This is a genomic window from Kitasatospora sp. NPDC002551, assembly GCF_040296005.1.
GTDB lineage: Bacteria > Actinomycetota > Actinomycetes > Streptomycetales > Streptomycetaceae > Kitasatospora.
Map to the genome: position 1 here is coordinate 110,669 of NZ_JBEOWI010000004.1, position 112,537 is coordinate 223,205.

General features: G+C 75.2%; 106 protein-coding genes and 2 pseudogenes (2 of these 108 cut by a window edge). 57 read left to right on the forward strand and 51 right to left on the reverse strand.

The genetic code is table 11. The features are described 5' to 3' along the window. Positions 1-428, reverse strand: the 5' portion of a protein-coding gene (locus tag ABT093_RS05975; RefSeq protein ID WP_350560820.1) for a response regulator. The gene continues 352 nt to the left of window position 1, outside the view; only the first 428 of its 780 coding nucleotides appear in the window; it begins with the start codon at positions 426-428; the stop codon falls past the left edge of the window. Beyond that, positions 425-2,185, reverse strand: a complete 1,761-nt coding sequence (locus tag ABT093_RS05980) for a sensor histidine kinase (protein ID WP_350560822.1) — start codon at positions 2,183-2,185, stop codon at positions 425-427. Before ABT093_RS05980 ends, ABT093_RS05975 begins: the two co-directional genes overlap by 4 nt. 222 nt (positions 2,186-2,407) lie before the next feature. Here ABT093_RS05980 and ABT093_RS05985 point away from each other — a divergent pair, with 222 nt between their 5' ends. After that, on the forward strand, positions 2,408-3,850 hold the full coding sequence (locus ABT093_RS05985; protein ID WP_350560824.1) for a cation:dicarboxylate symporter family transporter: 1,443 nt from the start codon (positions 2,408-2,410) through the stop codon (positions 3,848-3,850). A 202-nt stretch (positions 3,851-4,052) separates the two neighbouring features. On the opposite strand, the gene ABT093_RS05990 is transcribed toward ABT093_RS05985, so the two are convergent. From ABT093_RS05990 to ABT093_RS06005, 4 genes are all read right to left on the reverse strand, one after another. Next, on the reverse strand, positions 4,053-5,051 hold the full coding sequence (locus ABT093_RS05990; protein WP_350560826.1) for a hypothetical protein: 999 nt from the start codon (positions 5,049-5,051) through the stop codon (positions 4,053-4,055). Positions 5,052-5,094: 43 nt separating this feature from the next. Beyond that, positions 5,095-5,709 carry an RNA polymerase sigma factor gene (locus ABT093_RS05995; protein WP_350560828.1) on the reverse strand — a complete coding sequence of 205 codons (615 nt, stop codon included), beginning with the start codon at positions 5,707-5,709 and terminating at the stop codon, positions 5,095-5,097. 141 nt (positions 5,710-5,850) lie between these two features. After that, positions 5,851-7,335 carry a cytochrome P450 gene (locus tag ABT093_RS06000; RefSeq protein ID WP_350560830.1) on the reverse strand — a complete coding sequence of 495 codons (1,485 nt, stop codon included), beginning with the start codon at positions 7,333-7,335 and terminating at the stop codon, positions 5,851-5,853. Between the two features lie 122 nt (positions 7,336-7,457). After that, the gene (locus tag ABT093_RS06005) at positions 7,458-8,525 is read right to left on the reverse strand and encodes an RNA ligase (ATP) (RefSeq protein ID WP_350560832.1); all 1,068 of its coding nucleotides are present in this window, start codon (positions 8,523-8,525) and stop codon (positions 7,458-7,460) included. 380 nt (positions 8,526-8,905) lie between these two features. Here ABT093_RS06005 and modA point away from each other — a divergent pair, with 380 nt between their 5' ends. The 3 genes from modA (at position 8,906) to ABT093_RS06020 (ending at position 11,896) form a co-directional block, all read left to right on the forward strand. Beyond that, positions 8,906-9,757: a molybdate ABC transporter substrate-binding protein gene (gene modA, locus ABT093_RS06010; protein ID WP_350560834.1), complete on the forward strand. Its 852-nt coding sequence runs from the start codon at positions 8,906-8,908 to the stop codon at positions 9,755-9,757. A 116-nt stretch (positions 9,758-9,873) separates the two neighbouring features. Beyond that, positions 9,874-10,698 (forward strand): ABC transporter permease, encoded by an 825-nt coding sequence (locus ABT093_RS06015; RefSeq protein ID WP_350561145.1) that lies wholly within the window; start codon positions 9,874-9,876, stop codon positions 10,696-10,698. A 91-nt stretch (positions 10,699-10,789) separates the two neighbouring features. Beyond that, positions 10,790-11,896 (forward strand): ABC transporter ATP-binding protein, encoded by a 1,107-nt coding sequence (locus ABT093_RS06020; RefSeq protein WP_350560836.1) that lies wholly within the window; start codon positions 10,790-10,792, stop codon positions 11,894-11,896. A gap of 119 nt (positions 11,897-12,015) precedes the next feature. Here ABT093_RS06020 and ABT093_RS06025 read toward each other — a convergent pair whose 3' ends face one another. Continuing rightward, positions 12,016-12,678: a response regulator transcription factor gene (locus ABT093_RS06025; protein WP_502884144.1), complete on the reverse strand. Its 663-nt coding sequence runs from the start codon at positions 12,676-12,678 to the stop codon at positions 12,016-12,018. Next, complete coding sequence (locus tag ABT093_RS06030) at positions 12,678-13,952, reverse strand: sensor histidine kinase (protein WP_350560840.1); 1,275 nt, start codon at positions 13,950-13,952, stop codon at positions 12,678-12,680. The genes ABT093_RS06025 and ABT093_RS06030 overlap by 1 nt, the downstream gene beginning before the upstream one ends. A 160-nt stretch (positions 13,953-14,112) precedes the next feature. On the opposite strand from ABT093_RS06030, the gene ABT093_RS06035 reads away from it, so the two are divergent. The 3 genes from ABT093_RS06035 to ABT093_RS06045 all read left to right on the forward strand — a co-directional run bounded on the left by ABT093_RS06035 (position 14,113) and on the right by ABT093_RS06045 (position 16,275). Continuing rightward, the gene (locus tag ABT093_RS06035; RefSeq protein ID WP_350560842.1) at positions 14,113-15,021 is read left to right on the forward strand and encodes an ATP-binding cassette domain-containing protein; all 909 of its coding nucleotides are present in this window, start codon (positions 14,113-14,115) and stop codon (positions 15,019-15,021) included. Beyond that, positions 15,018-15,785, forward strand: a complete 768-nt coding sequence (locus ABT093_RS06040) for an ABC transporter permease (RefSeq protein ID WP_350560844.1) — start codon at positions 15,018-15,020, stop codon at positions 15,783-15,785. The genes ABT093_RS06035 and ABT093_RS06040 overlap by 4 nt, the downstream gene beginning before the upstream one ends. 118 nt (positions 15,786-15,903) lie before the next feature. Further along, on the forward strand, positions 15,904-16,275 hold the full coding sequence (locus ABT093_RS06045) for an SRPBCC family protein (RefSeq protein ID WP_350560846.1): 372 nt from the start codon (positions 15,904-15,906) through the stop codon (positions 16,273-16,275). A gap of 198 nt (positions 16,276-16,473) precedes the next feature. Here the strand turns inward: ABT093_RS06045 and ABT093_RS06050 are convergent, their stop codons facing one another. Next, a complete protein-coding gene (locus tag ABT093_RS06050; protein ID WP_350560848.1) occupies positions 16,474-17,187 on the reverse strand; it encodes an aminoacyl-tRNA hydrolase in 714 nt (237 codons plus the stop codon). Between the two features lie 31 nt (positions 17,188-17,218). Continuing rightward, entirely contained in the window at positions 17,219-18,151 is a 933-nt protein-coding gene (locus ABT093_RS06055; protein WP_350560850.1) for a hypothetical protein, read from the reverse strand. 149 nt (positions 18,152-18,300) lie between these two features. Here ABT093_RS06055 and ABT093_RS06060 point away from each other — a divergent pair, with 149 nt between their 5' ends. Both ABT093_RS06060 and ABT093_RS06065 read left to right on the forward strand, forming a co-directional pair. Continuing rightward, positions 18,301-18,675 carry a YbjQ family protein gene (locus ABT093_RS06060; protein WP_350560852.1) on the forward strand — a complete coding sequence of 125 codons (375 nt, stop codon included), beginning with the start codon at positions 18,301-18,303 and terminating at the stop codon, positions 18,673-18,675. A 168-nt stretch (positions 18,676-18,843) separates the two neighbouring features. After that, positions 18,844-19,932, forward strand: a complete 1,089-nt coding sequence (locus ABT093_RS06065) for an NAD(P)-binding domain-containing protein (RefSeq protein WP_350561147.1) — start codon at positions 18,844-18,846, stop codon at positions 19,930-19,932. Between the two features lie 24 nt (positions 19,933-19,956). Here ABT093_RS06065 and ABT093_RS06070 read toward each other — a convergent pair whose 3' ends face one another. After that, complete coding sequence (locus ABT093_RS06070; protein ID WP_350560854.1) at positions 19,957-20,415, reverse strand: winged helix-turn-helix transcriptional regulator; 459 nt, start codon at positions 20,413-20,415, stop codon at positions 19,957-19,959. Between the two features lie 76 nt (positions 20,416-20,491). Between ABT093_RS06070 and ABT093_RS06075 the strand changes: the two genes are divergently transcribed. Then, positions 20,492-21,403: an NAD(P)H-binding protein gene (locus ABT093_RS06075; RefSeq protein WP_350560856.1), complete on the forward strand. Its 912-nt coding sequence runs from the start codon at positions 20,492-20,494 to the stop codon at positions 21,401-21,403. A 43-nt stretch (positions 21,404-21,446) separates the two neighbouring features. Here ABT093_RS06075 and paaE read toward each other — a convergent pair whose 3' ends face one another. Genes paaE through paaA form a run of 5 tightly spaced genes read right to left on the reverse strand, consistent with a single transcriptional unit; the run spans position 21,447 to position 25,589 of the window. Then, a complete protein-coding gene (paaE, locus tag ABT093_RS06080) occupies positions 21,447-22,622 on the reverse strand; it encodes a 1,2-phenylacetyl-CoA epoxidase subunit PaaE (RefSeq protein WP_350560858.1) in 1,176 nt (391 codons plus the stop codon). Continuing rightward, a complete protein-coding gene (gene paaD / locus ABT093_RS06085) occupies positions 22,623-23,216 on the reverse strand; it encodes a 1,2-phenylacetyl-CoA epoxidase subunit PaaD (protein ID WP_350560860.1) in 594 nt (197 codons plus the stop codon). It abuts the gene before it with no gap. A 5-nt stretch (positions 23,217-23,221) separates the two neighbouring features. Next, complete coding sequence (gene paaC, locus ABT093_RS06090; protein ID WP_350560862.1) at positions 23,222-24,151, reverse strand: 1,2-phenylacetyl-CoA epoxidase subunit PaaC; 930 nt, start codon at positions 24,149-24,151, stop codon at positions 23,222-23,224. 17 nt (positions 24,152-24,168) lie between these two features. Further along, positions 24,169-24,462: a 1,2-phenylacetyl-CoA epoxidase subunit PaaB gene (gene paaB, locus ABT093_RS06095; RefSeq protein WP_350560864.1), complete on the reverse strand. Its 294-nt coding sequence runs from the start codon at positions 24,460-24,462 to the stop codon at positions 24,169-24,171. Continuing rightward, positions 24,459-25,589, reverse strand: a complete 1,131-nt coding sequence (gene paaA, locus ABT093_RS06100) for a 1,2-phenylacetyl-CoA epoxidase subunit PaaA (RefSeq protein WP_350560866.1) — start codon at positions 25,587-25,589, stop codon at positions 24,459-24,461. The genes paaB and paaA overlap by 4 nt, the downstream gene beginning before the upstream one ends. A gap of 238 nt (positions 25,590-25,827) precedes the next feature. Between paaA and ABT093_RS06105 the strand changes: the two genes are divergently transcribed. Further along, positions 25,828-26,793, forward strand: coding sequence for an aminoglycoside phosphotransferase family protein (locus ABT093_RS06105; protein WP_350560868.1), 966 nt, complete (start codon positions 25,828-25,830; stop codon positions 26,791-26,793). A gap of 77 nt (positions 26,794-26,870) precedes the next feature. On the opposite strand, the gene def is transcribed toward ABT093_RS06105, so the two are convergent. Next, the gene (def, locus tag ABT093_RS06110) at positions 26,871-27,521 is read right to left on the reverse strand and encodes a peptide deformylase (protein ID WP_350561150.1); all 651 of its coding nucleotides are present in this window, start codon (positions 27,519-27,521) and stop codon (positions 26,871-26,873) included. 298 nt (positions 27,522-27,819) lie between these two features. Between def and ABT093_RS06115 the strand changes: the two genes are divergently transcribed. Beyond that, a complete protein-coding gene (locus ABT093_RS06115; RefSeq protein ID WP_350560870.1) occupies positions 27,820-28,464 on the forward strand; it encodes a winged helix-turn-helix domain-containing protein in 645 nt (214 codons plus the stop codon). A gap of 118 nt (positions 28,465-28,582) precedes the next feature. Here ABT093_RS06115 and ABT093_RS06120 read toward each other — a convergent pair whose 3' ends face one another. The 3 genes from ABT093_RS06120 to ABT093_RS06130 form a co-directional block, all read right to left on the reverse strand. Further along, a complete protein-coding gene (locus tag ABT093_RS06120) occupies positions 28,583-30,130 on the reverse strand; it encodes a M20 family metallopeptidase (protein ID WP_350560872.1) in 1,548 nt (515 codons plus the stop codon). Positions 30,131-30,788: 658 nt separating this feature from the next. Beyond that, positions 30,789-31,448 carry a response regulator gene (locus ABT093_RS06125; protein ID WP_350560874.1) on the reverse strand — a complete coding sequence of 220 codons (660 nt, stop codon included), beginning with the start codon at positions 31,446-31,448 and terminating at the stop codon, positions 30,789-30,791. After that, a complete protein-coding gene (locus tag ABT093_RS06130) occupies positions 31,445-33,043 on the reverse strand; it encodes a sensor histidine kinase (protein ID WP_350560876.1) in 1,599 nt (532 codons plus the stop codon). Before ABT093_RS06130 ends, ABT093_RS06125 begins: the two co-directional genes overlap by 4 nt. Before the next feature lie 160 nt (positions 33,044-33,203). On the opposite strand from ABT093_RS06130, the gene ABT093_RS06135 reads away from it, so the two are divergent. The 5 genes from ABT093_RS06135 to ABT093_RS06155 all read left to right on the forward strand — a co-directional run bounded on the left by ABT093_RS06135 (position 33,204) and on the right by ABT093_RS06155 (position 36,727). After that, the gene (locus ABT093_RS06135) at positions 33,204-34,052 is read left to right on the forward strand and encodes a class I SAM-dependent methyltransferase (protein ID WP_350560878.1); all 849 of its coding nucleotides are present in this window, start codon (positions 33,204-33,206) and stop codon (positions 34,050-34,052) included. 65 nt (positions 34,053-34,117) lie between these two features. Beyond that, the gene (locus ABT093_RS06140; RefSeq protein WP_350560880.1) at positions 34,118-34,420 is read left to right on the forward strand and encodes a GNAT family N-acetyltransferase; all 303 of its coding nucleotides are present in this window, start codon (positions 34,118-34,120) and stop codon (positions 34,418-34,420) included. Positions 34,421-34,512: 92 nt separating this feature from the next. Then, the gene (locus ABT093_RS06145; protein WP_350560882.1) at positions 34,513-34,881 is read left to right on the forward strand and encodes an aldo-keto reductase family protein; all 369 of its coding nucleotides are present in this window, start codon (positions 34,513-34,515) and stop codon (positions 34,879-34,881) included. Between the two features lie 191 nt (positions 34,882-35,072). Continuing rightward, positions 35,073-35,663, forward strand: a complete 591-nt coding sequence (locus ABT093_RS06150) for a TetR/AcrR family transcriptional regulator (RefSeq protein ID WP_350560884.1) — start codon at positions 35,073-35,075, stop codon at positions 35,661-35,663. A 122-nt stretch (positions 35,664-35,785) separates the two neighbouring features. Beyond that, positions 35,786-36,727: an ADP-ribosylglycohydrolase family protein gene (locus ABT093_RS06155; RefSeq protein ID WP_350560886.1), complete on the forward strand. Its 942-nt coding sequence runs from the start codon at positions 35,786-35,788 to the stop codon at positions 36,725-36,727. 116 nt (positions 36,728-36,843) lie between these two features. On the opposite strand, the gene ABT093_RS06160 is transcribed toward ABT093_RS06155, so the two are convergent. Then, positions 36,844-37,110 (reverse strand): GlsB/YeaQ/YmgE family stress response membrane protein, encoded by a 267-nt coding sequence (locus ABT093_RS06160; protein ID WP_350560888.1) that lies wholly within the window; start codon positions 37,108-37,110, stop codon positions 36,844-36,846. Positions 37,111-37,274: 164 nt separating this feature from the next. Here ABT093_RS06160 and ABT093_RS06165 point away from each other — a divergent pair, with 164 nt between their 5' ends. The 12 genes and pseudogenes from ABT093_RS06165 (at position 37,275) to ABT093_RS06220 (ending at position 50,063) form a co-directional block, all read left to right on the forward strand. Further along, a complete protein-coding gene (locus ABT093_RS06165; protein WP_350560890.1) occupies positions 37,275-38,516 on the forward strand; it encodes a glycosyltransferase in 1,242 nt (413 codons plus the stop codon). A gap of 301 nt (positions 38,517-38,817) precedes the next feature. After that, positions 38,818-39,141, forward strand: a complete 324-nt coding sequence (locus tag ABT093_RS06170; RefSeq protein ID WP_350560892.1) for a serine hydrolase — start codon at positions 38,818-38,820, stop codon at positions 39,139-39,141. Positions 39,142-39,608: 467 nt separating this feature from the next. Next, complete coding sequence (locus ABT093_RS06175; RefSeq protein WP_350560894.1) at positions 39,609-39,824, forward strand: hypothetical protein; 216 nt, start codon at positions 39,609-39,611, stop codon at positions 39,822-39,824. Between the two features lie 151 nt (positions 39,825-39,975). After that, on the forward strand, positions 39,976-42,861 hold the full coding sequence (cas3, locus tag ABT093_RS06180; protein WP_350560896.1) for a CRISPR-associated helicase Cas3': 2,886 nt from the start codon (positions 39,976-39,978) through the stop codon (positions 42,859-42,861). 9 nt (positions 42,862-42,870) lie between these two features. Further along, a complete protein-coding gene (gene casA, locus ABT093_RS06185; RefSeq protein WP_350560898.1) occupies positions 42,871-44,547 on the forward strand; it encodes a type I-E CRISPR-associated protein Cse1/CasA in 1,677 nt (558 codons plus the stop codon). Beyond that, on the forward strand, positions 44,544-45,224 hold the full coding sequence (gene casB, locus ABT093_RS06190) for a type I-E CRISPR-associated protein Cse2/CasB (RefSeq protein ID WP_350560900.1): 681 nt from the start codon (positions 44,544-44,546) through the stop codon (positions 45,222-45,224). Before casA ends, casB begins: the two co-directional genes overlap by 4 nt. Then, positions 45,218-46,426 (forward strand): type I-E CRISPR-associated protein Cas7/Cse4/CasC, encoded by a 1,209-nt coding sequence (cas7e, locus tag ABT093_RS06195; protein ID WP_350561152.1) that lies wholly within the window; start codon positions 45,218-45,220, stop codon positions 46,424-46,426. The genes casB and cas7e overlap by 7 nt, the downstream gene beginning before the upstream one ends. Continuing rightward, complete coding sequence (gene cas5e, locus ABT093_RS06200; protein WP_350560902.1) at positions 46,423-47,118, forward strand: type I-E CRISPR-associated protein Cas5/CasD; 696 nt, start codon at positions 46,423-46,425, stop codon at positions 47,116-47,118. Before cas7e ends, cas5e begins: the two co-directional genes overlap by 4 nt. A gap of 20 nt (positions 47,119-47,138) precedes the next feature. After that, the gene (gene cas6e / locus ABT093_RS06205; RefSeq protein WP_350560904.1) at positions 47,139-47,870 is read left to right on the forward strand and encodes a type I-E CRISPR-associated protein Cas6/Cse3/CasE; all 732 of its coding nucleotides are present in this window, start codon (positions 47,139-47,141) and stop codon (positions 47,868-47,870) included. A gap of 5 nt (positions 47,871-47,875) precedes the next feature. Next, positions 47,876-48,879: pseudogene (gene cas1e, locus ABT093_RS06210) on the forward strand (type I-E CRISPR-associated endonuclease Cas1e). Further along, on the forward strand, positions 48,876-49,244 hold the full coding sequence (gene cas2e / locus ABT093_RS06215) for a type I-E CRISPR-associated endoribonuclease Cas2e (RefSeq protein ID WP_350560906.1): 369 nt from the start codon (positions 48,876-48,878) through the stop codon (positions 49,242-49,244). Before cas1e ends, cas2e begins: the two are co-directional and overlap by 4 nt. Before the next feature lie 243 nt (positions 49,245-49,487). Next, positions 49,488-50,063 (forward strand): carbonic anhydrase, encoded by a 576-nt coding sequence (locus ABT093_RS06220; RefSeq protein ID WP_350560908.1) that lies wholly within the window; start codon positions 49,488-49,490, stop codon positions 50,061-50,063. A 52-nt stretch (positions 50,064-50,115) separates the two neighbouring features. Here ABT093_RS06220 and ABT093_RS06225 read toward each other — a convergent pair whose 3' ends face one another. From ABT093_RS06225 to ABT093_RS06235, 3 genes are all read right to left on the reverse strand, one after another. Beyond that, a complete protein-coding gene (locus ABT093_RS06225) occupies positions 50,116-51,144 on the reverse strand; it encodes a TIGR03842 family LLM class F420-dependent oxidoreductase (protein WP_350560910.1) in 1,029 nt (342 codons plus the stop codon). Positions 51,145-51,265: 121 nt separating this feature from the next. Further along, positions 51,266-52,723, reverse strand: coding sequence for a dihydropyrimidinase (gene hydA, locus ABT093_RS06230; protein ID WP_350561154.1), 1,458 nt, complete (start codon positions 52,721-52,723; stop codon positions 51,266-51,268). A 29-nt stretch (positions 52,724-52,752) separates the two neighbouring features. Then, positions 52,753-53,595 (reverse strand): nitrilase-related carbon-nitrogen hydrolase, encoded by an 843-nt coding sequence (locus ABT093_RS06235; RefSeq protein WP_350560912.1) that lies wholly within the window; start codon positions 53,593-53,595, stop codon positions 52,753-52,755. A 450-nt stretch (positions 53,596-54,045) separates the two neighbouring features. Between ABT093_RS06235 and ABT093_RS06240 the strand changes: the two genes are divergently transcribed. From ABT093_RS06240 to ABT093_RS40925, 11 genes and pseudogenes are all read left to right on the forward strand, one after another. Continuing rightward, the gene (locus tag ABT093_RS06240) at positions 54,046-57,366 is read left to right on the forward strand and encodes a hypothetical protein (RefSeq protein WP_350560914.1); all 3,321 of its coding nucleotides are present in this window, start codon (positions 54,046-54,048) and stop codon (positions 57,364-57,366) included. 47 nt (positions 57,367-57,413) lie between these two features. Then, entirely contained in the window at positions 57,414-57,494 is an 81-nt protein-coding gene (locus ABT093_RS06245; RefSeq protein ID WP_350561156.1) for a putative leader peptide, read from the forward strand. Positions 57,495-57,698: 204 nt separating this feature from the next. Continuing rightward, positions 57,699-58,229, forward strand: a complete 531-nt coding sequence (locus ABT093_RS06250; protein WP_350560916.1) for a cysteine dioxygenase — start codon at positions 57,699-57,701, stop codon at positions 58,227-58,229. After that, a complete protein-coding gene (locus ABT093_RS06255) occupies positions 58,223-58,609 on the forward strand; it encodes a rhodanese-like domain-containing protein (RefSeq protein WP_350560918.1) in 387 nt (128 codons plus the stop codon). Before ABT093_RS06250 ends, ABT093_RS06255 begins: the two co-directional genes overlap by 7 nt. A gap of 182 nt (positions 58,610-58,791) precedes the next feature. Continuing rightward, entirely contained in the window at positions 58,792-60,009 is a 1,218-nt protein-coding gene (locus tag ABT093_RS06260; RefSeq protein ID WP_350560920.1) for an ABC transporter ATP-binding protein, read from the forward strand. Further along, positions 59,999-60,667: an ABC transporter permease gene (locus tag ABT093_RS06265; protein ID WP_350560922.1), complete on the forward strand. Its 669-nt coding sequence runs from the start codon at positions 59,999-60,001 to the stop codon at positions 60,665-60,667. Before ABT093_RS06260 ends, ABT093_RS06265 begins: the two co-directional genes overlap by 11 nt. Then, positions 60,664-61,356 carry an ABC transporter permease gene (locus ABT093_RS06270; protein ID WP_350560924.1) on the forward strand — a complete coding sequence of 231 codons (693 nt, stop codon included), beginning with the start codon at positions 60,664-60,666 and terminating at the stop codon, positions 61,354-61,356. The genes ABT093_RS06265 and ABT093_RS06270 overlap by 4 nt, the downstream gene beginning before the upstream one ends. A gap of 89 nt (positions 61,357-61,445) precedes the next feature. Next, positions 61,446-62,432, forward strand: a complete 987-nt coding sequence (locus ABT093_RS06275) for an ABC transporter substrate-binding protein (RefSeq protein ID WP_350560926.1) — start codon at positions 61,446-61,448, stop codon at positions 62,430-62,432. An 89-nt stretch (positions 62,433-62,521) separates the two neighbouring features. Continuing rightward, positions 62,522-63,184: a hypothetical protein gene (locus ABT093_RS06280; RefSeq protein WP_350560928.1), complete on the forward strand. Its 663-nt coding sequence runs from the start codon at positions 62,522-62,524 to the stop codon at positions 63,182-63,184. Between the two features lie 936 nt (positions 63,185-64,120). Next, positions 64,121-65,593: pseudogene (locus ABT093_RS06285) on the forward strand (glycosyl hydrolase family 18 protein); the annotation flags it as partial. Positions 65,594-65,623: 30 nt separating this feature from the next. Beyond that, positions 65,624-66,235, forward strand: a complete 612-nt coding sequence (locus ABT093_RS40925; RefSeq protein ID WP_502884145.1) for a carbohydrate binding domain-containing protein — start codon at positions 65,624-65,626, stop codon at positions 66,233-66,235. Positions 66,236-66,416: 181 nt separating this feature from the next. Here the strand turns inward: ABT093_RS40925 and ABT093_RS06290 are convergent, their stop codons facing one another. The 3 genes from ABT093_RS06290 to ABT093_RS06300 form a co-directional block, all read right to left on the reverse strand. Then, positions 66,417-67,751, reverse strand: coding sequence for a multidrug effflux MFS transporter (locus tag ABT093_RS06290; RefSeq protein ID WP_350560932.1), 1,335 nt, complete (start codon positions 67,749-67,751; stop codon positions 66,417-66,419). Between the two features lie 131 nt (positions 67,752-67,882). Further along, entirely contained in the window at positions 67,883-68,362 is a 480-nt protein-coding gene (locus ABT093_RS06295; protein ID WP_350560934.1) for a hypothetical protein, read from the reverse strand. Positions 68,363-68,681: 319 nt separating this feature from the next. After that, positions 68,682-69,560: an alkaline phosphatase family protein gene (locus tag ABT093_RS06300; RefSeq protein WP_350560936.1), complete on the reverse strand. Its 879-nt coding sequence runs from the start codon at positions 69,558-69,560 to the stop codon at positions 68,682-68,684. Positions 69,561-69,753: 193 nt separating this feature from the next. On the opposite strand from ABT093_RS06300, the gene ABT093_RS06305 reads away from it, so the two are divergent. Together ABT093_RS06305 and ABT093_RS06310 are read left to right on the forward strand one after the other, a co-directional pair. Further along, positions 69,754-70,188, forward strand: a complete 435-nt coding sequence (locus ABT093_RS06305; RefSeq protein WP_350560938.1) for a MarR family winged helix-turn-helix transcriptional regulator — start codon at positions 69,754-69,756, stop codon at positions 70,186-70,188. Beyond that, entirely contained in the window at positions 70,185-70,670 is a 486-nt protein-coding gene (locus ABT093_RS06310) for a hypothetical protein (protein WP_350560940.1), read from the forward strand. The genes ABT093_RS06305 and ABT093_RS06310 overlap by 4 nt, the downstream gene beginning before the upstream one ends. A gap of 43 nt (positions 70,671-70,713) precedes the next feature. Here the strand turns inward: ABT093_RS06310 and ABT093_RS06315 are convergent, their stop codons facing one another. Beyond that, positions 70,714-71,106, reverse strand: a complete 393-nt coding sequence (locus tag ABT093_RS06315; RefSeq protein WP_350560942.1) for an ADP-ribosylation/crystallin J1 — start codon at positions 71,104-71,106, stop codon at positions 70,714-70,716. 94 nt (positions 71,107-71,200) lie between these two features. Then, a complete protein-coding gene (locus ABT093_RS06320; protein ID WP_350560944.1) occupies positions 71,201-72,391 on the reverse strand; it encodes an acyl-CoA dehydrogenase family protein in 1,191 nt (396 codons plus the stop codon). Positions 72,392-72,540: 149 nt separating this feature from the next. Between ABT093_RS06320 and ABT093_RS06325 the strand changes: the two genes are divergently transcribed. Together ABT093_RS06325 and ABT093_RS06330 are read left to right on the forward strand one after the other, a co-directional pair. Beyond that, positions 72,541-73,176, forward strand: coding sequence for a GNAT family N-acetyltransferase (locus ABT093_RS06325; RefSeq protein WP_350560946.1), 636 nt, complete (start codon positions 72,541-72,543; stop codon positions 73,174-73,176). Between the two features lie 72 nt (positions 73,177-73,248). Then, on the forward strand, positions 73,249-73,545 hold the full coding sequence (locus ABT093_RS06330; RefSeq protein ID WP_350560948.1) for a hypothetical protein: 297 nt from the start codon (positions 73,249-73,251) through the stop codon (positions 73,543-73,545). A gap of 102 nt (positions 73,546-73,647) precedes the next feature. Here ABT093_RS06330 and ABT093_RS06335 read toward each other — a convergent pair whose 3' ends face one another. Together ABT093_RS06335 and ABT093_RS06340 are read right to left on the reverse strand one after the other, a co-directional pair. Next, positions 73,648-73,956 carry an AzlD domain-containing protein gene (locus tag ABT093_RS06335; protein ID WP_350560950.1) on the reverse strand — a complete coding sequence of 103 codons (309 nt, stop codon included), beginning with the start codon at positions 73,954-73,956 and terminating at the stop codon, positions 73,648-73,650. Further along, positions 73,953-74,708, reverse strand: coding sequence for an AzlC family ABC transporter permease (locus ABT093_RS06340; RefSeq protein ID WP_350560952.1), 756 nt, complete (start codon positions 74,706-74,708; stop codon positions 73,953-73,955). Before ABT093_RS06340 ends, ABT093_RS06335 begins: the two co-directional genes overlap by 4 nt. A 69-nt stretch (positions 74,709-74,777) precedes the next feature. Here ABT093_RS06340 and ABT093_RS06345 point away from each other — a divergent pair, with 69 nt between their 5' ends. Further along, the gene (locus ABT093_RS06345; protein WP_350560954.1) at positions 74,778-75,356 is read left to right on the forward strand and encodes a helix-turn-helix domain-containing protein; all 579 of its coding nucleotides are present in this window, start codon (positions 74,778-74,780) and stop codon (positions 75,354-75,356) included. A gap of 31 nt (positions 75,357-75,387) precedes the next feature. Here the strand turns inward: ABT093_RS06345 and ABT093_RS06350 are convergent, their stop codons facing one another. Next, complete coding sequence (locus ABT093_RS06350; protein ID WP_350560956.1) at positions 75,388-77,235, reverse strand: cholesterol oxidase substrate-binding domain-containing protein; 1,848 nt, start codon at positions 77,233-77,235, stop codon at positions 75,388-75,390. A gap of 176 nt (positions 77,236-77,411) precedes the next feature. Here ABT093_RS06350 and ABT093_RS06355 point away from each other — a divergent pair, with 176 nt between their 5' ends. Next, complete coding sequence (locus ABT093_RS06355) at positions 77,412-78,137, forward strand: carbon-nitrogen hydrolase family protein (RefSeq protein WP_350560958.1); 726 nt, start codon at positions 77,412-77,414, stop codon at positions 78,135-78,137. Positions 78,138-78,288: 151 nt separating this feature from the next. Then, positions 78,289-79,680 (forward strand): class II fumarate hydratase, encoded by a 1,392-nt coding sequence (locus tag ABT093_RS06360; RefSeq protein WP_350561158.1) that lies wholly within the window; start codon positions 78,289-78,291, stop codon positions 79,678-79,680. 78 nt (positions 79,681-79,758) lie between these two features. Here the strand turns inward: ABT093_RS06360 and ABT093_RS06365 are convergent, their stop codons facing one another. After that, positions 79,759-80,229 carry an SPW repeat protein gene (locus ABT093_RS06365; protein WP_350560960.1) on the reverse strand — a complete coding sequence of 157 codons (471 nt, stop codon included), beginning with the start codon at positions 80,227-80,229 and terminating at the stop codon, positions 79,759-79,761. 189 nt (positions 80,230-80,418) lie between these two features. Between ABT093_RS06365 and ABT093_RS06370 the strand changes: the two genes are divergently transcribed. Both ABT093_RS06370 and ABT093_RS06375 read left to right on the forward strand, forming a co-directional pair. Further along, positions 80,419-80,976, forward strand: a complete 558-nt coding sequence (locus ABT093_RS06370) for a PadR family transcriptional regulator (protein ID WP_350560962.1) — start codon at positions 80,419-80,421, stop codon at positions 80,974-80,976. A 63-nt stretch (positions 80,977-81,039) separates the two neighbouring features. Beyond that, on the forward strand, positions 81,040-82,740 hold the full coding sequence (locus ABT093_RS06375) for an acyl-CoA dehydrogenase family protein (protein ID WP_350560964.1): 1,701 nt from the start codon (positions 81,040-81,042) through the stop codon (positions 82,738-82,740). A 71-nt stretch (positions 82,741-82,811) separates the two neighbouring features. On the opposite strand, the gene ABT093_RS06380 is transcribed toward ABT093_RS06375, so the two are convergent. The 3 genes from ABT093_RS06380 to ABT093_RS06390 form a co-directional block, all read right to left on the reverse strand. Then, entirely contained in the window at positions 82,812-84,173 is a 1,362-nt protein-coding gene (locus tag ABT093_RS06380; protein WP_350560966.1) for a M28 family metallopeptidase, read from the reverse strand. A gap of 306 nt (positions 84,174-84,479) precedes the next feature. Beyond that, entirely contained in the window at positions 84,480-86,780 is a 2,301-nt protein-coding gene (locus ABT093_RS06385) for a sensor histidine kinase (RefSeq protein ID WP_350560968.1), read from the reverse strand. 114 nt (positions 86,781-86,894) lie between these two features. After that, positions 86,895-87,536, reverse strand: a complete 642-nt coding sequence (locus ABT093_RS06390) for a response regulator (protein WP_350561160.1) — start codon at positions 87,534-87,536, stop codon at positions 86,895-86,897. A gap of 347 nt (positions 87,537-87,883) precedes the next feature. Here ABT093_RS06390 and ABT093_RS06395 point away from each other — a divergent pair, with 347 nt between their 5' ends. Beyond that, complete coding sequence (locus ABT093_RS06395; RefSeq protein ID WP_350560970.1) at positions 87,884-90,139, forward strand: sensor histidine kinase; 2,256 nt, start codon at positions 87,884-87,886, stop codon at positions 90,137-90,139. Between the two features lie 251 nt (positions 90,140-90,390). On the opposite strand, the gene ABT093_RS06400 is transcribed toward ABT093_RS06395, so the two are convergent. The 12 genes from ABT093_RS06400 to ABT093_RS06455 all read right to left on the reverse strand — a co-directional run bounded on the left by ABT093_RS06400 (position 90,391) and on the right by ABT093_RS06455 (position 100,271). Continuing rightward, positions 90,391-90,570: a hypothetical protein gene (locus ABT093_RS06400; RefSeq protein ID WP_350560972.1), complete on the reverse strand. Its 180-nt coding sequence runs from the start codon at positions 90,568-90,570 to the stop codon at positions 90,391-90,393. Positions 90,571-90,735: 165 nt separating this feature from the next. Next, entirely contained in the window at positions 90,736-91,860 is a 1,125-nt protein-coding gene (locus ABT093_RS06405) for an NAD(P)-dependent alcohol dehydrogenase (RefSeq protein ID WP_350560974.1), read from the reverse strand. Then, the gene (locus tag ABT093_RS06410; RefSeq protein ID WP_350560976.1) at positions 91,857-92,435 is read right to left on the reverse strand and encodes a VOC family protein; all 579 of its coding nucleotides are present in this window, start codon (positions 92,433-92,435) and stop codon (positions 91,857-91,859) included. Before ABT093_RS06410 ends, ABT093_RS06405 begins: the two co-directional genes overlap by 4 nt. Beyond that, complete coding sequence (locus tag ABT093_RS06415; protein WP_350560978.1) at positions 92,432-93,289, reverse strand: SDR family oxidoreductase; 858 nt, start codon at positions 93,287-93,289, stop codon at positions 92,432-92,434. The genes ABT093_RS06410 and ABT093_RS06415 overlap by 4 nt, the downstream gene beginning before the upstream one ends. Continuing rightward, on the reverse strand, positions 93,286-94,044 hold the full coding sequence (locus ABT093_RS06420; RefSeq protein WP_350560980.1) for a cupin domain-containing protein: 759 nt from the start codon (positions 94,042-94,044) through the stop codon (positions 93,286-93,288). Before ABT093_RS06420 ends, ABT093_RS06415 begins: the two co-directional genes overlap by 4 nt. Then, the gene (locus ABT093_RS06425) at positions 94,041-95,261 is read right to left on the reverse strand and encodes a zinc-dependent alcohol dehydrogenase (protein ID WP_350560982.1); all 1,221 of its coding nucleotides are present in this window, start codon (positions 95,259-95,261) and stop codon (positions 94,041-94,043) included. The genes ABT093_RS06420 and ABT093_RS06425 overlap by 4 nt, the downstream gene beginning before the upstream one ends. Then, positions 95,258-95,668, reverse strand: a complete 411-nt coding sequence (locus ABT093_RS06430; RefSeq protein ID WP_350560984.1) for a pirin family protein — start codon at positions 95,666-95,668, stop codon at positions 95,258-95,260. The genes ABT093_RS06425 and ABT093_RS06430 overlap by 4 nt, the downstream gene beginning before the upstream one ends. Continuing rightward, positions 95,665-96,249, reverse strand: coding sequence for a hypothetical protein (locus ABT093_RS06435; protein WP_350560986.1), 585 nt, complete (start codon positions 96,247-96,249; stop codon positions 95,665-95,667). The genes ABT093_RS06430 and ABT093_RS06435 overlap by 4 nt, the downstream gene beginning before the upstream one ends. 194 nt (positions 96,250-96,443) lie before the next feature. Further along, entirely contained in the window at positions 96,444-97,523 is a 1,080-nt protein-coding gene (locus ABT093_RS06440) for a 3-dehydroquinate synthase family protein (RefSeq protein WP_350560988.1), read from the reverse strand. Between the two features lie 297 nt (positions 97,524-97,820). Beyond that, entirely contained in the window at positions 97,821-98,240 is a 420-nt protein-coding gene (locus ABT093_RS06445) for a hypothetical protein (protein WP_350560990.1), read from the reverse strand. After that, entirely contained in the window at positions 98,237-98,989 is a 753-nt protein-coding gene (locus tag ABT093_RS06450; protein ID WP_350560992.1) for a cupin domain-containing protein, read from the reverse strand. Before ABT093_RS06450 ends, ABT093_RS06445 begins: the two co-directional genes overlap by 4 nt. Next, on the reverse strand, positions 98,982-100,271 hold the full coding sequence (locus ABT093_RS06455) for a sedoheptulose 7-phosphate cyclase (protein ID WP_350560994.1): 1,290 nt from the start codon (positions 100,269-100,271) through the stop codon (positions 98,982-98,984). Before ABT093_RS06455 ends, ABT093_RS06450 begins: the two co-directional genes overlap by 8 nt. Positions 100,272-100,596: 325 nt before the next feature. Between ABT093_RS06455 and ABT093_RS06460 the strand changes: the two genes are divergently transcribed. The 7 genes from ABT093_RS06460 (at position 100,597) to ABT093_RS06490 (ending at position 109,063) form a co-directional block, all read left to right on the forward strand. Then, positions 100,597-101,985, forward strand: a complete 1,389-nt coding sequence (locus tag ABT093_RS06460) for a phosphoribosyltransferase family protein (RefSeq protein ID WP_350560996.1) — start codon at positions 100,597-100,599, stop codon at positions 101,983-101,985. A gap of 324 nt (positions 101,986-102,309) precedes the next feature. Further along, entirely contained in the window at positions 102,310-103,524 is a 1,215-nt protein-coding gene (gene hppD / locus ABT093_RS06465; protein WP_350560998.1) for a 4-hydroxyphenylpyruvate dioxygenase, read from the forward strand. A gap of 130 nt (positions 103,525-103,654) precedes the next feature. Beyond that, a complete protein-coding gene (locus tag ABT093_RS06470) occupies positions 103,655-104,869 on the forward strand; it encodes a homogentisate 1,2-dioxygenase (protein ID WP_350561000.1) in 1,215 nt (404 codons plus the stop codon). Next, positions 104,866-105,720, forward strand: a complete 855-nt coding sequence (locus tag ABT093_RS06475; RefSeq protein WP_350561002.1) for a hypothetical protein — start codon at positions 104,866-104,868, stop codon at positions 105,718-105,720. The genes ABT093_RS06470 and ABT093_RS06475 overlap by 4 nt, the downstream gene beginning before the upstream one ends. Next, positions 105,717-106,934 (forward strand): fumarylacetoacetase, encoded by a 1,218-nt coding sequence (fahA, locus tag ABT093_RS06480; protein ID WP_350561004.1) that lies wholly within the window; start codon positions 105,717-105,719, stop codon positions 106,932-106,934. The genes ABT093_RS06475 and fahA overlap by 4 nt, the downstream gene beginning before the upstream one ends. Before the next feature lie 207 nt (positions 106,935-107,141). Next, entirely contained in the window at positions 107,142-108,176 is a 1,035-nt protein-coding gene (locus ABT093_RS06485; RefSeq protein WP_350561006.1) for an enoyl-CoA hydratase/isomerase family protein, read from the forward strand. 107 nt (positions 108,177-108,283) lie between these two features. After that, complete coding sequence (locus ABT093_RS06490; protein WP_350561008.1) at positions 108,284-109,063, forward strand: enoyl-CoA hydratase; 780 nt, start codon at positions 108,284-108,286, stop codon at positions 109,061-109,063. A 42-nt stretch (positions 109,064-109,105) separates the two neighbouring features. Here ABT093_RS06490 and ABT093_RS06495 read toward each other — a convergent pair whose 3' ends face one another. The 3 genes from ABT093_RS06495 to ABT093_RS06505 form a co-directional block, all read right to left on the reverse strand. Continuing rightward, positions 109,106-110,233 carry a methyltransferase domain-containing protein gene (locus ABT093_RS06495; protein ID WP_350561010.1) on the reverse strand — a complete coding sequence of 376 codons (1,128 nt, stop codon included), beginning with the start codon at positions 110,231-110,233 and terminating at the stop codon, positions 109,106-109,108. Continuing rightward, positions 110,230-110,364 (reverse strand): hypothetical protein, encoded by a 135-nt coding sequence (locus tag ABT093_RS06500; RefSeq protein WP_350561012.1) that lies wholly within the window; start codon positions 110,362-110,364, stop codon positions 110,230-110,232. The genes ABT093_RS06495 and ABT093_RS06500 overlap by 4 nt, the downstream gene beginning before the upstream one ends. A gap of 236 nt (positions 110,365-110,600) precedes the next feature. Next, positions 110,601-112,537: the 3' portion of a tetratricopeptide repeat protein gene (locus ABT093_RS06505; RefSeq protein ID WP_350561014.1), read on the reverse strand. Its footprint extends 67 nt past the window's final position; only the last 1,937 of its 2,004 coding nucleotides appear in the window; its start codon lies beyond the right edge, outside the window — the gene reads right to left on this strand; its stop codon occupies positions 110,601-110,603.

The following is a 112,537-nucleotide window of genomic DNA, read 5'->3' on the forward strand; positions in this document are numbered from 1 at the left end:
GCGTAGCGCTCCAGGCGGTCGTGCAGCGCGGCGGCGGCGAAGGGCTTCAGCAGGTACTGGACGACGCCCGCGGAGACGGCCTGGCGGACCATCGCGAGGTCGCGGGCGGAGGTGACGGCGATGACGTCGGTGGTGTGCCCGGCGGTGCGCAGCGTGCCGCAGAGCTGGAGGCCGTGCCCGTCGGGCAGGTAGAGGTCGAGCAGCAGCAGGTCGACGGGCCGTCCGGCGGCGCGGGCGCGCTCCAGGAAGCGCAGGGCCTGCGTGCAGCCGTGCACGGTGCCGACGGCGCGGAAGCCCGGTTCGCGTTCGACGTAGAGGGTGTGGGCGGCGGCGGCCACCGGGTCGTCCTCGACGACCAGCACGGAGATGTCCGGCCGCGCCCGGTCCTGCGCCCGGTCCTTCGGTCGGTCCTGCGGTCGGCCGCTCACGGGGCCACCACCAGACGTCCGAGCCCGGGCTCCCCCGAACCCGCGCCCGAACCCGCGCCCGCGCCCTCGCGGACCGGCCGGTCGAGCGGCAGGCGGACGGTGAGCACGGCGCCGCGGTCGCGGCCGACCTCGACGGTGCCGCCGTTGCGCCGGGCGGCCTGGGCGACGAGGGCGAGCCCGAGTCCGCGCCCGTGCCGAGGGTCGCGGCCACCGTCACCGTCACCGCCGCCGTGAGCACCGGGACCGCCGGCCCGCTCGCTCCCCCGCCCGTCCCGCTTGGTGCTCCAGCCGCGCCGGAACACGTCCTCCACCGCGCCCGGGGCGATGCCCTCGCCGGTGTCGGCGACCCGCAGCAGCAGGTGCTCGCCGTCGATCCGGGCGGTGACGGTGACCTCCGGCGGGTCGGGGCGCGCGGCCGCGCCGGCGATGGCGGCGTCCACGGCGTTGTCGATCAGGTTGCCGAGGACGGTGATGAGGTCGCGGGCGCTCAGGTGGGGCGGCAGCACCCCGTCGTCGATGGAGCTGTCCGGGGTGAGCGTCAACTCCACGCCCCGCTCGGCCGCCTGGGCGGCCTTGCCGAGCAGCAGCGCGGCCAGCACGGGCTCGCCGACGGCGGCCACCACCCGGTCGGTGAGCCGCTGGGCGAGGGCGAGTTCGGCGGTGGCGAACTCCACCGCCTCGCGGTGGCGGCCGAGTTCGATCAACGAGACGACGGCGTGCAGCCGGTTGGCGGCCTCGTGCGCCTGCGCGCCGAGCGCCTCGGTGAAGCCGCGCACCGAGTCCAGTTCGCCGCTCAGCGACTGGAGTTCGGTGTGGTCGCGCAGGGTGAGGACGCGGCCGAGCCCGGTGCCGATGGTGGAGGTGTTGAGCACCACCACGCGCTCCGCCGTCAGGTGCACCTCGTCGCGGACCGGCCCGGCCCCCGAGACGGCCGCCACCAGCGCCGCCGGCAGACCCAGATCGGCGACCGGCCGCCCCTCCACCGTCCCCTCCAGGCCGAGGAGTTCACGCGCGGCGTCGTTGCAGAGCACCACCCGGCGGTCGCGGTCGAGCAGCACCAGCCCCTCCCGGACGGCGTGCAGGGTGGCCTGGTGGTACTCGTAGAGGTGGCTGAGTTCGGCCGGTCCCATGCCGTGGGTGTGGCGCCGCAGCCGGGAGTTGGCGAGGTAGGTGCCGATCCCGCCGACGGCGAGCGCGCCCGCCGCGACGCCGACCAGGGCGAGCAGCGGGCCGCGCAGCTGCTCGGAGATGGACTGCACCGTCAGGCCCGCGCTGACCAGGGCGACCACCCGGTGCCGCTCGTCCAGCACCGGGGTGACCACCCGCACCGAGGGGCCGAGCGTGCCGGTGTACGTCTCGCTGCGGGTCTCGCCGGCCAGTGCCCAGTCGATGTGGCCGAGGAAGGTGCGCCCGATCTGCTCGGGCAGCGGGTGCGTCCAGCGGACGCCGCCGGTGTCCATCACGGTGACGAAGGAGACCCCGGTGTCGACGCGCACCTGCTCGGCGTACGGCTGGAGCACGGCCGTCGGGTCGGGCGCGGTGACGGCGGCGCGCACGGCCGGGGAGTCGGCGACGGCGCGGGCGACGGCGGTGACCTGGCGGCGGGCGGCGTCCTCGGTGCGGTCGGCGGTGAACAGGTAGGCGAGCACCGCCCCGCCGGCCACCACGGCGGCGACGATGACCACTTGGACGACGAAGAGCTGTCCGGCCAGGCTGCGCACCAGCCGGCGCGGCGGGGGGAGGGTACGCGCGGACATGCCTGTCAGTGTGCACCACGCCCCGGCGCGCGCCACGGCCGCGGCGGCGCGGACCGGCGGACCGCACCGCGCCGCGGCGTGAACTCTATGAACGCAAGCGTGACCCGCGTCACGCCGCGCCCCATAGTCGGAGCGGCCCACCACCCGGGCCGCCAGGACCGCAGGGCCGCGCACCCCCACGCAGGCGCCCCGTGCGGGCACAGCACGGCGAAGGAGCCGCAGATGCCGATCACCGGAACCGCAGCGGGAGCGGGCACCAGAGCGAAGGACCGCACCCACTACCTCTACCTCGCCGTGATCGCGGCGGTCGTCGCCGGCGTCGTGGTGGGTCTGGCCGCACCGGACTTCGCGGTGGAGCTGAAGCCGGTCGGCACGGGCTTCGTCAACCTCATCAAGATGATGATCAGCCCGGTCATCTTCTGCACCATCGTGCTCGGCATCGGCTCGGTGACCAAGGCCGCCAAGGTCGGCCGGGTCGGCGGGCTGGCGCTCGGCTACTTCCTCACCATGTCGACCGTCGCCCTCGCCATCGGCCTGCTGGTCGGCAACCTGCTGGAGCCGGGCGGCGGCCTGCACCTGACCGCCGCCCTCGCCAAGTCCGGACACGCCCAGGCCGCCGCCGGGGGCGCGCAGTCCACCGCCGACTTCCTGCTCGGCATGATCCCGACCTCCCTGCTCTCCGCCCTCACCGAGGGCAAGGTGCTGCAGACCCTGCTGGTCGCGCTGCTGGTCGGATTCGCCCTGCAGGCGATGGGCCCGGCCGGCGCGCCCGTGCTGCGCGGCGTCGAGCACCTGCAGCGGCTGGTCTTCCGGGTGATGGCGATGATCATGTGGGTGGCGCCGGTCGGCGCGTTCGGCGCGATGGCGGCGGTGGTCGGCGCCACCGGCACGGCCGCGCTGAAGAGCCTGGCCGTCATCATGGTCGGCTTCTACCTGACCTGCGCGCTGTTCGTGGTCGTGGTGCTCGGCACGCTGCTGCGCCTGGTCGCGGGCGTCAACATCCTCACCCTGCTGCGCTACCTGGGCCGCGAGTTCCTGCTGATCCTCTCCACCTCCTCCTCGGAGAGCGCGCTGCCCCGGCTGATCGCCAAGATGGAGCACCTGGGCGTCAGCCGCCCGGTGGTCGGCATCACCGTCCCGACCGGCTACAGCTTCAACCTGGACGGCACGGCGATCTACCTCACGATGGCCTCGATCTTCATCTCGGAGGCGCTGGACAAGCCGATGTCGGTGGGCGAGCAGCTGTCGCTGCTGGTCTTCATGGTGATCGCCAGCAAGGGCGCGGCCGGGGTCACCGGCGCCGGACTGGCCACCCTGGCGGGCGGGCTGCAGTCGCACAAGCCGGCACTGGTGGACGGCGTCGGGCTGATCGTCGGCATCGACCGCTTCATGTCCGAGGCCAGGGCGCTGACGAACTTCGCCGGGAACGCCGTCGCCACCGTGCTGATCGGGCAGTGGACCGGGGAACTCGACCGCGAGCGGGCCCGGCAGGTGCTGGCGGGCGCGCTGCCCTTCGACGAGCGGACGCTGCTGGACGCCGACGCCCACGGCGCCCCGGTGACCGCCGCCGGGACCGGGACCGGAACGGAAGGCGCGGCCGGAACGAAGGACGCCCCGGAGCCCGGACCCGCCGCTGCGGGGGCGGTCCCGGCGGCGGCCGCCTGAGCCGCCCCGGCCGCCCCGGCCGCCCCACCCCCTGACTCCCCCGGTCCGGCGCCCCGCCCAACCCCCCGGAATGGCGCCGGACCGGGGGTCCTTCGTCTTCCCGCCGCCCCGCCACCCCGCCGCGTCCACCCCGCCGGACGCTCTGCCCGACGCCCTGCCCGGTGCCCCGGCTGCCACCCCGTCTGCCGCCGCGCCCCGCCGTTCAGACCTCCTCGGACCCGCTGACCGCCCAGCTCAGGCCGGTCGCCGGGTCCTCCAGCGCGAGATGCAGGTGCCGCAACCGGTCCGCCGGGTCGTCCCAGGTGAAGCAGCGCATCCGGGCGACCAGCGCGTCCACCTCCACCCGGTCCGCCCAGCGCGTGCGCCGGACCCCGGTCATCTCCACCAGCACCCGCCACAGCGCCAGCCTCCCGTGCGCCGCGCCGTGCGCCCGGTCCGCGACGCCCGCCTGCACCAGCGCCGGCCAGGCGAGAGCGAACGGCAGGTAGCCGCCGGTGACCAGCCGCCCGGGCGGCGCGAGCTGCGCGGCGGCGAGCGGCGCCGGCCCGCGCACGCAGACCGCCCGCGCCCACCCGGCCAGCTCCGCGAGCGCCCGGGTGGCCGGCTGCCCGGGCAGCCGGGCGCCGGGTTCGGGCAGCTCCACCCGGGCCAGGCCCTCGCGGCTGGCCGGCAGGGTCAGCAGCGCGCTGCGCGACCCGCCGTCGGGCAGGTACTCGCGTACCGGCGCGCCCTCGCCCCGGCCCGCCTCCTCCCACGGCTCGAGCGCCAGCGGGACGCCCTCCGGATCCGGCTCGGCGTCCCGGGCGAGGTCCTCGCCGAGCAGCACCCGGGTCTGCGCCACCAGCCGCCGCACCGGGGGCGGGGCGAGCAGCGGGGCGAGCCGGCGCCAGCAGTGCCGGGTCGCCAGCACCTCCCAGAGCGGTCCGGCGTCGTGGTCCGCGACGCCGGCCGCGGTGCCGGGGCCGCCGTCCGCGTCGAACAGCCGGGCGGCCACCTCGGGCGGCGCGGCGTAGGCGATCAGGTGGCCGAGCGGGGCGGCCGCGGCCGCCGCCCGGCCCTGCGCGGGGCCGTCCGGTGGGCCGCCGCGCTCCGGGGCGAGCGCGACGGCGGCGGCGCGGGCCTGCCGGTAGGCGTCCAGCAGTTCGATCCAACGGCCCTCGTCCGCCAGGGAGCGGAGCCGGTGCTCCTCGTACGTGATCACGGTTCAGCGTACGGGCGGGACCGGCAACGGAGCTGACAGACCGTCAGTCCGGCGCGTCGGGCCGGGCCCCCTCGCGGAGACCGGCCCCGAGGCCCTGGTCGTGCTCGCGCTCGCCCGCGCGCTCGCGTTCGATGAGCGTACGCAGCCGCTCCAGCGCCCGCCGGCGGGTGAGGGCCAGGGTGGAGCGGTGCACGCCGAGCAGGGCCGCGGCCTCCTCCAGACCGTAGCCGTCGAGGTCGACCAGCAGGACGGCACGGGCCTGCTTGGCCGTCAGGCAGCCCAGCAGCCGGACGACCTCCCAGTGCGCCTGCAGCTCCGCCTGTCCGCCGGCCTCGCCGCCCAGCACCTCGACGTCCTCCAGCGCCTCGTACGGCACCAGCCGGCGGCGGTCGCGGCGCCACTCGTCGCGCACGACGTTGACCATCGCGGTGAACGCGTAGGCGTAGGGCCGCGGATGGCCGAGGAAGCGGGCGGGCCGCCGGGCGATGCGCAGGTACGCCTCGTGGACGACGTCCCCCGCGCCGAACGGATTCCCGAGCAGGCGCGCGGCCGCCCGGTGCAGCCGGGGCAGCAGTTCCGTGAACACCCGGTCGAACTCCGCCGATTCGGCGCCGCGGGACCCGTCCGCCTCGCCGCGACACCCCGGTGCGCTCCCCATGCCGCCCCCTCGGAACTCGGCACCCCGGGGCCCGGCCGGCGGACACCGGCCCGGACCTCCACGACGCACCTCACCTCATGGTTCGCCGTCCTCCTGCCCGCCGTGGGCGCCGGTGATGCCTGCCCGCCCCCGATCGGACGCTCAGCCGCGCGGCGTCAGCCGGACCCGCATCGGGCTCTTCACCTGGAGGGTGATGCCCTGGCCGAGCCGCACGCCGTGGTCGATCGCCTCCAGGTCGAACTCCCGCAGCAGCGAGCCCAGCGCCAGCACCGACTCCAGCATCGAGAAGTGCTGCCCGATGCAGGCCCGCGGCCCGCCGCCGAACGGGTACCAGGCGTAGCGGTGCCGCTCCTTCTCCCGCTCGGGCAGGAAGCGGTCCGGGTCGAAGCGGTCGGGCTCCGCCCAGTGGCCGGGGTGCCGGTGGGTCACCCAGGGCGCCAGGATCACCTGGGCGCCGGCCGGGACCACGTGCCCGTCGATCACCGTCTCCTCCACCGAGCGGCGCCCCATCTGCGAGGCCGGCGGGTAGAGCCGCATGGCCTCCTTCAGCACCCGGGTCAGGTAGGGCAGCGCCTCCAGGTCGGCGGCCACGGGCTCGCGCCCGGCGAGCACCGCCGAGGCCTCCTCCTGCGCCAGGCGGCGCTGCTCGGGGTGCTTGGCGAGCAGGAACAGCGCGAAGGCCAGCGAGGTCGCCGTGGTCTCGTGCCCGGCGAGCAGGAAGATCAGCACCTGGTCGCGCAGCTCGTCCGGGTCGAGCCGCTCGCCGTCCTCGCCGCGGGCCCGGGTCAGCAGCTCCAGCAGATCGTCCTGGCCGGCCGCTCCGCCCTGACCGGCCTGGCCGCCCCGGCCGCTCCCGCCGTCCAGGCCGCCCGGACCGGCCGCGGCGGCCCCGCCGGCGCGTTCCGCCCGCCGGGCCCGCTCGGCGATGATCCGGTCGCACACCGCGTACAGGTCCCGGCGCGCCGCGGCGCCGCGCCGGTTGGACGGCGTCGGCCAGGAGCGGGGCAGCCGCACCGGCGCGAAGCCGCGGGCGAGGACGAGCTCCCCTATCACCGGGAAGCCGCGGTGCACCACCTGCACCGCCGCCTCCACGTCCGCGCCGAACAGGATCCGGGCGACCGTGCGCAGCGCGAAGCGCGACATCTCCTCGGCGACGTCGACCACGCCGTGCGGGACCACCCGCCACCGGTCGGCCAGCGCCCGGCACTCCAGCCCGACGGCCTGCGCGTAGCCGTCCACCCGGCGGCGGGTGAACAGCGGCTGGATCAGCCGGCGCTGGCGCTGGTAGTCGCCGTCCTGGCTGGTCAGCAGGCCGTTGCCGAGGCTGGTCCGCAGTTCGTCGTAGAAGCTGTTGTCCTTGCGGAAGTTGGCCGCCTCGCTGCCGAGCACCTGGTGCGCGCCCTCCGGGGAGAACACGGCGTAGAACTCGGCGCGCAGCCCGGGCGGGCCGGCCACGAAGCGGACGACGTCGCCGTAGTCGCGGCGGGCGTCCAGGAACGTCCGCAGCGGGCGCCGGGTCAGGTCGAACAGCGAACCCACCACGGGGAGCCCGGGCGGCCCCGGTACCCGCTTCGCGGCGCCGGCAGCGGTGACGGCGGCGGTGACGGCGGCGTCGGTCAGTGTCATGTCCCCTCCTCGGTCGTGTCCCTTCGTCCCTCCAACGTAACTGAGTGGTAATCAGAGCAGAAGGAGCGCGTTGGGCGGCCCGGCGGACGTCACACGGCGCTCGCCGGGCTGTTCGCGCCCCCCTACTCGTACTCCGTGCCACCCTTGCGGGTGAGGTAGGCGTCGCCGACGGCCTTGGCGATGGCACGCCCGCCCAGCACCGGGCTGTGGCGCTCGGCCTCGGGCCGGACCACGACGCCCTCACGCACGTGCAGGTCGCGCCCGGAGACCGTCTCGCGCCCCTGCGCGAGCGCCAGCACGGTGTCCACCGCGAACGGCCCGCGCCACAGCTCGGGCACCAGCGGCAGCTCCCCGGCCAGCAGTTCGGCGGCGGGCAGCCAGCGCAGCTGTCCGTCGACCAGCGCCGACACGTCGAAGGCCGCGTAGCCGGGCGCTTCGCCGCGCCCGGACCCGCCGTAGGTGAGGTCCTGCACGCCCGCGCCGTAGACCTCGCCGAAGACGCCGACCCGCTCGGCGCCGAGGCGCGCGGCCAGCCGCGCCGCGACCCGCGCGACGCCGTGCGCCCGCACCGCGCGCCAGTACAGGTTGCGAGCGTCCTCGACGAGCGCCAGCCCGCGCGCGGCCATCCCCTTGGAGGAGACCTGCACCTCGCCGGTGGCGGCGTGGTAGGTGACCAGGCAGCAACTGCCGTGCAGCTTCTCGGTCACCACGACGGGCTCGCCGGGCGCGAAGACGTCCGGGAACCGCTTGAGGTTCTCGACGTCCACCCAGGGCAGCAGGTCCGGGGCCGCGACCACCTCGCCGCTCATCGTGGTGGGCACCGGCGGCTGCCACTTGGTGATGCCCAGCAGGGCGGCGAAGTCCTCGCCGCGCGCGGCGGCGACCGCCAGGTCGGTGCCGGCCAGCGCGCCGGGCCGGCAGACGATGCCCTGGGACAGCTCGCCGCGCAGCCGCACCGCCTTGACCCGGTCGGCCCCGCTCCCGGCGAGCCGGCCGGTCAGGCCCAGTTCGGCGATCAGCGCGGCCGGCAGCACGGCCTGCTCGGGGATGTACACGGCGTGCTCGCCGGTGCGGTAGGCGCCCTTGGCGACCACCGCGCGGTAGAGGCCGACCTGGGCGAGTTCCAGGGCGTCGGCGTTCGGGTGCTCCAGGATGGTCAGCCGCTCGGCGCTGACCCGCAGTGTGGACATGGGTGTACTCCTCCCCCGGGCTCGACCGGTCCGGCCGGCCGGCGTGCGTGTGGGCGTGTGGGCGCGGTCGGGTGTGCGTCCAGATGTGCACGCACGTGGACGCGCGGGGTGCGTCCCGGCGGATCCCGAGGGGACGGCCGGGGCAGTCCGGGCGGGGCCACTCTTCCGTCCGGGGGCGGCCGTGCGCGAAGGGTTTTCCTGCCGCCGCGCGCCGCCGCACGCCTTCCGGCCGCCGGGGCGCCTCCGGCACCGGCCCTCGCGGTTGCGATGGGCCAGGGGCTCATCGGCTCGCAGCTGCGGCACTATGATCGGCATAAAGGCCGTACCTGCGGCCCGGGACACCGCGCCCTTCCGGCGCGTCCAGGAGGGGAAGCGAAGGAATGACCATCCGCAGATTCACCGCCGCCGGCGCCGCGGCGCTCGTCCTCGCGCTCGCCGCCACCGCCTGCGGCAGCGACGGCGGCTCGGACACCGGGAACGGCACGGCCACGAGTACCGCCACCGACTCGGCCACCGGCTCCGCCACGACCGGTTCCCCGGCCGGCGTCCCGAAGGCGTCCGGTTCGATCACCGTGTTCGCGGCCGCCTCGCTCAAGGAGACCTTCACCGACCTCGGCAGGAAGTTCGAGGCCGCCAACCCCGGCACCAAGGTCACCTTCAACTTCGGCGGCAGCTCCGCCCTCGCCGCCAGCATCAACTCCGGCGCCCCCGCCGACGTCTTCGCCGCCGCCAGCCCGGCCACCATGAAGACCGTCAGCGACGCGGGCGGCGCCGCGGGCGAGCCGAGGACGTTCGTGCGCAACACGCTCGCCATCGCCGTCCCCGAGGGCAACCCCAAGCACCTCACCGGCCTCGCCGACCTCGCCGCCCCCGGGGTGAAGGTCGCGCTCTGCGCCAAGGAGGTGCCCTGCGGCGCCGCCGCGCTGACCGCCCTCAAGGCCGCGAACGTCACCCTCACCCCGGTCACCCTGGAGCAGGACGTCAAGGGCGCGCTGACCAAGGTCGAGCTGGGCGAGGTCGACGCCTCGCTGGTGTACCGCACCGATGTGCGGGCCGACGCCGGGAAGATCGACGGCGTGGACTTCCCCGAGGCCGCCAAGGCCGTGAACGACTACCCGATCGCCGCGCTGGCCAAGGCGCCGAACAAGGACGGCGCCGCCGCCTTCGTCGCCTACATCCAGTCGCCCGAGGCGCAGCAGGTGCTGACCGCGGCGGGCTTCCAGGCCCCGTGATCCGCCGCCGCACCGACCGTTCCGGCCGCATCGACCACACCGGCCGCTCCGGCCGCTCCGGCCGTTCCAGCCGCCTGCCGTCCCAGGCCGACCGCCTGCCGTCCCAGGCCGACCGCCTGCCGTCCCAGGCCGACGGCCGGCCGCGCCGACGGCGGCGGCGGGCGGGCCGGGTGCCGGCCGCCCTGCTGCTCCCGGCCCTGCTCGGCCTGGCGTTCCTCGTCCTCCCCCTGGTCGGACTGCTGGTCCGGGCGCCGTGGAGCACGCTGTCCGAGCAGCTCACCAGCCCGCAGGTCTGGGAGGCGCTGCGCCTGTCGCTGGTCTGCGCGACGGCGGCCACGGGCGTCTCGCTGGTGCTGGGCGTCCCGCTGGCCTGGCTGCTGGCCCGCACCGAGCTGCCGGGCCGGCGGCTGGTCCGGGCCCTGGTGACGCTGCCGCTGGTGCTGCCACCGGTGGTCGGCGGCGTGGCGCTGCTGCTGGTGCTCGGCCGGCGCGGCATCGTCGGCTCCTGGCTGGACTCCGCCTTCGGCCTGACCCTGCCGTTCACCACCACCGGTGTGGTGATCGCCGAGGCGTTCGTGGCGATGCCGTTCCTGGTGATCAGCGTCGAGGGCGCGCTGCGGGCCGCCGACCCCCGCTACGAGGAGGCCGCCGCGACGCTGGGCGCCTCCCGGCTCACCGCCTTCCGCCGGGTGACGCTGCCGCTGATCGCCCCCGGGATCGGGGCCGGCGCGGTGCTGGCCTGGGCGCGGGCGCTCGGCGAGTTCGGGGCGACGATCACCTTCGCGGGCAACTTCCCCGGCCGCACGCAGACCATGCCGCTCGCCGTCTACCTGGCGATGGAGTCGGACCCGGAGGCGGCGATCGCGCTGTCGCTGGTGCTGCTGGTGGTCTCGATCGCGGTGCTGGCCGGGCTGCGCGAGCGCTGGATGTCCACGCCGTGACGCCGCCTTCGGCCCCGCGCCCCACCCTCGGCCCGCCGGGCCCCGAGCGGCCCGCCCGGCGCCGCGTCCCCGTCCCCGGAAGGCCCCGCCGATGACTCCGCCCACCGCACCCACCGCTCCCGCCACCGGCGCTCCGGAGGCCGGCGCCGGCCTGGACGCCCGGCTGCGGGTCGAGCGCGCCGCCTTCACCCTGGACCTCGCGCTCACCGCCGCCCCCGGGGAGGTGGTCGCGCTGCTCGGCCCGAACGGCGCCGGCAAGTCCACCGCCCTGCGCGCCCTGGCCGGGCTGCTCCCGCTCGGCGACGGCCACCTGCGCCTGGACGGCCGCGTCCTGGAGGACCCGGCCCGCCGGCTGCACACCCCCGCCGAGGAGCGCCCGGTCGGCGTGGTGTTCCAGGACTACCTGCTCTTCCCCCACCTGAGCGCGCTGGACAACGTGGCGTTCGGCCCGCGCTGCCGGGGCCGCTCCAGGCGCGAGGCGCGCGCCGAGGCGGCCGGCTGGCTGGAGCGGATGGGCCTGGCCGAACACGCGGGCGCCCGGCCGGGCCGGCTCTCCGGCGGGCAGGCGCAGCGGGTGGCGCTGGCCCGGGCGCTGGCCGTGCGGCCGCGGCTGCTGCTCCTGGACGAGCCACTGGCCGCCCTGGACGCCCGGACCAGGCTCGACGTCCGCGCCCAGCTGCGCCGCCACCTGGCCGAGTTCGAGGCGGTCGCGGTGCTGGTGACGCACGACCCGCTGGACGCGATGGTGCTGGCCGACCGGCTGGTGGTGATCGAGGACGGGCGCGAGGTGCAGTCCGGCGTCCCGGCGGAGATCGCGCGCCGGCCGCGCACCGACTACATCGCCCGGCTGGTGGGCCTCAACCTGTACCGGGGCACGGCGGACGGGCACCGGGTGACCCTGCCGCAGGGCGCGGTGCTGACGACGGACGAGGAGCTGTCCGGGCCCGCGTTCGTCGCGTTCCCGCCGTCCGCGGTGACCCTGCACCGGGCGCGCCCGGAGGGCAGCGCGCGCAACGTCTGGGAGCTGACGGTGGCCGGCCTGGACCTGCACGGCGACCAGGTGCGGGCCGACCTGGCGGGCGCCGTCCCGATGGCGGCCGACCTGACGCCGGCGGCGGCGGCCGAGCTCGGGCTCGCGCCGGGCTCGGCGGTCTGGGCCGCCGTCAAGGCCGCGCAGACGCACGCCTACCCGGCCTGAGGCTCCGCCTGGCGAGCGGCGGGCTGTGGACGTTGGTCAGCGAGCGTTGGTCGGCGGGCGGCGGGCGGCGGGCGGCAGCCTGCGGGGCGTCAGTCGGCGGGGCGTCAGTCGGCGGGGCGTCAGTCGGCGGGCGCCACGAAGCCCGACTCGTAGGCGAGGATGACCGCCTGGGTGCGGTCGCGCGCGCCGAGCTTCGCCAGCAGGCTGCTGACGTGCGTCTTCACCGTCTGCACGCCGAGGAAGAGCTGTGCGGCGATCTCGCCGTTGGTCAGTCCGCGCGCGACCAGCCGCAGCACCTCGGCCTCGCGCCCGGTCAGGGCGGCCCGGGCCATCGCCGCGCGCGCCGCCGCGTTGCCCCGGCCGGCCGCGAGCCGGCGGATCTGGGCGGGGAAGAGCAGCGACTCGCCGGCCGCCACCAGCCGTACCGCCTGGGCGATCTCGGCGGGCCGGGTGCGCTTGAGCAGGAACCCGTCGGCGCCGGCGCGCAGGGCCTGGTAGACGTAGTCGTCGATCTCGAAGGTGGTGACGACGACGATCTTCGGCGCGCGGCCGCCGGGCACGGCGCCGTCGCGGACCAGTTCGCGGGTCGCGGCGAGGCCGTCCGTTCCGGGCATCCGGACGTCCATCAGCACCACGTGCGGGCGCAGCCGGCGGGCCAGGTCGACCGCCTGCGCGCCATCGGACGCCTCGCCGACCACCCGCAGGTCGCCCTGCGCCTCCAGCACCGCCCGCAGTCCGGCCCGGACCAGTTCCTCGTCGTCGGCCAGCAGAATGTCGATCATCACGCGCCCAAGCGTAGGGGGACCCGGACGGCCAGCACCCACTCGCCGGACTCCGCTCCCGCCGAGGCCTCGCCGCCGAGCAGCACGGCCCGCTCGCGGATGCCGCGAAGTCCCTTGCCGCCGCGGCGCGGTGAGCCGCCGGAACGGCCGGGCGCACCGGCGTGCGGGGGTAGGGCGTTGGCGCAGCGCAGCTCCAGCCGGCCGTCACGGACGGCGATCCGGACGCTGATCGGCTCGCCGGGGGCGTACTTGAGGGCGTTGGTGACGCCCTCCTGGACGATCCGGTAGCCCTCGCGGGAGAGCACGCCGGGCAGGCGCCCGGGCGGGACGTCGACCCGGGCCTCGACGGGGCTGCCGGCCGCCCGGGCGGTGTCGAAGAGGGCGGGGAGGCGGTCGATGCCCGGCCGTTCGCGGACGTCCTCGGCACCGGCGGCCTCGCCCGCGTCGCCCGCGTCGCCGGTTTCGCCGGCGTCGCCGGTGTCGCCGGTGTCCCGGAGCAGGGCGAGGGTGCGTTCGAGGTCGTCCATCGCCCGGCGGCCGGTCTCCTCGATGACTTCCAGTGCCTTGGCCGTGAACGCCTGGTCGCCGACCGCGCGTGCCGCGCCCGCCTGAAGGACCGTCACCGTCAGTGCGTGGCCGATCGAGTCGTGCAGCTCGCGCGCCAACAGGTTGCGCTCCAGCAACCGTTCGGCGCGCAGCTCGGCGGCGGCCAGCCGCTGCGCCGGAGAGGGTCCCAACAGTCTTACGGCCATCACGAGTTGGAGCCGCCCTGCCCAGACGACCAGCCAGCCGAGCCCGAACAGGGCCAGCGGTGCCAGCAGCGGCGTCCAGCGCAGGGCGTCCCCGCCCGGCACCCGCAGGCCGAACACCACCGGCTCCGGCCGCACCAGCAGGTCGAAGGCGGCGGCGGGTCCGAGCACCGAGGCCGCGCCCACGGCCCCGCCGAGCACCAGCCGGCCGAGCAGCCAGAGCGCCGTGCGCCACCGGTCGGCCCAACCGCGCGCGGGTTCGGCGGCGATGTCCTGCTCGCGGTCGGGGACGAGCAGCAGCCGCGCCTGCACGCCCTCCGCCCGGCGCATCGCGGGCACCGTCGCGGACAGCACCACCAGCGCGACGTCCACCGGCACCGCCCGCACCAGCACCTCGCCGAGACCGCGTCCCGCGATGCCCGGATAGATCATCAGCATGACGCCGGCGAAGATCCAGCCGATCAGCAGATGCAGCCACCGCGCGTAGGTGACGGGACTCAGCAGAGGCGCGAGTATTCGGGGCACCGCGCCATCCTGCCAGGTCAGCGGCGCGCTCGGCCTCCCTCCCGGGAGGGAGGGCGGTCCCCTCCCCGGCGGGATCCGCCGCGGTGCCCGGATCCGGTCCCATGGAGCCACCGAAGGACAACGGCGCGGCTCGCACGAGGCGGCAGAACGGAGGACGGTCGTGATCACCGTGGAGGGGCTCACCAAGGAGTACGGCGGGACGCGGGTGGTGGACGGCCTCGGCTTCGAGGTCCGCCCCGGGGTGGTGACCGGCTTCCTCGGGCCCAACGGCGCCGGCAAGAGCACGACGATGCGGCTGATCCTGGGACTGGAGCGACCGAGCGCCGGCCGGGCCCTGGTCGACGGCCGCCCGTACGCCGAACTGGACACCCCGCTGCGGCGGGTGGGCGCCCTCCTCGACCCGCACGCCCTGCACGGCGGCCGCACGGCGCGCGGACACCTGCGCTGGCTGGCCGCGAGCAACGGCCTGCCGCAGCGCCGGGTCGAGGAGGTGCTCGACCAGGTCGGGCTGTCCGACGCGGCCGGTCGGCGGATCCGCGGCTTCTCCCTCGGCATGCGCCAACGCCTGGGCGTGGCGGCCGCGTTGATCGGCGACCCGCCGGTGCTGATGCTCGACGAGCCGGTGAACGGCCTGGACCCGGAGGGCATCCGCTGGATCCGCGCCCTGCTGCGCGGCCTGGCCGCCGAGGGGCGCGCGGTACTGGCCTCCTCGCACCTGATGTCGGAGATGGCACTGACCGCCGACCACCTGGTGGTGATCGGCCGGGGCCGGCTGCTGGCGGACGCGACGACCCCGGACTTCATCGACCGTCACGGCCGGACCAGGATCCGGGTGCGGGCCGTCGACCCGGACGCGCTGGCGTCACTGATGGGCCGTTCGGGCCTGGACGCGCAACGCGTGGACGGCGGCGCCTGGGAGGTCACCGGCGCGGCACCCGAGGAGGTGGCCGCGCTGGCGGCCGCCGAGCGGGTGGTGCTGTACGAGATCGCCGTGCAGCAGGACTCCCTGGAGGAGGCCTTCCTGCGGATGACCGCCGACAGCGTCGAGTACCGGGCGGTGGCCGCATGAGCACCGCGACCCCCTTCACGGCCGGCACGGCCGTCCGCGCCGCGCTGCGCGCCGAACGGATCAAGTTCACCACCCTGCGCTCGCTGTGGATCACTCCGCTGGTCGCCGTGCTGCTCACCGTCGGCTTCGGCACCGCGGTGGCCGCCGTCGTCGGCGGCGAGGACGACAGCTTCGCCGAGGACCCCGGCCTCGGCATCCACTACGGCCTCAACTTCGGCCAGGCGGCGCTGGTCTGCTTCGCCGTCCTGCTGTTCGGGCAGGAGTTCAGCACCCGCATGATCGGCGTCTCGCTGACCGCCGTCCCGCACCGCGGCCGCCTCTACGGCGCGAAGCTCGCCCTCGGCGCGGCCGTCGCCCTCGGCGCCGGAGTGCTCGGGACCGCCGGCTCGTTCCTCGGCTACGGCGCGTTCGTGCCGGATTCCTGGGACGGCCCCGCTCTGGTGCGCAGCGCCACCGCCGGGGTCCTCTATCCGGCGCTGCTGGTGGTGTTCTGCCTGGGGCTGACCGCGGTGCTGCGCAGTCTCACCGCGGCCATGGGCCTGCTGCTGCCGGGCGTCTTCCTGCTCTCCCCGCTGCTGTCCGGCGTCCCGGGCGTGCGCGGCGCCGCGCAGTTCCTCCCGGACCGCGCGGGCCAGTACGCGCTGCGCTACGCCGACGACCCGCAAGTCGTGTACGGACACTGGACCGGCCTGCTGATCATGGCCCTGTGGGCCGGCGCCGCCGCTTACGGCGGCCTGTGCGGCCTGCGCCGTCACGTGACCTGACGATTCGTCAGTGCGTGTGAGACCGACTTCCGTCCCCGCCACCCATGCGCAACCCGTGAGTTGCACATGGCGGCGGGGACGTGCGACCCTCGGACGACGGATCGAGGAGGTTCACGGCATGGTCGCCGACAGCATCGAGCGTGAGATCACCATCGCGGCGCCGCGCGAGCGGGTCTGGGAGGTGCTCACCCGGGCGGAGTTCCTGGACCTCTGGATCGGCACGGTCACTCCCGCGCTGATCGAGCAGCTGGAACCGCCCACCGTGCTCGCCGTCCGCCGGCCCCGGGGCTCCGGCCTGGTCACGTTCACCCTGTCCACCGAACCGGGCGACCACACCCGGCTGCGGATGGTCGAGAGCGGCCTCACCCCGCCCGGCTCCCCCCGGGAGGCGCAAGCCCCGACACACGCCGGCGGGCGAACCGGCACCGGCTGGACCCGCAGGCTCACCGAGTTCGCCTGCCACACGGAGCGCCTCACGCTCCGCCGGTGAAATGGGCGGCGCTGACAACTGACAACTGACAGATTTCAGCTGACAGATAACAGATTTCAGAATCTGTTATCTGTCAGCTGTCAGTTGTCAGTTGTCAGCCACTCAACCGCCGAGCCACTCAACCGCTCAACCGCCGAGCCGATGAACCCCTGAATGGCTGAACGGATGAACGGCTGAACCGCTCAACGTCCTGGCCGATCAGCCCCGCAGCCCCGGGTGGTCCGCCACCACCGTGCAGCTGCCCGGGGCGATCTCCGTGAAGCCCGCGTCCTGGACCAGCGGCAGTCCGCTCGCCACCAGCTCCGCCCAGGCCTGCGGGGTCGCCGTGCGGACGGCGAGGGCGAAGCCGCTGTCCGCCCACTCCTTGCGCCGCGCCTCGTCCAGGCGCCACCAGGCGAGCTGCGCGGCGTGGCCGGTCTGCGCCATGGTCTTGCCCGCGCTCATCTCCAGCTCCGGGTTCAGCCAGAGCACCGGCGTGCCCGGCTCCGGGGCGTCGAGCGGGCCGGCCTCCTCCAGGTCGGTGCCCGACACCTGGAGCTTGGCCAGCTCCTTGGGCCAGCCGTCCAGCGGGACCGGCGGGAACACCCGCACCTCCGCCTCCCGGCCGGTCACCGTGACCCCGGGCAGCTCGCCGGCCCGGCGCCACTCGCCGCCGCGCGCCCGCCGGACCACCTTGCGGATCCGCGCGTCCTCCCAGGCCGCGACCCGCTCGGCCCACTCCCCCTCGGCCTCGGCGACCCGCGGGTCGGCCAGCAGCGTCAGCACCGCGCGCGCCGAGGTCTCCAGCGCGTCGGTCCGCCCGGGCGGCGTCGCCCGCTCCAGCCGCACCACCAGCGGCAGCACGTACTGCGGCCGGGCGTCACGGTCCTCGGGCGTCGGTTCGGGAACGGGGGCGTCGAACGGAGAAGTCACCCGACCAGCATGCCAGGCCGCGCGGCGCCCCTCAGCGGCGGTAGCCGCGCTGCGGGTCCCGCTCCTCCGCGTCGTCGTAGGTCAGGAACCAGCCCTCCGGATGGGTGGCCGTCAGCAGCAGCTCGGCGCGCTGCTCCGCGGTCAGCTCCGGATCGCCGTCGTCCGGCCCGTAGACGCCGAACAGCTCGTCGTGGCAGCCGTCCCAGTCGTAGTCGTACAGGTCGGCCGGCAGGTCGCCCATCATGTCGGCGACCGACTCGGGCTGTGCGCCGAGCAGCGCCCGGGCGTCGACCAGCGCCATCCGCAGCGCGATCTCCTCCGCCAGGCAGCGCGGCAGCGGCCACTCGCCGAGCGCCAGGTCGTCGGCGAGGTCGTCGAAGGTGCGGGCCATCGCGCGGCGCCAGCCCCGGTGCAGCCGCCAGGTGCGCTGCGGCAGCCGCCCGAACACCGTCCAGTCCGCCTCCTCGCCGTCGGCGACCGGCTCGTCCTCGTGCTCGTCGAGGTCGTCGTAGGCGGCGTCGGCCAGCCCGAGCAGCTGGGCGTGCAGCAGGCAGGCGGTGCGCGGGGTGAGCGTCCAGTCACCGGCCGCCCCGCCGCCGTCCTCCTCCTCGCCCTCCAGCGGGAACAGCTCGGCGAAATCGGGGGCGAAGTCCTCGGTGACGGCGATCTCCAGCGTGCCGCCGATCGCCTCCACCCCCGGGATCGCCGCCACCAGCCGGTCCGGGTGGAGCAGCGCGCCGAGCGCCGCGTTGGCGTCCTCGGCCACCTCGCGCAGCAGCTCACGGCGCTGCCCGGCCGGATCGATGCCCTCGAAGTCCAGTTCCTCGACGGCCGCGATGGCCGCGGCGCGCAGCGCCGGCCAGTTCGTGATCCGCAGGCCCAGGACCACCGTCGCCTCGATCTCCTGCGCGCCGGAGTCCTCCGCCGCGCCCGGCCCCTGTGGATGATCGCTTCGCTCGCCCATGGGGCTACGGTACGGCTTTTCGGCCGTCCGATCACCGGTCCGTTCCGGCTACCCTACGCGTTCTCGCCGTTACCGCCCCGCGCGTTCCCGCGCACGCCCCGCGCGCCTCTGTTCGACGACGTCCTGTTCCCCGGGGCAGGATGTGCCCCATGGCAAACATCGACGAGTACGGCGGCGGGCAGCGCCCGGACGCCCAGGTGCTGGTAGTGACCACCAACGACATCCCCGGCTACCGGGTCGATCACGTGATCGGCGAGGTCTTCGGCCTGACCGTGCGCAGCCGGCACATCGGCAGCCAGATCGGCGCCTCGCTGAAGTCGCTGGTCGGCGGTGAGCTGCGCGGTCTGACGAAGACCCTGGTGGAGAGCCGCAACGAGGCGATGGAGCGGCTGGTCGAGCAGACCAAGGCGCGTGGCGGGAACGCGGTGCTGATGTTCCGGTTCGACGTCACGGAGGCGGCGGACGTCGGCACGGAGGTGTGCGCCTACGGCACGGCTGCGGTGATCTCCCCGGCCACCGCCTGATCCCGGCCCGGACGGGGCCGTGGCACCGGGAACCGTGACACCGGTGACCGGGAACACGGCCCGCCCGCGGGATGTTTCACCGGCGTGACTGTTTACGGTGCAACCACTCTCGATGCGACGACCGGCGTCGGCACCCCGGCGCCGGACGCGGGACGCCGGGTCGACGTCCTGGTGATCGGTGCGGGCCAGGCGGGCCTGTCCGCCGCCTACCACCTGCGCCGCCGCGGATTCTCGCCGCACCGCGCGGACACCGACGGCGGGTTCGTCGTCCTCGACGCCGACCGCGCCCCCGGCGGCGCCTGGGCGCACCGCTCGCCGTCCCTGCGGATGGCCACCGTGCACGGTTTCCACGACCTGCCCGACGTCGAACTCCCCGAACCCGACCCGGACGTCCCCGCGCGCGAGGTCGTCCCGGGGTACTTCGCGGCGTACGAGGCGCAGCACGCGCTCCCCGTCGTGCGCCCCGTCAGGGTGCTGGCGGTGCGCTCCGAGTCCGCCCGGCCGGACGCCCGGCTGCTGGTCGAGACCGATTCCGGCACCTGGTCCACCCGGGCGCTGATCAACGCCACCGGCACCTGGACCCGCCCCTTCCTCCCCCACTACCCCGGCCGGTTCGGCGGGCGCCAGCTGCACTACGCCGCCTACCGCGGCCCGAAGGAGTTCACCGGCAAGCGGGTGCTGGTGGTCGGTGGCGGGGCCTCGGCGATCCAGGTCCTGTCGGAGGTCGCCGCGGTCGGCGAGACCGTCTGGGTCACCCGCACCCCGCCCGTCCACCACGACGGCCCGTTCACCCCCGAGTACGGGCGAGCGGTGGTCGCCAAGGTCGAGGAGCGGGTCCGCCAGGGGTTGCCGGTGCGCAGCGTGGTGAGCGTGACCGGGCTCGGCCCGTCGGTCGCCTACCGCCGGGCCGAGGAGCTGGGCGCGCTGCACCGCCGCCCGATGTTCGACCGGCTCACCGAGCACGGGGTCGCCTGGGGCGACGAGGAACTCGCCGTCGACGCGATCGTCTGGGCCACCGGTTTCCGCCCCGAGGTCGGCCACCTGGCCCCGCTCGCCCTGCGCTCCCCCGCCGGCGGCATCGCCCTCACCGGCACCCGCGCCACCGCCGACCCGCGCGTCCACCTGGTCGGCTACGGCCCGTCCGCAAGCACCGTCGGCGCCAACCGCGCCGGCCGCGCGGCGGTCAACGAGATCGTCCGCCTGCTCGGTGCCCCGGCTCGGGACGGGGCCGCGGCGACGGTGCCGGTCGGCGGCTGACCGGACGCCGGCTGCGGCCGGGCCTCACCGCGCCGGCGGGGTCCGGTCGTGCACGGCGGCCCAGGCGCCCAGCTCCCGCACCGCCGCGTGCAGCGATTCGCCGAGGCCGGTCAGCGCGTACTCGACCCGGTACGGGGACTCGGGGCGGGCGGTGCGGCTCACGTACCCCTCGGCCTCCAGGGTGCGCAGCGCGCGGGTCAGCATCCGCCGGCTCAGGTCGGCGACCGCGCGGTCCAGCTCGTTGTAGCCGTGGGGCCGTTCGGCGAGCAGGCAGATCAGCAGGACGCTCCAGCGGTCCCCCACCCGGTGCAGCACCGCCGTCGCCGGGCACGTCGCGCGGTCCTGCGCGGTGACAGGAGCGGGGGCGGTGACCGGAGCGGGGGCCGACGCGGGGGCGGTGACCGGAGCGGGGGCCGACGCGGGGGCGGTGACCGGAGCGGGGGCCGACGCGGGGGCCGGGGTCCGGTCCGTGCCAGTGGACATGGATGTTCCTTCTTTCGACGACCCGTCAGGCCCGCCCATGATCGCTCCAGGACATCGTCGCAGTCGAGGAGTTCACATGTTCGCAGTCACCGGGTCCACCGGGCGGTTCGGCCGGCTGGCGCTCGCCGCGGTACTCGACCTGACCGCCGGCCGGACCGGCACGGTCGCCCTCACCCGCGATCCGGCCCGGGCCGGCGCGGACCCGGCCCGGCCCGGCCTGTCCGTCCGGCAGGCCGACTTCGCCCGCCCCGCCACCCTGCCGCCGGCGCTCGCCGGGGTGCGGCGGCTGCTCCTCGTCAGCACCGAGCGCTCGCCCCGCCGGCTCCACCTGCACGAGGCGGCCGTCGAGGCGGCCGTCGCCGCCGGGGTGGAGCACCTCGTCTACACCTCGGTGGTCCGCGCCGCCGACCCGGACAACCCCGTCCCCGAAGCCGCCGACCACCGGCGCACCGAGCGGCTGCTCGCCGGATCCGGTCTGGCGCACACCGTCCTGCGGTTCAACGTCTGGCCGCAGATGCTGCTGCTCTCCGGCCTGGCCCGGCTCGCGGCGGCCCACGGGGAGCTGCCCAGCAGCGCCGCGCACGGCCGGGTCGGCTACATCACCCGCGAGGACACCGCCTGGGCCGCCGCCCGCGTCCTCACCGGCGCCGTCGACACCCTCCCCGCGCCGGGCGCCACGGGGACGGTCCTGGACGTGACCGGCCCGGGCCTGACCGACGCCGAGGTCGCCGCCGCGCTCGGCCGCGCCACGGGGCGGCCGGTGCGGCACCGCCCGGTGGCCGACTCGGACGTCCCGGGCGCGCTGACCGCGCTCGGCGTGCCCCCGGCGCTGGCGGCCGGCTGGGGCGAGAACGACCCGTGGCGCCGCCAGGGCTGGTTCGACGTCCCCGACGACGGCACCACGCGGCGGCTGCTCGGGCGCGCCCCGGTCACGCTCGGCGCGTTCTTCGCCGCCCACCACGCGGAGCTGCTGGCGGGAACGCCCTGACGGGCCGGCCGGCCGCCCCCGGTGTCTTCCGTCCGCCGCCCGGTCAGCGGTCGTAGTCGACCGTCACCCTGGGCGTCACCGGGCGGGCCTGGCAGGTGAGGACGTAGCCGGCGGCCAGTTCCTTCTCCTCCAGGGCGAAGTTGCGCCGCATCTCCACCTCGCCCTCGGTGACCAGGGCCCGGCAGGTGCCGCAGACGCCGCCCTTGCAGGCGAACGGCAGGTCGGGGCGCGAGCGCTGCGCGCCGTCCAGGATGGAGCGGTCGCACGGAAGTGACAGGGTGCTGCCGCGCCCGTCCAGGACTACGGTGACCTCGCTGTGCCCGGCCGCGTCCGGGGTGTCGTCCGGGCGCTCGGCCACCGGTTCGTCCTCGGCGTGGAACAGCTCCTGGTGCACCCGCTCCGCCGGGACGCCCAGGCCGGCCAGCAGTTCCCTGGCCCCGGCGACCATGCCGAACGGTCCGCAGAGCCACCAGTGGCCGACCGCCGCGGTGTCCACCAGGGCCGTCAGCAGTGCCCCGACCCGCTCCGGGTCCAGCCGGCCGCTGAGCAGCTCGGCGTCCCGGGTCTCCCGGGAGAGCACGTGGACCAGCTGGAAGCGGTCCAGGTAGCGGTCCTTCAGGTCGGCCAGCTCGTCGGCGAACATCACGGTGTCGCTGCGGCGGTTGCCGTAGAGCAGGGTGACCGTGGAGGTGCGGTCGGCGGCCAGCACGGAGGCCGCGATGGACACCATCGGCGTGATGCCGGAGCCGGCCGCCAGCAGCACGTGGTCGGCGGGCTCGGCGAGGTCCGGGGAGAACAGGCCGGACGGCGTCAGCACCTCCACCTCCTCCCCCGGCCGGGCCTCGCGCACCAGCCAGCGGGAGAACAGCCCGCCCGGCACCTCGCGCACGGCGATGCGCAGGGGGCCGCCGACAGGGGCGCAGATCGAGTACGAGCGGCGCTCGTCGATGCCGTCCACCACCCGGCGCAGCGTCAGCGTCTGCCCCGGCCGGAACGCGTACGCCTCCGCGAGCCCCTCCGGCACGGTGAAGGTGACCGCGACGGCGTCCTCGCAGAGCCGCTCCAGCCCGGCGATCCGCAGCGCGTGGAAGGTCGGGCGGCGGGCGGGGCGCACGGCGGGCGGCTCCGCGGGGAGTTCCGCAGGGAGTTCCGCGGACGGCTCCGCGGGCAGGTCCGCGGAGCGGGCGGCGGGCAGGTCCGCGGACGGAACGGCGGCCATTCAGATCTCCTTGACGCGTTCGAAGGGCTCGCGGCAGTCCCGGCAGCGCCACAGCGCCTTGCAGGCGGTGGAGCCGAAGCGGGACAGCTCCTCGGTGTCGGTGCCACCGCAGAGCGGGCAGGTGACGGGCGGCGGCGCGGCGGCGCTCCCGACGGCCCCGGCGCTCCCGGCTTCCCCGGCGTCCGCGCGCCGGGTCGGGCCGAGGCTCAGCAGCGCGGGCCCGCTGCGCGCGACGGCGCTCGCGGCGCCGGGCCGGGGCGGGGCGATCCCGGCCTCGGCGAGCTTGCGCCGGCCCTCGGCGGTGATCAGGTCGGTCGACCAGGGCGGGTTCAGCCGCAGCCGGACCCGGACGTCCGCGAACCCGGCCGCGCGCAGCCGCCGGTCCACGTCCGCGGCCATCTCGGCGACGGCCGGGCAGCCCGAGTACGTCGGGGTGAGCCACGCGGTCACCGAGGGACGCTCCGGATCTCCGGCGACCTCGACGTCGGCGAGCACGCCCAGGTCGGCCAGCGTCAGCATCGGCAGCTCCGGGTCCGGCACGGCCGCCGCCACCGCCCAGGCGGCCGACCCGCTCGACGCGCGTGCCCCGGCCACGGCCGTCACCACGTCGCACCCGGGTGGGCGCGGGCCACCACCTGCAGCTCGGCGAGCAGCGGACCGAGCGCCTCGGTGTGCACGCCGTCCCGTCCGGCCCGACCGCCGACGGACGCCAGCCCCCGCGCGTCCGGCACCGTCAGCCCCGCCTCCGCGCAGACCGCCGCCACCGCCCGCAGCACCGGCTCGCGCAGCGTCGCCGGGTCCACCCCGGCCCGCAGCTCCACCGGGTGCCCGGTGAACAGTTCCTCGGCCAGCGGCCACACGGCGTCCAGCCCGGCCTGCATCCGCGCGGCCGAGTACGGCGTGCCGTCGCCGAGCCGCAGCGTCCACGCGGTGGCGTACTCACGGTGGTAGGCCAGCTCCTTCGCCCCGCGCGCCGCGACCGCCGCCAGCACCGGGTCGGCGTGCCCGGCCAGCGCCTCGTACAGCGCGCCGCGCGCCGTGGCGAACAGCAGCAGACGGGCGATCGAGTACGCGAAGTCCCCGTTCGGCGCCTCGACCAGGCGGACGTTGCGGAACTCCCGCTCCTCGCGCCAGTACGCCAGGTCGTCCTCGGTGCGCCCGGAGCCGTCCGCCTGGCCGGCCCGGGTGAGCAGCTGGCGGGCCTGGCCGAGCAGGTCGAGGCCGAGGTTGGCGAGCGCCACCTCCTCCTCCAGCTCGGGCGCGCGGGTGCACCACTCGATCAGCCGCTGGGCGAGGATCAGCGCGTCGTCGCCCAGCATCAGGCAGTAGGCGGCGAGGTCGGCGCCGTCCAGGCCGGGCGGCACGGCGGTGTCCACGCCGAGCAGCGGGTCGGCGAAGCCCGTCCCGTACGCCCAGCGGCCCTCGCCCTCGGGCTCGGGGGACGCCTCGGTGAGGCTCAGGTACACGTGGTCGTCGGTGGCGGCGCCGACCGGGTCGGCGGTCGCGGCGTGGGTCAGGTCGTCCGTCATGGTTCGGCTGCTCCCGGTCAGATGTGCGGGACATCCTCGGGGATGTCGTAGAAGGTCGGGTGGCGGTAGACCTTGTCGCCGCTGGGCGCGAAGAACGGGTCGCGCTCGTCCGGGGTGGAGGCGGTGATCGCCTCGGAGCGGACCACCCAGAGGCTGACGCCCTCGTTGCGGCGGGTGTAGAGGTCGCGGGCGGCGAGCAGGGCCATCCGGTCGTCGGGCGCGTGCAGCGAGCCGACGTGCACGTGGTTCAGGCCGCGCCGGGGGCGCACGAACACCTCGTAGAGCGGCCAGCCGGCCTTGGACTCGGTCACTTTCCGTTCTCCTCTTCCGCGTGCTGTCGCGCATCCGTGGTCGCGCCGGCCACGGCGTGCGCGGCTTCGTCGGCGTGCGCGGCTTCGTCGGCGTTCCCGGTGCCCCCGGCGTACCCGGCCTGTCCGGCCTGTCCGGTCTGCTCGGCGCGCCCGTCCTGCCCGGCCTGCTCGGCGCGGCGCTTGGCCGCGTACGCCGTGGCGGCCTCGCGCACCCACGCGCCGTCCTCGTGCGCGGCGCGCCGCCGTTCCACCCGCTGGGCGTTGCACGGGCCCTCGCCGTGGATGACCCGGTTCAGCTCCGACCAGTCCGGCTCGCCGAAGTCCCAGCCGCCGCGCTCCTCGTTCCAGCGCAGCTCGGGGTCGGGCAGCGTGACGCCGAGGTGCTGCGCCTGCGGGACGGTCATGTCGACGAAGCGCCGGCGCAGCTCGTCGTTGGTGTGCCGCTTGATCCGCCAGGCCATCGAGCGGGCGGTGTTCGGCGAGGCGGCGTCCGAGGGACCGAACATCATCAGCGACGGCCACCACCACCGGTCCACCGCGTCCTGCACCATCCGGCGCTGGGCCTCGGTGCCGCGCATCAGCGTCATCAGCAGCTCGTAGCCCTGGCGCTGGTGGAACGACTCCTCCTTGCAGATCCGGACCATGGCGCGGGCGTACGGGCCGTAGCTGCAGCGGCAGAGCGGGACCTGGTTGCAGATCGCGGCGCCGTCGACCAGCCAGCCGATCACGCCGACGTCGGCGAAGGTGAGCGTCGGGTAGTTGAAGATCGACGAGTACTTCTGGCGGCCGGAGATCAGCTTCCCGGTGAGCTCGGCGCGGTCCACGCCGAGGGTCTCGGCGGCGGCGTACAGGTAGAGGCCGTGGCCGGCCTCGTCCTGGGCCTTGGCGAGCAGGATCGCCTTGCGGCGCAGGGACGGGGCGCGGGTGAGCCAGTTGCCCTCGGGCTGCATCCCGATGATCTCGGAGTGCGCGTGCTGGGCGATCTGGCGGACGAGGGTGGCCCGGTAGGCGTCGGGCATCCAGTCGCGGGGCTCGATCCGCTGCTCCGCGGCGATGACGGCCTCGAACGCCTCCTCGAACTCGTCCTCGGGCGACGCCCCGGGCCGCTCGGCCACCTCTGCTGTCACCACGGTCCCCTTTCGCTGGCTCCGTCCCCGGCCGTCCCCGCCCGCTCCCGGGCGTCGGCGGCTCGCCCCGACCGTCCGCCGGAGCAACCGACTGACCGTTCGGTCGGTACCATTGTGCGCGGTGGGGAGGGCGGCTGACAAGGGAGGCCCGCCGGGCGGGCCCCCGGGCGGCGGGCGCCCGCCGCCCGGGGCGGAAAACCGGTGGCCCGGGCCGCGGAGCGGGGGCCAGACTCCCCGCATGACACTGCACACGGACGAGATCCCGGCCGACGCGGACCTGGTCCGGTCCCTGCTGCGGGCGCAGCGGCCCGAGTGGGCCGGCCTGCCGCTGGTGCCGGCGGGCGCGGGCACGGACAACAGCATGTACCGGCTCGGCGAGGAGCTGCTCGTCCGGCTGCCGCGCACCCCGGACGGCGCCCGGTCCCTGCGCAAGGAGCAGGAGTGGCTGCCGCGTCTCGCCCCGCTGCTCGGCCGGGCCGTGCCCGCGCCCGTGCACACCGGGGCGCCGACCGCGGCGTTCCCGCTCGCCTGGTCGGTCTACCGCTGGATCGACGGCGAGGAGGCCGGGCCAGCGAGCGTGCGGGACTGGCCGGCCTTCGGCAGCGACCTCGCGGCGTTCGTCCGGGAGCTGCACGGCCTGGACCTGATGGGCGCGACCCGCGCGGAGGACCTCAGCTGGTACCGCGGTGGCTCGCTGCGGGACTGCGACGCGTGGGTCACCCGGTCCCTCGCGGAGTGCCGCGCATTGGCGGGCGCGGGGGCGGGCGCGGACCTCCCCGACGGGGGCGGCGCGCTCGACGTCGACGCGCTGGAACGGCTGTGGCGGGCCGGGCTCGCGCTGCCGGACCCGTCCGCGCCGCACCGGTGGCTGCACGGGGACCTCAAGCCCACCAACCTCCTGGTCCGGGGCGGCGCGCTGGAGGCGGTCATCGACTTCGGGTGCCTGTCCGTCGGCCACCCGGACGCCGAGCACGCGCCCGTCTGGGACCTGCCGCCCGAGGCGCGCCGGGCCTACTGGGACGCGCTGGACCTCGACGGGCCCACCTGGACGCGCGCCCGCGCCTGGGCGATCGCGGTCGGCGCCGGCGGGATCCCCTACTACTGGCGCACCTATCCGGCCTTCGTCGCCGAATGCCTGGCCCGGCTGCGGGCGATCCTCGCCGACGCGGACCGGGGGTCCGACGCGGACCCGGCGGCCGGCTAGGGCCCGGGGCCGGCGGCCGGCCCCGGGTCCGCGCCAGGTCAGGGCCCCCGCCAGGTCAGGCCCCGTACTGGGGCAGGTCAGCGCAGGGCGGCCAGTTCCTCGGCGCGCGCCGCCCGCTCGGCGAACACCTCCGCCTTGCGCTCCTCCATGCGGCGCAGCGCGGCACGCCGGCCCCGGGCGGCGAGGCGGTCGATGTAGAGACCGCCGCCGAGGTGGTCGCTCTCGTGCTGGAGGCAGCGCGCGAAGTAGCCGCGGCCCTCGACGACCAGTGGCCGGCCGTCGAGGTCCCGGCCGCGGACGACCGCCGTGTCGGGGCGGGCCAGTTCCATGTACGGGCCGGGGACGGAGAGGCAGCCCTCCGCGCCCTCGACGAGCCGGCGCGCCCCGGGCGGCAGGTCGTCGAGCACCGGGTTGAGGATGTGGCCGACGTGGCGGACGCCGTCCTCGTCGTGGCAGTCCCAGACGAAGGCCTGGAGGTCGACGCCGATCTGGTTGGCCGCCAGCCCGACGCCCGCGGCGACCCACATGGCGGCGAACATGTCGTCGATCAGCCGGGCCAGCTCGGGCGTGCCGAACTCGTCCTCCGTCACATCCCGGCACCGCCGGTGCAGGACGTCCTCCCCGACGACGGTGATGCGCCGCACCTCGCCCCGCAACGCCTCCGGCGGCACCTCGGGGTACCCGCTCACCACTTCGCCCTGCACCCGCACCTGCCCCCGGCCCCGCATCGCCCGCTCGGCCCGTTCCGCCGATTCGCGTCGTGCCACGACCCGCTCTCCCCTCCGTGCTCTCCGTGGTCCCCGTCTCACCGCATCGCGTCCCGGGCGCCGCCGCCACCGCCTGCCGCTACCGGGCCGTCGCTTCCTGCACTTTGCAGAGTCTGCGCTTTGCAAAGTGCAGCGCGAAGGAGTCGGCGGAGCCGAACGACACTACGTGGTGCCATGTTCTCCCAGGTCAGCACCCCATGGCATCAGGCGGTGTGCTCGACACTTGCCAAGACACTTTGCAAAGTAGCATCTTTGCAAAGTGACCACCCGCCAGAATCCCGCAGAACCGGCCACCTTCCCGGTCGGGGCGCCCACCCGGCCGCTGCCGCACCACGCCGTCCGCGTCGCGCTGCTCGACCTGATCGCCGAGTGGGGCAGCATCACCTCGAACCAGGCCGCGCAGATGATCCGCCAGAGTTCCGGGACGTGTTCCTTCCACCTGCGCCAGCTGGCCCGGTACGGGCTGATCGAGGAGGCGCCGACCGGGGACGGCCGCTCTCGGCCGTGGCGGCTGCGCTGGGAGGGCTCGCTCATGCCGCCCGGTTCGGCCGAGGAGCCGGCCGGCCGGAGCGCACACGACCTGAGCCCCGAGCTTGCGGGCGATCTGGAGGACGGCAGCTACCGGAACTGGCTCGCCAACCGGTCCGCCGCGCCCGCCGACTGGCAGCGGGACCAGACCTCCAGCGACGTCCTGCACCTCACCGCCGACGAACTCGCCGACCTCGGCGCCGCCGTCCGCGCCCTGCTCGCGCCCTACCGGCAGCGCGGGCCGCGCGCCGGGACCCGCCCCGTGGCGGCGGTCACCCGACTCTTCCCCCTGCTCGCGAACGCCGAGACCGAGACCGGCACGGACACGGACGCGGGCGCCGGCCCCGGGGCCGGGGGCCAAGCGGGTCCGCACTGACGGACGGCGGTCGGCAGATCCCGGGGATCTGCCGACCGCCGCCGTCACGACCCGCCCTCACCGCCACCGTCACGACCGGCTACCGGCCGGTCGCCGACCGACGGGCGGGGCCGCCTGCTCAGCCCTCCGAGCGGTCGCGCAGCCGCGGGAGCGGGACGGCCAGCATCGCCGCCAGCAGCGCGATCCGCGGTGCCAGCTGGTCGATCCGGATGTGCTCGTGCCGGGCGTGCGCACCCGCGCCGACGGCGCCGAAGCCGTCGAGCGTCGGGAGTCCGCGCGAACCCGGCAGGTTGGTGTCGCCCGCGCCGCCCGCCGGACCGCCGTCCAGCGGCTGCCCCAGTGCCGCCGCGAGCGAACGGACGTGGCGCAGCAACGGGTTGGCGGAGCGCTCGGGCCAGGCGGGACGGCTGGACAGCACCTCGGTCCGCACCCGGGCGCCGGGCCGGAGCGCGGTCAGCCGGGCGAGGTTGTCGAGGGTGCGGCGCTGTGCCTCGGTGGTGGCGAAGCGCAGGCCGAGTTCGGCCTCGGCCCGGCCGGCGATCACGTTGGCGCGGGTGCCGCCGCTGATCCGGCCCGCGTTGAGCTCGGTGCCGGGCAGGCTGGCCAGGCCTCGGACGGCCACCAGCTGGTCGACGAGTTCGTCGACCGCCGAGACCCCCTGGGTGGCGTCATTGCCCGCGTGCGCCTCGCGTCCGGTGACGGTGAGCCGTACGCGGGTGGAGCCGCGGCGGGCGGTCTTGAGCCGGCCGTCCGGGTGCGGGGGCTCCAGACCGAGCACGGCGCCGGCTCCGCGCAATTGGCGTTCGACGAGGCGCCGGCCGTCCGGGCTGCCGACCTCCTCGTCGGAGACCACGACCAGGCGCACGGTGCGGTGCGGGCGTTGGCCGAGGTCGGCGAGGAGGGCGAACGCGCCTTCGAGGATGGCGAGTCCGCCCTTCATGTCGACCACGCCGGGGCCGCTGAGGGTGCCGTCCTGTTCGGTGACCGGCCAGTCGGTGAGGATGCCGGCGGGCCAGACCGTGTCGTGGTGGCCGACCACGAGCAGGTGCGGCAGGCTCTCGTCCCGCCCGTCCCACTGGAGGACCAGGTGGTCGCCGGCGGGGCCGGGTTCGCGCTGGACGGTGGCCCCGGTCGCACGGAACCCGGCGGCCAACTCCTCCGCGAGCGCGTCGAGTCGGGGTGCGTCGCCACTGGGGGATTCGATCCTGGCCAGGTCCGCGCAGCGTTTCCGGACCGCTCCGGCGAGGGTGCGGGCGCGGGTGGTGAGGGCCCGGGGCAGACCGGGAAGCGCGGCGGTGGGGCCGGGTTGGCCCTCGCTGTCGGGGACGGCCGGAGCGTGGGGGGCCGCTGCGGGGGGTGGCGCGGCGGCGGGTGCGGGGGTGGCCGGGGCGAGGGCGGTGCGGGCGGTCCTGGTCGGTTCGGCCGTGGTGACGGCGGAGGCCGGGGCGGTATTGGCGGGGGTGGTGCCGGTTCCGGTCGCGGGGGCTGCGGTGACTGCGGGTACGGCGGTGACTGCGGTGATCGTGCCGGCGGTGGCGCCGGCGGTGGCGCCTTGGGCTGCGCCCTGGTTGGTGACGCCTTGCGTGGTGGTGGCGGCAAGGGCGGTGGGAGCTACGGCGGTCGGGGCGGCCGTCGCGGTGGACGGGCGGACGGCTTGAGGACTCAACGCTCGCCTCCGCGGCCGCCGCCGGTATACAGCGGCCGGGCGGGTCGGCCGGACCAGGTCGCCGGGCGGACGGGCCCGGCCTCGACTGCGGGACAGCGGAGGGGGCCCTCCGGTCCAAATGCGCTGGAACGGCTGGGCGGCGTCTGTGGCATGTGCGTCCTCCTCGCTCGATCCGGTGGCCCCGATCGTCCCGGGGCCTCCGTGGACGGCGGCTTCCCTTACGGCGGGCGCAGAACCGCGCATCACCGCAGGGAAGCCGAGATGTGAGCCTAGAAGAACCGTTCGGTTTCCTGCGAGGTGGCCCTGCTCCCAGCGTGCCGGACCCGGGTCCCGCCCCGGTGCGCGGCCGCGGGACGCGGTCGGCGCACGGCGCGCGAATCTGGCCCGGCGCGCGGGCGCGGTCGCCGGATCGCGCCCACTTCCACCATGGACCCGGGCCGGGGGTTCGGCAGCGCGGGACGCCAAGGCGCGCCTTTTCCAAGCCAGATGGGTGATGGCGGATCGGTGGAGAGTACGGCGTGGCGCTGATCGGAAGCAGTCGGAGCGGGATGATTCGCCGCGAACGGTGGTGGATGCGGAGGAGTCTGGACGGAACGGTCGGAGCGGACCGGGGCACCGGTGATCGCGACCGTCGTCCGCCGCGGCGGACGACGGTTGGTCAGAGGGAGTCGCCGACCACACCCGCGTCCCGGGCGAGCAACGCCGCCTGGACGCGGTTGCCGACGCCCAGTCCGGTGAGGATCCGGCTGACGTGTGCCTTGACCGTGCTCTCGCGCATGCCGAGGGCGAGCGCGATCTCGGCGTTGGAGCGGCCGACGGCGAGTTCGCGCAGCACGTCGTTCTCGCGCGGGGTGAGGGCGGCCAACCGGCTGCGGGCGGACACCGCGCGCGGCGCACCGGTGCGGTGGTAGCGGTCGATGAGCCTGCGGGCGGCGGCCGGGTGGAGCATGCCCTGTCCGCCGGCGACGACGTGGACGGCGCGGGCGATCTCGGCCGGCGGGGTGTCCTTGAGCAGGAAGCCGTCGGCACCGGCGGCGAGGGCCCGGTAGACGTACTCGTCGAGGTCGAAGGTGGTGAGCGCGATGACGCGTGGGGCGTCGGTCAGCTCGCGCAGCCGGCGGGTCGCGGCGATGCCGTCGAGCCGGGGCATCCGGATGTCCATGAGGGCGACGTCGATGCGGTGCCGTCCGGCGAGTTCGACGGCCTCCAGACCGTCGGCGGCCTCGGCGACGACCGTGAGCTCCGGGTCCTGGGCGAGCAGGTCGACGAGCCCGAGCCGGACCAGCGCGTCGTCGTCGACCACCATCGTGCGGATCACGTCGCCTCACTCGGTGGGTTCGGGGGCGGGGGCACAGTTGGGGGCGGGGGCACGGTTGGGGGCGGGTCGGCCGGTCCGGGGCTCGGTGCCGTGCGGTCCGGCGGCCGTGCGGGCGGGCGGACCGGTGGCCGGTGCGGGGCGGGGAGGCGGGCGGAGAGGCGGAAGCCGCCGCTGCCGTCGGGCCCCGCGTCGAAGTACCCGCCGAGGGCGCCGACCCGTTCGCCCAGCCCCACCAGGCCGTAGCCACTGCCGGTGCAGGCACCGGACGGTGCCGGGTCGCCCGCGCCGTTGTGCACCTCGACGGTCGTGGCGGGCGCCCCGTACTGGACGCGGACGGTGACCGGCGCGGTGTGCGCGTACTTGCGCGCGTTGGTCAACGCCTCCTGGACGACGCGGTGCACGGCCAGCCGGTGGGTGGTCGGGATGCTCTCCGGGTCTCCGGCGAGGGCGAGTTCCACGCGCTGGCCCGCGTCGGTGGCCTCGCCGACGAGTTCGGCGAGGTCGCGCAGGGCGGGTGCGGCGACGGCCCTGGAGTCGGCGCGGCGGGAGGGCGGCACGTCGGCACCGGCGTGGTCGGACGGTGGCGGTGGCGGTGGCGGGGGCTGGGCAGCCCGCTCGGACGGGTCCGGCAGGACGGCCTGGACAGGTGGACCAGGTCGGCCGGGCGGTCCGGGTGGAGCCGCCCGAGCCGGTGAATCGGCCGGCTCCGACAGGTCGGGCCGGTCCGGCGGATCGGCGCGCAGGGCACCGAGGACGTCCCGCAGATCGTCGAGCGACCGGGCGGCCGTCGCCCGGAGCAGTTCCAGGCGGTGGGCGAGGCGCACGGGGTCGTCCGCCACGGTGCCGGCGCGGGCCTGGTCGCGCAGCACGCCGGCGTGCAGCACGAGGAGGCTGAGCCGGTGGGCGAGGACGTCGTGCATCTCGCGGGCGATCCGGGCGCGTTCGGCGGCGCGGGCCTGCTCGGCGCGCAGCTCGCGTTCGCGGCGCAGCGCGTCGACCTTGGCGTGCAGGGTGCGGATCAGCGCGCGACGGCCGTGCAGCCACAGGCCGAGGGAGACGGCGGCGACCTCGACCAGGAGTTGGGACCCGGTGATGCCGGCCCAGCCGATGACGGAGTCGGCGCGGACCACGCTGAGCGCCGCGGTCACGGCTCCGGCGGCGAGGGCCGGGCCGGTGCGGCCCGTCGCGGCCAGGTGGAAGACGCTGAACAGGCTGGGGAAGGCGCGGTTGAGCAGCCCGCCGACCAGGACGGGCAGCACCGCGGCGGCGACCGGTTGGCGGCGGGCGAGGAGGAGGGAGAGCGAGGCGAGGGCGGCGCCGGCGACTCGCAGCGGGCGCAGGGGCAGGTCGGGGCTGAGCCACTGGGCTGCGCTCTCTTCGAGGGCGAGCACGAGGACGGTGGCGAACAGGAGCGATTCGATCAGCCGGTTGCGGCCGGGGGCGTACCAGCCGAGGAGCATGGTGCGTCCGGGGCGCGGCGCCTCCGGTGGGTGAACCGGCCAGAACAGGCGAACGGACCGGGACAGGCGGGGCGGGCGGGCCGGGTGGGTCGGGCGGGCCGGGTGGGGCGTACGTGTCAGGTGATCGGTGGTCATCCGGTCCTCCCTTCCATGGCGGTTCAGGGTCCTGATGCTACGGCGTGGCGGTGGGCCGTGGCCCCTGACGAACGACCAGTGACACCCTCGACTTTCGTCGGGGGTGCGGGCGGTCGGTCGGCCGATTCCGGGAGGTCGGGACGTCTTTAGCTTCAGGGTCATGACGACCGATCAGCTCCGTCCCGGCCCTGCTCCCGATCCTGCTCCCGACCCCGATCCGGTCCCCCGTTCCGCGGTCTCCTCCGCCGCTCCCCGACCGGGTGGCGGCGAGGGCTGGTTCTTCCTCTCCGAGGCGCTGCGCACCTTCCGGCTGACGGGCGCGGTGGCGCCGAGCGGGGCGGATCTGGTGAACGCGCTGATCGTCCCGGCGACGAGCCGTCCGGACCGGCCGATCTCGGTGCTGGAGGTCGGGGCCGGGACGGGGGCGGTGACCCGCCGGCTGGTGCGGGTGCTGCGGGCGGGCGACCGGCTGCACGCGGTGGAGTCCAACCCCCGGTTCGCGCAACGGCTCCGGGCGGATCCGGAGCTGGCGCGGCGCGGGCCCGAGCTGGGGCTTCGGGTGTCGGAGTGCCGGGTGCAGGACCTCCCGGAGGCCAGCGCGGCGCGGCCGGACGGCAGCGGCGACGGGGCCGGCGGCGGAACCGGCGCGGCCGCCGAGCGGTACGACGTGATCGTGTCGGGTCTGCCGTTCACCAACTTCGAACCGGCGGAGGTCCGGCGCATCCTCGACCTCTATCTGCGGCTGTTGCGGCCCGGCGGCGAGCTGACGTACTTCGGCTATCTGGGGACGTCGGCGGCGCGGCTGGTGACCTCGGGGCCGCGCCGGGGTGCGCGGCACCGGGCGGTGGTGCGGTTGCTGCGGCGGTTCGAGCAGGAGTACGGACTGGGGAGCCGGACGGCGTGGCGGAACGTTCCGCCGGCGCGGGCGTACCTGCTGCGCGCACCGGGCGGGGTCCGGGACGCGGCGGCGGGCGGGGCGGCGGGCGGGGCGGCGGCCCCCGCTCGATGATGGACCGGGGCCGTCGGCCGCGGCTCCGTGGCGAACAGTGGTGGCAAGCAGTGAGGAGTCCGCACATGACGGTCACGATCCGTGACGCCGAGGGCGCGAGCCGGTTCGAGGCCTGGGTGGACGACACCCTGGCCGGGTTCGCGGAGTACCTGCGCAGCGACGAGCTGGTCGTGTACCCGCACACGGTGGTCGAGCCGGCGTACGAGGGACAGGGCATCGGCAGCACGCTGGCGCGCGCCGCACTGGACGACGCGCGGGCACGGGGGCTGGCGGTGCTGGCGACGTGCCCGTTCATCAAGGCATGGATGCTGCGGCACCCCGAGTACGTCGACCTGGCGTACGAGAACCGGAGCCGGGTGAGCGACTGAGGCGTCGACGGACGGCCGGCGAGGCGGGGTCCCCCGGTCACCGGTAACAGCTGACGACTGACAACTGACAGATTTCAGATGACAGATAACAGATGACAGATTTTGAAATCTGTCAGCACCGGGACGCTGCGCCGCGCCGCCGTCCACCCCGTCGACGTGGTCGGCGCGCAGACGGCGCGGCCCACAACCTCCGGCTCGTCGAGGCCCCGCCGGCGGTCGCCGCCGATCGGATCGCCACCGTCGCGCAGCTCGCGACCGCCCGGGTCGCCCCGCGCCGGGAGAACCTGGTCCCCCTGGTCGGCGCCCGGCGCCGAGACCGGCCCGCCGAGGCGCTCGGCGCGCCGGACGTCCCCCTCACCGAGGCCGACCTCCCGGCCGTCAAGACGGCGGTACCCGCCGGATCCGCGACCGGGGAACGGTACGCTGCCGCCCGGATGGCCCATCTCGACAGCGAGCGCTGAGCCGCGGCCCCGCCCGCGGCGGGCACCCCGTCACGGGCGGGGCCGTCCGCACCCGCACCGCCTCGCACCGCCCCGCGTCACCTCCACCACCCGCACGACCCACACGACCCGCCGACGGCCGCCGCTCCGGCCGACCGCCCGTCCGCCGCACCCGGCGGGCGGACGCCTCACCCGTAAGGACGAACCGCCCCGTGGCCACGGACAGCGCACTCACCACCGAACAGATCCTGAGCGCGACGGAGGACGCCCTCAGGCGGTTCGGTTCCACCAAGGCCACCGTCGTCGACGTCGCCCGCACCCTCGGCGTCAGCCACGGCAGCGTCTACCGCTTCTTCCCGAGCAAGGCGGCGCTGCGCGAGGCCGTCACCCAGCGCTGGCTCGCCCAGGCCCACGACGACCTGCGCTTCATCGCCATCGAGCCCGGCCCGGCCGCCGAACGCCTGCACCGGTGGCTGACCACGCTGTTCACCGCCAAGCGCAAGAAGGCCCTCGACGACCCGCAGCTCTTCGCGACCTACCTGACGCTGGCCGGCGAGGCGAGCCACGTCGTCGACGGCCACCTGACGGCGCTGGTCGACCAGATCGGCCAGATCGTCCAGGACGGCATCCAGACCGGCGAGTTCCGGCACACGCCGGTCAACGCGACCGCCCGCGCCGTGCTCGAGGCGACCGCCCACTTCCACGACCCCGCCCACGCGTCCGGCTGGTCGGACCCGGCGGTCGAGGACCGCTTCGAGGCCGTCCGCAAGCTCGTCCTGCGCGGCCTGGCGGCCGACGCCTGACCACTCCCGTCCCGGCGCGGGCAGCCCGGGGCGGCACGATAGCCGCTGGCCACCGCCCGCGCCCGGCCGGCGGACTGGCGCACGACGAACCGATCCCCTCGGAGCCCCGCTCGGAGAACGACATGCGCACCACCGGCCCGGGGCCCGGCCCCGCCACCGGCCCGACCCCCGGCCCCGCCCTCGACAGTCTGCAGGGCCTCGCCCTCGGCGACGCGTTCGGCGACCGCTGGTTCGCCGTCCCCGTCGACGAGGCGCCCGTCGCGCTCGCGGCCCGGCTGGCCCGGCCCGCGCCGTGGCACTGGACGGACGACACCGCCATGGCGATCGTCCTGCTCCGCCACCTGCGCACCCGCGGCGAGGTCCACCAGGACGCGCTGGCCCGGGAGTTCGCCGCCGAGTACACCCGCGAGCACGGCCGCAAGTACGGGCCGTCGATGCACCGCGTGCTGCGCGAGATCCACGCCGGCGCCGACTGGCGCGCGGTCACCTCGGGCCAGTTCGGGGGCCAGGGCTCGTACGGGAACGGCGCGGCGATGCGGGTGGCGCCGCTCGGCGCGTGGCTCGCCCACGACCTCGGCGCCGTCGCCCGCCAGGCCGAACTCCAGGCCCGCACCACGCACTTCCACCCGGAGGCGGTCGCCGGTGCGGTCGCCGTCGCGCTGGCGGCCGCCCTCGCCACGCGCAGCCGTGGAGGGGACGCTCCGGCGAGAGCGGAGCTGCTCGACGAGGTCGCCGGCCGGCTGCCGGAGAGCGACGTGCGCTCCGGCCTGCGGATCGCGGCCCGGCTGCCGGCCGGCACCTCCGTCCGGCACGCGGCGCACGTCCTCGGCTCGGGGGCGCGGATCTCGGCGCCGGACACGGTGCCGTTCGCCCTGTGGTCCGCCGCCGGGCACCCGGACTCCCTGCCCGACGCCCTCTGGCACACCCTGGAGGGCTGGGGCGATATGGACACCACCACCGCCATCGCCGGCGGCGTGGTCGCCGCCCGCACCGGGACCGCCGGGGTGCCCGCCTCCTGGCTGGCCGCCCGCGAGGAGCTGCCGCCCGACCTCCTGGCCGGCTGACCGGCACCCTCACCTGCCCGTACGGACGGGCCGGCCGCGCATCCCGCGCGGCCGGCCCGGATCCGTCGCCCTCGCCCCGTCCTCAGTCCTTCTCCCGCTTCAGTCCTTCTCCCGCCTCAGTCCCTCGAGTGGCCGAAGACGATCCGGTAGAGGATCAGCAGCACCAGCGCGCCGCCGATCGCGGACGCCCAGGTCGCCAGGTCGAAGAAGTGGGCCGTCACCTCTCGGTGCAGGAACTTCGAGGAGATCCAGCCGCCGACGAACGAGCCGGCGATGCCGATCAGGGTGGTCACCACCGCGCCACCCGGGTCCCGGCCCGGCAGCAGCAGCTTGGCCAGGGCCCCGGCCACCAGACCCAGCACGATCCATGCGACGAAGCTCATCCGCGCCCTCCCGCCCTCCGGTCCGTACGGCGGCCCCGTGCACGCCGTACTGCCTGCAAGGACGCCACTCCGCCGTCCGGCGGTTCCCGCCGCACCTACCCCGCTGGCGGGGCGGCTGGCGCGGCGTCCTTCTCCGGACCCGGCTACCCCGCGATACTGCGCCCATGCGCATCCTGATCGCCACCGCCGGCTCACGGGGCGACGTCGCCCCCTTCACCGGGCTCGGCGCCCGCCTCGGCGCGGCCGGCCATCAGGTGGCGCTCGCCACCCACACGACCTTCGCCGACTCCGTGCGCGCCGCCGGACTGGAGTTCCGCCCGCTGCCCGTCGACCCGCGCGCCGAACTCGCCTCCACCGGCGGCAGGCGACTCCTGCGCACCGGGACAGGACCGCTCGGCATCATCCAGCTGTCCCGCCTGGCCCGGAGGTTCATGCCCGCCCTCGGCGCGGGCATCGCCGCCGCGACCGAACCGGGCGCCGACCTCCTGCTCACCTCCAGCACCACGGCCGAGCTCGGCCAGGTCGTCGCCGAGGCCGCGGGCATCCCGAACATCGCCCTCAACCTCCAACCACTCACTCCCACCCGCGAGTTCGCCCCGGCCGTCACCGGAACCCGCTCCCTCGGCGGGCCCGGCAACCTGCTCGCCGGCCACGCCGTCCAGGCCGCCGTCGACCGCCTCTTCGCCCCGGCCGTGCGCGGCCTACGACGCCAACTCGGCCTGCCGCAGCGCTCCGTGGCGCACGCCCGCCGCCACCGCACCGTGCTGCACGGCTTCTCGCCACGGGTCGTCCCGCGCCCCGCCGACTGGCACCCGTCCCACCAGGTCACGGGCTACTGGTGGCCGGCCACCGACCCCGGATGGCAACCCCCGCACCGTCTCCTGGACTTCCTCGCCGCCGGACCCCCGCCCGTCTACATCGGCTTCGGCAGCCTCGTCGTCCCCGATCCCGAACGCCTCACCGCCACCGTCCTCGCCGCCGTCCGCGCGGCCCGCGTCCGCGCCGTCCTCCAGTCCGGCTGGAGCGGCCTCGCCGCACCCGACGGCCACGAGGACGTCCTCACCATCGGCGACACCCCGCACGAATGGCTCCTCCCCCGCATGGCCGCCACCGTCCACCACGCGGGCGCGGGCACCACCGCCGCCACCCTGCGCGCCGGCATCCCCACCGTCCCCGTCCCCGCCCAACTCGACGCCCCCTTCTGGTCCGCCCGCCTCACCCGCCTCGGCACCTCCCCCGGCCCCGTCCCGCTCCCCCAGCTCACCCCCACCCGCCTCGCCACCGCCATCCGCCGAGCCCTCGACACCCCCCACCACCGCACCCGCGCCCAATCCATCGCCGCCGTCCTGAAGACGGAGGACGGCCCCGCCCGCGTCCTCGCCACAATCGCCCGCCTCGCCGGATAGCCCGTCCTGGCGGTGGCGCCGGTACCGGGAATACGAGCAGTGCCCGATCCGAGGGACGTTGGAGATACCGCCTCACCCACGCAACGAAGCCCAGCTCACGAACTCTGCTCCGCACCCGTGCGGGGTCGCCCCAGCGGCCGGACGACGAGGGAGACACCATTGGAGCTGCGACCAGGTCGACGTCGGATTCTGGGCGGAGTCGCCGCGGCTGCTCTGGCAGGCGCGCTCCCTGCCGCCGGACAGGCCTTCGCGCGGGGCGGAGTCGAGACCGAGGAAGGACTCGCCGACCGACTGCGCGCACTTGAGCAGGCGCATTCGGCGCGGTTGGGGGTCTTCGCGCGCGACACGGTCACCCGCCCCCGACCGCCACCGCCTGACCAGCTGGCTGTTGAGCAACACGACCGGCGCCAACCGCCTTCGCGCCGGCCTGCCGAAGGACTGGACCGTCGCGGAGAAGACGGGCACCGGCGGCTACGGCACCACCAACGACGTCGGCATCACCTGGCCCCCACGCCGCGGACCGATCACACTCGCGGTCCTGTTTACCAAACCCGAGCCCACCGCACCCGCCGACGAGCGGCTACTGGCAGAGACGGCCTCCCTGATCGCGACCGCACTCACCTGAGCGCCAGCTGCAACAGCTGGCCACCTCGCGTTCGAACCTTGCCCCACCGCTTCACCGAGCACGCGCTGCTCGCATCCCGGACTCGACCTGCTCCCCGCGCATGCGGGCTTGGCAGTACCGACGAGTACAGGAGAACCCAACACGACCGCCGCCGGCTCGCCGAGGGATCGGCTCGGCGCGAACGGCTTGCCCGAGCTTCGCTGTGCAATGTCAGGGCGGCTCCACCGAACAGCGTTGTCCGGGCGAAGAAGGCTTCAACGCTACTGTGCAGAAGCCGAGTTGGTATCGATCTTGATGTGCCCGAGGGTGATCTTCGGCTCGTGATCCGACTCTCCGTCAGATCACTTCAGCGAGCGAGCGCCCACGCCTCTCCGCCGACTTCCCGTCCAAACGAGGACGGCCGGGCCCACTGCTCCTGCGAAGAACAATGGCGGCCCCGGCCTACCCTCCATCGAAGGAGTGCCTTGATGGCGACTCGTACGGCCCAACGCCCGCAAGATCAAAAGCTCATCACAGCCCTCGCGGCCCTGCTGGCAGCCTGCGTGTCAGCAGGGATGGGATCCGGCGAAGCCGTCGACGTCGGCATCCCCGTCGTGGTAGCCGTGGTGGTCGTGTCCGTCATCGTTACGGCCACCATCCGCGCCATCGCCCCTCACAGCAGGCGCCGGCAGAACCGCCGCTGAGACAGCGGGTGTGCGCACCGCGAACAGCGGTGCGCGCACCCGGCGGCCGGGGGCACCGGCAGCAGCGCGCCGCGATCGGTCACCTCCGTGCAGGACCGTTCACTTCTGATCTTCCGAGCCCCTAGGAGCAGCGCCCGTGTTGAATGACGGCGTGACTGGAGCGTCTTCCGGTCCGGGGCTCTCCGCGCGGTTGTCCGATGCCGCTCGTGCCGTCTGGGCCAAGTCCGACAAGGACACCGGTGGGTGGTTGCCGCTGTGGCGGCACATGGCGGACAGTGGGGCTGTCGCGGGGCGGTTGTGGGACGAGTGGCTTCCGAGGAACGTGCGGGAGTTGATCGCCGGGGCGGTCGGAGGCGATCACGGGCGGGCGCGGGAGCTCGCGGTGTGGTTGGCGGCCACGCATGACATCGGGAAGGCGACGCCCGCGTTCGCGTGTCAGGTCGACGGGCTCGCCGACCGGATGCGGGAAGCCGGGCTGGCGATGCACGACCAGAGGCGGTACGGCGACGACCGGCGGATGGCGCCGCACGGGCCGGCCGGTCAACTGCTGCTCCAGAAATGGCTGGTGGAACGGCACGGCTGGGCCCGCCGTACCGCCGGGCAGTGGGCGGTGGTGGCCGGCGGGCATCACGGCGTGCCGCCGGGCCACGGCCAGCTGCACGCGCTCGAACTTCGCGAGGACCTGCTCCGCACCCCGGGAAAGAGCGAACCGCTGTGGCGCAGCGTGCAGTTCGAGATTCTCGACGCGTGCACGGAGGTACTCGGGGCCGCCGGTCCGCTGGATGCCATCAGGGACGTCAGGCTGCCGCAGCCGGTGCAGGTGCTCCTGACCGGCGTCGTCATCATGGCCGACTGGATCGCCAGCAATCCGGATCTCTTTCCGTACTTCCCCGAGGACCGGCCCCGCTCGGAGGAAGAGCGCATCGAATCGGCGTGGGACGGACTACAGTTGCCGCCCGCCTGGGAGGCGGAGGAATCCCTCCTCGACGCAGCCGATCTGATGAGCGCGCGGTTCGATCTGCCGCCGGGCAGCGCGCCACGCCCCGTGCAGGAGGAGGCCGTCCGGCTGGCGCGCGAGCTGCCCGTGCCGGGGCTGCTGGTGATCGAGGCGCCGATGGGCGAGGGGAAGACCGAGGCGGCGCTCGCCGTCGCCGAGATCTTCGCCGCCAGGACCGGCGCGGGCGGGTGCTACGTCGCGCTGCCGACCCGCGCGACCGCCAACGCGATGTTCCCCCGCCTCACCGCATGGCTGGACCACCTGCCCGCCGACGGTGACCGGACCGTCTTCCTCGCCCACGCGAAGGCGGCGCTCAACGACGAGTACGCCGGCATGATGGCCGCCGACCGCCGCCGGATCGCGGCCGTGGACGTCGACGGCCCCAAGGCCTCCGGCCACCGCGCACAGCGGAAGAACGCCGGACTGATCGCCCACCAGTGGCTGCGGGGGCGCAAGAAGGGCATGCTCGCGTCCTTCGCGGTCGGCACGATCGACCAGGTGCTCTTCGCCGGCCTCAAGAACCGGCACCTCGCACTGCGCCATCTCGCGCTCGCCGGCAAGGTCGTCGTGATCGACGAAGTGCACGCCAACGACGCCTACATGAACACCTACCTGGAGCGGGTGCTCGCCTGGCTCGGCGCGTACCGGGTGCCGGTGGTGATGCTGTCGGCCACCCTGCCGGCCTCCACCCGGCGTGCCCTGGTCCGGGCGTACTGCGGGACGGGCGACGACGGGCAGGTGCCGGCCAACGCCGGCTATCCACTGCTCACCGCCGTCGCGCCGGGACACCCGCCCCTGACCCGCCGCCCCGCCGCCGACGCCGCCCGGCGGACGTCCGTCCGCCTCGAACCGCTGGACGACGACCTCACCTCGCTCACCGACCGCTTGGCGACGGAACTCGCCGACGGCGGCTGCGCCTTGGTGATCCGCAACACCGTCGACCGGGTCCTGGAGGCCGCCGAGCGGCTGCGCGAGCGGTTCGGGGACGACGCCGTCACCGTCGCGCACGCGCGTTTCGTCGACCTCGACCGGGCCCGGAAGGACGACGGTCTGCTGGCCCGGTTCGGACCCGACGGGGACCGGCCGCGCGGGCCGCACGTCGTCGTCGCCAGCCAGGTGGCCGAGCAGTCGCTCGACGTCGACTTCGACATCATGGTGACGGACCTGTGCCCGGTCGACCTGATGCTCCAGCGCGTGGGCCGCCTGCACCGCCACCGGCGCGGAGCGGGGCAGAGCGCCCGGCCGGCGGGACTTCGGACGGCGCGCTGCCTGGTCACCGGCGTGGATTGGGCAGCGCAGCCCCACCCCGCCCCCGTCAGGGGCTCGGCCTCCGTCTACGGCGTGCACCACCTCCTGCGGTCGGCGGCCGTGCTGTGGCCGCACCTGGCGGACGGAGCGCCCCTCTCGCTCCCGGACGGCATCGACGCGCTCGTCCAGCGCGCCTACGGCGACGAGCCGCTCGGCCCGCCCTCGTGGAGCGAGGCGATGACCGAGGCGGCGCGGGCGCAGCGCCTCGCCGACGCCCAGCAGGCGGCGCGCGCCGAGGTGTTCCGGCTGGACGAGGTGCGCCCGCCGGGGCGGTCGCTGGTGGGCTGGCTGGACGCCGGGGTCGGCGACGTGGACGACCGTCGGCCCGGTCGGGCCCAGGTGCGCGACGGGGACGAGAGCCTGGAGGTGATGGTGGCGATGCGCCGTGCGGACGGCAGGCTCACCACCCTCCCCTGGCTGGACAGGGGGCGCGGCGGCCTGCCGTTGCCGACCGAGACCGTGCCCACGTGGAACGCCGCCCAGGCCCTGGCGGCGAGCAGTATGCGGCTCCCCTACCACTTCTCCAAGCCCTGGGTGATCGACAAGGCGATCGGCGAGCTGGAGCAACTGTTCGTCCCCGCCTGGCAGGTCAAGGAGTGTCCGCAGCTCGACGGCGAGCTGGTGCTGCTGCTCGACGAGGAGGGCCGGGCCGAACTGGCGGGATTCGAGCTGGAGTACAACCCGAGCGACGGTCTGGCGGTGCATCCGGCCGGAGCCCGTGATGTGAGGTAGGTGAAGAGCGTGCCCTCGTTCGACCTGGTGTCCCGCCCCTGGCTGCCGGTGCAGCGACTGGACGGGACGACCGCCGAGTTGTCGCTGCGCGAGGTGTTCGCCGAAGCGGCGACGCTGCGCCGGCTGGTCGGGGACGTGCCGACGCAGGAGTTCGCGCTGATGCGGCTGCTGCTGGCGATCCTGCACGACGCGCTGGAAGGGCCGGCGCTGCTGGAGGACTGGGAGGAGCTCTGGGAGGATCCCGACTCCTTCGCCGCCGTCGGCCGCTACCTGGACCGCCACCGCGAACACTTCGACCTGCTGCACCCGAGGACCCCGTTCTACCAGGTCGCGGATCTGCGTACCGAGAAGGACGAAGTCGCCTCGCTGAACCGGCTGGTGGCCGACGTGCCCAACGGAGACCCGTTCTTCTCGATGCGGATGCCGTCCGTCGAGCGGCTCTCCTTCGCCGAGGCGGCGCGCTGGCTGGTGCACGCGCATGCCTTCGACACCTCGGGGATCAAGTCCGCCGCAGTGGGCGACGGTCGGGGGAGGAACGGGAAGGTGTACCCGCTCGGCACGGGATGGGCCGGCGGCCTCGGCGGTGTCCTCGCCGAGGGGGACGACCTGCGGGAGACCCTCCTGCTCAACCTGGTGGCCGCGGACACCCCCGGGGCCCGCTTCCGCCCCGAGGACCGGCCGGCCTGGCGGCGCGGGCCGTACGGCGCCGAGCAGGACCGGGAGGTGGCCGACCCTACGCAGCGCCCCTCCGGCCCGCGCGACCTGTACACCTGGCAGTCGCGTCGGATCCGCCTGCACCACGACGGGAGCGCGGCGACCGGGGTGGTGCTCTCGTACGGGGATCCGCTCGCGCCACACGACCGCCGCTTCACCGAGCCGCTGTCCGGCTGGCGGCGCAGTCGCCCCCAGGAGAGGAAGCTGGGCCGGACGCCGGTGTACCTTCCGCGTCAGCACGACCCGGCCCGCTCGGCCTGGCGCGGCCTGCCGGCCCTCCTGGAGTCGCGGGTGACTCCCGTGGACGGGAGGAAGGGCGAGCCGCCGGAGACCCAGACCCCGTTGGTCCTGGAGTGGGTGGCCAGGCTGTCCGTCGACGGGGCGCTGGACAGCGGGCGGTTGATCCGCGCGCGGACCGTGGGCGTGGTCTACGGGACCCAGCAGTCGGTGATCGACGAAGTCCTGGACGACGGTGTCACGCTCGCGGTGATCCTCCTGCACGAGGGCGATTCGGCCTACCGGCAGGACGCCGTGAGCGCGGTGAGGGACGCGGAGGGTGGTGTGCGGGCGCTCGTCGATCTCGCGGTCGGCCTCGCCCAGGCCGCCGGGACGGAGGCCGACGGGCCCAAGGCCGTGGTGGCCGAGCGCGGCTACGCCGAACTCGACGGCCCCTTCCGCCTCTGGCTGCGGGAGTTGGGTCGGCGCACCGATCCCGGTCAGGCCCTTGCGGAGTGGCGGCTCGACGCCCGGCGCATCCTCGGCGCGCTGGGCGCGGAGCTGGTGGACACCGCTCCGCGGGCGGCGCGGGAGGGCCGGGTGGTGGTGCGCCGGAACGGCGGACGGATCTGGCTCAACGACACCCTGGCCTTCCTGTGGTTCCGCTCCGCGCTGGCCAGGGCCCTCGCCGGCCCGACGCCGCCGGAGGCCCCCGGCGGGAACGACGACGACTCCCTGGAGAACGACGACCGATGACCACCGCCCCCGTCCCCTCCCCCCGCCGCGACGGCCTCGGCCGGGCGGGCGGGGCGACGCACGACCACGTGAGCCAGTTGCAGCGCGGCTACCGCGCCGACGAGTCCCGTTCCGTCGCCCGGGTCGCGCAGATCCGGCGCGGCGCGGGCCGGCGGATCGGCGACCTGCCCGAACTCTGGGGCCTGACCGGCCTGGAGCGGCTCTACCCGAAGGGGCGGACCGGGCCGTCGGACGCCCTCGCCGAGAACGCGATGCACACGGCGGTGACCCTGTGGTCGCTGCACCAGCAGTCGCACCGCGACGCCGGGATGCATCGCCCCGGCGGGCCGCAACTCGGGAGTGCGGTGCGACAGTTGATGCCGATCGACGACATCGACGAGCCGCTGCGCAAGCGGTTCGTCCGGGCGGGCTCGGCGCCGACCTTCGACATCCTCGCGCAGCGGCTGCGGGAGATCGTGCTGCTGCTGCGCCGCGCGGCCGTCCCGCTCGACTACGGGCTGCTCGCCGACCAGCTGAACCGGTGGCAACTGCCTACCCACCGGGGCGAGGTGAACCGCTCCTGGGGGCGCGGCTTCCACGCCTACCGGCCCTCGAAGGACACCGACGGAGCGTCCGCCGCCGACACCGCCACCGAATCCCCCGACACCGACACCGACACCGACAAGGACGAATCGTGAGCACCCGCACCATTCTGGACGTCCACATCCTGCAGACCGTCCCGCCGAGCAACCTCAACCGGGACGACACCGGCTCGCCCAAGACGGCCGTGTACGGCGGGGTGCGGCGGGCGCGGGTGTCCAGCCAGGCGTGGAAGCGGGCGACCCGCCGGGCGTTCGAGGGCCTGCTGGACCCGGCGGAGCTGGGAGTGCGCACCAAGAAGGTGGCGGAGCTGCTGGCGGAGCGCATCACCGCGCTGGGCGTGGAGCTGAAGGAGCCGGAGGCGTGGCAGGCGGCGGCCGACACGATCAGCGCCGCGACCGGCGCGAAGGTGGAGCCGCCGAAGCGCAAGGCGAGGGCCGCCGAGGCCGACGACCCGGCGCCGGAGTCCTCGTACCTGATGTTCCTCAGCAGCCGCCAGCTCGACGCGCTCGCCGCGCTCGCCGCCGAGGGGCTGAAGGAGTCCGGCGGGCTGAAGGAGTTCTTCAAGGACAAGGAGAACAAGGCGCGGGCCCGTGAGGCGGCCAACTCCCGTCACTCGGTGGACATCGCGCTGTTCGGCCGGATGGTCGCGGACGCCTCGGACATCAACGTGGACGCCGCCGCGCAGGTGGCCCATGCGATCAGTGTGCACGCGGTGGAGAACGAGTCGGACTACTACACGGCGGTGGACGACCAGCGGGCCGAGGACGAGCCCGGCGCCGGGATGATCGGCACGGTGGACTTCAACTCGGCGACGCTGTACCGCTACGCGGCCGTGGACGTGGACCGGCTGGGGGAGAACCTCGGGGACGGGCTGCGCGCGGACGAGGCGGCGGGTGTGCCGGTGCGGCGGGCGGTGGAGGCGTTCGTCGAGGCGTTCGTGACGTCGATCCCGACCGGCAAGATGAACACCTTCGCCAACCAGACCCTCCCGGACGCGGTGATCGTCAAGGTCCGCTCCGCCCGGCCGATCAGCTTCGCCGGGGCGTTCGAGGAGGCCGTCCAGGCCGGCGGCGACGGCCTCACCGGTGGCCATGTGGCGGGCGCCTGCGCGCAGTTGGCCGCCTACGTGCCGGAGGTGGAGCGGGCCTTCGGCGCCGTGACCGAGGACAGCTGGGTGCTGCGGGTCGGCGGGCGGACGTCCGCCCTCGGCGGGCTCGGTGCCGAGGTGGGGCTCGGCGAGCTGGTCTCGGCGGTCGGCGCGGCGGTGGCGAAGCGGCTCGCGGGGTCGGCCGGGTGAGCGTGCTGCTGCTGCGGCTGGCCGGTCCCCTGCAGTCCTGGGGTTCCTCCGCCCGGTTCGCCCGGCGGACCACCGAGCCGGCGCCGACGAAGAGCGGGGTGCTGGGGATGCTCGCCGGCGCGCTGGGGCGGGACCGGGGGGACGACCTCACCGACCTGGCCGCGCTGCGGTTCGGGGTGCGCACCGACCAGCCGGGCACCCGGATCCGGGACCTCCAGACGGCCCACCACGGGGACACCGACAAGGCCATGCCGCTGTCCGAGCGCTTCTACCTCGCGGACGCGGTGTTCGTGGCGGCCGTGGAGGGCCCGGACGCGGCGGTGGACGAGCTGGCGGCGGCGCTGCGCGCGCCGGTGCACCTGCCGTACCTGGGCCGCCGCTCGTGTCCGCCGAGCGGACCGGTGGACCTGGGGGTGCGGTGGGAGGCGGGGCTGCGGTCGGCCCTGGAGCGGGAGCCGTGGCAGGCGGCGTCCTGGTACCGGGCGCGGCACCACGCGGCCTCGGTGGCGCTGCCGGTCCGGGCGGACGCCGAACCGGCCGAGCAGCCGCGGGCGGACCTGCTGCGGGACCTGCCGCTGAGCTTCGACCCCCGGCACCGCCGCTACGCGCTGCGCGGGGTGGTCTCCTTCGTCGTCAACGCGCCGACGCTCGTTCCCGATCACGATCCGACGGCCCACCTGGACCTCCTATGACCAACGGGAATCCGCCTGACATGTTCCTCACCCGCCTTCGCGTCAACACCGCCCGCGCCGGGGCCCGGCGGTTGCTCTCCTCGCCGCAACTGCTGCACGGCGCCGTGATGGCATCCTTCGCCGAACTTCCGGCGGCGCCCGCCCCGGCGGCGTCCGCCCCGGCGGACGCGGCGCCCCGCGTGCTGTGGCGGATCGACCACAACGCCCGCGCCGAGGTGCTGCTCCACCTGGTGAGTCCGCAGCGGCCCGATCTCACCCACCTGGTGGAGGAGGCCGGCTGGCCGACCACCGGCGGCTGGCAGACCTTCGACTACGGCGCGTTCCTGTCCACCATCGCCGCCGGGTCGACGTGGGCGTTCCGCCTGACGGCGAACCCCGTGCACAGCATCCGCCGCTCCCCCGACGAGCCGACCAAGCGGACGGCCCACCTCACCCAGCGCCACCAGGCGGGCTGGCTGCTGAAGCAGCAGGAGCGGGCCGGCTTCACCGTCGTCGAGAAGGCGCCGGAACGCCGGCTGCTGGCGCAGGGGGACGAGCACGAGCTGGTCGTGCACCGGCAGCGCAGCGTGTCCTTCGGCAAGAACGACCGGGTGCACGCCGGGCGCCACAAGGTCACCCTGGTGACCGCGACCTACGACGGCCGGCTGCGCGTCACCGACCCGGACGCGCTGCGCCGTACCCTCACCGCGGGGCTGGGCAAGGCGAAGGCGTACGGGTGCGGGCTGATGACGCTCGCGCCGGTGCGGGGGTGAACGGGGTGGCCGCGACTCCGGCGAGCAGGCCGGTCTCCTCTCCCCGGGAGCTGACCCGGATCGGCGACCGGGTCTCGTTCCTGTACCTGGAGCGGTGCACGATCCACCGAGAGGACAACGCGATCACCGCCACCGACGAGTCCGGCGTGCGGTACATCCCGTCCGCGACGCTCGGGGTGCTGCTGCTCGGACCGGGCACCCGGGTGACGCACCAGGCGATGAGCGTGCTCGGCGAGTGCGGCGCGGGCGTGGTCTGGGTGGGCGAGCACGGTGTGCGCTACTACGCGGGCGGCCGGGCGCTGACCCGTTCGGCCGGGCTGATGGAGGCGCAGGCGACGGCGTGGGCGAACCGGCGCCACCGGCTGGACGTGGCGCGGGAGATGTACCGGCTGCGGTTCCCCGAGGCGGATCCGGCGGGCCTGACCAGACGCGGGATGCTCGGCGGGGAGGGTGACCGGCTCAGGGCCGTCTACCGGGCGGAGGCGGCGCGGACGGGCGTGCGCTGGGTGCGGCGCGAGTACGACCGGGGCGACTTCGCGGCCGGCGACGCGCCGAACCAGGCGGTGACGGCGGCCGCGCAGTGCATGTACGGGATCGCGCACTCGGTGGTGGTGGCGCGGGGTGCTCGCCGGCCCTGGGGTTCGTGCACTCGGGCAACGAGCGGTCGTTCGTGATGGACGTGGCGGACCGCTACAAGGTGGAGTTCGGCATCCCGGCGGCGTTCGACGCGGCCGCGGAGGGGCCGCAGGACGTGGCGGGGCGGACCCGGCGGGCGCTGCGCGAGCGGATCCGGGCGGGCGGACTGCTGGAGCGGGCGGTCGCGGAGATCCGGGGCCTGCTGGCGCCGTACCGGCGGGCGGAGGAAGCCGGGCACAACGGCGACGGCGGCAACGGCGACGGGACCGGGGACAGGGACGGGGACGGGGACCGCGACACCGTCCGGCTGCTCACCGACCGGGACGGCACGGTCGCGGGCGGGCGCAACCACGGCGGCGAGGTGGTCTGGTGATCACCCTGGTGCTCGCGGACTGCCCGGCCGGGCTGCGCGGGCTGCTGACCAGGTGGCTCACCGAGATCTCGCCGGGCGTCTTCGTCGGCGATCCGTCGGCGCGGATCCGTGAGGTGCTGTGGGAGGAGGTGCGGACGTACCGGGGCCGCGGGCGGGCCGTCCTCACCTACAGCACGGACACGGAGCAGGGCTTCGCGTTCGCGACGCACGAGCACCGGTGGCACCCGGTGGACCACGACGGACTGACGCTGATCCACCGCCCGGTGGACCGCCCGGCACCGGCGCCCCGCGGCGGGCCGCCGGCGGACGGGGCCGCGAGCGGGTGGAGCAAGGCCGCCAGGCGGCGCCGGTTCGGGGGCCGTTAGGCCCACCGGGCTCCCCCAACCAGCGGTCGGCGGTGGTCGGCGGTGGCGCGCATCGGGAGTATTGTGATGCCCCGTCACATAAGCCGTGAAGCGGAGAAAGTGGGGCGGCCGGTGGATCGGCGTGCGGTGGTCCGCGCAGGGGTGTTCACCGCGGCGGCGCTCGCGGTACCGGCCCGGGACACGGCGTCCGCCGCGGCGCCGCCACCGCGAGCGCCGGGAGCGCCGGGCACACCCGAGCCGGCGTTGGCCAGGCTTCGGGCGGGCAACGAGAGGTGGTGCGGCGACCGGGCCGCCCACCCGGACACGGGTGCCGCCCGCCGCGTCGAACTGGCCGCCGGCCAGGAGCCGTTCGCGGTGGTGTTCTCCTGCATCGACTCCCGCGTGCCGCCGGAGCTGGTCTTCGACCAGGGCCTGGGCGACCTGATGGTGGTCCGCACCGCCGGCCACACCCACGACCCGCTGGTGGCCGGGAGCCTGGAGTACGGGCCCGCGGAGCTCGCCACCCCGCTGCTGGTGGTCCTGGGACACCAGCGCTGCGGGGCGGTGACCGCCGCCGTCGAGTGCTTCCGCGAAGGCCGTGAACTGCCCGGTCACCTGGCCGACATCGCGCACGACCTGCGCCGCCCCTACGAGGAGGCCGTGCGTCTGGGGACGGCGCCGGACGAGCTGACCGAGGCCACCATCCGCGCCCAGACCAGGCAGACCGTGGCCGCGCTGCACCAGGACCGCCTGCTGCGCCCGCTGATCGCGGACGGGAGGCTGCGGGTGGTCGGCGCGTACTACCGCCTGGACTCCGGCCGGGTCACCTTCTTCGACTGACACCGGCCGCCACCGTCGCGCGGCAGCCCCGTGCCCCTCCGCGCCGCGGCCCCTAGACGGCGCCGGTGCGCAGGTGGGGGACGATGGCGGTGCCGTAGGCGTCGATGGTGGGTTCGACGGCGTCGTGCATCGCGTAGATGGCGAACTGGTCGACGCCGAGGGTGCGGAGGTGTTCGAGGCGGGCGAGGTGGGTGTCCACGGGGCCGATGAGGCAGAAACGGTCGACGATCTCGTCGGGGACGAAGGCGGTGTCGGGGTTCCCGGCGCGGCCGTGGTGGCTGTAGTCGTAGCCCTGGCGGTCCTTGATGTAGGCGGTGAGGGCCTCGGGGACGAGGTCGGAGTGCTCGCCGTAGTGGCGGACGAGGTCGGCCACGTGGTTGCCGACCATGCCGCCGAACCAGCGGCACTGTTCGCGGGCGTGGGCGAGGGCGTCCGGGGAGTCATCGGCGGTGACGTAGGCGGGCGCGGCTACGCAGACGGTGACCGCGTCGGGGTCGCGGCCGGCTTCGGCGGCGGCACGGCGGACGGCCTTGACCATGTACTCGGTGAGGTAGGGGTCGGCGAGCTGGAGGATGAAGCCGTCGGCCTGGCGGCCGGTCAGGGCGAGGGCCTTGGGGCCGTAGGCGCCCATCCAGACGGGCAGTTCGGCGCCCTCGCCGACCCAGGGCAGGCGCATCTCGGTGCCGTCGACCTCGGTGGTGCGGCCCTCGGCCAGCTCCTTGACGGCGTGCATGGCGTGCGAGAGCCGCTCCAGGGTGGCGGGCTTGCGGCCGGCGACGCGCATGGCGGAGTCGCCGCGGCCGATGCCGCAGACGGTGCGGTTGCCGTACATGTCGTTGAGGGTGGCGAACAGGGAGGCGGTGACCTCCCAGGTGCGGGTGGAGGGGTTGGTGACCATGGGACCGACGGTGAGGGTGCTGGTCTCGGCCAGGATGCGGCTGTAGATGACGAAGGGCTCCTGCCACAGGACGCAGGAGTCGAAGGTCCAGCCGTGGGTGAACCCGGCCCGCTCGGCGCGGATCATGCGGTCGATGAGCAGGCGGGCGGGCGGGTCGGTCTGCAGGACGAGGCCGATGTCCATGGAGGCTCCGGAAGGCGAAGGAAGGCGAAGGAAGGCGAAGGAAGGGGAGGAGGGGAGGAGGGGAGGAGGAGGCGGCGGGGGCCGAGGAGGAGACGGGCGCGGCGGGGCCGAGGGGGCGGGCTCAGCCCAGGTACTGGCAGGTGTCGCGGCGCAGGAAGGTGCCGTGGCCGGCCCGGCCGAGCCAGGTGCCGCGGTCGAGGACGACGGTCCCCCGGGACAGGACGGTGCGGGCGCGGCCGGTGAGGGTGCGCCCCTCGTAGGCCGAGTAGTCGACGTTCATGTGGTGGGTGGCGGCGGAGAGGGTCTGCACGGCGGTGGGGTCGTAGACGACCAGGTCGGCGTCGGCGCCGGGGGCGAGGGTGCCCTTGCGGGGGTGCAGGCCGAACATCCGGGCCGGGGTGGTGCAGGCGATTTCGATCCAGCGGCGGCGGCTGAGGTGTCCGTCGACGACGGCCTGGTGGAGCAGGTCCATCCGGTTCTCCACACCGGGCAGGCCGTTGGGGATCCTGGAGAAGTCGCCGCGGCCCAGTTCCTTCTGGCCGGTGTAGCAGAACGGGCAGTGGTCGGTGGAGACCACCTGGAGGTCGTTGGTGCGCAGGCCGCGCCAGAGGGCGGCCTGGTGCTCGCGGGGGCGCAGCGGGGTGCTGCACACGTACTTGGCGCCCTCGAAGCCGTCGCTGCCCTCCTCGGCGAGGTTGTCGGTGGAGAGGAAGAGGTACTGCGGGCAGGTCTCGCCGAAGACGGGGTGACCGTCGTCGCGGGCGCGGGCGAGTTCGGCGAGCGCGGAGGCGGCGGAGACGTGGACGACGTAGAGCGGGCTGCCGGCGACCTGGGCGAGTTTGATCGCGCGGTGGGTGGCCTCGGCCTCCAGCAGTTCGCGGCGGACCTCGCCGTGGTAGCGGGGCGCGGTGCGGCCGGCGGCGAGGGCCTGTTCGACGAGGACGTCGATGGCGATGCCGTTCTCGGCGTGCATCATGATCATTGCGCCGTTGACGGCGGCGCGCTGCATGGCGCGCAGGATGCGTCCGTCGTCGCTGTAGAAGACGCCGGGGTAGGCCATGAAGAGCTTGAAGGAGGTGGACTCGCCGGAGTCGACGAGGGTGTCCATCTCCTTGAGGACGGCGTCGGTGACGTCGGAGACGATGGTGTGGAAGGCGTAGTCGATCGCGCAGTTGCCCTCGGCCTTGGCGTGCCAGGCGTCCAGGCCCTCGCGCAGGCTGCCGCCGACGGGCTGGACGGCGAAGTCGACGATGGTGGTGGTGCCGCCCCAGGCGGCGGCGCGGGTGCCGGTCTCGAAGGTGTCGGAGGCGTGGGTGCCGCCGAACGGGAGTTCCATGTGGGTGTGGACGTCGACGCCGCCCGGGATGACGTAGTGGCCGGCCGCGTCGATGACGGTGTCCGCGGTCCAGGCGAGGGCGGCCTCGCTGCCGGTGGCGGCGAGGGCGGCGATCCGCTCGCCCTCGATGAGGACGTCGGCGCGCAGTTCCTCGGTGGCGGTGATGACGAGTCCGCCGCGGACGGCGGTGCGGCGGGGCGTGGCGCCGGTCGCGGAGGTGTTGGCCGCGGGGCTGCTGGTCACAGGGGTGCTGGTCACGTGGGTCGCCTCCGTCACGCCTCGGTCAGCGGGCCGTAGGCCTCGGGGCGGCGGTCGCGGTAGAACGCCCACTGCCGGCGGACCTCCTCGATGAGGTCGAGGTCGAGGTCGCGGACGACGAGTTCCTCCGCCTTGTCGGAGGCGACGTCGCCGACGAACTGTCCGCGCGGGTCGACGAAGTAGGACGTGCCGTAGAAGTCGTTGTCGCCGTACTCCTCGGTGCCGACGCGGTTGATGGCGGCCACGTAGTAGGCGTTGGCGACGGCGGCGGCCGGCTGTTCGAGCTGCCAGAGGTAGGCGGAGAGGCTGCGGCTGGTCGCGGAGGGGTTGTAGACGATCTGCGCGCCGCCGAGGCCCAGCGCCCGCCAGCCCTCGGGGAAGTGCCGGTCGTAGCAGATGTAGACGCCGACCTTGCCGACGGCGGTGTCGAAGACCGGCCAGCCGAGGTTGCCGGGCTTGAAGTAGTACTTCTCCCAGAATCCCTTGACCTGCGGGATGTGGTGCTTGCGGTACTTGCCGAGGTAGCTGCCGTCGGCGTCGATCACGGCGGCGGTGTTGTAGTAGACGCCGGGCTGCTCCTCCTCGTAGACGGGGACGACGAGGACGAGGCCGAGCTCGCGGGCGAGGTCGCGCATCCGGCGCACGGTGGGGCCGTCGGGGACGGGCTCGGCCCAGCGGTAGTGCTCGGGTTCCTGGACCTGACAGAAGTACGGGGCGTTGAAGACCTCCTGGAAGCCGAGGATCTTCGCGCCCCGGGCGGCGGCCTCGCGGGCGTACCGCTCGTGGAGGGCGATCATGCTCTCCTGGTCGCCGGTCCAGCGGGTCTGGACGAGGGCGGCACGGACGATCTGCGACATGGGTACCTCCGCAACTCCGCGGCCCGTCCCGGGGGCGGGCCCGCGGTCCGAGGGTTGGCGGGCGGTGTTGCCTGCGGTGGATGTCTGCGTGCGGTCTACGTGCGTAGAGGGTGGGTCCGTCGACCGTAGGCCCGACTTCGGTCGCCTGACAATACGTCGGACGCGACGCGGCCGGGGCGATCTTGGTGGGCGGACACGCGGGATCCGGTAGATGGGATGAAACGGTCATCTACCCCGGGGGCGCGCTGCTTACTCATTCGAGTGAATCCAGGAGCGGTCCGGCGTGGTTCGGGGCAGGAAGCCGGTGACGCTCCTCCGGTCCGCCGCCGGAGGAGCCCGTCGTCAGGTGGTGTCGTCGGGTGGTGGTGGCCCGGAGCGGTCGGACGCGGGGCGGTCGGCCCCGGAACGGCCGGGGCCCCGGAGTGACCGGAGAGGGGGGGTGGTGGACGGATGGTGACGGCCGACGCCGCGCGGGGAGCGCCGCGAACGGCGCGGGCGCCCGCGGTGCCCGCCTGGGGCGGCGTGCTGCTCGGGCTCGGGGTGCCGGTGCCGGCGGTGCTCGGGTGGCTGCTGTTCGTCCGCCGGACGCCCGCCGGCCAGGGCACGCTGGACGTCCGGCTCCAGTTGGCCGGCTCGCGGGCCGCCGCCGAGGCCGTGCTCGCCGGGCGCGCCCCGGCCTTCCGCGCCTCGCTGGACGCCGACCTCTGGCTGCTCGGCGGCCTCGCGGTGACGCTGGCGGCGGCCGGGATGCTCGGGGCGTACGTGTTCACCCGGGCGCACTGGCGGCTGACCGCGGTCGTCGCGGGCCTGGCCGGGGTGCTGGCCGGCGGCTGCGACCTGGCCGAGGACGTGCTGCTGGCCGCCGGGCTGGGCTGCACCGGCCCCGGGCCCACCGGCGGGGACGCGCCGTTCGCCGCGGCGGCGGCGTTCGCCACGGTCAAGTGGCTGCTGCTGCCGCCCGCGGGCGCGGTGGCCGTCGTCGTCTGCGCCGCCACCGTGCACCGGGCGGTGCGCGCCCTGCTGCCCTGCCCGCCGGAGGAGGAGCGCGGCGGATCCGAGGACGAGGCGCCCGGGGGCGAGGCGTCCGCAGGCGGCGGGAGCGGGACGGGGCCCGCGCTGATCCCGCCCTGGCCGGTGGCGACCGCGCGCGGCGGACGGTGGCCGCCCGGCCCCCGGACGCACGGGCCGCTCACCCGGCACGCCCGCTGGCGCAACGCCGCCCGGGTGCCGCCCGGCCGCGAGAACGCCCGGCTCGGCTTCTGCGTCTCCGGCGGCGGCATCCGCGCGGCCTGCGTCACCCTCGGTGCGCTGCAGGCGCTGCGCCCGTGGCTCAAGCAGGCCCGCTACCTGGTCGCCGTCTCCGGCGGCGGGTACACCGTCGGCGCGATGCAGCTGGCGCTCTGCGACGCCGCGCCCGGCGGACCGGTGCGGGCCCGCTCCGGGCTGGACGCCGACACCGTCCTCGAACCGGGCTCGCCCGAGGAGGACCACCTGCGGCGCCACTCCAAGTACCTGGCGGACGGCGCGGGCGAGTGGCTGGTGGCGCTCGGGACCCTGCTGCGCGGCCTCGTCGCGGCGCTCTCCCTGCTGCTCGCCGCCGTCCTGGTGCTGGGCCTGGGGCTGAGCCGCTTCTACCACCTCGTGCCGCTCGCCGACCTGGACGGCCCGCCGTCGGCGCGCTCCCCCGCCCTGTTCGCGCTCGCCGGGCTGCTGGCGACCGCCGCCACCGGGTGGCTGCTGTGGCTGCTCACCTTCTCCTGGCTCGGCTGGAACACCCTGCTGCCCCGCGTGCTGCGCCGCTTCTCGCACGGCGCGCTCGCGCTGGCCGCGCTGACCGCCGTGGGCGTGCTGGCCGTCCCGGGCCTCGCCTGGGCCGCCGTCGCGCTGCAGCGCGCGCTCGCGGTCGGCGCCCGGCAGACCGGGGCCGGGATCAGCCTCACCGTCCTGCTCAGCTACCTGGCGCTGCTGCTGGGCATCCTCTGGCACGGCCGGCACGCCATCGAGCAGGGCGCGGCGGTGCTCGGCGGCGTGCTGCGCGGCGCCGGGCTGCGGCGGCCCGGCGGTCTCACCGGGCGGATCACCGAGTACCTGGTGCTCTGGTCGGCGCTGACCGCGCTCACCTCGGGCACGCTGCTCACCTTCGGCTGGGCGGTGGCCACCGGGCACTCCTGGCCGGTCCCGCTCCAGATGCTGCTGCCGCTGGTGCTGCTCACGGTGGGGCTCAACCTCGACCAGACCTGGATGGGCCTGCACCCCTTCTACCGGCGCCGGCTCGCCTCGGCCTTCGCCGTTCGACGGGTGGTCGAGGGCGGCTCCGGAGGCGGGAGCGGGAGCGGGGGTGAGGGCGGAGGTGAGGACGGGGATCAGGGCGGGGATCGCGGCCGGGACGGTGATCCCGGCCGGACCGGGGAGGTGCTGGCCCGGCCGTACCACTTCTTCCGCGAGCAGACCCGGCTGAGCCACTACGGCGCCCGGCAGCCGGACTTCCCCCAGGTGATCTTCGCGGCGGCGGCGAACCTCTCCGGCAGCGCGCGGACGCCGCCGGGGCGGCGGGCGGTGTCGTTCACCTTCTCCCACGACTACGTGGGCGGGCCGGACGTCGGCTACGCGCGCACCGACCTGCTGGAGCGGCGCACCCGGCGGCACATCGCCCGCGACCTCACCGTGCAGTCCGCGATGGCCGTCTCCGGCGCGGCGTTCTCCTCGGCGATGGGCCGCCGTTCCCGCGCCTACCAGGGGCTGTTCGCGGTGACCAACGCGCGGTTGGGCACCTGGCTGCCCAACCCGGCGGCGCTCGCCCCGCTCTGGTCCGCCGACCGGGACTGGCGGTACGCGCCGCAGCCCGCCGTCCGGCGGCTCTCCTACCAGCTGCGCGAGGCCTGCGGCCGGTACCCGATGGACGCGCGGTTCCTGCTCACCACCGACGGCGGGCACTACGAGAACCTCGGCCTGGTCGAGCTGCTGCGGCACGGCGTGCGGACGGCGGTGTGCATCGACGCGAGCGGCGACTCCGCCTTCGCGGGGGCGCTCGCGGCGGCGATCACCCTGGCGCGCGAGGAGTTGGGCATCGCGATCACGCTGCGCGAGCCGGAGCTGCTGATCCCGGGCAGTGCCGGCGGCGGGGCGCCCGGCGGGAGCGGCCAGCCGACCCTGCGCGGGCTGGCGGCCCGGCTGGCCGACCGGCTCTCCGCCCGGGTGGTGGTGGTCGGCGACATCGTCTACCCGTGGCCGCTGGAGCTCGGGGAGCCCGACGGCCCGCCCGGTGCGCCTGATGCGGACGGTGTGCCCGGCGCGGCCCGGCACGGCACGCTGATCGTCGCCCAGGCGGTGCTCACGCCCGGCATGCCGTACGAGCTGCACGCGTACGCGGCGTCCGATCCGGCCTTCCCGAACGACGGCGCCGGCGACCAGTGGTTCGACCACCGGCAGTTCGACGCCTACCAGACGCTCGGCCGGTACCTGGGCGAGCAGGCCGCACCGGCGGTCGCGGCGGCACTGGCGGTGGCGGGGGCGGAGGCAGGGACGGGGACGGGGACAGGGACGGGGACGGGGGCAGGGGCCGGGGCGACGGCGGGCGGCTCGGCGGCACCGGGGGCCACGACGCCGGCCGCCCGCAAGTCCAACGGCCGGGCGCCGGGCCGGGCCGCGACCGTCCCCGGCCCCGGCCCCGGCCGGGCGCCCGGGTCCGGGAGCGGAGCCGGAGCCGGAGCCGGAGCCGGAGCCGAACAGGGCACCACCACGCCCGACCAGGGACTCAACGGGCAGGTGTGAGGGTGCTCGCTTGACTCCCACCGCGTCCGTCGGGAAGGATCCGGCCCATGGACACCGGCACCACTCTGGTCTGCCGCCTGCACGTCGACCTCCGGCGCCAGGCGAGTTCCATCTGTGCCTGTTGTTGATCTTCCCCTTCCCCGCCGGCCCCGCCCTGTGACGTCCCCCAGGGTTCGCGCCGCACAGCCACACCCGTCTTCCTGACGCGCCTTCGCCCTGCGTGAGCGTGCCGTCCACCGGCGTCCGACCGGCGCGGCCCGCTGCCGTCCGCTGCGGTCCGGCGCGTGCGCCACCGCGCTTCCGCCCCCTCCCGCCTCCCCGAGGACACCCACATGAACCTGGACCTCGCCCCCGACACGCCCGTCCCCGCGCCCGTCCCCGCCGCCGTCCCCGCCGGGGAAGCCCGCGCGCCGCTCACCCCGAACGCCCTGCGGACGATCGTCCGCGAGCTGGCCGAACGGCCCGACCAGTGGATCCACCACGTGCGGCTCTCCACCGAGGAGCGCTGGTACCGCCGGCTCGCCGCCGACGAGGACCACGAGGTGTGGCTGATCAGCTGGCTGCCGGGCCAGTCCACCGGCTTCCACGACCACGGCGGCTCGCGCGGCGCGTTCACCGTCGCGCTGGGCGAGTTGGAGGAGCTGTCGCTGGGCGGCCCCGAGCAGGGCCTGCTGATCCGGCGGATCCAGTCCGGCACCGCCCGCGCGTTCGGCCCCGACTACGTGCACGACGTCCGCAACACCGCGTCCGGCCCGGCCGTGACGCTGCACGCCTACTCGCCGCCACTGAACTCGATGGCGCACTACGACCTGCGGGCCGGCGGCCTGGTCCGCACCTCCGAGGAAGGACCCGACCAGTGGTGACCACGATCGACGACCTGCTCGCCCGCTCCCGCGCGGGCGTCCACCGGCCCGGCGCCGAGGAGGCGCACCGCGCCCAGCGCGAGGGCGCGCTGCTGGTGGACATCCGCCCGGCGGCGCAGCGCGCGGCCGAGGGGGAGATCCCCGGAGCGCTGATCATCGAGCGCAACGTCCTGGAGTGGCGGCTGGACCCGACGGGCAGTCACCGGATCCCGGAGGCCACCGGGCACGACCTGGAGGTGATCCTGGTCTGCTCGGAGGGGTACGCGTCGAGCCTGGCGGCGGCGTCGCTGCGCGAGTTGGGCCTGCGCCGTGCGACCGACCTGGACGGCGGGTTCGTCGGCTGGGCGGCGGCCGGGCTGCCGACCCGTCAGGGAGGTTGAGCGGCCACGGCCGGTAAATCAGGGACACATGGGTCGTCAGGTCATAGGCTGATCAGAGTTTCCACCGCCGCCAGGGCGGGCAACCACGCGACCGACGGGTACACCGTCCGAGACCGACCGACCGCCAGACGACGACACCATCGGCGCCGCCGCCGGGGGCCGCCGAGACGAGGAAACCCCCCGTGATCAGATTCGACGGCGCGGGCAAGCGCCACCCCGACGGCACGGTCGCCGTCGAGGGCCTCGACCTCGACGTCCCCACCGGTCGCACGACCGTGCTGGTCGGCCCGTCCGGCTGCGGGAAGACCACCCTGCTGCGGATGGTCAACCGCATGGTCGAGCCGACCTCGGGGCGGGTCCTGCTGGACGGCACCGACGTGGCCGCGCTGGATCCGGCCAAGCTGCGGCGCGGCATCGGGTACGTGATCCAGCAGGCCGGGCTGTTCCCGCACCGCCGGGTGATCGACAACGTCGCGACCGTGCCGTACCTGCTCGGCTGGGACCGGAAGAAGGCCCGTGCCCGCGCGGCCGAGCTGCTCGACCTGGTCGGGCTCGCCCCGGAGACCGCCAGGCGGTACCCGTTCCAGCTGTCCGGCGGCCAGCAGCAGCGCGTCGGCGTGGCGCGGGCGCTGGCCGCCGATCCGCCGGTGCTGCTGATGGACGAGCCGTTCAGCGCGGTCGACCCGGTGGTGCGGGCCGGGCTCCAGGAGGAGCTGCTGCGCCTGCAGTCCGAGCTGCACAAGACGGTGCTGTTCGTGACCCATGACATCGAGGAGGCGGTCCGGCTCGGCGACCAGGTCGTGGTGCTGCGCGAGCGGGGGCGGATCGCCCAGCTCGCGGACCCGCACACGCTGCTCACGGCGCCCGCCGACGCGGACGTCGCCGCGTTCCTCGGCCGTGACCGGGGCCTGCGCGGGCTCGGGCTGCGGACCGCCGAGGCCGTCGCCGTCCGGCCGATACCGGGCGGTCCGGGCAGCGGGGCGGGCAGCGGGGCGGCGGCCGGCCGGGCGCGCTTCGGCCGGTGGGAGCTCGCGCTGGACGACGAGCGCCGCCCGATCGGGTGGATCGACCGGGACGCGGCGGGCGGCGCCCTGCAGCCGGCTCCCGGGTTCCGGCCCGCGAGCGACACGCTGCGCGCCGCGCTGGACGCCGCCGTGCTCTCCCCCGCGGGCATCGCCGTCGCCCTGGACGCCGAGGGCCGGGTGACCGGCACCGCCGACCGCGAGGCCGTCCTGGCGGCGCTCGCCGCCCACCCGGCCCCGGCCGGGCCCGCGGGCGCCCCCGAGGCCCAGCAGGTCACGGGGGCGCAGCAGAACGCGGTGGCCCAGCAGGTCACGGGCGCGCAGCAGGTCACGCGGGCGGAGACGATCGAGACGGACGGAGTCGGCGGTGGACGGTGAACCGATCGTCCGCTGGTACTGGATCGGCGACCACCTCGGCTACCTCGGCGACCTGCTCGCCGACCACGCCGTCATCGCGCTGCTCCCGGTCCTGATCGGCCTGCTGCTGGCGATCCCGCTCGGCCTGGCCTGCGCCCGCCACCCGCGGCTCTACCAGCCGCTCGCCGCCGTCTTCAACATCGTCTACGCCCTGCCCTCGCTGGCCGTCTTCGTGGTGCTCATCCCCTACACGGGGCTGGCCACCCAGGCCACCGTGATGATCCCGCTCACCTTCTACGCGCTCGCCGTGCTGCTGCCGACCACGGTGGACGGGCTGCGCGCCGTGCCCGACCCGGTGCGGCAGGCCGCGACCGCGATGGGGTACGGGCCGTGGCACCGGCTGGCCGCCGTCGAACTGCCCGCCGCCGTCCCCTACCTGGTGGCCGGTCTGCGGGTGGCGGCCGTCTCCAGCATCTCGCTGGCCTCGGTGGGCGCGCTGGTCGGGCGCGGCGGGCTCGGCTACCTGTTCGTCGACGGCTTCCAGCGCACCTTCCCGACGCCGATCGTGGCCGGGATCGTCCTGATCACGGCGCTCGCGCTGACCGTGGACCTGCTGCTGGTCGGCGCCCGCCGCCTGCTGGCGCCCTGGGCCGTGCGGGAGAAGGGAGCGGGCCGGTGAACTGGCTCACCTGGCTGGGGGACTTCTTCTCCGACCCGGACCGCCGCAGCGGCCCGAACTCGATCGTCAACCGGATCGCCGAGCACCTGCTGTTCTCCGCCGAGGCGCTGCTGTTCGCCGCGCTGCTGGCCGTCCCGCTCGGGCTGCTGATCGGCTACACCGGACGGGGTGTCACCGCGGTGACCGCGCTGGCCGGCGCCGCCCGCGCGCTGCCGACGCTCGGTCTGGTGACGCTGGCGGTGCTGCTCGCCGGGGTCGGCGACACCGCCGTCCTGGTGCCGCTGGTCGCGCTGGCCGCGCCGCCGCTGCTGGTCGCCGCCGTCGAGGGGGTGCGCGGCACCGATCCGGACGTGCGGGACGCGGCGCGCGGCGTCGGGCTGACGCACCCGCAGGTGCTGTGGCAGGTCTGCGTGCCGTCCGCGCTGCCCACCCTGCTGGCCGGCTTCCGGACCGCGACCGTGCAGGTCATCGCGACGGCGACGGTGGCCGCGTACGTCGGGCTCGGCGGGCTCGGCCGGTACGTCGTCGACGGGCTGGCCACCCGGGACTACGCGATGACGGTCGGCGGCGCGCTGCTGGTGGTGCTGCTCGCCGTCGGGGCGCAGCTGTTCTTCGCCCTGCTCGCCCGGTACGCCCTGCCGCCCGGGCTGCGCGCGCAGCAGCTGGCCGCGGCCGGGGAGCCGTCGTGACCGTTCCGCGTCGCCGGCGCGCCGCGGCCGCCCCGATCCCTCTTCCTTCGATCGACCGTGACGTCCGCCTCGAAAGGATACCTATCACCATGTCGACATCCGCACCCGCGCCGCTGAGAGCGGCGACGACCGGCCGCCGGGCCGCCGTCCTGACGGCCCTGGCCGCGCTCGCCCTGACCGCGACGGCCTGCAGCTCCTCGGGCGGCGACCCGCTGGGCGGCAAGGGCTCGGCGGCCCCGGCGCCCTCCGGGAGCGCCTCCGGGAGCGCCGGGGCCGGTGCGCCGGCCGCCGGGACGGTCGTCGTCGGCTCGGCCAACTTCCCCGAGAACGTGCTGCTCGGCTCGATCTACGCGCAGGCGCTCAAGGCCAAGGGCGTGAAGGTCGAGGAGAAGTTCAACATCGGCAGCCGCGAGGTGCTCTACGAGCAGCTGCTGAGCGGCAAGCTGTCCGTGCTGCCCGAGTACAACGGCTCGCTGCTCGCCTACCTGGGCAACTCGTCCGCGGACCCGGGCACGAGCGCGGTCAACGCCGCGCTGACCAAGACGCTGCCCGCCCCGCTCGCGATCCTGGACTCCTCCCCCGCCGAGGACAAGGACACCCTGAGCGTCAGCCAGGAGAGCGCCGACAAGTACGGGCTGAAGTCGATCGCCGACCTGGCCGCCAAGGCGGGCGAGTTCACCATCGGCGGCCCGCCGGAGTTCAAGTCACGCCAGGAGCAGCCGCTCAAGGACGTCTACGGCCTGACGTTCAAGGAGTGGAAGTCGACCGGCGAGACCACGGCCAACGCGATCAAGGACGGCTCGATCCAGGTCGGCAACGTCTTCTCCACCGACCCGAAGATCTCCCAGCTGAAGCTCGTCCCGCTCACCGACCCCAAGAACCTGTTCGCCTCCCAGAACGTCACGCCGCTGGTCAACAAGGACAAGGTGGACGCGACGGCGACCGGCGCGCTCAACGCGGTCTCGGCCAAGCTGGACACGGCGGGGCTGCTGGCGCTGATGAAGAAGGTCGCGGTCGACAAGGAGGACCCGTCGGCGGTGGCCAAGGAGTGGCTGAAGAGCAACGGTCTGTCCTGACCGCCGGGAGCGCCGCTGCCGGGCCGGGGAGCCGATCCCCGGCCCGGCAGATCTTCCCTTGAGCGGCGCGAACATGACAGGGTGGCGCCATGCGCACTCGTCTCCTCGCCGCCACCCTCACGGCCTGCGCCGCGGTGAGCCTCGCCGCGTGCTCCAGCTCCGGCTCGGACTCCGGCACCACCGCCGCGGGCACCACCTCGGCGTCGTCCCCCGCGGCCGACACCGCGGCCGCGGCCGGCGCCACCCCGGCGCCGGACGCCCCGACGCCGGTGGCGCCCACCGCGACCGCCACCGGCCCCGCGCCGGGCGCCACCGAGGCGTCCGGCACGCCCGGCCCCGGCAGCACGGCCGGCGCCTCCCCCGGCGCGCCGGCGACCGGGCCCGCGGCCACGACCGCGAACCCGCCCGCCCCCGGTGCCACCGGCTCCCCCGCCGATCCCCCGGTGGCAGCGAAGCCGGCACCTCCCACCGACGCCGGACTGCCGGCCGAGCCCGCCGCGGACGCCACCGCGCGGCTGATCGCCGCACTGGAGGCGATCGACCCGGCGATCGTCGGCGGACAGCCCGACCGGGCCGTCGAGCGGGCCCGCGGTCAGTGCCAGTCGATGTACCAGTTCCCCAAGGACCGGGCCAAGTTGATCGAACTGGCCAACCAGCGGTTCACCGATCCGGCCCACCCCCAGGGTTTCGGGGCGGAGAAGGCGGAGAAGATCCTGGACGCGTTGCGCACCACCCTCTGTCCGCCGGCCTGAACCGCGCCGGCGGGCCCCCGAACGGCCCGGTGTCCTGAGCTCCGGGCCACCGTGGCCGCGCGCGACGACCACCGCGCGGCCACGGCTCACACCGCCGGCTCAGACCAGGCTCCAGGCGGTGTCCTTGTCATCGGACACGACGAAGTCCACAGGTCCCTCCTTTCCGGGGGTCGACCGGCGTACCGGCATGGAGACATGCGGGCACGCGGATACGCGGTGCACAGATGTGCGGGTATGCGGGTGTGCAGATGGAAGGGCGCGCGGGCGCAGCGGTACGCGGGCGCCGAGGCGCGCCGGGCAAGGGCCCGTGAGCACGGGCGGACGTCAGCACGGAAAGCGTGGAGAACGGAAGAACGGACGAACAGGCGCGGGAGCGAAGGGACTTGGTCCGGCCTTCGGCCGCCGGTGGCGGCGGGCCTGGACCCGGGAGCCGGGGGCTCACGCGTGCGGGCGGCAGCCGCCCTCTCTGTCGAGCTTCCAGTCGAGGTCTCGCATGCCCCGATCATGTCCGACCCGTCGACCGGGCCACAAGCGAATTTCGCAAGGTTGACACACCTCCGGCCAACCTCGGGAGAGCGATGCTTCGCTGACGAACTGTAAGGACTCTTGACAGACGAGTGGTCTAGTCCAACCATAGGCATGTCGATCCGACCGGGATGCACTGTGGGGGTGTGACCACCGGCGGCCGAGGCACTGCCCTGCCCTGCACCGCTCCACCCCCAGGCCCCGTCACGGCGTACGCGCGCCCGCGCACCGCCGTCCGTCCGCGCCGCGTGCCTGCGGGGTTCCGCACACCCCCGCGCCACCGTCCCGCCGTACGGCCCTCTCCCCTACGAGGCCCGCACGTCCCGCACCTTCGCACGCCCCCGCAAGGTCCGCAGCGCGGTTCCGCGCGCTTCACCAACGTCCTGCCCCACCAAGTCTGTTGGAGAATCCATGCGTCTACACCGAAAAGTCCGGGCCGCGCTGACGGCCTGTGCCACGCTGGTCGCCTCGGCCGGCCTGGTCGCCGGCGCCGCGACGGCCGGCGCCGCGCCGGCGGGCCCGGCCGTCGCCGAGGCGAGCGCCACGGCCGCCGCGAAGCCGCTGCCCAGCCGGGTCTTCGCCCCCTACTTCGAAGCCTGGACCGGCGAGAGCCCCGCCGCGCTGTCCGCCCAGTCCGGCGCCAAGTACCTGACGATGGCGTTCCTGCAGACGGCCACCAAGGGTTCCTGCACCCCGTACTGGAACGGCGACACCTCGCTGCCGATCGCGCAGTCCTCCTTCGGCGCCGACTTCGCCACCATCAGGGCCAACGGCGGCGACGTGATCCCGTCGTTCGGCGGCTACACCGCCGACACCACCGGCACCGAACTGGCCGACAGCTGCACGGACGTCAACCAGATCGCCGCCGCCTACCAGAAGCTCATCACCACCTACGACATCAGCCGGATCGACCTCGACATCGAGGCCGACTCGCTGGACAACGCCGCGGGCGTCGACCGCCGCAACAAGGCGATCAAGCTGACCCAGGACTGGGCCGCCGCCAACGGCCGGCAGATCCAGTTCTCCTACACGCTGCCCACGACGACCAGCGGCCCCGCCGCCAACGGCATCGCGCTGCTGAGGAACGCCGTCAGCAACAACGCGCGGATCGACGTCGTCAAGCTGATGACCTTCGACTACTACGACAACGCCACGCACGACATGGCCGTCGACACCCAGACCGCGGCGACCGGTCTGTACAACCAGCTGGCCAAGCTCTACCCGACCAAGACCCCCGCGCAGCTCTGGGCGTCCATCGGCATCATCGAGATGCCCGGCATCGACGACTTCGGCCCGGCCGAGACCTTCACGCTGGCCAACGCGCGGACGGTCTACGACTGGGCCCTGGCCAGGGGCATCAGCACGCTGTCGTTCTGGGCGCTGCAGCGCGACACCGGCAAGTGCCCCGGCGTCGGCGGGCGCAACGACTGCTCCGGGATCGAGCAGAACACCTGGGACTTCACCAGGATCTTCGCGCCGTTCACCAGCACCGGCCTGCCGAACACCGACTTCGCGATCGGCCTGAACCCCAACACGGGCACCGTGACGGCCGGTTCGTCCACCACCGCCACCATCACCACCGCCGACATCACCCCGCCCGGCGCGCCCTCCGGCACCGCGCAGAGCATCAGCCTCAGCGTCAGCGGCGCGCCCGCCGGCGTCACCGCGACGGTCAACCCCGGTACGGTCCTGGCCGGTTCGCCCGCCACGCTCACCGTCGCCACCGCCGCCGGCACCGCGCCCGGCACCTACCCGCTCACCATCACCGGCACCGCCGCCTCCGGCAGCCACACCGCCACCTACACGCTGAAGGTGACGAGCACCCAGCCGGGCAACGACTTCTCCGTCGCGGTGAGCCCCGCCGCCGGTTCGGTCACGGCCGGCGCCTCGGCCAGCACCACGATCAACACCGGCGTGGTCGCCGGCTCCGCGCAGAGCGTCGCCCTCACCGTCACCGGCGCCCCGGCCGGGGTCACCGCCACGGTCAACCCGGGCAGCGTCACCGCCGGTTCGCCCGCGACGCTCACCGTCGCCACCACGGCCGGCACCACTCCGGGCACCTACCCGCTCACCGTCACCGGCACCGCCCCCTCCGGTAGCCACACCGCCACCTACACGCTGACCGTCACCGGGGTCACCCCGCCCGGCGGCCTGGCCAACGGCGGCCTGGAGACCGGCAGCCTCGGCCCGTGGACCTGCCAGGCCGGCGGCTCCGTGGTGAGCACCCCGGTCCACTCCGGCTCGTACGCGCTGCAGGCCGCGGCCACCGGGTCGCAGACCGGCGAGTGCAGCCAGACCGTGACGCTGGCGCCCAACAAGGCGTACACGCTGACCGGCTGGGTCCAGGGCAGCTACGCCTACGTCGGCGTGAGCGGCGGCGCCACCGGCTCCGCCTGGACCAGCGGATCCGGCTGGACCAAGCTCTCCGTCCCGTTCACCACCGGCGCTTCCGGCACGGCGACGGTGTACCTGCACGGCTGGTACGGCCAGGGCAGCGTCTTCGGCGACGACTTCTCGATCGCCTGACGGCCGGCACCTGACAACTGACAGATTTCAGATGACAGATGACAGATAACGTCAACTGTCAGCTGTCAGCCCCCGCTCCACTCCCCCGCCGGGGTGCCGCGACCCTCGTGTCGCGGCACCCCGGCGGGGGCCGTTCCGGCGGCCGGCGCCGGTCCACGCCGCCCGGCCGCGCGCCGCCCGGCTATGCGACGGCCGGTTCCGGGGCGTGCCGGCCGGGGCGCAGGAGCAGCAGGTAGGAGACCGCGGCGAGCAGGGCGCAGCTGAGGACGACGACGGCGAGCAGGACCGCCGAGGGGCTTCCGCCCAGGCTGCTGAGCGGGGCGACGACGGCGCCGCAGAGGAAGTTGGCGGTGCCGAGGAGGGCGGAGGCCGAGCCGGCGGCCTGGGGGGCGACCAGGCTCAGCGCCCGGGCGGCCGAGTTGGGCAGGACGACGCCGAGGCCCGCCATCATGACGAACAGCGAGGAGCAGACGGCGATCAGCCCGAGGTCCCAGACGGCGGTGGCCAGGACCAGGAACGCGCCGGCGGCGATCATCATCGCCAGGCCCGTGCGCATCAGCGTGGCGGCGGGGAAGCGGGGCGCGAGCAGCCGCCCGTTCACCTGGGTGGCGGCCACGATGGCCACCGAGTTGAGGCCGAACAGCAGGCTGTAGGTCTGCGGCGACACGTGGTAGACGTGCTGCAGCACCACCGAGGAGCCGCTGATGTAGCCGAACAGCGCGCCGAAGGAGAAGGTGCTGGTGAGCATCAGGCCGAGGAACGGCACGTCGCGCAGCAGTCCGCCCATCGTGCGCAGGGTGGAGGCCAGGCCGCCGCCGCGCCGGGCGGAGGCCGGGAGGGTCTCGCGCAGTGCGCCGAAGGCGACCATGGTGAGCAGCAGTCCGAGCGCGGCCAGCGCGCCGAAGGTGCCGCGCCAGGAGGTGAAGCGCAGCAGTTGCGCGCCGAACAGCGGGGCGAGGATCGGGGCGAGGCCGGATATCAGGGTGATCGAGGCGAGGAAGCGGATCATCGCGACGCCCTCGAAGCGGTCGCGGGCGACGGCGCGGCCGATGACCAGTCCGGCGGCGCCCGCGGCGCCCTGGACGAAGCGGGCGGCGACCAGCACGGCCAGGTTGGGCGCGACGACGCAGGCGAGGCTGGCGAAGGTGTAGACGACGAGCCCGACGAGCAGCGGCGGGCGGCGTCCGAAGCGGTCGCTGAGCGGTCCGAAGATGAGCTGGCCGGCGGCGACGCCGAACATCGAGAAGGTGAGGGTGAGCTGGACGGCGGCCGGTTCGGCGGCGAGGTCGTCGGCGATCGCGGGCAGGCCCGGCAGGTAGAGGTCGGTGGTGAGCGGGCCCAGGGCGACCATGCCGCCGAGGACGGCGATGGTGGCGCGGCCGCCCACGCCGCCGGTCACCCGGCCCTTGGTGGTGGCGGTGGCGCCGGTCGTGCCGGTCGTGCCGGTGGTGGGGTCGGCGGGGGTGGTGGAGGCGGTCGACGTGTCACCGGCTGAGCCGGCGGTCGAACCAGGCATGGGGCTCCTCTCGGAACGGGCACGGCGATCGTGCTCGCTCCGTCCTACCCCAGCCCCCCGGGCCGCCGACAGTCGGGGGCGGCCGCCCGGCCCATCCCGGGCGGAGCGGCCGGCTCCCGGCGGCGGGCGTCTCAGCGCGCGAGCCGCTCGGCCCGCAGCGCGGCCTGGACGGCGGCGCCGTCCTGCCACGCGTAGAGCTGGTTGCCGGTCAGGGCGACGTTGTAGTGGCCGCAGGAGCCGGTGACCTTGGTGGTGATCCCCTCCGGGAACCAGCCCGCCCTGAGCGAGACCGGCGCCGGGTGGCCGCCCTTGCCGGGCTCGCCCGTGCGGCAGCCGGCCGGCAGCCGCCCCTCCGGGAGGGTGGCGGTCAGCAGGCGGTCGTCGCCGGTGGTGGAGCGCAGGTAGCGGACGGCGGAGGCGTTGTCGGGCAGCCAGGCCGGCACGGCGCGGTGGTCGGCCTTGGCCGCGCTGCCACTGGCGTAGCTGGACTGCTCCTGGTGCCGGCCGTCGTACCACTCGGCGACCCTCGGCCCCACCGCGACGGCGGCGACGGCCACGGCCATGCCGGTGCCCGCCACTCCGAGTGCGATCTTGCCCGCGATGCCGTTCATGCCCGCCTGTCCTCTCCCGTGTGCTGCTGCTGTGCGCCCGGCGCCCGCCTCCCCGGCTCCGGGACCGGTTTCCCGGTGTGTCTCCATCCTGGTGGGCGCCGGGGTGGCCGGTCGTCACCGGAAGGTCGCGATCTTCCGCCGTCCTTGGGGGGTGGCTCCTCCACCTTGAGACGTACACGCGCCCGGCCGGTCTCGGGGTTCCCCCTGGTCGAGCCTGGCCCGCAGCGGCCCGGGGCGCAGCCCGGCGGCACCCGCCCGGGTGCCGCCGGGTGCGGGGGCCACCCGGTTGCCGGATACTGCCGGGCGCGGTGCCCGGGTGTCAGAGCGCCGCGGGTACCGGGGCGGCGATCGGGAAGGGCCGGCCGTCGAGGGTCCAGTGCGGGTCGATCGGGCGGCCGAGCGCCGCGTACACCTGGGCGGCGACGTCGGGGTGGCGGATCTCGCCGGCGGGCGGGGCGGCGGGGATGCCGGGGCCGGCGCAGGCGACCCAGGCGGTGCGCTCCTCGGGCGTGCGCCCGCCGTGGCCGCCGGTGTCGACGTGGCCGTGGTCGGTGACGACGATGACCGTCCAGGCCTCCTCGGCGTAGCCGGGCCGCTGCCGCAGCGCGCCGAGGAGGCGGCCGAGGCGCTCGTCGGCGGCCCGCATCGCGGCGCGGTACTCCTCGCCGCAGCCGAGGAAGTGGGCGGTCTCGTCGACGGCGCCGAGGTAGACGAAGGAGGCCTCGGGGTCGGCGTCGCGCAGCACGTCGACGGCCTCCCGGGTGACCTCCTCGTCGACGGCCTCCCACGCCTCGGGGGTGTCCTCGGCGGGGGCGACGTAGCAGAGCCGGCCGGGGGCCCGGAACAGCGGTCCGCCGGACTCGGCGATGACCAGCGGGTCCCAGCCGGCGGCGACGAAGGTGTGGCGGTGGTCGCCGCGGGCCAGCCGGGTGGTGAAGTCGGGGAAGACGTCGAGCCGGTTGCCGCCCAGGTGGTTGCCCCAGACGCCGTGCTTGGCGGGCTCGACGCCGGTGACGATGGTGGCCCAGCAGGGGCCGGACATGGTGGGCGTGGAGTCCGCCACCGTCACGGGCACCAGGAACCCGGCCCCGGCGACCTCCGCGAGCCTCGGCATCGGCACCTGCTCCAGCAGGTCGTACCGGACGCCGTCGATCCCGACGACGAGGACGCGGGGGCGCGGCAGCGGTGGTGTGGACATGGGGGGGCGGTTCCTTTCGCGGTGCGGGCGTCGCCGGTGTCCGCGACCGGGCGGGCGTCGGCGACCGCGCCATGCTTCACGCCCTGCCGGACCGCGAGGTGTCCTGGAGCGGAAGGGGGGATGGACGGAGCGTGTCCGACCGCTTCGGGGCGGGCTTTGCGTCCGGTCCTACGATTTCGTACGGTCCGATTACGTGACTTCATCCCTTGAGCAGCCCCCGGGCTCCGCGGTCCTCGCGCTGCAGCGTGCCACGCACGTCACCCCGCGGGTGCTCGCGGCGGAACCGGCCGGCCTCGGCCTGACGCCGTCCGAGACCAACGCGCTGGCGATCCTGGCCGACGGCCGGAGCCGGACCGTCTCCGAGCTCGGCACCGCCACCGGCACCCGCCCGACCACCCTCACCAGCGTGCTCGACCGCCTGGAGCGCCGCGGCCACATCACCCGCGGCGCCCGGCCGGGCGACCGGCGGGTCGTGGTGATCGAGCTGACCCCCTCGGGCCGCGAGGCCGCCGGGACCGTCCGGCGGACCGTGGGCGCACTGGAGGCACGGGCGCTCGCGGGGCTGTCCGCGGAGTCCCTGGCCGGTTTCCACCACGTCCTGCGAGCCCTCACAGAGGTACTCCGATGACCCACGACACCCGCGGAACGGCCGGCGACGCGGCCCTCTTCGACCGGTTGATGGCCCGGGTGCGGGCGGGCGGCGGCGGCTTCGGCCACCGTGAGCACGTCCACCTGACCTGGCTGGCGGTCCACCGGGTCGGCATGCCCGCGGCGCTCTCCCTCGTCGGCGACGGCATCCGGCGCACCGCGACCGCCACCGGGGCGCCCGGGAAGTACCACGCCACGCTCACCCGCGCCTGGGTCGAGCTGGTCGCCCACCACGCCGGCGGCCGGGAGCCGGCGGGCGGCACGGACGGCACGGACGGCACGGAGGGCACGGACGGCGCGGACCGGCTGGACTTCGCGGCCTTCGCCGACCGGCACGCCGAGCTGTTCGACAAGGATCTGCTCGACCGGCACTACCGCCCCGGGACCCTCGCCTCCCCGCGGGCGCGCGCCGAGTGGGTCGAACCCGACCTCGCACCGCTCCCCCGGCCTGCCGACCGGTAGCCGCCGAGCACCGACCGCCGTCCGCCAGGCCCTCTCCTTCGGATCACGCCGGGCGGAACTCGTGGACCACCTCGATGCGGCCGACCAGGTGGCGGTTGAACTCGGGCAGCTCCTCGGCGGGGACCCAGAGTTCGAGGATGGTGCGGCCGCCGGCCTGGCGGACGGGGTAGCGGGCGAGGAAGGCGGTGTCGACCTCGAAGCGGGTGACGTAGCCGACGCCGGAGGCCGGGACATTCCAGTCGCGGGCGATGCGGATCGCGTAGTCCTCGTTCAGCACCGGGTAGAAGATCGGCTGATCGGGCAGGCGCGGCGGCCAGGCGCGCCAGTCGGCGGCCTCGACCAGGGCCAGTTCCCGAGGGCCGGTCGGGCGCCAGAGGGTGGTGGTGCGTCCGGGGACGGCGGGGCTGGGGGTGGGCTGGGTCGTCGGGCCGTTCATGGGCAGGACGCTAGCCAGGAACGGCCCGTGCGGGAAACGGTTTTCCCGCACGGGCCGGCACGGTGGGACACGGGCCGACGGCCGCCCGCCGGGGTCAGCGGTAGGCGGACTCGCCGGTGATGGCCTCGCCGAGGACGAGGGTGTGGATCTCGCTGGTCCCCTCGTAGGTGAGCACCGACTCCAGGTTGTTGGCGTGCCGCAGGACCGGGTAGGCGGTGGTGATGCCGTTGGCGCCGAGCACGGTACGGGCGCTGCGGGCGATCTCCAGGGCGGCGCGGACGTTGTTGAGCTTGCCGAAGCTGATGTGCGCGGGGCGGGCGGCGCCCTCGTCCTTGAGGCGGCCGATCCGCAGCGCGACCAGGTAGGCCTTCTCGACCTCCAGCATCATCTCGACCAGCTTCTCCTGGGTCAGCTGGAAGCCGGCGATCGGGCGGTCGAACTGGACGCGGCTCTTGGCGTAGTCGAGGGCGGCGGTGTAGCAGTCGCGGGCGGCGCCGACGGTGCCCCAGAGGATGCCGTAGCGGGCCTCGTTGAGGGAGGAGAGCGGTCCGCGCAGGCCGCTGACGCCGGGCAGGACGGCGTCAGCGGGCAGCACGACGTCGTCGAACGCGAGCGCGCTGGTCACCGAGGCGCGCAGGGAGAGCTTGCCGGGCACGTCGGTGGCGGTGAAGCCGGGCGTGCCGGGTTCGACCAGGAAGCCGCGCACACCGTCCTCGGTCTGCGCCCAGACGACCGCGACGTCCGAGATGCCGCCGTTGGTGATCCACATCTTGGAGCCGGAGAGCACCCAGTCCGCACCCTCGCCGGCGCCCTTGCGGCGGGCGCGGGTGCGCATGTTGGCGGGGTCGGAGCCGAAGTCCGGCTCGGTGAGGGCGAAGCAGCCGATCCGCTCGCCGGCGGCGAGGCCGGGCAGCCAGCGCTGCTTCTGCTCCTCCGAGCCGTAGGCGTGGATGGAGCGCATGGCCAGCGAGCCCTGGACGGAGACGAAGCTGCGCAGACCGGAGTCGGCGGCCTCCAGCTCCATGCAGGCGAGGCCGTAGGCGACGGCGCTCGAACCGGCGCAGCCGTAGCCGTCGAGGTGCATGCCGAGCACGCCGAGGGCGCCGAGTTCGGGGGCGAGTTCACGGGCGGGGAAGACGCCGCGCTCGAACCAGTCGCCGATGTGCGGGCGGATCCGGTCGTCGGCGAACCTGCGCACGGTGTCACGGACCAGGCGCTCCTCGTCGGTGAGCAGGTCACCGACGGCGAGCAGGTCGGCGGGGTCGATCCTGGGCGGCTTCGCCACGGGGGCTCCTTGTACGCTCGGCGGGGCGCGGACGGCGGGCCCGGGCGTCGGGGTGGGGACGTCGGGGTTCGGAGCCGTCGCGGCGCTGGGTACCGGCGAGTATGGCGCACGGGGCCGCTCCTGGGACGGCCGCGGACGAGGGAGTGAGCATGTACACAATCCGGCTGGTGACGGCGGATGAGCTGAGCGGGTCGGCGAACGGGCCGGACGGGCCGGACAGCCTGGACGGCCTGCTGGGCGGGCTGCTCGCGGACACGGTCGGCGCCGGGGCGTCGGTCGGCTTCCTCTCCCCGCTGGACCGGGCCGCGGCGGCCGGCTGGTGGCGGGCGCTGGCTCCGGACGTGGCGGCCGGGCGGCTGCTGCTCTGGGTCGCCGAGGCCGACGGGACGGACGCGACGCCGAGCGGGAGCGGAAGCGCGAGCGGGAACGGGAACGGCCGGATCGCCGGGACGGTGCAGTTGCGTCCGGCGGCGACGGCCAACGGCCTGCACCGGGGGGAGGTCGCCAAGCTGATGGTGCACCGGGCGCACCGCGGTCGGGGACTGGCCGGCCGGCTGCTCGCGGCCCTGGAGTCGGCGGCCGCCGGACGCGGGCTGCGCACGCTGGTGCTGGACACCGAGACGGACAGCCCCGCCGAGCGGATGTACGCGGCGGCGGGCTGGACCCGGGTCGGCACGGTGCCCGACTTCGCGACCGATCCGGCGGGGGTGCCGCGCGCGACGACCATCTTCTACAAGGTGCCGACCGAGACCGGTGCGGGCACCGGGGACGCGTCGCTACGATGACGCCTCCGCGCAGGGGCCGGGCACGGGACGAGACGTGAGGGGTGGTGGGCCATGGGCCGGTGGGCCGTGGTCGTGCAGGAGACCGAAGGCATCGGGGACAACCGGCTCTGGGGTGCCAAAGTGCTCGCCGAGGTCGAGGGCGACCGGGAGGACGCGCTCGCCGAGCTGCGGCGGATCGTCCCGACGTACACCCCGCAGCACCCGTTCAACGGCCGGCGGCGCCGGCTGCTGCGGGACGGTGACAGCTATCTGCTGATCACCGAGGGGAGCATGCGGGACTACCACTGCGTCTTCAAGGTGTGGGAGCTGCTGTGGGACAGCAAGCGGCCCGAGGTGCAGCAGGACCGGCTCGCCGAGCGGGACGGCTGACGGCCGGGGACCGGGGGCCGTCGTCGGCCGGTGTCCGGCGGACGGCCAGGCCGGTCAGGTCAGGTCAGGTCAGGACGGGACGGGACGGGACGGGCAGGACGGTCAGGCAACGCCGCAGAGGCGGAGCACCGCCGTGGTCGCGGCGGCCGCGACCACCACCAGCGGGAACGGCGCGCGGCGCAGCGCGAGGACGCCCGCGACCAGCACCCCGGCCGGCCGGGCCCACCCGGCGAAGCCGTGGCCCTGGGTGAGCGCGCCGGTGGCCACCAGGGCGACCAGCAGCACCGCGGCGGAGACGGCGAGCAGGTGGCGCAGGCGCTCGGAGACGGTGATCCGGCCGCCGAGCAGCGGTCCGGCGAGCCGGAAGGCGTAGGTGCCGGCGGCCAGCAGCAGGACGGCGGTCAGGGTCATCGGCGGACCTCCCCGGCGAGGCGGTCGGACCGGCCGGAGCCGGGCACGGGCTCGGACGCCGCTCCGGGCGGGGGCGCCGCCGGGCCGGTCGGGCGGGCGGCGAACAGCAGTCCGGCCAGGGCGAGCAGCACCGGCACGCCCGCCGGCACGTACGGCGTGGCGGCCACCGCGACGACGGCGCCGGCCAGGGCGGCGGTGCGGGTGCGGCGGTCGCGGAGCGCGGGCAGGACGAGGGCGAGCAGCACCGCGGGGAACGCGGCGTCCAGGCCCAGGGCGTCGGTGTCGCCGATCAGCCCGCCGGCCGCCGCGCCGATCACGACGGCGACGTTCCAGATGGCGAACAGGGCGAGGCCGCTGACCCAGTACGCCGCCCGGCGCCGTCGCGGGTCGGACTCCAGCAGGGTGAACGCGGTGGACTCGTCGGTCAGCAGCTGGGCGCCGAGCAGCCGGCGCCACCGGGGGCCGTCCAGCGCGTCGGCGACGGTGAAGCCGAAGGGCAGCAGGCGGGCGTTGAGGACGAGGGCGGTGACGACGGCGGCGAGCGCGCCGCCGCCGGAGAGCACGACGCCGACGGCGGCGAACTGGGCGCCCCCGGCGAAGACCAGCACGGACATGGCCACGGGCACCCAGAGCGGGAGGCCGCCGGAGACGGAGATCGCCCCGAACGAGACGCCGACCAGCGCGTCCGCGAGGCAGACCAGGGCGATGTCACGGAGGGTGGCACGTTCAAGAGTTCGGATGAGCGAACGCATGTCCAGTAGAGTGAACGCAAAAGGGGTCGTTCGTCAAACCGAACGCCTGGACGCATGGAGCGAACACTGATGAGTGGAACCCACGTCGGCAGCCCCTCCGGGGGCGAGTTGATCGAGCTGATCGCGGCTTCGATCCGGCGCGAGCGCGAGCGCGCCGGGCTGTCGATGGCCGAGCTGTCCCGCCGGGCGGGGATAGCCAAATCGACGCTCTCGCAACTGGAGTCGGGCGCCGGGAATCCCAGCGTCGAGACGCTCTGGGCGCTCGGTGTCGCCCTGGACGTGCCGTTCAGCCGGCTGGTCGACCCGCCGCGCCCGACGGTCCGGGTGGTGCGGGCCGGCGAGGGGCCGGTCACCCACTCCGAGCGGGCCGACTACGCCGCGACCCTGCTCGCCTCCTGCCCGCCGGGCGCCCGGCGCGACATCTACCGGATCGACGCCGAGCCGGGCGAGGCCCGGGCCTCCGATCCGCACAATCCGGGCACCGTCGAGCACGTGCTGCTGAGCGCCGGGCGGGCCCTGGCCGGGCCGACGCGGGCGCCCGTCGAACTGGGCCCGGGCGACTACGTCAGCTACCCGGGCGACGTCCCGCACGTGTTCCGGGCCCTGGCGCCGGACACCGTCGCGGTGATCGTAATGGAGCACGTCTGACGGGCCGTCACATCAACGGCTTCCGCTGCGGTCAGAGCTTCAGGAGCCGGTCGAGGAAGGGGTTGCCGAAGACGCGGTGCGGGTCGTGGCGGTCCAGGACGGTGACCGCCTCGTCCCAGCCGGCTCCGCCGCCGGCGCGGTGACTGGCCGGGACGACGCGGTCCAGCATGTCCGGGTCGGCCCAGGCGGCGTCCTCGGTGTAGGCCCAGCCCTTGGACCACTCGACGCGCAGGCCCGCCCGGGTGCCGTCGAACGAGCGCAGCAGGGCCTGTTCGAGGTCGCGGGCGAAGCGGTGCAGCCCGGGGGTGCCGGGGAAGGCCAGCACGTCGAGCCAGACGGCGGTGTCCCACTCGGGGCGGTCCGGGCGCGGGCGCAGCGCGGAGAGCAGCGGCGGCCGGGCGCCGGGCACCCCGGACCAGGCCGGGTCGTCGAGGCCGGTGACCCGGATCTCCACCGCGCCGTTCACCGGGAACTCGCCGCGGGCCCGGTAGGCGTCGAGCAACTCCCGGTACCGGTCGGCGAATTCGGCCACCACCCACTGCAGGTCGGCGCGCCGGGCGAGGATCGCGTAGCCGTTCGCGGTGACCCGCAGGGTGGTGGGGCGCACGTACTGGAGCAGGGTGCGCGAGGGGCCCCAGAGGTCGGAGCGCAGTCCGCCGGCGAGCAGGTGGGTGATCACCTCGCCGGTGAGCAGTTCGCGCAGCAGGTCACCGGAGAGCAGGACGTCGGTGAGATCGCCGGTGAGGCCGATCTTGGCGATCAGGTACTGGAGTTGGCCGAAGAGCGGGGCCGAGGCCCAGGTGCCGGAGACGAGGTCGCCGGCCAGCCGGGCGACCGGCTCGGGGACGGAGTCGGAGAAGGGGTAGTTGTAGGGCTCGTCGACGGCGCGGGCGGCGAAGGGGCGGTTCGGGGTGACGCTCCAGGTCTTCAGCCAGGGCCGTTCGGTGTAGGCGAACCAGATCGCCTCGACGCGGCCGTCGCGTTCCACGAAGTCGGCGAAGGTGCGCGGGCGGGAGGGCGAGGAGGGCGGCAACGCTCCGGGGCGGGCGAAGAGTTCGGCGGCGGGGAGGTCCAGCCGGCTGACGCAGCGCAGTGGCCGGTCGGCGCCGGCCCGGAGCACCACCTCGGTGACGAACGCCCGGCCGAGGTGGACCAGGAAGGCGGCGCTGTCGGCCTCGGAGCGGTCGAAGGTCCGCAGGGTGTAGCGGTCGGTGGCCGGGTCGAGGACGACGGCGGTCAGCCGGGTGACCTGGTTGCTGACGGAGCCGTAGCCGTGGCCGTCGGGGCGCTGCTCGCCGGCGGCGGGGACGGCGCTGCCGTGGCCGCCGATCGCGAGCACGCCGCCGACGGTGAGTTCGCCGGGGGCGGGGACGGCGGTGAGGCCGAGGCCGCGCTCGGCGAGGTGGGCGAGCAGGGCCTCCATGCTCGCGCCGCTCTGGGCGCGGACGGTGGTGGGCGAGTCGGCGGTGATCGCGGTGAGGTGGCGGGTGGTGTCGAGCAGCAGTACCCGGGCCGCCGCGGGGGTGCCGTCGGCGACGGTGAGCGGCGCCCAGGTGTGGCGGTGGCCCTGGGCGCGCAGGCGCCAGCCGTGGGCGCGGGCCCAGTCGGCGAGCGCGGGGACCTCCCCGGGGGTGCGCGGGGCGCAGGTCCAGAGCTGGTCGGTGCGGACCTCGCCGGACCAGTTCTGGTAGACCCGCCGGAACAGTTCGGTGCCGGCCGGGAGGCCCGGCGGGACGGGGGCGTCGGCCCGGGCGGTGTCCGGGCCGACGGTGCCGCGCAGCAGCCAGGCGCCGGCGCCGAGCGCGGCGGAGGCGCCGAGCAGGCGGCGCCGGCTGAGGCCGTGGCCCGGCTCGTCGTGGTGGTGTGCCGCTGCCGTCATGTCCGCCCCTTGTGTCGCGTGGTCTCCCCGATCCCGGGTGAGCGTACGAAGCGGTCGGCCGGGTGCTGCCGTCGCGCTGGTGATCTTCACTCGAAGGAATGAACATTGCCGGATTTTGCGGTGAGCTCATAGGTTGATCGTGATCGCCGTCCCTGGTCACCTCCGGAGGCCCCACCGTGCCCGCTCCCGCTCCCCTGGCCGTTGCCGTCGCCCAGCCCGCCTGCGCACCTTCCGGGCGGCCCGACACCGTCGCGGTCAACGTCGAGCGGCACGCCGCCGCGGTCCGCGAGGCGGGGGCGGCCCGTCTGGTGGTGTTCCCGGAACTGTCGCTGACCGGGTACGACCTGGCCGCGCCCGCCGTCGGCCCCTCGGACGAGCGCCTCGCGCCGCTCGTCGCGGCCTGCGCCGGGACCGGCGCCACGGCCCTGGTCGGCGCGCCGGTGGCCGGGGCGGACGGCCGCGAGTACATCGGCACGCTCGCCGTCACGGGCGAGGGCGCCTTCGTGGCCTGCCGCAAGACGAACCTCTACGGGCGGGAGGCCGAGCGCTTCGCCGCCGGGGAACCCGCCGTCCTGGAGCTGGACGGCCGGCGCCTCGGCCTGGCGGTCTGCGCGGACGCCGCGAACCCCGGGCACGTGAAGCAGCTGGTCGCGCTCGGCGCCGACGCCTACGTCGCCTCGACGCTGTACGGGGCGGGCCCCGAGGCGCTGGCCACCAAGGAGGCCCGCTACCCGGCGCGGGCGGCGGACAACGGCGTGTGGGTGGTGCTGTCCACCGCCGCCGGGCCCAGCGGCGAGTTCGCCGCCACCTCGGGCGGCTCGGGTGTCTGGGCGCCGGACGGCACCGAGGTCGTTCGGGCCGGCACGGCGCCGGGCGAGGTGGTGACCGCCGTCCTCCGGTGACCGGCCCGGCGGCCCGGGACCGATTCTCCGGGCGGGAAATACCCGGGGCCCGCGCGTGGCTGTGGTGTCCGGAAGCCGAACCCGGACGGGGCGCGGACCCTGGAAGCGAGGGCCCCCGCCCGCCGGGACCGTTCAGGAGGTGCAGCGCACGATGGGTGACGAGGAGTACCGGATCGAGCACGACTCGATGGGCGAGGTCCGGGTGCCCGCCGGGGCGAAGTGGCAGGCGCAGACGCAGCGGGCGGTGGAGAACTTCCCGGTGTCCGGACAGCGCCTGGAGCGGGCGCACATCGCCGCGCTGGCCCGGATCAAGGCCGCCGCCGCGCGGGTCAACGCCCGGCTCGGCGTGCTGGACGCGGAGACCGCCGACGCGATCGTCTCCGCCGCCGAGGAGGTCGCGGCGGGCCGCTGGGACGACGAGTTCCCGGTGGACGTCTTCCAGACCGGCTCGGGCACCTCGTCCAACATGAACACCAACGAGGTGATCGCCACCCTGGCCGGCGAGCGCCTCGGCCGGCCGGTCCACCCCAACGACCACGTCAACGCCAGCCAGTCGTCCAACGACGTCTTCCCGTCCTCGATCCACATCGCCGCCACGGCCGCCGTCACGCACGATCTGGTCCCGGCGCTGGAGCACCTGGCGGAGGCGCTGGAGCGCAAGGCGGCGGAGTTCGCGGGTGTCGTCAAGGCGGGCCGCACGCACCTGATGGACGCCACGCCGGTCACCCTGGGCCAGGAGTTCGGCGGCTACGCGGCGCAGGTCCGGCACGGGCGCGAGCGGCTGCTCGCCACCCTCCCCCGGGTCGCCGAACTGCCGCTCGGCGGCACCGCGGTGGGCACCGGCATCAACACCCCGCCCGGGTTCGCGGCGGCGGTGATCGAGGAGGTCGCGCGGGCCACCGACCTGCCGCTGACCGAGGCCCGCGACCACTTCGAGGCCCAGGGCGCGCGGGACGGCCTGGTCGAGCTGAGCGGCCAGCTGCGCACCGTCGCCGTCGGGTTCACCAAGATCGCGAACGACCTGCGGTGGATGGGCTCGGGCCCGCGCACCGGCCTCGGCGAGCTGAACCTGCCGGACCTCCAGCCCGGCTCCTCGATCATGCCGGGCAAGGTGAACCCGGTGCTGCCCGAGGTGGTGCTGATGGTCGCCGCCCAGGTGATCGGCAACGACGCCACCGTCACGGTGGCCGGGGCGAGCGGCAACTTCGAGCTCAACGTGATGCTGCCGGTGATCGCCCGCAACGTCCTGGAGTCGGTGCGGCTGCTGGCCAACAGCGCCCGGCTGCTGGCCGACCGCGCGGTGGACGGCATCACGGCCAACGCCGAGCGGGCCCGCGAGTACGCGGAGTCCTCGCCGTCGGTGGTGACGCCGCTGAACCGGTACATCGGGTACGAGGAGGCGGCCAAGGTCGCCAAGCAGGCGCTGGCCGAGCGCAGGACCATCCGTCAGGTGGTGCTGGACCGCGGGTACGTCGAGCAGGGGCGGCTCACCCTGGAGCAGCTGGACGAGGCGCTGGACGTGCTGCGGATGACCCGCCCGTAGGACGGGGGCGGACACGCGCCCGGGGCGCGGAGGCGCTCTCGCCGCTCCGCGCCCCGGGTGCGGGGCTGACGGTGACCGTCAGCTCCTGGCCCGGCCGGCCCGGCCGCGCCGCATCGACGCCCCGTTCGACGTCATGGTGGCCATCGAGATGGCGGCGATCCCCAGCAGGCACATCACGCCGCCCGCGATCAGGCAGGTGACGATGTTCTTGCCCCGGTCCACCTCACCCGAGACGACCCACGGGGAGAGGATCGTCCACGCACCGAGCAGGGTGGCGGCCCAGGCCCGGGCGTGGGTGCGCTCGTACGCCGAGCCGTAGCCGGCCATCAGCACGCTGTAGGCGATGCCGACGATCAGGCAGGTCACGGTGAGCGTGCTGAACGCGGTGAAGCCGACGATCCACGGCGAGGCCGCCAGGAACAGACCGGCCAGGACGGCCAGGGCCTCGACGGCCTGGGCCCGCGGGGTCAGGGTGACCCGCTCGTAGTGCTCCCGGAGTTCGACGATGTCCGGATGGTGTTCCATGCCCATCGGCGCTTGGGTAGACACCGATACCACCTCCTAGGTCGGAACATGGAGGGCTCTAGCCCAGTACCATTCTGGCGCCCTTCGACCGTTTTGCACCTTTTGACCAGGGCGACTACCCTTCCGCACCACCCCGTCCCAGCGGGTGACCTCTGTCTCACCGCCACTCGCCGCCCTTGCCTGTGCAACTCGTTGCATAGCAGGATGCCGGTCATGGCACTGGAGCACGCGATCCTCGTCTCGCTGCTGGAACGGCCCGGCTCCGGCTACGAACTGGCCCGGCGCTTCGACCGGTCCATCGGCCGCTTCTGGACCGCCACCCACCAGCAGATCTACCGGGTGCTGCGGCGGATGGAGGCGGACGGCTGGGTCCGCGCCGAGGAGGTCGCCCAGGACGGCCGGCCGGACAAGAAGGTCTACTCGGCGGCCCCGCCCGGGCGCGAGGCGCTCGCCGCCTGGCTGCGCGAGCCCGTCGAACCGGAGACCGTCCGGCACGAGCTGGCCGTCCGGATCCGGGCGGCGGCCTTCGACGACCCGGCCGCGCTGATCCCCGAGGTCGAACGCCACCGCGAGGGCCACGCCGCCCTGCTCGACCGCTACCTGCACGGCGAGCGGCGCGACTTCCCGGCGGACTCGCCCCCGGAGGCGATCGACGCCCAGCGGCGGCTCCAGCACGTGGTGCTGCGCGGCGGCATCGAGTACGAGCGGATGACCCTCGCCTGGCTCGACGACGTGCTCGCCACCCTGCGCGAGCTGGCCGAAGACCGCTGAACCCGCGCTCCGCCCACCACCCCACCCCTCCCCGCCCTCACCCTCGACCCCCGGGAGCCCGCGATGCTCTTCAACCCGAGCACCTACGACCCCGCGCAGTTCGACGAGCCGACCCGCCGGCTGCTGCGCGCGACCGTGGACTGGTTCGAAGCGCGCGGCAAGAAGGCGCTGATCGACGCCTACATCGACCGCGCCTGGTATGCCGACTTCCTCGAATTCGCCGCGAAGGAGGGCCTGTTCGCCGAGTTCCTGACGCCCTCCTCGGCCGACCCGGCCAAGCGCTGGGACACCGCCCGGATCGCCGAGCTGAACGAGATCCTCGGCTTCTACGGCCTCGGCTACTGGTACACCTGGCAGGTCACCATCCTGGGCCTCGGCCCGGTGTGGCAGAGCGAGAACGAGGCCGTCCGGGCCCGTGCGGCCCGCCTCCTGACGGAGGGTCACGTCATGGCGTTCGGTCTCTCCGAGCGCGGCCACGGCGCCGACATCTACTCGACCGACATGATCCTCACCCCGGACGGCGAGGGCGGCTTCACCGCCACCGGCTCCAAGTACTACATCGGCAACGGCAACGTCGCCGGCCTGGTCTCGGTGTTCGGCCGCCGCTCGGACGTCGAGGGGCCGGAGGGCTACGTCTTCTTCGCCGCCGACAGCCGCCACGAGGCGTACCACCTGGTCAAGAACGTGGTCAACGCCCAGATGTACGTCAGCGAGTTCCGGCTGGAGGAGTACCCGGTCCGCGCCGAGGACGTCCTGCACACCGGCAAGCCCGCCTTCGACGCCGCGCTGAACACCGTCAACGTCGGCAAGTTCAACCTGTGCACGGCGTCCGTCGGCATCTGCGAGCACGCGATGTACGAGGCCGTGACGCACGCCCAGAACCGGGTGCTGTACGGCAAGCGGGTCACCGACTTCCCGCACGTGCGCCGGGAGTTGACCGACGCCTACGCGCGGCTGGCGGCGATGAAGCTGTTCTCCGCCCGCGCGGTGGACTACTTCCGCACCGCCTCCCCCGAGGACCGTCGCTACCTGCTCTTCAACCCGATGACCAAGATGAAGGTCACCACCGAGGGCGAGAAGGTCATCGACCTGATGTGGGACGTCATCGCGGCCAAGGGCTTCGAGGCGGACACCTACTTCGACAAGGCCGCCAAGGACATCCGCGGCCTGCCGAAGCTGGAGGGCACCGTCCACGTCAACCTGGCGCTGATCCTCAAGTTCATGGCCAACTACCTTTTCGCCCCGGCCGAGTACGCCCCGGTGCCGACCCGGCAGGACGCCGCCGACGACGCGTTCCTGTTCCGGCAGGGACCGGCCCGCGGCCTCGGCGCGATCCGCTTCCACGACTGGCGGGCCGCCTACGACGCGCACGGGCACCTGCCGAACGTCGCCCGGTTCCGCGAACAGGCCGACGGCTTCTGCGAGTTGCTGCTCAACCACGCGCCGGGCGCGGAGCAGCAGGCGGACCTGGACTTCCTGCTGGAGATCGGCCAGCTGTTCGCGCTGATCGTCTACGGGCAGCTGGTGCTGGAGCAGGCGGCGCTCACCGGGCTGGACGCGGACCTGCTGGACCAGGTCTTCGACGCGCTGGTGCGGGACTTCTCCGCGCACGCCACCGAGCTGCACGGCAAGGCGTCCGCCACCGAGGCCCAGGCGGCGTGGGCGCTGGCGCACGTGCGCCGCCCGGTCGCGGACGCGGCGCGGGCGGCCAAGGTGTGGGGCATGGTCGAGGCGCTCTCGGGCGCGTACGAGATGGCTCCGTAGCCGGCGCCCGAGGCGGAGTTCCCGGGGGTGCCGGCCGGCGGACCGGCACCCCCGGGGGCCTTTTCGCGGGCTCAGAAGGTCAGCTTCCAGCTGTCGATGTAGCCGGTGTCCTGCGGGCCGACGTCCTGGACCTTGAGCTTCCAGGTGCCGTTGGCCGGCACGGCGGAGGCGTTCACGGTGTACGTGGTCTGCACGTTCGCCCCGGAGTCGCCACTGGACGCCTTGAGGCGGAAGGCGGTGCCGTTCGGCGCGACCAGGTCGATGACGAGGTCACCGCGGTAGGTGTGCTTGATGTCCACGCCGACCTGGAGCGCGGCCGGGGCGTTGCCGGTGCGGCCGGTGACGGCGAGGTCGGAGGTCACGGCCGACCCGTAGTCGGGGATCTGGACGTCGGCGGTGTTCTCGAAGACGGTGCCGGTGGGCGGGGTGGTGCTGCCGGCGGCCAGGGTCCAGATCGCGTACGCGATGGCGTCGCTCATCCGGTCCAGCGCGGTGTCGTTGATGTTGGCGGTGGTGTCGCAGGAGGAGTGGTAGCAGCGGTCGAACGGCTGGCCCGCCGTACCGCCCCACTTGGCCGCCTGGGCGCTGGTCTTGGTGTAGTCGGCGCCGCTGAACAGGCCGCCGACCCGGATGCCGGCGTTCTGGAACGGGGCGTGGTCGGAGCGGCCGTCGCCCTCGAAGTCCTGCTCGGTGCTGATGCCGAGGCCGGCGAAGTAGTCGCGGAACAGGGCGTCGAGGGCGCTGTCGTAGCGGTAGGTGAAGTAGCCGGGGTTGGGCGAGCCGATCATGTCGAAGTTGAGGTAGGTCTCGATCTTCGAACGCTCGGTGGCGCCGAGGCCGTTGACGTAGTTCTTGGAGCCGACCATGCCGTACTCCTCGGCGCCCCACCAGCCGAACCGCAGGTGCTTGGTGGGCTTGAGGCCGACCCGGGAGACGGCGAGAGCGGTCTCCAGGACGCCGGCCGAGCCGGAACCGTTGTCGTTGATGCCCGGGCCGCCGGTGACGGAGTCGAGGTGGGCTCCGGCCATGACGACGTGCGAGGTGTCGCCGCCGGGCCAGTCGGCGATGAGGTTGTAGCCGGTCGAGCCGTTGTAGCTGAAGGTGAGCAGGGTCGTGGTGTAGCCGGCCGCGTCCAGCTTGCTCTTCACGTAGTCGATCGAGGCCTTGTAGCCGGTGCGGCCGTGGGCCCGGTTGCCGCCGTTGGCGGTGGCTATCGACTGGAGCTGGGCCAGGTGCGCCTTGACGTTGGCGACCGGGATGTCGGGGGCTGCGGCGACCGCCGGTGCGGCGGGCGCGGCGAGGGCCCGCGGCGCGGGGGCCGGCGGGGCCGCCGAGGCGGCGGGGGTGAGGAAGGCGGCCGCGAGGGCGACGGCGGCAGCGGCGGACAGGGCGGATCGGCGCAGGCGGGATCGCCGCGGGGCGCGCTCGGTCAATGGGGGCTCCGGTATCCGGTGGGGCAGAACGGAAGCGCGCCACTTCGCGGGCGGCGGAGGGGTACTGAGGGGGTGTGGGGCCGCCGGCCGCGCCGAAAAGTTGACGCGACCATGATGATTGGGCGAACCGGGGAGTCCGTCAAGGGGCGGCGGGGATGCCGGCGGCTCACGGCGGCGGCTCACGGCGGCGGCTGACAGCTGACAGAATCTGAAATCTGTTATCTGTTATCTGTCAGCTGAAATCTGTCAGTCGTCAGCTGTCAGCCGTCCGCCGCCTCGGCCCCGACGGCCGTCAGTCGTCAGTTGTCAGTCGTCGACCAATGGCTGTTCGGGCGTGCGGGGCAGCACGACCCGGACGACGGCGCCGCCGTCGTGGTTGCCCGTCGTGAACCGGCCGCCCAGTTCCTCGGCGCGCTCCGCCATCGAGCGCAGCCCGACGCCCGCTCCGGCGCGCCGCGCGGCCACGCTCCCCTCCCCGCCGTCCACCGCGTCCGCCGCGCCGGTGTCGTTGGCCGGGCCCCCAGGGAAGCCGCAGCCGTCGTCCCAGATCTCCAGCACCACCGCCTCCGGCCGCACCCGCAGGGTCAGCCGGGCCCGGCCGGCCCCCGAGTGGCGCAGCACGTTGTGCAGGGCCTCGCCGCTGATCCGCAGCGCCGCCACCTCGACGGCGGCCGGCAGCGCGGGCGGCGGGTCGGGGTCCAGCACCAGCGAGATCCGCACCTGCGGCCCGTCCAGGTCCGCGACCAGCCGCCGCAGCGCCACCGCGAGCCCCTCCCCCGCCAGCGCGGCGGGGGCCAACCCCTCGGTGATCCTGCGCAGTTCGTCGATCGCCTGGCCGATCCCGGCCGACACCGCGACCAGCGAGCGGGCCGCCGGGGAGTCCGCGGGCACGGCCGCCCGCGCGGTGTCGACGCCGAGCCGCAGGCCGGAGAGGCTGGGCCCGAGGCCGTCGTGCAGGTCGTGCCGCAGCCGCCGGCGCTCCTCCTCGCGGGCGAGCACGATCCGCCGCCGCCCGCGCTGCAGTTCCTCGTACATCCGCAGCGAGGCGATCGCGGGCGCGGCCTGGTCGGCGAGGAAGCGCAGCACCTCGTGGTCCTGGGCGTCGAGGTCGGGCTGCCCGGCGCGCGGCGGCGCGTACAGGTCGCCGATCACCGTGCCCTCGTAGCTGAGCGGGAACACCTGGCCGGCGGGCCCGATGGTGCCGACGGAGGCGGCCTCGTGCGGTCCGGTGCGGGTGTGCAGGACGACCCGGGCGCCGGGCAGGCCGAGCGCGTTCACCACGGTGTCGCAGAGCAGGGGCGGCGCGTCGGCGGGGCTGACGGCGCGGCTCAGCCGCTCGGCGAGCGCCCGCACCACCTGGTAGGGGCGGGCCCGGTCTCCGTAGTAGAAGCGGTCGACGGCCCGCACCACCCACCGGGTGGTGGGTCCGAGCAGTCCGCCGATGGCCAGCGCCCCGGCGGCGAGCAGTTGCGCGGGGGCGCTGCTGGCCTGCGGCAGGGCGCGGCGCAGCAGCAGCGCGATGCCGAGGTAGCCGGCGATCAGCAGGGCGGTGAGGGCGAGGACACTGAGCATCCGGCGGGTCGCCCGGTCGAGGTAGCGGGAGCGGTCGCGGGTGAACGCGTAGCCGACCGCGCCGAGCATCCACAGCGCGGAGCCGGCGAAGTAGGTGACCGCCGCGACGCTCTCCGAACTGCCGAGCCGCAGCGCGATGTTGGTGGTGACCAGCCAGACGAGGTAGGGCACCAGGACGGCGGTGACGCTGCGGTGCGGGCGGGCGGAGCGCCGCCAGCGGACGGCGGCGACGACCAGGCTGGTGGCGACCAGGCCCCAGGCGACCAGGGTGGCGTGCCACTCGTCCAGCGGCAGGCCCTGCCCGGGCGGCACCAGGACGTCGCCGTGGTAGGGCAGCGGGCTGCGCAGGCGGACGGCGCACGCGTGGACGACACTCCAGAGCGCGACGGCCGCGACGAACACGCGGCCCGGCCCGCCGGGCAGCCGGCCCTCGGGCAGCCAGAGCGGGAGGGCGATGGAGAGGAAGATGAACAGGGCGACGGAGACGAGCAGCAGGGCGGCGCCGACGGCCTGCACCACCGCTCCGGCGTCGGTGACCGCGGCGGCGAGGAGGGTGAAGCGGGACAGGCAGCCGCCGAGGCCGGCGAGGAGCAGGCAGCGGCCGAGGCTGCGGCCGGCCGGCGGTCCGGCGGCGGGGCCCGGGGTGGTCCCCTCCGGGGCGGGTGCGGCGCGGTGGGCGAGGATGAGCAGCCCGGAGAGCGCGAAGGCGAAGCCGAGCAGGACCGTCTCGCCGTCGTGCAGGTAGAACGGCGAGGCCCAGGGGGCGTTCGGGTGGGTGACCGCGAGCAGGACCCAGCCGAGCCCGCTGAGCAGGGTCGCGCCGCAGGTCCAGGCCGCCGGGCCGAGGACGGTGCGCCGGGGCGCGGCCGGGGGCCGTGGCGCCGGCGCCGAGGGGAGCGGTGGGCGCGCGGGGCTGCGCGGGCGGGTGGACCGGGTCGGCCCGGCGGGGCTGGTGGGCCGGGTGGTCGACCGGTGGGCCGGCGGGGCGGGGTGCCGGGCCGGAGGGGTGGCCGGGGTGGCGGCCGGTTCGCTCATGAAAGCCTCCTCCCCCGCATCCTGCGCGTCCCGCCGTCCCGTCGGCGCGGGACGGCGGTCCGGTCCCGGCCCCGGGGCGCGGCCGGGCGGCGGCGGGGGCCTGCCGGGTGCGGGTCAGCCGTCGCCGAGTCCCATGTCCCGGGCGCGGGCGACGGCCTCGGCCCGGGTCGCGACGTGCAGCTTCTCGAAGATGTGGGTGACGTGGTTACGGACGGTCTTCTCCGCGACCACCAGTTCCCGGGCGATCCGGCGGTTGTCCAGTCCGCGCGCCACCAGGTCGAGCACCTCCGCCTCGCGGGCGGTGAGCGCCGGGAAGAGCTGGCCGGCCTCCCGCACCCGGGCGCCGGCGAGCAGGGTGGTGATCCGCTCGGCGACGTCCGCGCCGAACACCGCCCCGCCGGCCGCGACCGTGCGCACCGCGTGCAGCACCTCCTCGCGCCCGGCGCCCTTCACCAGGTAGCCGCGGGCCCCGGCCTGGAGAGCGGCGAGCAGGCTGCCGTCGTCGTCGGCCATGGTGAGCATCAGCACGGGCGGGGCCGGCTGGTCGGCGGAGAGCCGGCGGGTGGCCTCCAGCCCGGAGCCGTCCGGCAGCGAGAGGTCCATCACGACGACGTCCGGACGGTGGCGGGCGACCGCCTCCGGCACGTCGCCGACGCGCTCGGCCTCGGCGACGACGACGATGCCCTCGGCGCTTTCGAGGGCGACCTTCAGACCCTCGCGGAACAGCGGATGGTCGTCGACGATCAGGACCCGCACGGGCGCGGCCGGCGGTTCCTCCTCCGACCGGTCCTCTGGTCGCTGCGGGACTTCGGCGGGCTGTTCTTCATCCACATGGCCGACACTACCAGCGATGCGCTTGTGACTTTCCGTGACAGCCCTGGTGGCGGCCTGCGTGGCGCGCGCGGCGGGCCGGGCGGCGCGGGACCGGGGCGGGGACGGGCCGGGCCGGGCGGCGCGGGACCGGGGCGGGGGCGGGGCGGGGCTGGGGCGGACAAGACCGCTGCCCCATGCGCCCGGGACGGCGGGAGGCCGAGACTGGAGACAGCGCGTCCGGCGCGGCGACCGGTCGTCGGTGGACCCCCCACCCGTCCCTAGGCGGTGCCATGACCACGGTGATCCCCTCCCGCTCCCGGCCGCGCACGCCCGCCGGGGGCCTACCGCGCCGTACGGCCGCGCAGCGCCACCTGACCGGCGCCGCCGCGGTCACCGTGTTCTGCCTGGTGGTCGCCACCCTCTGGGTCTGCTACGTCCTGGTGCACCTGGGCTCCCCGGGCATCGAGGCGCCCCGGGACCAGTTGGCCATCCTGCTGTACGCGCTGCCGACGGCGGGGGCGGGCATGCTGCTGCACGCCCACCGGCCGGGAAATCCGCTCGGTTGGGTGATGCTCGTCTACGCGCTGACGTCCATGCTGCCGAGCGCGGTCGCCGCACCCGTCTGGGTGGAGGTCTCCGACCCCGGGATCGTGGGAGCGGCGGCCGTGGTGCGCGGGGTGTGCGACACGATCAGCCAGACCCTGTTCTACGTGCTGCCGCTCTGGCTGCCGGCCGCCCGGCTCACCACCAGCCGGTGGTGGTGGTACATCGGCGCCGTCACCCTGTGGGTGCTTCCGTACCAGATGTCCTTCCTGGACAACACGACCGTCTTCGGGCACCCCAACCCGCTCGCCGACAGCGGGCCCGCGAACTTCTTCGGCTCGGTCACCGGGCACCTGGACAGCCTCTACGACCCGGTCAACTACCTGCTGATCGGCATCGCGGCCGCCGTGCTGCTGGTACGGCTGCTGCGCCGGGCCGCTCCCCGGCGGCGCGCGCACCTCGCCGGCATGCTGGGCGCCTATCTGCTCTGGGCGGGCATGCAGGACTACTACACGCGCCGCTTCCAGTACGAGTACTGGCTGAGCTACTCGCTGTTCACGGCGGCCGGCGCGGTCTGGGCGGTGGCGGTGGCGTTCCTGGTGGTGCGGGACGGCGGGTGGCGGCTGGACCGCGCCGCCCGGTCGGTACTGATCGGGCTGGTGCTGGCCACCGGGCTCACCGTGGTGTTCGTGGTGTGCGCGGCGGTGCTGTCCGGGTGGCTGGTGCCCGGCCGGGGCGCCGCCGCGCTGGTGCTGATCGCGCTGGTCTTCGTGCTGGGCGCGTGCCTGCCGCGGGCCGCCCGGCGGGCCGTGGGCGCGGTGGACCGGCTCTACTACGGCGACCGCGCCCAGCCCTACCACGTGCTGCGGACGCTGGCCGGGCAGGTCCGGCAGGTGGTCGATCCGGAGCGGCTGCCGTCCGCGCTGTGCACCACCGTCGCGGAGGAGCTGCGGCTGCCGGGCGTGGCGCTGGCGGTCACCACCCGGGCCGGGCGGCGGTCGCTGGCCGCGGTGGGGCGCCTGGACGGGCCGGTGCGGGGCTTCGAGCTGGTCCACAACGGCGCCGTGATCGGGGAGTTGACGGTCGGGCTGCGGGCGGGCGAGGAGCGGTTGGACCCCAGCGACGTCGACATCCTGCGCTCGCTCGCCGACCAGGCCTCGCCGGCCGTCGCCTCCCTGCGGCTGCAGGAGGACCTGCAGGCCAGCCGGGAGCAGATCGTCGCGGCGCGCGAGGAGGAACGGCGGTGGCTGCGGCGTGACATCCACGACGGACTCGGCCCGGCGCTGGCCGGGCTGCGGCTGCGGGTCGACAACGCGGCCTCGGCGGCCGGGGCGGAGGCGGGCGGGGCCGAGGCAGGCGGGGCGGAGACCGGCGACGCCGTCGACAGCGCCGCCGACGGCGCGGCAGGGAGCGGGGCGGGGAGTGAGGCGATCGCGCGGACGCTGCAGGACATCTCGGTCGACCTGGCGATGACGATCAAGGAGGTGCGGCGGATCACCGACCGCCTCGGGCCCGCGCCGCTCGGCGAGTTCGGCCTGACCCGCGCCATCCAGCACCTGGCGGCCTCGTTCAGCAGCGACGGGCTCGCCGTCAGTGCCGCGCTGCAACCGGACCCGCTGCCGGAGCTGCCCGCCGCCGTCGAAGTGGCCGCGTACCGGATCACCGCCGAGGCGCTGAACAACGTGCTGCGGCACGCCCGCGCCCGGAACGCCCAGGTGGCGCTGCGGGCGGACGAGGCGTACCTGACGCTGACCGTCCAGGACGACGGGGTCGGCCTCGGCCTCCCCCAGGCCGGCACCGTCCTCACCCCGGACCCGAAGGCGGATGAGGCGGGTACCGCCCACGCGGATCCGGCGGCCGGGGTAGGCCTGCGGTCGATGGCGGACCGGGCGGCCGAGATCGGCGGGCACTGCACCATCGACCGGCTCTCGCGGGAGAGCGGCACGCGGGTGCTGGCGGTCCTCCCCCGGCACCCCTCGCAGGGGCGCGGCACGGGGCGCTGACGGCCGTGGGCTGACAGCTGACAACTGACAGATTTCAGATGACAGATGACAGATAACAGATAACAGATTCTGTCAACTGTCATCTGTCAGCCGTACGCGGAGCGGCCCCGCGCCCCGCGCCCGGCGCCGCGACCCCGCACACGGCCCGGCACGTAGCCCGCCCCCGGTGCCGGTGGCTCCGGGGGCGGGACGGGTGGGGGGAGATGGGCGGAGTATCGGGCGAGGACGAAAAGCAGGGCGATCGCGGACGATCAGTGCTTGCAGTCCTTCTCACCCGGCTTGCAGCGCTCGGCGTCCGCCGGGCTGCCGGCCGCAGGTGCGGTCTTGGCCGCCGCACCGGCGACGGCGCTCTTGACGACCGCGGCGGCTGCGGCGATGCCGACGACTGCGGACGCGAAGCCGAGCGCCTTCGATGCCGTGTTCGTTGCCATGAGGGGGGCTCCAGATTCTTCAGCTCCGAGCGGTCGAGCCGATCAACCGCTCTGCCTCCCACTCTGGACGGCACCGCGCCCCGGGCGCATGGGCCCGCCGTCCCGTTCCGGTCCCAGAACGGGACGGCGGACGCGACGGCGGGCCCGTCGGTGCAGCTCAGCGGCTCAGCGCAGGACCAGCACCGGCTTCACCACCTCCCCCGACTCCGCCGCCGCGGCCGCTTCCTCGACCGCCGCGAACGGGAAGGTCCGCACCAGCCGGTCCACCGGCAGCCGTCCGGCGCGCAGCAGGTCCACCAGCACCGGCAGGAACCGGCCCGGCACGCTCGCCCCCTGGTTCACCCCGACGATCCGGGGAGCCCAGGCGAGCAGCCCGGGCACGTCCAGGCCCACCTCGCTGCCGGCCGGCGGCGCGCCCACCACCCCGCAGGTCCCCCCGACGGCCAGCGCCTCCACCGCCTGGCGCAGCGCGCGGACGCTGCCGCTGGTCTCCAGCGTGTGCTGCGCGCCGCGCCCGCCGGTCAGTTCGCGGACCGCCGCCACCGGGTCCCCGGCGCGGGCGTCCACGGCGTCGGTGGCCCCGAGCCCGCGGGCCAGCGCGAGCCGCTCCGGGCGCAGGTCGACGGCGACGATCCGCACCACCGGCGTCGAGCGCGCCGCCAGGACGGCGGCCAGCCCGACCGCGCCGGCGCCGAACACCACCAGGGTGTCGCCGGGTTCGGGCCGCAGCACGTTGAGGACCGCGCCCGCGCCGGTCTGCACGCCGCAGCCGAGCGGCGCCAGCAGTTCGAAGGGCACCGGCGGGCCGGTGACGGGCACGGCGTTGCGCTCGTCGGCGAGCGCGTACCCGGCGAAGGAGGACTGGCCGAAGAAGTGGCCGTGCAGCGCGGCGCCGCGGTGGCGGCCCGTGCCGTGCACGGTGGCGCTGCCGTCCGGCCGGAAGCCGCCGAACAGGTTGAGCGCGGCCCAGTGGTCGCAGCGCACCGGCAGCCCGTCCCGGCAGGGCGGGCAGGCACCGCAGGAGTCGAAGGTCAGCACGACGCGGTCGCCGGGCCGCACCCGGGTGACGGCCTCGCCGACCGCCGCGACGGTGCCCGCGCCCTCGTGGCCGAGGACGGCCGGCAGCGGCGCGGGCGTGCGGCCGGCCCGCACGCTCAGGTCGGTGTGGCAGATCCCGACGGCGTGGATCCGGACCAGGACCTCGTCCGCGCGCGGGCCGTCCAGCCGGACGGTCTCCGGGCGGAACGGCCCGCCGGTCTCGCGCACCACGGCGGCGGTGGTCTCGATCATGCCGGATCCGTCCCGCCCGGCCGTGCGGCGGCGATGTCCCACGGGGCCCGGGGCGTGAACAGTCGGTCGGCGGTGGACCGTTCGTAGGGCATGCCGGGCGGCATGGCGAGCACCTCCAGCTGGAGCCCCCAGGGCGTGCGGAAGTACACCCAGCGGTCGCCGTCGATCGGCCCGCCGTCGGCGACGGTCTGCGGTTCGCCCAGCACCTCGACGCCGGGCTGGCGCCGCAGGTAGGCGACGGCGCGGTCCACGTCGTCGACGGCGATCGCGAGGTGGTGCCCGCCCAGGTCGCTGTTGGCGGGCTGCTCGCGGCGCTGGTCCGGGGTGGTGTACTGGAAGAGCTCCAGATTGCTCACCGGGCCGAGGCGCAGCATCGCGATGTGCGCCACCGCCGAGCGGTGGACGCCGAGTTGGCGGGTCATCCAGTCGCCGTCCCCGTCAGGAGCGGCGACCGGTCCGAGCCGGTAGAGCAGGCGCGCGCCGAGCACGTCGGTGAAGAACGTCACCGCCTGGTCGAGGTCGGGGACGGTGTAGGCGACGTGGTGCACGGCGCGCGCGCCGGGGATGCCGGTCATGGGGCGCTCCTTCCGGGGGCCTCGGGCCGGAACGGCTTCTCGTGGACGGCGTCGCGCTGGTTGGCGACCGCGCTCATCAGGCTCATGCCGCCGTCGACGGTGAGCGAGACGCCGGTGGTGTAGGCGGCGTCCGGGCCGGTCAGGTGGACGATGGCGGCGGCGACCTCGGCCGCCCGCCCCGGCCGGCCCACCGGGATGCCGGGCCGGGGGTGGCCGGTGAGGTCGCGGTCGTCGAGGACGCCGTTCATCCGGGTGGCGGTCTCGCCGGGGCTGACGGCGTTCACGGTGATCCCGTGGGGCGCCAGTTCCAGGGCCATCACCCGGGTGAGCCCGCCGAGCGCGCCCTTGGCCGCGCAGTAGGCGGCGCCGCCCAGGATCGGGGTGAACTCGTGGACGGAGGTGACGTTGACGATCCGCCCGCCGCGCCCCTGGGCGACCATCCGGCGGGCGGCGGCCTGGGCGCAGGCGAAGGGGCCGGTGAGGTCGACGGCGAGGATCCGCCGCCAGTCGTCCAGGCTCTCCTCCAGGACGGGTGAACGGTGGTTGATCCCGGCGGAGTTGACCAGGATGTCGATCCCGCCGAGCTGTTCGGCGGCCGCGTGCACGGCTCGCGCGGCGGCCGCCGGGTCGGCGAGGTCGAGCGGCAGCAGCATGGTCCGCCCGCCGGCCAGCGCGGCCGTGCGGCGGGCGGCGGCCCGGTCGGTGCGGTAGCCGATCGCCACCGCGTGCCCGGCCCGGGCCAGGGCGACGGCGGCGGCCCGGCCGATGCCGGAGCTGGCGCCGGTGACGACCGCCACGGTGGGCGGCCACGCGCCGCCGTCGGGGTGCCGGTGGTGCGGTCCCGGGATGCTCATCGGCCGGCCTCCGGCACGGTGGCGGGGCGGACCTGGTAGCCGGCCAGGGCCAGGCTGGGCGCGCCCAGGTAGCCGTAGAGGGCGGCGGTCGGGCCGGCCGGGCCGGTCCGGAAGCCGTGCCACTCGCCGGCCGGGACGAACACCAGGTCCCCGGCGCGGAGCGGGACGGCGGTGCTCGCCGTGAGGTGGGTGCCGGCGCCGGACAGGACGAGGAAGAACTCGTCGGCGCGCGGGTGCCGGTGCAGGTCGTGGCTGCCGCCGGCACCGAACACCGAGGCGGCGACGGTGAGCCGGCGGGCGCCGACCGTCTCGCCGGTGGCCAGCCAGCGCACCGCCATGCCGGCCGAGCCCGCGACCGGCGCGCCGTCTCCGGTGCGCGCGGCGGGCACCGCCGGGCCGGGCGGCGCGAGCGGAACGGGGTGGGGGCGCAGCGCGGGCCGGTCGCCGGGCACCGCGACGGGCCGGACGGTCAGCACGGCGGCGGGTGCGCCGGGCAGGGCGGTGAGTCCGCAGGCGCTGCCGGGCGGATGGTAGAGGCCCTCGCCCGGGCCGAGCACGCGCCCGGCCGAGCGGATACCGCCGGAGAGCACCAGGGTCACGGCCTCGCCCACCCGGGAGGGGTGGTGCTCGACGCGGACGCCGGGCGGCAGGGTCTCGACGGTCAGTCCGCCGTGCGCGGTGGGCAGGTGGCGCGGGTCGATCAGCCGCCGGAACACGGGGGCCGTCCGGGGGATGGCGGCGGGTACGAGGATCACGCGAGATCTCCTTCGGTAACTGTGGCTGTGGCGCGGTCGGGGTCGGGGCCTGCGGGTCGGGGAGCCGTGGGGAGGGCGGCGGGCGGAGCGTCGCCGGCGCGGCCGGGCTCGTCGCCGGCGCGGCCGAAGTCGAGGAGTACCTTGGGCGGTCCGCTGCGCCCGCCCGCCAGCATCCGGAAGGCCTGCGCCCCGGCGGACGGCGGCAGCACGGCGGCGATCAGCGGTTCGGCCGTCAGCACGCCGTCGCGGAAGAGCCGCAGCGTGCGGTCGTAGTGGTCCAGGCCGTGCCGCACGCCGATCACCTCCAGTCCGCGCAGGGCGAGCCGGCCCGGGTCGAAGTCGGGGCACGGGCCGGCGGCCACGCCGATCACGGCGAGCCGGCCGCCCGGTTCGAGCAGGTCCAGGCCGAGCGCGAACGCCTGAGCCGCGCCCGCCGCCTCGACGGCGAGCGAGTACCGGGCGAGGCCGGCGGCGAGCGCCTGCTCGGGGCTCAGGGCGTGGCGCGCGCCGCAGCGCAGCGCGAGCCGCCGTCCGGCCGGGTCGATGCCCACGGCGTCCACCGACTCGCCCAGCCGGGCGGCGAGTTGGACGGCGAGCAGGCCGATCGTGCCGGTGCCGAGGACGATCACCCGGTCGCCGAGGCGGCAGCGGGCCCGTTCGAGGCCGGCTACCACGGTCACCGCCGGTTCGGTCAACACCGCCGCCCGGTCCGGCACTTGGCCGGGGATCCGGGACAGCGAGCGCTCCGGCAGCACCACGTACTCGGCGGCGGCACCCGGGCGGCCGTAGAGGCCGACCTCGGTGAGGCGTTCGCAGAGCGGGCGGCGGCCGCGCCGGCACATCCGGCACAGGCCGCAGTGCACCATGGTGTGGCCCACCACCCGGTCCCCGGGCGCGAACTCGGTGACGTCGCGGCCGACTTCGGTGACGGTGCCGCACCACTCGTGGCCGGGGACCAGTGGGTAGCGGGCCCGCCCGTCGCGCACGTACGCGGCGGTGCCGTGGAGGAGTTCGAGGTCGGTGCCGCACAGGCCGACCAGGGAGGTGCGCACGAGGACGGCGTCCGGTCCGGGCGGCGCCGGCCGGGGTTCCCGGGCGAGCACGACGCGGTGCGGGCCCTCGATGCGCAGCGCCGCCATGGTGGCGCGGGCGCCCGAACGGCGGGCCCCCGCCGTGGTGGCGGGGGCCTCGCCGAAGGCGGGGGCGGAGCCGGTCATGGCCGGCTCCGCCGTTCGGCGCGCCGCCGGGCCAGGGCGCGCCTGGTCGCGGTGGTGCGGCGGGGCGCGGCCAGGGCGAGGCAGAGCACCTCGGCCCCGAGCGGGCCGGCCTCCAGGAGCAGCGTGCGGCCCCGGGTCGCCAGCAGCAGGTCGCCGTCGACGGCCAGGTGGTCCGGCTCCTCGGCGTTCTGTCCGACGAGCAGGGACCCGCGCGCCACGAACAGGACGGTCTCGCCCTCGGGCCGCCCCGGCAGCGCGTGGTGGGCGCCGGGGCTGAGCCGCAGGTGGTCGAAGCTCTCGCAGGCACTGGCGAGCATGGAGCGGCGTGCCAGGCAGCGCAGCCGCACGCGTTCGCCGTTCGGGCCGAGGATGACGGCGGCCGAGGCCGTCGCGGTGGTGACGATCACCTTGGCTCGCCTCCCTTCGTGCTCGGAGGGGTGTCGGGGCGGTCGGGATGGTCGGCGGGTTCGGCGGGTTCGGCCGCCGGTTGTCCGGTGGCCGGTCGCGCGCTCTCCGGCCGGTCGGCGGCGGGGCCTTCGGCGGCCGGCCGTTCGGTGGCCGGGCGTTCGGCGGCCGGGCGTTCGGCGGCCGGCGGTTCGGCTGCCGGCCGTTCCGCCGCCGGGTGGGCCATGGCCCGCCCCGGGTGGCCGGCGACGGCCAGCACCGCGTGGAAGTACTCGAGCCCGGCGGTGCCGGCGGTGAACACGGTGCGCGCGCCGAGCGGCAGGGTCACGGCGGTGCCCTCGACCAGCGGGATCCCGGCGTCGGCCTCCGCCGACTCCTCGTTCCCGGCCTCGGCCTCCGGCGCCGTGGCGGTGCCCGAGCCCGCCGTGATGTACAGGGCGCGTTCGACACCCTCGGCGGTGATCTCGACGCTGCGGCCCGGGTCGAGCCACTGCAGTCCGACGGCGCGCAGCGGTCCGGTCAGCACCCGGGTGGGGTCGACGGCGCCGCGGCGGCGGAGGTCGGTGATGACGGTGCCCGACATGACGGGTGCTCCTTCTGGTGTCTGCGGTCCGTACTGGGCCGTATCTGTTCTCCACGGTGGGCCGCCCGCCGTCCCGGCCGCACGGGGACCCGGTCCTGTCCTGTTCCCGGACTGCGCCCGGCCCGTTCCCGGCCTGGGCCCGGACCCGGCCCGGACGGCACCCGGACGGCGCCCGGGCCCGCGCCCCCGGCGCCTCACAGCGCACCCGACCCGGACCCGGCGGCCGGGACGGCGCCGGCCAGGGCGGGTTCGGTGACGGCGGCCCGGCTGCGCGGGACGCCCGTGCCCACCGGGTCGGCCAGGCCCTCGACAGCGGCCCTCAGCACCGCGGCGTCCACCCGGGTCAGCAGCCTGCCGTCGGCGCAGTACGGGCGCCCGAGGTCGGCGAGCAGCAGCAGCCCGGGGGCGGCGGCGTTGACGAGCGCGACGGTGAGCCGGTCCACGTCGACGCCGCCGGGCAGGGCGGTCGCCGAGCCGTTGCGGGCCAGCAGGTCCCGGTGCGCCCAGCCGGTGGCCCCGGCCGCCAGGCCGAGCCGCTCCGCCACCCGGGCGGCGAGCACCAGGCCGAGCGCCTCGGCGTCGCCGGGGGCGAGGTCGGGACCGGCCACGGCCCGCACCGCGGCGGCGAGGCTCCGGCCGTAGCCGAGGGCCAGCGCGGGGCCGGTCTCGTCGGGGTCGAAGCAGACCAGCGCGGCCCGCGCGTCGGCGCACAGGGCGATCAGGGCGGTGAGCGTCGGCTCGTCGTACCGGGCCCCGGGGTGGAGGAGGGCGGCGAGCGTCGGGTACTGGGCGGGGCAGACGGCGAGCACGTGGCGCACGACCGCGACCGTCCCGGCCCGGGTCCACGCGGCGGGGCGGGCGGCGAGCTGGTCGGCCCGGACCCAGACCAGCGCGTTCGGGACGGGGCGGTGCAGAGCCAGGGCGGGACCGCACGCGGCCGCCAGGTCGGTGGGCACCCGCACCTCGGCGGGGAGCCCGCAGGCGCGTTCTCCGCCAACGGCGAGGACCACGGCGCCGGCGCGGGCGGCGGCCGGCAGCGGTCCGTCGCGCAGGTCGTGCACGGCGGTGGGCGCCCGGTCGGCGGCGAGCGCGCGGACGGCGGCCAGGGTGGCCTCGGGCGCGGTGCCGTCGGTGACGACGAGGAACCGCTCGGCCCGCAGGCCGTCGAGCCGCGTCCCGAGTTCGGACCACGACGGCTCGCCGCCGCGCACCGCCAGGAAGACCTGGGCGGCACCGGCCTGGATCCGCCGGTCGAGCCGGACACTGCGACGCATGATGGCCTCCTCCCGTCCGAACTCCGAAGCCCGAACTGCGAGGTCCGAAGCCCGAGGTCCGGGCTTCGTCCTATGGCCTCCACGCTGCGCCGCCCGCCGCCCCGCCCGCCTGAGCCCCGGGCCCCCACCGCGCCCCGCGCCGGCGCCCGGGACGGGCCGGGGCGCGGCCGGGACGGGCCGGGACGGGCCCCTAGGGGTACGCCCGGCATGCCCGGGGCCCGTCCCACCACGGTCGGGACGGGCCCGGTACGTACGGCCCTCGCGGCCGGCCGCCGAGGACGGCCGCCGCCGGGCCCGCTACCCCGGCGGCCCCCCGGCCGGGACGGCGCGGCGCGCGGCCTCGGGGCGGCGTTCGGGCAGGGCGGCGCTCACCCGGTCCGGCAGGACGGTCAGGCAGAGCAGTTCCGCGCCGAGCGGGCCGCCGTGCAGGTGGACGGACTCACCGCGCGGGGCGAGCAGCAGAGTGCCGCGGTCGAGCATGCGCAGCGGGTGGTCCGGGCAGTCGAGCAGGACGACCGGGCCGCGCAGCACGTACCAGGCGGCCTCGGTGCCGTCGCGGCCGGTGAGGTCGTAGCAGGCGCCCGGGCCGAGGTGGACGTGCTCGAAGGCCTCGCACTCGCTGTGCAGCATGCCCCGGCGGGCGAGGCAGCGGGTGCGGATCCGCTGGGCGCCGGGGCCGAGGAGCAGGCGGGGCGCGGTCGTGCGGGTGACGATCATCGCGGCTCACCGCCTCGCGCCGGCACGAGTTCCGCGTGCAGGTAGGAGAGCCCGCCGGGGCCGGCGGCGAGGTCCAGGGCGGTGCCGAGCGGCAGGGTGAACGCCGTTCCGGGGCGCAGCGGCACCCGGACGTTCCCGGCGCCCGCCCGGCCGTGGCCGCCGGTCACGAAGGCGGTGTGCTCGACGCCGTCGGCGAGCAGGACGTCCCGTTCACCGGTGGCCAGTTCGACGTGCCGCAGCAGGCGCAGCGGTCCGCCGATGACGGCGGACGGGTCGAGCGGGCCGGTGCGCCGCAGGTCGCGGACGACGGTGCTGCCAACCGGGCCGGCGCGACCGGCGCGGCCGGAACGACCGGAGCGACCGGAGCGACCGCCACGACCGCGGGCCGGCGGGTCGGCGGGCAGTTCGATCACCAGCCACTCCAGCGGTCCGGCCCCGGTGTTGCGCAGGCCGTGCCGGGTGCCGAGCGCCGTCAGGACGGCGTCGCCCGCGCGGACGGCGTACGGGTGGCCGTCGAGGGTGACCTCGCCCTCTCCGGCGAGCAGGACGTAGACCTCACGGGTGCGGGTGTGGAGGTGTTCGCCGCTGATGCCGCCCACCGGGACGCGCGCCCATTCGACGGCCTCCCAGCCGCCGGTGAGTCCGGCCCGGCGGGCGAGGCAGGTCCACTGGGTGATCCCGGCCGCGCCGTGCACTCCGTGGACGTCGGCCGGGGCGGTGGTGTCGGCGACCACGACGGCGCTACGCACGTGTCCCACTCCCCCGCACCGATCCCGCCGCTCCGGCCGCGCCCGCGCCCGCCGCCTCGGTGGCCTCGGTGGCCCCGGTGGCCGACCAGGTGCGCAGCCAGCCGGCGGCGTCGCCGAGTTCGGCCCCGCCGAGGTCGTCGACGAAGACGCCCGCGCCGATCCCGCAGGGCAGCGGCAGCCGCTGCCGCCCGTCGCGGTGGCGGACGGTGTCGGCGAGCGCCTCGGCGAGCGTGACGGGCTCCATCAGCGGGTGCCAGACGGGCAGTTCGAGCCGCCGCATCAGCCGCAGGATCCGTTCGGCCTGCCCCGCGTCGAGCAGGCCCCGGCGCCGGGCGACGACGGTGGTGAGCGCCATGTCGACGCAGACCGCCTCGCCGTGCAGGAGTTCGGGCAGCGCGCGCATCTCGACCGTCGGGCTGAACGAGTGCCCGTAGTCCATCAGGCGTTCCAGGCGGTGCTCCCAGAGGTTGGGCTGGAGCTCCTGGAGCATGCCGTGGACGGCGCGGCCGAGCACGGCGGCGCCGGCGGCCGGGGACTGGAAGCCGCTGTCGAGCAGGGCGCGCCCGTGACGTTCGAGCAGGAAGAAGAGGTCCGCGTCCTTGATCAGGGCGACCTTGAGGATCTCGGCGAGCCCGTTGCCGAGGTGGCGCCGGTCCAGGGTGGTGAGGAAGCCCGGGTCGAGCAGGGTGTCGACGGCGGGGTGGTAGCTGCCCAGGCGGTTCTTGTGGCGGCCGTGATTGACGCCGGTCTTGGCGCCGACGCCCGCGTCGACGAGGCCGATCAGCGTGGTCGGCACCCGGACGAAGGGCGTGGAGCGGCGGTAGAGGCTGCAGGCGAGGCCGACGACGTCGGTGAGTACGCCGCCGCCCACCGCGATCACCGGTTCGCCGCGGCGGGAGATCCCGAAGGAGTCCATCCGGTCGGCGACCTGGAACACCGCGTCCATGGTCTTCACCTGTTCGTGGGCCAGCAGGACGTGCGTCTCGTACTCGACGTCCTGGGCGTCCAGGTAGCGGCGCAGGCGGTGGCCGTGCAGTTCGTGGACGCGGGCGTCCACGACGACGAGCCGGCGCCCGGGCGGGCCGCCGGCCCGGGCGAGCGCCGGGTTGCGCGGGTCCAGCACGCCGGGGACGAAGCGGACCCGGTAGCGGACGGGCAACGCGGTGGCGACCGTCCAGGCCTGGGCGCCGCTCACCGGGTCGCCGGTGGCGTGCAGGCCGTGGACGTCCGCGCCGGGGGCGCCGGGCGTGCCGGGACGGTGCTGCGGGTGGGGGATGGACACAGGTCGGCTCCTTCGGCGGGCGACGGCTCGGGCGGCCCGACGGGTGAGGGAGGGCCCGACGGGCCGGTGTGCACCACGCTGGCGCGCCCGCCGTCCCGGACGCACGGGCGGCCGGCCCCATCCGCGTCCCGGTCCCGCCCGGGACGGCCCGGGACGGCCCGGGACCGGCCGGCGCGGCGACGGGACGGCCCGCGGCGCCCGCACCGCCGCGCCCGCCGTCCCCCGCACCGCGACCGCCCCCGCCCCCGCCCGCCCCGGCCCCGGCCCCGGCCCCGGCCCCGGGCACTGTACGGGCGACGTACGGTGGAACACGGAGGCCGACACCATGCACGCCACCAGGACCCACTTCACCGACCGCACCGACGCGGGCCGCCGGCTGGCCGCCCTGCTGGGGCACCTGCGTGGCCCCGGCACCGTGGTGGTGGCCCTGCCGCGCGGCGGCGTCCCGGTGGCCGCCGAGGTGGCCGCCGCGCTCGGCGCGCCGCTGGACATCTGCGTGATCCGCAAGCTGGGCGTCCCGTACCAGCCGGAGCTGGGCATGGGGGCGATCGGCGAGGACGGGGTGCGGGTGATCAACGACCAGGTGCTGCGGCCCGCCGGGGTGACCCCGGAGCAGCTGGCCGCCGTGGAGGCCCGCGAACGGGCGGAGCTGGAACGCCGGGCGCACCGCTACCGGGGCGGCCGCCCGCCGGTCGACCTGCGCGGGCGGACGGTGGTCGTGGTCGACGACGGCATCGCGACCGGCTCGACCGCGCGGGCCGCCTGCCTGATCGTGCGGGCGCGCGGCGCGGCGCGGGTGGTGCTCGCCGTGCCGGTGGCGCCGCCGGACTGGACGGAGCGGCTGAGCGGGGTCGCCGACGAACTGGTCTGCGTGGGCACGCCGTCGCCGTTCTTCGCGATCGGCGAGTTCTACGCGGACTTCTCGCAGACCGAGGACGCCGAGGTGCTGCGCCGCCTCGCCGCGGCCCGCACCGGTGACGAAGCCGGGCCGGCGCCCTTGGGCGAACGGTCGGCGCCCGACGGCACGGTGCCCGCGTCCGACGCCACGGTGCCGGCGTCCGACCGCGAGCTGACGCTGCCCGCCGCCGGGGCCCGGCTGACCGGCCGGCTGGCGGTCCCGGCGGGCGCCCGCGGCATCGTGGTGTTCGCGCACGGCAGCGGCAGCGGGCGGCACAGCCCGCGCAACCGCCATGTGGCCGGGGCCCTGAACCGCTCGGGCCTGGCCACCTTCCTGTTCGACCTGCTCACCGAGGACGAGGAGGAGGACCGGCGCAACGTCTTCGACGTCGCCCTGCTGGGCGCCCGGCTCACCGACGTGGCGCGCGCGCTGCCCGCCGAGCAGGCCCGCCGGGACGGCGGACCGTTCCTGCCGCTCGGCCTGTTCGGCGCGAGCACCGGGGCCGCCGCCGCGCTGTGGACGGCCGCCCGGCTGGGCCACGGCGTGGGCGCGGTGGTCTCCCGGGGCGGGCGGCCGGACCTCGCCGGGGCGGACGCGCTGGGCGCCGTGCTCGCGCCGACGCTGCTGATCGTCGGCGGCCGGGACGAGGCGGTGATCGACCTGAACCGCCGGGCGCGCGAGCGGCTGCGCTGCGAGAGTGAGCTGGCGGTGGTCCCGCACGCCGGTCACCTGTTCGAGGAGCCCGGCACGCTGGACCGGGTCGCCGAGCTGGCCCGCGACTGGTTCGCCGGCCACCTCGTCCCCCGCGCCCCCTGAGACCCAAAGCCCCCGCTCCCGGGTCCCGAGCCGCCGCCCCCGCCCGGACCCCACCCCCTCCTGACCAGCGCACACGCCCCGTCGGGGCCGTTACGCAGAACTCGTGAAACACCCCGGATCGACCGAGCATTCTGCACAGCACGACCAGCGATTTCCTGATCACCTTGTACACATTGAACAGTGAAAAACTGACCTGTTGCCCAACCCCCCCGACTGGAGCAAGCTCTGCGCTCAGCCGCCCGCATCCCCCTCGCCCCATCCCCGCGGAGCGGCCGCCTCAAGCGGATGCCTCAATGCCGAGGCCTCAATGTGGAGGAACGACCGATGACCCCGCAGTCCCACGCCCTTGAGCTGACCCCCGAGGAGCGCGAGGCCGGTCTCGACGCCGAGCAGCTGCGCCGCCTCGTCGGCCTCGTCGAGCACGACCCGGCCACCGACCCGTTCCCGGTCACCGCGCAGGACGCCGTCGTGTTCGTGGTGGGCAACGCCACCCAGACGGCCCAGTTCTACCAGGTCGTCTTCGGCATGGAACTGGTCGCCTACTCCGGCCCGGAGACCGGCCGCCGTGACCGCAAGGCCTACGTGCTGCGCTCCGGATCCTGCCGCTTCGTGATCAAGGGCGGCGTCTCCCCCGACAGCCCGCTGCTGGACCACCACCGCCGCCACGGCGACGGCGTCGTCGACCTGGCCCTGGAGGTCCCGGACGTCGACAAGTGCATCGCGCACGCCCGCGCCCAGGGCGCCACCGTGCTGGAGGAGCCGAACGACGTCTCCGACGAGCACGGCACCGTGCGCCGCGCCGCGATCGCCACCTACGGCGAGACCCGCCACACCCTGGTCGACCGCTCCCGCTACACCGGCCCGTACCTGCCCGGCTACATCGCCGCCCAGAGCAAGGTGCGGCACCCGGAGGGCTCGCCGCGCCGCCTGTTCCAGGCCCTGGACCACGCGGTCGGCAACGTCGAGCTCGGCAAGATGGACGAGTGGGTCACCTTCTACAACAAGGTCATGGGCTTCGTGAACATGGCCGAGTTCGTGGGCGACGACATCGCCACCGACTACTCCGCGCTGATGTCCAAGGTCGTCGCCAGCGGCAACCACCGGGTGAAGTTCCCGCTCAACGAGCCGGCCATCGCCAAGAAGAAGTCGCAGATCGACGAGTACCTGGAGTTCTACACCGGCGCGGGCTGCCAGCACATGGCGCTGGCCACCAACGACATCCTCACCACCGTGGACGTGCTGCGCTCGCGCGGCGTCGAGTTCCTGAACACGCCCGACTCGTACTACGACGACCCCGAGCTGCGCGAGCGGATCGGCAAGGTCCGGGTGCCGATCGAGGAGCTGAAGAGCCGCGGCATCCTGGTCGACCGCGACGAGGACGGCTACCTGCTGCAGATCTTCACCAAGCCGATCGGCGACCGTCCGACCGTCTTCTACGAGTTCATCGAGCGGCATGGCTCGCTGGGCTTCGGGAAGGGCAACTTCAAGGCGCTCTTCGAGGCCATCGAGCGCGAGCAGGAGCGCCGCGGCAACCTCTGAGGCGGGCCGCCCCGGAGGCTGGCGGTCTCCGGAGCGCCACCTCCGGGGCCGACCGCCCCCGGGGCGCACAGCCACCGCTGAAGCCGTAGGAAGCTCTGGGCCACAGGAAGGTCCGGGAGGAGCAGGGACGATGGCGTACTACCGGCAGCTTGGCAGCATCCCGCCCAAGCGGCACACGCAGCACCGCACGCCCGAAGGCGGGCTGTACTACGAGGAGTTGATGGGCGAGGAGGGGTTCTCCTCGGACTCCTCGCTGCTCTACCACCGGGGCATCCCCTCGGCCGTCGTGAACGCCGTGCCGTGGGAGCTGCCCGACCAGTCGACGGTGCCCAACCACCCCCTGCTCCCCCGCCACCTCAAGCTGCACGAGCTGTTCACCGGCCAGGACTGGAAGTCCGCGGACGTCGTCGCCGGGCGCCGGCTCGTCCTCGGCAACGGCGACGTGCGGATCTCCTACGTCGCCGCCGGGGCGCCGAGCGAGCTGTACCGCAACGGGCTCGGCGACGAGTGCGTGTACGTGGAGTCCGGCGCCGGCACCCTGGAGACGGTCTTCGGCACGCTGGAGGTCGGCCAGGGCGACTACGTGATCATCCCCCGGGCGACCACCCACCGCTGGGTGCCGGCCGGCGACGAGCCGCTGCGCGCCTACTGCATCGAGGCGAACAGCCACATCACCCCCGTCAAGCGCTACCTCTCCAAGTACGGCCAGCTGCTGGAGCACGCGCCGTACTGCGAGCGGGACCTGCGCGGCCCGTCCGGCCCGCTGCCGGTCGAGACGGCGTCATCCGGAGCGGGGGACGTCGACGTGCTGGTCAAGCACCGCGGCCCGAACGGCATCGCGGGCACCCGGTACACCGTGCCGCACCACCCGTTCGACGTGGTCGGCTGGGACGGCTGCCTGTACCCGTACGCGTTCAACATCCGGGACTTCGAGCCGATCACCGGCCGGATCCACCAGCCGCCGCCGGCCCACCAGGTGTTCGAGGGCAACGGCTTCGTGATCTGCAACTTCGTTCCGCGCAAGGTGGATTACCACCCGCTGTCGATCCCGGTGCCGTACTACCACGCCAACGTGGACAGCGACGAGGTCATGTTCTACTGCGGCGGCGACTACGCCGCGCGCAAGGGCTCGGGCATCGGCCAGGGCTCCATCTCGCTGCACCCCGGCGGCCACACCCACGGCCCGCAGCCGGGCGCCTACGAGCGGTCCATCGGCGCCGAGTTCTTCGACGAGCTCGCGGTGATGGTGGACACCTTCCGCCCGCTGGAGCTGGGCGAGGGCGGCCGCGCCTCCGAGGACGCGAACTACGCCTGGACCTGGGCCGGTCGGGGGCCGCAGCAGTGAGCGCCGCACCCGTGATCCCCCCGCTCTTCCGGGGGCTGTTCGACGACGCGGCGGTGTTCCCGCCGGGGAACCTGCCCGTCGCCGAGGCGGTGCCCGCACACCGCTCACACCGCACCGCCCGGTACGCCGACGCGGTCGGCCCGTTCCTCTGCGGGGCGGGCCGGCTGGACGAGTTGGCGGCCGCGGCGCGGGACGGCGGCCCCCGCCTCCGGGTCGGGCTGGTGCTGCCGGGGGGCAGCGCCGAGCTCGGCCCGGCCCTCTCCGCCGCGGCGCCCTTCGAGGTGGCCGGCGTCGAACTCGCCACCCGGGACGCCCGGGAGGCGGTCGCCGCGCTCGACCTGCTGCTGCCGGCGGACGTACCCGCGGCCGTCGAGCTGCCGCGCGAACTGCTGCGCGGGGACGGCCTGGACGAGGTGCTGGACGTGCTGGTGGACAGCCCGTACCGGGCCAAGTTCCGCACCGGCGGCGTCGTCGCCGGCGCCTTCCCGGACGAGGAGGAGCTGGCCGGCTTCCTCACCGGCTGCGCGCAGCGCGGCCTGCCGTACAAGTGCACGGCCGGCCTGCACCACGCCGTCCGGCACACCGACCCGGCGACCGGCTTCGAGCACCACGGCTTCCTGAACGTCCTGCTGGCCGCGCAGGAGACCGACCGGGCGGCAGCGGCCGAGGTGCTCGCCGAGCGCTCCGGCGAGCTGCTCGCCAAGGCCGTCCTGGCGCTGACGAACCGTCAGGTCACGGTGATCCGAAACTCGTTCACCGCGTTCGGCACCTGTAGCATCGCCGAGCCCCTGGACGACCTGGCCGCCCTCGGCCTGCTGTCGCCCGACCCCACGCCCCAGGAGGACCGTTGACCACCCCCCGCAGCTGGCTCGCCCCCGCGAACGACTCGCCGTTCGGCGTGCACAACCTACCGTACGGCGTCTTCACGGCCGGCGACCGGCCGGGGCGGCGGATCGGCGTGCGCGTCGGCGACTTCGTCCTGGACGCCGGCGCCGCCGCCCGCGCCGCCGGGGAGCCGTCCGTGCTGCTCGACGCCGACTCGCTCAACCCGCTGCTGGCCGCGGGCCGTCCGGTCTGGACCGAGGTGCGCACCGCGCTCACCCGCTGGCTGACCGAGGAGTCCCACCGGAACGCCCTCACCCCGCTGCTGCTGCCGCTGGCGGAGGTGCGGCTGCACCTGCCGTTCGAGGTCGCCGACTACGTCGACTTCTACGCCTCCGAGCACCACGCCACCAACCTGGGCCGGATCCTGCGTCCCGGCTCGGAGCCGCTGACCCCCAACTGGAAGCACGTGCCGATCGGTTACCACGGCCGCTCCGGCACCGTGGTGGTCTCCGGCACCCCGGTGGTCCGCCCGCACGGGCAGCGCAAGGCTCCGGCGGACGCCGTCCCGTCCTTCGGCCCGACCCGCCGGCTGGACATCGAGGCCGAGGTCGGCTTCGTCGTGGGCGCGCCCTCCGCGCTCGGCACGCCCGTCCCCCTGGACCGCTTCCGCGAGCACGTCTTCGGCGTCTGCCTGGTCAACGACTGGTCCGCGCGCGACATCCAGGCCTGGGAGTACGTGCCGCTCGGCCCGTTCCTCGGCAAGTCCTTCGCCACCTCCGTCTCGCCGTGGATCGTGCCGCTGGACGCCCTGGAGCACGCCCGGGTCACCCCGCCGGCCCGCGACGTCGAACCGCTCCCCTACCTCGACGACCGCGACGGCGAGCCCTGGGCCCTGGACCTCGCGATGGAGATCCGCCTCAACGGCCACACCGTCTCCCGCCCGCCGTTCGCCTCGATGTACTGGACGGCCGCCCAGCAGCTCACCCACATGACGGTCAACGGCGCCTCGCTGCGCACCGGTGACCTGTTCGCCTCCGGCACCGTCAGCGGCCCCGAGCCCGACACCCGCGGCGCGCTCATCGAGCTCACCTGGAACGGCGAGAACCCGCTCAAGCTCCCGGACGGCTCGACCCGCGCCTTCCTGGAGAACGACGACGAGGTGACCATCACCGCCACCGCCCCCGGCCCCGAGGGCACCGTCATCGGCTTCGGCGAGGTCACCGGCCGCATCGTCCCCTGAGGCCGCTGGAGCCGCTGAGGCCCTGAGGCCCCTGAGGCCCCTGAGAACCACCCTCCCCCGCCGGACGAAGGGCGGCCCGGTCACCGACCGGAGCCGCCCTTCGTGCTTGCGGCCTTCGTGCTTGCGGCCGCGCGAGCGCCCCCGGGTACGGTGACGGCGGAGATCTTGGCGAGACGGACCGGTCGACGACGGACGGGAGTGGGGACGATGGGTGACGAGGTGCGGGTGTGGCGGGACGGCGCGGCGGGGCGGATCGTGCTCGACCGGCCGCGGGCGCTCAACTCGCTGACGCACGGCATGATCCTGGACGTCCGGGCGGCGCTGGACGCGTGGGCCGGGGACGACGCGGTGCGGGTGGTGGTGCTGACCGGCGCCGGCGAGCGCGGGCTGTGCGCGGGCGGCGACATCCGGGCGTTCCACGACGACGCCAAGGCGGGCGGGGCCGCGACCCGCGCGTTCTTCCGGGACGAGTACCGGCTGAACGCGCTGATCTCGCGGTACCCGAAGCCGTACGTGGCGGTGATGGACGGCATCACCATGGGCGGCGGCGTCGGCGTCTCCGCCCACGGGTCGGTGCGGATCGTCACCGAGCGTTCGGTGGTGGCCCTGCCGGAGACCCGGATCGGTCTGGTGCCGGACGTCGGCGGGACATGGCTGCTGTCCCGCGCGCCGGGCGAGCTGGGCACCCACCTGGGGCTGACCGCCGCCTCGATGACCGCCGGGGACGCGCTGCTGTGCGGGTTCGCCGACCACTTCGTGCCGTCGGCGAAGCTGCCGGAGCTGCTGGCCGGCCTCGCCGGCTCGCCCGTCGAGGAGGTGCTCGCCCGGTTCGTCGAGGAGGCCCCGGCCGCGCCGCTCGCCGAGCAGCGCGGGTGGATCGACGCCTGCTACGCGGCCGACGGCGTGGAGGAGATCACGGCGCGGCTGGTGGCGAGCGGTGTCCCGGCGGCCAAGCAGGCCGCCGAGGAGCTCGCCGAGCGCTCGCCGACGATGCTCAAGGTGACGCTGGCCGCCCTGCGCGGCGCACGGGCGCACGGCTCGCTGGAGGAGACCCTGACGCAGGAGTACCGGGTGTCCTGCGCGGCGCTGACCCACCACGACCTCGTCGAGGGCATCCGCGCGCAGGTGGTCGACAAGGACCGCGACCCGCACTGGTCCCCGGCCACCCTCGCCGGGGTCGACGAGGCGACGGTCGCCGCGTTCTTCGAACCACCGGCCGACGGGGACTGGTCCGTCGCCTGACCTGCGAACGGGTGACCACCGTCTCGCGGACCGAGACTGGCGCGAGGCGGGCCGGTTCGTAGATCGTGGGTCCGTCAGAGCGCGCAACGGAATGGGAGTCAACGGCGATGACCGAGACCTACGAGACGATCCTGGTGGACCGCAAGGGCCGGGTCGGCCTGATCACGCTCAACCGGCCGGAGGCGCTCAACGCGCTCAACACCCGGCTGATGAACGAGGTCGTGGCCGCGGCCACCACGTTCGACCGGGACCCGGAGATCGGCTGTCTGGTGATCACCGGGTCGGCGAAGGCGTTCGCGGCCGGTGCCGACATCAAGGAGATGCAGGGCAACCGGTTCCCCGACGTCTACCTGGACGACTGGCTGGGCCCGTGGGACCGCCTGGGCCAGCTGCGCAAGCCGGTCGTCGCGGCGGTGGCCGGCTTCGCGCTGGGCGGCGGCTGCGAGCTGGCGATGCTCTGCGACATCCTGATCGCGGCCGACACCGCCAAGTTCGGCCAGCCCGAGATCAAGCTCGGCGTGATCCCGGGCATCGGCGGCTCGCAGCGCCTCACCCGGGCCGTCGGCAAGGCGAAGGCGATGGAGCTGTGCCTGACCGGCCGGATGATGGGCGCCGAGGAGGCCGAGCGGGCCGGCCTGGTCTCCCGCATCGTCCCCGCCGACGACCTGCTCGCCGAGGCGCTCGCCACCGCCGAGAAGGTCGCGGAGATGTCCACCCCGGCGGCGATCATGATGAAGGAGAGCGTCAACCGCGCCTTCGAGACCACCCTCGCCGAGGGCGTCCGCTTCGAGCGCCGCCTCTTCCACGCCGCCTTCGCCACCGCCGACCAGAAGGAAGGCATGGCCGCCTTCGCCGAGAAGCGCCCGGCCCAGTTCAAGCACCGCTGACGCGCCGGCGGGAGGCCCCCGGGCCACCGGGGGCCTCCCGGCTCACCTCGACACCCTCCGGCCGGGCCGGTCCAGCCAGGCCCACTGCTCTCCCTCGACCACGGTCCACCCGAACCGCTCCGGGCCGGGCCTCCCCTGCCGCTCCCACCAGCGGTGGGCCTCCTCCACCTCGTCCCAGAGCCGGCGCGGCCCGTACTGCCCCACCGTGCCGTCGTCGTCGACGGCGGCCCAGGACCGGGCGTCGGTGGTCGCCACCCAGAGCCGGGCGGCGTCCTCCTCCCAGGCGGTCCACACGTCGCCGAGCCGCAGGCCGAGCGCGAACCGGGCCTCCCACGCGTCTCCGGTGACCTGCCGCGGGTCCAGCGAGGTGCGGCTCTCCGCCGGCACGTGCTCATCGCGGACGACGTCGCGGAAGATCCGCAGGTCCTGCCGCTGGGTGCGCATCAGCATGAACGCCGAGTGCGGAGCGAACCTCCCCTGCGCGCGGTCGCGTTCGACGGTGAGGTTGAGCAGCCCCCAGCAGATCATCGGGTTGTCCCACGGCGTGAGGACGATGCCGCCCGGCCTGGTCTGCTCGATCCACGCCCACGGCACGCGGCGCACGGAGCAGGTGGAAACGAGCCGGTCGTAGGGCGCGCGTCCGCTCCAGCCTGCCGCACCGTCCGCGCGGACGACCTCCACACCGCTGCCGTTCAAGGCGGCTCGCGCCTGCCGCGCGACGTCGGGATCGATCTCGACCGACACGACGTTCCCCGCCCCGACCCGGTGGGCCAGCAACGCCGCGTTCCACCCGGTCCCGGTGCCGACCTCCAACACCCGCGTGCCCGGGCGGACATCGAGGTCGCGCAGCATCCGCACGACGATCGAGGGCGCCGAGGCGGAGGAGGACGGCCACGCGTCGGCCGGGTCGGCCGGCACCTGACCGTCGTTCACCTGGGTGACGATCGGCACGTCCGTGTAGGCGGCCTCCGACCGGCGCTGGTCGTCACACGGCTCGTAGCCCCCGCCGCCATCGTCCAGCCAGATCCGAGCGGGGAGGAAGCGGTGGCGCGGAACCGCCTCGATCGCTTCCCGCCACTCGCGGGGAACGGGGCCGCCGAGCGCTTCGCCGACGGCCCGGAGCAGGCCGCGCACGGCGGCCTGCCCCGGTTGATGCACGGAGTCCGTCACTTCTTGTCGTCGTCCTTCCGGTGCTTGGGCTCGGGCAGCGGCCGCGACCCGTCGGGCGACGGCTTGGCGGTGCCGGGGTCCTTCTTGCCCCCGTGCTTGCCGTTGCTGTTCTTGTCGGTTCCCCAGGCCATGGGGGCCTCCTCGGTCTTGTGCTGCGCGCCTACCGGTCGGGCGGGCGGGGTGTGGGCGGGTTCGCGGGCTTGGGCTTGGGCGGCTTCTGGGCGGGCTGGGACACGGCCGTGCTCCTCCTCTCAGTGCGAGCGGTTGATGAGCACCAGGGCGGTGGCGACGAGGTGCAGGAGCGCCGCCACCGACACTCCGTAGGCGGCCCAGACCCGCTCGGAACCGTCGTCCCCGGAGCCGTCGTTCACGTCCGGCTCCGGAGGTCTCGCAGGGCGCCGGTGACGTGGGCGTGGTCGGCGGGGCTGTGGTGCTCGTAGAGGGTTGCGGCGTGGCGGAGCAGCGTGATCGCGTCGCCGGTGCGCCCGCACTGCCTGTCGACGTCGGCGATCCAGCTCAGGGGGCGGGCCTCCCACAGCCGGGCGTTCTGCTCGCGGAAGCCTTCCAGGGCGGAGGTGAGGACCGGTCGGGCGTCGGTGACCCGGCCGTCGGTGGCGAGGATCCGGCCGCGCCAGGCGCGGGCCTTGTGGGAGTTGAGGGGGTCGCCGGTCGCCAGGAGGCCGCGTTCGGCGACGGAGAGCCGGTCGGTGACGGTGGTGGCGTCCTCGCCGAGGTCGGCGTCCGTGAGAGCCAGTTCGAGGTGGGCGAGGGCGGCGCCGCGGTGGCGGCCGAGGTCGATGGAGAGTCTCCGGGCGCGGTCGAAGTGCTGGCGGGCGAGGGTGTGGGCGCCGGCCCGGCGGTAGGCCGCGCCGAGGTCGTGGTCGTGCTGGGCGATCCCGGGGCGATCGTCGGTTTCCCTGGCGGTGGCGAGGGCCCGGTGGCAGTCGGTCAGTGCCTCGGGGACGCGGTTCAGCGCGCGGAGGACGGTGGCGCGGGCGCCGAGCAGTTCGCGGTAGAGGCGACGTTCGACGTCACTGGCCGGGGTGCCGAGGGCGGTGAGGGCGCGGTCGTGGTGGTCGAGCCATTCCCGGTAGTGGCGGGTACGGAGGTAGTGGGGCCAGGCGGCAAAGACGAGGTGGGGGACGATCGCCGGGTGGTGGGCTTCGGCGGTGGTCAGTGCGGCGTCGAGGTGAGGGCCGCGGGTTCGGAGGAAGTCGAGTGCCTGGTCGGGATGGTGATCCGCACGGTGTGGTGGGGGGAAGACGAGGGGCGCGTCGAGCGGGTCGCGGTAGGGGGCGGCCAGGCGGGAGGCGGCCGTGGTCTCGGCGGTCAGCCAGTCGAGGGCCCTTCGGATCACGTTGGTGCGATCCTCGGTGTCGAGGGACGCTGCGTGGGCGCGGGCGCCGGATGAGACGAACTCCCATCGCCCGCTGTCCGTGACCGGCGCGAAGAGTAACTGTGCCTCGGCGAGGTCACTGAACGCGTCCGCGGTGGCCGCCGGGTCGAGCCCGGCGGCGGCACCGGCCATCGCGAGGTCGATGGTGAGGTCGGCGCTGGGCAGCAGGCCGACGATCCGGTAGAGGCGGGCCGCTTGGGGGGCGAGGGCGTTGTAGGTGGCGGTGAAGGCGGTGGACACGACGGTCTCCGTGTTGGTGCGGGGTGTGGGGAGGAGGGTGGCGCCGGCCAGGAGGAGGGCCTGCGGTATGCCCTGACAGGCTGCGGCGAGTTCGGCGATGCGAGGGCGCGGTAGGGAGCCGATGCTGAGGAGAAGCTCCCGGGAGGCGTCGGCGGGCAATGGGCCGAGCCGGTGGTGATGGACGCCGGTGGCGAGCAGTTCCGGCGGCGGCCACCGCGCGGTGACGAGTACAGGACCGGAGCCGGCCGGGATCAGCCGCTCGACCTGAGCAGCGGTAGCCGCGTCGTCCAGGAGGACGGAGGTGTGCTGCCCCGCGGTCAGCGTGCGGTACAGGTCGTGGGCCTCGTCCAGGTCAGCGGGCACGGTGGCCCCGAGGGCTCGGAGCCACCGGGCGATGACCGCGTCCGGCCGTGTCGGGCCGGACGCGCTCCTGCTGCCACCGAGGTCCGCGTACAGGTGCGGTCCGGGGGCATTGCGGCGGTGGAGAAGGTCAACGGCCAGGGCGGTCTTGCCCATGCCTTCAGCCCCGGTGATGAGTACCGGCAGGGAGTCGTCGGCGGCGAGGAGCGCGCCAAGACGTGCACGCTCCTCGCCCCGCCCCACGAGCGGCCGTCGGCGAGGCAGCAGACGCGGCACCGGCCGGGGTGGCGGTGCGGACAGGGTGATTC

What these genes read in the sequence shown, in the direction of transcription:
- ABT093_RS06360 (WP_350561158.1), top strand. Translation starts at nt 78,289, where the DNA reads ATGGGTGACGAGGAGTACCGGATCGAGCACGACTCGATGGGCGAGGTC.
- ABT093_RS06340 (WP_350560952.1), bottom strand. Translation starts at nt 74,708, where the DNA reads ATGCGTTCGCTCATCCGAACTCTTGAACGTGCCACCCTCCGTGACATC.
- ABT093_RS06130 (WP_350560876.1), bottom strand. Translation starts at nt 33,043, where the DNA reads ATGACCACCGATCACCTGACACGTACGCCCCACCCGGCCCGCCCGACC.
- ABT093_RS06020 (WP_350560836.1), top strand. Translation starts at nt 10,790, where the DNA reads ATGACTCCGCCCACCGCACCCACCGCTCCCGCCACCGGCGCTCCGGAG.
- ABT093_RS06310 (WP_350560940.1), top strand. Translation starts at nt 70,185, where the DNA reads ATGACCCACGACACCCGCGGAACGGCCGGCGACGCGGCCCTCTTCGAC.
- ABT093_RS06280 (WP_350560928.1), top strand. Translation starts at nt 62,522, where the DNA reads ATGCGCACTCGTCTCCTCGCCGCCACCCTCACGGCCTGCGCCGCGGTG.
- ABT093_RS06370 (WP_350560962.1), top strand. Translation starts at nt 80,419, where the DNA reads ATGGCACTGGAGCACGCGATCCTCGTCTCGCTGCTGGAACGGCCCGGC.
- ABT093_RS06135 (WP_350560878.1), top strand. Translation starts at nt 33,204, where the DNA reads ATGACGACCGATCAGCTCCGTCCCGGCCCTGCTCCCGATCCTGCTCCC.
- ABT093_RS06300 (WP_350560936.1), bottom strand. Translation starts at nt 69,560, where the DNA reads ATGTCCACACCACCGCTGCCGCGCCCCCGCGTCCTCGTCGTCGGGATC.
- ABT093_RS06410 (WP_350560976.1), bottom strand. Translation starts at nt 92,435, where the DNA reads ATGACCGGCATCCCCGGCGCGCGCGCCGTGCACCACGTCGCCTACACC.
- ABT093_RS06145 (WP_350560882.1), top strand. Translation starts at nt 34,513, where the DNA reads ATGACAGATTTTGAAATCTGTCAGCACCGGGACGCTGCGCCGCGCCGC.
- ABT093_RS05980 (WP_350560822.1), bottom strand. Translation starts at nt 2,185, where the DNA reads ATGTCCGCGCGTACCCTCCCCCCGCCGCGCCGGCTGGTGCGCAGCCTG.
- ABT093_RS06290 (WP_350560932.1), bottom strand. Translation starts at nt 67,751, where the DNA reads ATGCCTGGTTCGACCGCCGGCTCAGCCGGTGACACGTCGACCGCCTCC.
- ABT093_RS06005 (WP_350560832.1), bottom strand. Translation starts at nt 8,525, where the DNA reads ATGTCCACACTGCGGGTCAGCGCCGAGCGGCTGACCATCCTGGAGCAC.
- ABT093_RS06500 (WP_350561012.1), bottom strand. Translation starts at nt 110,364, where the DNA reads ATGGCCTGGGGAACCGACAAGAACAGCAACGGCAAGCACGGGGGCAAG.
- ABT093_RS06315 (WP_350560942.1), bottom strand. Translation starts at nt 71,106, where the DNA reads ATGAACGGCCCGACGACCCAGCCCACCCCCAGCCCCGCCGTCCCCGGA.
- ABT093_RS06490 (WP_350561008.1), top strand. Translation starts at nt 108,284, where the DNA reads ATGACCGAGACCTACGAGACGATCCTGGTGGACCGCAAGGGCCGGGTC.
- paaC (WP_350560862.1), bottom strand. Translation starts at nt 24,151, where the DNA reads ATGACGGACGACCTGACCCACGCCGCGACCGCCGACCCGGTCGGCGCC.
- ABT093_RS06435 (WP_350560986.1), bottom strand. Translation starts at nt 96,249, where the DNA reads ATGTCGGGCACCGTCATCACCGACCTCCGCCGCCGCGGCGCCGTCGAC.
- ABT093_RS06445 (WP_350560990.1), bottom strand. Translation starts at nt 98,240, where the DNA reads ATGATCGTCACCCGCACGACCGCGCCCCGCCTGCTCCTCGGCCCCGGC.
- ABT093_RS06055 (WP_350560850.1), bottom strand. Translation starts at nt 18,151, where the DNA reads ATGGGCGAGCGAAGCGATCATCCACAGGGGCCGGGCGCGGCGGAGGAC.
- ABT093_RS06240 (WP_350560914.1), top strand. Translation starts at nt 54,046, where the DNA reads ATGGTGACGGCCGACGCCGCGCGGGGAGCGCCGCGAACGGCGCGGGCG.
- ABT093_RS06440 (WP_350560988.1), bottom strand. Translation starts at nt 97,523, where the DNA reads ATGCGTCGCAGTGTCCGGCTCGACCGGCGGATCCAGGCCGGTGCCGCC.
- ABT093_RS05985 (WP_350560824.1), top strand. Translation starts at nt 2,408, where the DNA reads ATGCCGATCACCGGAACCGCAGCGGGAGCGGGCACCAGAGCGAAGGAC.
- ABT093_RS06235 (WP_350560912.1), bottom strand. Translation starts at nt 53,595, where the DNA reads ATGTCGCAGATCGTCCGTGCCGCCCTCGTCCAGACCCGCTGGACCGGC.
- ABT093_RS06470 (WP_350561000.1), top strand. Translation starts at nt 103,655, where the DNA reads ATGGCGTACTACCGGCAGCTTGGCAGCATCCCGCCCAAGCGGCACACG.
- ABT093_RS06275 (WP_350560926.1), top strand. Translation starts at nt 61,446, where the DNA reads ATGTCGACATCCGCACCCGCGCCGCTGAGAGCGGCGACGACCGGCCGC.
- ABT093_RS06425 (WP_350560982.1), bottom strand. Translation starts at nt 95,261, where the DNA reads ATGACCGGCTCCGCCCCCGCCTTCGGCGAGGCCCCCGCCACCACGGCG.
- ABT093_RS06325 (WP_350560946.1), top strand. Translation starts at nt 72,541, where the DNA reads ATGTACACAATCCGGCTGGTGACGGCGGATGAGCTGAGCGGGTCGGCG.
- ABT093_RS06105 (WP_350560868.1), top strand. Translation starts at nt 25,828, where the DNA reads ATGACACTGCACACGGACGAGATCCCGGCCGACGCGGACCTGGTCCGG.
- ABT093_RS06060 (WP_350560852.1), top strand. Translation starts at nt 18,301, where the DNA reads ATGGCAAACATCGACGAGTACGGCGGCGGGCAGCGCCCGGACGCCCAG.
- ABT093_RS06350 (WP_350560956.1), bottom strand. Translation starts at nt 77,235, where the DNA reads ATGACGGCAGCGGCACACCACCACGACGAGCCGGGCCACGGCCTCAGC.
- ABT093_RS05995 (WP_350560828.1), bottom strand. Translation starts at nt 5,709, where the DNA reads ATGGGGAGCGCACCGGGGTGTCGCGGCGAGGCGGACGGGTCCCGCGGC.
- ABT093_RS06295 (WP_350560934.1), bottom strand. Translation starts at nt 68,362, where the DNA reads ATGAACGGCATCGCGGGCAAGATCGCACTCGGAGTGGCGGGCACCGGC.
- casB (WP_350560900.1), top strand. Translation starts at nt 44,544, where the DNA reads ATGACCACCGCCCCCGTCCCCTCCCCCCGCCGCGACGGCCTCGGCCGG.
- ABT093_RS06400 (WP_350560972.1), bottom strand. Translation starts at nt 90,570, where the DNA reads ATGGCAACGAACACGGCATCGAAGGCGCTCGGCTTCGCGTCCGCAGTC.
- ABT093_RS06155 (WP_350560886.1), top strand. Translation starts at nt 35,786, where the DNA reads ATGCGCACCACCGGCCCGGGGCCCGGCCCCGCCACCGGCCCGACCCCC.
- ABT093_RS06225 (WP_350560910.1), bottom strand. Translation starts at nt 51,144, where the DNA reads ATGGACATCGGCCTCGTCCTGCAGACCGACCCGCCCGCCCGCCTGCTC.
- cas6e (WP_350560904.1), top strand. Translation starts at nt 47,139, where the DNA reads ATGTTCCTCACCCGCCTTCGCGTCAACACCGCCCGCGCCGGGGCCCGG.
- ABT093_RS06415 (WP_350560978.1), bottom strand. Translation starts at nt 93,289, where the DNA reads ATGAGCATCCCGGGACCGCACCACCGGCACCCCGACGGCGGCGCGTGG.
- ABT093_RS06070 (WP_350560854.1), bottom strand. Translation starts at nt 20,415, where the DNA reads ATGTCCACTGGCACGGACCGGACCCCGGCCCCCGCGTCGGCCCCCGCT.
- ABT093_RS06250 (WP_350560916.1), top strand. Translation starts at nt 57,699, where the DNA reads ATGAACCTGGACCTCGCCCCCGACACGCCCGTCCCCGCGCCCGTCCCC.
- ABT093_RS06040 (WP_350560844.1), top strand. Translation starts at nt 15,018, where the DNA reads ATGAGCACCGCGACCCCCTTCACGGCCGGCACGGCCGTCCGCGCCGCG.
- def (WP_350561150.1), bottom strand. Translation starts at nt 27,521, where the DNA reads ATGCGGGGCCGGGGGCAGGTGCGGGTGCAGGGCGAAGTGGTGAGCGGG.
- ABT093_RS06385 (WP_350560968.1), bottom strand. Translation starts at nt 86,780, where the DNA reads ATGAGCGAACCGGCCGCCACCCCGGCCACCCCTCCGGCCCGGCACCCC.
- ABT093_RS06000 (WP_350560830.1), bottom strand. Translation starts at nt 7,335, where the DNA reads ATGACACTGACCGACGCCGCCGTCACCGCCGCCGTCACCGCTGCCGGC.
- ABT093_RS06335 (WP_350560950.1), bottom strand. Translation starts at nt 73,956, where the DNA reads ATGACCCTGACCGCCGTCCTGCTGCTGGCCGCCGGCACCTACGCCTTC.
- ABT093_RS06460 (WP_350560996.1), top strand. Translation starts at nt 100,597, where the DNA reads ATGCACGCCACCAGGACCCACTTCACCGACCGCACCGACGCGGGCCGC.
- paaE (WP_350560858.1), bottom strand. Translation starts at nt 22,622, where the DNA reads ATGGCCGCCGTTCCGTCCGCGGACCTGCCCGCCGCCCGCTCCGCGGAC.
- ABT093_RS06405 (WP_350560974.1), bottom strand. Translation starts at nt 91,860, where the DNA reads ATGATCGAGACCACCGCCGCCGTGGTGCGCGAGACCGGCGGGCCGTTC.
- ABT093_RS06375 (WP_350560964.1), top strand. Translation starts at nt 81,040, where the DNA reads ATGCTCTTCAACCCGAGCACCTACGACCCCGCGCAGTTCGACGAGCCG.
- ABT093_RS06395 (WP_350560970.1), top strand. Translation starts at nt 87,884, where the DNA reads ATGACCACGGTGATCCCCTCCCGCTCCCGGCCGCGCACGCCCGCCGGG.
- ABT093_RS06485 (WP_350561006.1), top strand. Translation starts at nt 107,142, where the DNA reads ATGGGTGACGAGGTGCGGGTGTGGCGGGACGGCGCGGCGGGGCGGATC.
- ABT093_RS06160 (WP_350560888.1), bottom strand. Translation starts at nt 37,110, where the DNA reads ATGAGCTTCGTCGCATGGATCGTGCTGGGTCTGGTGGCCGGGGCCCTG.
- ABT093_RS06025 (WP_502884144.1), bottom strand. Translation starts at nt 12,678, where the DNA reads ATGATCGACATTCTGCTGGCCGACGACGAGGAACTGGTCCGGGCCGGA.
- modA (WP_350560834.1), top strand. Translation starts at nt 8,906, where the DNA reads ATGACCATCCGCAGATTCACCGCCGCCGGCGCCGCGGCGCTCGTCCTC.
- ABT093_RS06245 (WP_350561156.1), top strand. Translation starts at nt 57,414, where the DNA reads ATGGACACCGGCACCACTCTGGTCTGCCGCCTGCACGTCGACCTCCGG.
- ABT093_RS06175 (WP_350560894.1), top strand. Translation starts at nt 39,609, where the DNA reads ATGGCGACTCGTACGGCCCAACGCCCGCAAGATCAAAAGCTCATCACA.
- ABT093_RS06045 (WP_350560846.1), top strand. Translation starts at nt 15,904, where the DNA reads ATGGTCGCCGACAGCATCGAGCGTGAGATCACCATCGCGGCGCCGCGC.
- ABT093_RS06075 (WP_350560856.1), top strand. Translation starts at nt 20,492, where the DNA reads ATGTTCGCAGTCACCGGGTCCACCGGGCGGTTCGGCCGGCTGGCGCTC.
- ABT093_RS06140 (WP_350560880.1), top strand. Translation starts at nt 34,118, where the DNA reads ATGACGGTCACGATCCGTGACGCCGAGGGCGCGAGCCGGTTCGAGGCC.
- ABT093_RS06165 (WP_350560890.1), top strand. Translation starts at nt 37,275, where the DNA reads ATGCGCATCCTGATCGCCACCGCCGGCTCACGGGGCGACGTCGCCCCC.
- hppD (WP_350560998.1), top strand. Translation starts at nt 102,310, where the DNA reads ATGACCCCGCAGTCCCACGCCCTTGAGCTGACCCCCGAGGAGCGCGAG.
- ABT093_RS06345 (WP_350560954.1), top strand. Translation starts at nt 74,778, where the DNA reads ATGAGTGGAACCCACGTCGGCAGCCCCTCCGGGGGCGAGTTGATCGAG.